104 protein-coding genes and 1 tRNA gene (1 of these 105 cut by a window edge) are annotated in these 113,786 nt (G+C 62.5%); 56 read left to right on the forward strand and 49 right to left on the reverse strand.

What is annotated here, in order from left to right:
- The 6 genes from trpD to J5J83_RS19950 form a co-directional block, all read left to right on the forward strand.
- Positions 1 to 275, forward strand: partial view of an anthranilate phosphoribosyltransferase gene (trpD, locus tag J5J83_RS19925; RefSeq protein ID WP_212351671.1) — the 3' end only. It extends 760 nt beyond the left edge of the window; the window shows 275 of its 1,035 coding nt (coding positions 761-1,035); its start codon lies beyond the left edge, outside the window; the stop codon is at positions 273 to 275.
- Positions 275 to 1,063 carry an indole-3-glycerol phosphate synthase TrpC gene (gene trpC, locus J5J83_RS19930; protein WP_212351672.1) on the forward strand — a complete coding sequence of 263 codons (789 nt, stop codon included), beginning with the start codon at positions 275 to 277 and terminating at the stop codon, positions 1,061 to 1,063. The genes trpD and trpC overlap by 1 nt, the downstream gene beginning before the upstream one ends.
- 81 nt (positions 1,064 to 1,144) lie before the next feature.
- On the forward strand, positions 1,145 to 5,059 hold the full coding sequence (locus tag J5J83_RS19935; protein WP_349251927.1) for a translocation/assembly module TamB domain-containing protein: 3,915 nt from the start codon (positions 1,145 to 1,147) through the stop codon (positions 5,057 to 5,059).
- Positions 5,060 to 5,201: 142 nt separating this feature from the next.
- The gene (msrA, locus tag J5J83_RS19940; RefSeq protein ID WP_212351674.1) at positions 5,202 to 5,765 is read left to right on the forward strand and encodes a peptide-methionine (S)-S-oxide reductase MsrA; all 564 of its coding nucleotides are present in this window, start codon (positions 5,202 to 5,204) and stop codon (positions 5,763 to 5,765) included.
- 39 nt (positions 5,766 to 5,804) lie between these two features.
- On the forward strand, positions 5,805 to 6,149 hold the full coding sequence (locus tag J5J83_RS19945) for an FKBP-type peptidyl-prolyl cis-trans isomerase (RefSeq protein WP_212351675.1): 345 nt from the start codon (positions 5,805 to 5,807) through the stop codon (positions 6,147 to 6,149).
- 84 nt (positions 6,150 to 6,233) lie between these two features.
- Positions 6,234 to 6,692: an Lrp/AsnC family transcriptional regulator gene (locus tag J5J83_RS19950; protein ID WP_212351676.1), complete on the forward strand. Its 459-nt coding sequence runs from the start codon at positions 6,234 to 6,236 to the stop codon at positions 6,690 to 6,692.
- 61 nt (positions 6,693 to 6,753) lie between these two features.
- Here J5J83_RS19950 and J5J83_RS19955 read toward each other — a convergent pair whose 3' ends face one another.
- Positions 6,754 to 8,097, reverse strand: a complete 1,344-nt coding sequence (locus tag J5J83_RS19955; RefSeq protein ID WP_212351677.1) for a sodium-dependent transporter — start codon at positions 8,095 to 8,097, stop codon at positions 6,754 to 6,756.
- A gap of 430 nt (positions 8,098 to 8,527) precedes the next feature.
- Between J5J83_RS19955 and J5J83_RS19960 the strand changes: the two genes are divergently transcribed.
- Together J5J83_RS19960 and J5J83_RS19965 are read left to right on the forward strand one after the other, a co-directional pair.
- Positions 8,528 to 12,115, forward strand: a complete 3,588-nt coding sequence (locus tag J5J83_RS19960) for an indolepyruvate ferredoxin oxidoreductase family protein (RefSeq protein WP_282959138.1) — start codon at positions 8,528 to 8,530, stop codon at positions 12,113 to 12,115.
- A 152-nt stretch (positions 12,116 to 12,267) separates the two neighbouring features.
- On the forward strand, positions 12,268 to 13,317 hold the full coding sequence (locus J5J83_RS19965) for a Glu/Leu/Phe/Val dehydrogenase dimerization domain-containing protein (protein WP_212351679.1): 1,050 nt from the start codon (positions 12,268 to 12,270) through the stop codon (positions 13,315 to 13,317).
- Between the two features lie 75 nt (positions 13,318 to 13,392).
- On the opposite strand, the gene aspS is transcribed toward J5J83_RS19965, so the two are convergent.
- From aspS to ccsA, 8 genes are all read right to left on the reverse strand, one after another.
- On the reverse strand, positions 13,393 to 15,192 hold the full coding sequence (gene aspS / locus J5J83_RS19970) for an aspartate--tRNA ligase (protein WP_212351680.1): 1,800 nt from the start codon (positions 15,190 to 15,192) through the stop codon (positions 13,393 to 13,395).
- Positions 15,193 to 15,251: 59 nt separating this feature from the next.
- A complete protein-coding gene (locus J5J83_RS19975; protein WP_212351681.1) occupies positions 15,252 to 15,878 on the reverse strand; it encodes a DUF502 domain-containing protein in 627 nt (208 codons plus the stop codon).
- A 24-nt stretch (positions 15,879 to 15,902) separates the two neighbouring features.
- Positions 15,903 to 16,184, reverse strand: a complete 282-nt coding sequence (locus tag J5J83_RS19980; RefSeq protein WP_212351682.1) for a zinc ribbon domain-containing protein — start codon at positions 16,182 to 16,184, stop codon at positions 15,903 to 15,905.
- Positions 16,185 to 16,415: 231 nt separating this feature from the next.
- Positions 16,416 to 17,267, reverse strand: a complete 852-nt coding sequence (locus tag J5J83_RS19985) for an A24 family peptidase (protein ID WP_212351683.1) — start codon at positions 17,265 to 17,267, stop codon at positions 16,416 to 16,418.
- A gap of 50 nt (positions 17,268 to 17,317) precedes the next feature.
- Positions 17,318 to 18,556 (reverse strand): type II secretion system F family protein, encoded by a 1,239-nt coding sequence (locus tag J5J83_RS19990; RefSeq protein WP_212351684.1) that lies wholly within the window; start codon positions 18,554 to 18,556, stop codon positions 17,318 to 17,320.
- Between the two features lie 24 nt (positions 18,557 to 18,580).
- On the reverse strand, positions 18,581 to 20,293 hold the full coding sequence (gene pilB, locus J5J83_RS19995) for a type IV-A pilus assembly ATPase PilB (protein WP_212351685.1): 1,713 nt from the start codon (positions 20,291 to 20,293) through the stop codon (positions 18,581 to 18,583).
- Between the two features lie 128 nt (positions 20,294 to 20,421).
- Positions 20,422 to 21,687 carry an HlyC/CorC family transporter gene (locus J5J83_RS20000; RefSeq protein WP_212351686.1) on the reverse strand — a complete coding sequence of 422 codons (1,266 nt, stop codon included), beginning with the start codon at positions 21,685 to 21,687 and terminating at the stop codon, positions 20,422 to 20,424.
- Between the two features lie 90 nt (positions 21,688 to 21,777).
- Complete coding sequence (gene ccsA, locus J5J83_RS20005; RefSeq protein WP_212351687.1) at positions 21,778 to 22,608, reverse strand: cytochrome c biogenesis protein CcsA; 831 nt, start codon at positions 22,606 to 22,608, stop codon at positions 21,778 to 21,780.
- Between the two features lie 49 nt (positions 22,609 to 22,657).
- Between ccsA and ffh the strand changes: the two genes are divergently transcribed.
- The 5 genes from ffh to gloA are packed head-to-tail and all read left to right on the forward strand — an operon-like array spanning position 22,658 to position 26,725.
- Positions 22,658 to 24,025 (forward strand): signal recognition particle protein, encoded by a 1,368-nt coding sequence (gene ffh, locus J5J83_RS20010; protein WP_212351688.1) that lies wholly within the window; start codon positions 22,658 to 22,660, stop codon positions 24,023 to 24,025.
- Between the two features lie 11 nt (positions 24,026 to 24,036).
- Entirely contained in the window at positions 24,037 to 24,813 is a 777-nt protein-coding gene (locus tag J5J83_RS20015) for an EI24 domain-containing protein (protein ID WP_212351689.1), read from the forward strand.
- Complete coding sequence (locus J5J83_RS20020; RefSeq protein WP_212351690.1) at positions 24,810 to 25,559, forward strand: molybdopterin-binding protein; 750 nt, start codon at positions 24,810 to 24,812, stop codon at positions 25,557 to 25,559. Before J5J83_RS20015 ends, J5J83_RS20020 begins: the two co-directional genes overlap by 4 nt.
- A complete protein-coding gene (locus J5J83_RS20025) occupies positions 25,541 to 26,332 on the forward strand; it encodes a SprT family zinc-dependent metalloprotease (protein WP_212351691.1) in 792 nt (263 codons plus the stop codon). Before J5J83_RS20020 ends, J5J83_RS20025 begins: the two co-directional genes overlap by 19 nt.
- Before the next feature lie 3 nt (positions 26,333 to 26,335).
- Positions 26,336 to 26,725, forward strand: coding sequence for a lactoylglutathione lyase (gloA, locus tag J5J83_RS20030; RefSeq protein WP_212351692.1), 390 nt, complete (start codon positions 26,336 to 26,338; stop codon positions 26,723 to 26,725).
- A 16-nt stretch (positions 26,726 to 26,741) separates the two neighbouring features.
- Here gloA and J5J83_RS20035 read toward each other — a convergent pair whose 3' ends face one another.
- The 8 genes from J5J83_RS20035 to rsxA form a co-directional block, all read right to left on the reverse strand.
- Positions 26,742 to 27,779: an HD domain-containing phosphohydrolase gene (locus J5J83_RS20035; protein WP_212351693.1), complete on the reverse strand. Its 1,038-nt coding sequence runs from the start codon at positions 27,777 to 27,779 to the stop codon at positions 26,742 to 26,744.
- An 85-nt stretch (positions 27,780 to 27,864) separates the two neighbouring features.
- Entirely contained in the window at positions 27,865 to 28,140 is a 276-nt protein-coding gene (locus J5J83_RS20040; protein ID WP_212351694.1) for an RnfH family protein, read from the reverse strand.
- A gap of 13 nt (positions 28,141 to 28,153) precedes the next feature.
- Entirely contained in the window at positions 28,154 to 28,885 is a 732-nt protein-coding gene (locus tag J5J83_RS20045; RefSeq protein WP_212351695.1) for an electron transport complex subunit E, read from the reverse strand.
- The gene (gene rsxG / locus J5J83_RS20050; RefSeq protein WP_212351696.1) at positions 28,882 to 29,544 is read right to left on the reverse strand and encodes an electron transport complex subunit RsxG; all 663 of its coding nucleotides are present in this window, start codon (positions 29,542 to 29,544) and stop codon (positions 28,882 to 28,884) included. The genes J5J83_RS20045 and rsxG overlap by 4 nt, the downstream gene beginning before the upstream one ends.
- A 13-nt stretch (positions 29,545 to 29,557) precedes the next feature.
- The gene (locus tag J5J83_RS20055) at positions 29,558 to 30,601 is read right to left on the reverse strand and encodes an RnfABCDGE type electron transport complex subunit D (protein ID WP_212351697.1); all 1,044 of its coding nucleotides are present in this window, start codon (positions 30,599 to 30,601) and stop codon (positions 29,558 to 29,560) included.
- Positions 30,598 to 32,139: an electron transport complex subunit RsxC gene (gene rsxC, locus J5J83_RS20060; RefSeq protein ID WP_249115799.1), complete on the reverse strand. Its 1,542-nt coding sequence runs from the start codon at positions 32,137 to 32,139 to the stop codon at positions 30,598 to 30,600. Before rsxC ends, J5J83_RS20055 begins: the two co-directional genes overlap by 4 nt.
- A gap of 11 nt (positions 32,140 to 32,150) precedes the next feature.
- Complete coding sequence (locus J5J83_RS20065) at positions 32,151 to 32,678, reverse strand: RnfABCDGE type electron transport complex subunit B (protein ID WP_212351698.1); 528 nt, start codon at positions 32,676 to 32,678, stop codon at positions 32,151 to 32,153.
- Between the two features lie 22 nt (positions 32,679 to 32,700).
- Complete coding sequence (gene rsxA, locus J5J83_RS20070; RefSeq protein WP_212351699.1) at positions 32,701 to 33,282, reverse strand: electron transport complex subunit RsxA; 582 nt, start codon at positions 33,280 to 33,282, stop codon at positions 32,701 to 32,703.
- 327 nt (positions 33,283 to 33,609) lie between these two features.
- Here rsxA and nifL point away from each other — a divergent pair, with 327 nt between their 5' ends.
- The 3 genes from nifL to J5J83_RS20085 all read left to right on the forward strand — a co-directional run bounded on the left by nifL (position 33,610) and on the right by J5J83_RS20085 (position 37,021).
- Entirely contained in the window at positions 33,610 to 35,169 is a 1,560-nt protein-coding gene (nifL, locus tag J5J83_RS20075; protein ID WP_212351700.1) for a nitrogen fixation negative regulator NifL, read from the forward strand.
- A complete protein-coding gene (nifA, locus tag J5J83_RS20080) occupies positions 35,166 to 36,716 on the forward strand; it encodes a nif-specific transcriptional activator NifA (protein ID WP_212351701.1) in 1,551 nt (516 codons plus the stop codon). The genes nifL and nifA overlap by 4 nt, the downstream gene beginning before the upstream one ends.
- Positions 36,717 to 36,883: 167 nt before the next feature.
- Positions 36,884 to 37,021: a hypothetical protein gene (locus J5J83_RS20085; protein WP_212351702.1), complete on the forward strand. Its 138-nt coding sequence runs from the start codon at positions 36,884 to 36,886 to the stop codon at positions 37,019 to 37,021.
- A 75-nt stretch (positions 37,022 to 37,096) separates the two neighbouring features.
- Here J5J83_RS20085 and J5J83_RS20090 read toward each other — a convergent pair whose 3' ends face one another.
- Entirely contained in the window at positions 37,097 to 38,173 is a 1,077-nt protein-coding gene (locus J5J83_RS20090) for a cytochrome-c peroxidase (protein WP_212351703.1), read from the reverse strand.
- Between the two features lie 445 nt (positions 38,174 to 38,618).
- Here J5J83_RS20090 and J5J83_RS20095 point away from each other — a divergent pair, with 445 nt between their 5' ends.
- From J5J83_RS20095 to draG, 9 genes are all read left to right on the forward strand, one after another.
- The gene (locus J5J83_RS20095) at positions 38,619 to 40,367 is read left to right on the forward strand and encodes a 5'-nucleotidase C-terminal domain-containing protein (protein ID WP_212351704.1); all 1,749 of its coding nucleotides are present in this window, start codon (positions 38,619 to 38,621) and stop codon (positions 40,365 to 40,367) included.
- Positions 40,368 to 40,720: 353 nt separating this feature from the next.
- Positions 40,721 to 42,145 (forward strand): nitrogenase cofactor biosynthesis protein NifB, encoded by a 1,425-nt coding sequence (gene nifB, locus J5J83_RS20100; RefSeq protein ID WP_249115800.1) that lies wholly within the window; start codon positions 40,721 to 40,723, stop codon positions 42,143 to 42,145.
- A gap of 14 nt (positions 42,146 to 42,159) precedes the next feature.
- The gene (locus J5J83_RS20105) at positions 42,160 to 42,450 is read left to right on the forward strand and encodes a 4Fe-4S dicluster domain-containing protein (RefSeq protein WP_212351706.1); all 291 of its coding nucleotides are present in this window, start codon (positions 42,160 to 42,162) and stop codon (positions 42,448 to 42,450) included.
- Positions 42,438 to 42,920 (forward strand): hypothetical protein, encoded by a 483-nt coding sequence (locus J5J83_RS20110; RefSeq protein ID WP_212351707.1) that lies wholly within the window; start codon positions 42,438 to 42,440, stop codon positions 42,918 to 42,920. The genes J5J83_RS20105 and J5J83_RS20110 overlap by 13 nt, the downstream gene beginning before the upstream one ends.
- On the forward strand, positions 42,917 to 44,206 hold the full coding sequence (locus tag J5J83_RS20115) for an FprA family A-type flavoprotein (protein ID WP_212351708.1): 1,290 nt from the start codon (positions 42,917 to 42,919) through the stop codon (positions 44,204 to 44,206). Before J5J83_RS20110 ends, J5J83_RS20115 begins: the two co-directional genes overlap by 4 nt.
- Before the next feature lie 10 nt (positions 44,207 to 44,216).
- The gene (locus tag J5J83_RS20120; protein ID WP_212351709.1) at positions 44,217 to 44,504 is read left to right on the forward strand and encodes a 2Fe-2S iron-sulfur cluster binding domain-containing protein; all 288 of its coding nucleotides are present in this window, start codon (positions 44,217 to 44,219) and stop codon (positions 44,502 to 44,504) included.
- 54 nt (positions 44,505 to 44,558) lie between these two features.
- Complete coding sequence (locus J5J83_RS20125) at positions 44,559 to 44,921, forward strand: 2Fe-2S iron-sulfur cluster-binding protein (protein ID WP_108949295.1); 363 nt, start codon at positions 44,559 to 44,561, stop codon at positions 44,919 to 44,921.
- Between the two features lie 66 nt (positions 44,922 to 44,987).
- Positions 44,988 to 45,563 carry a nitrogen fixation protein NifQ gene (locus J5J83_RS20130; protein WP_212351710.1) on the forward strand — a complete coding sequence of 192 codons (576 nt, stop codon included), beginning with the start codon at positions 44,988 to 44,990 and terminating at the stop codon, positions 45,561 to 45,563.
- 26 nt (positions 45,564 to 45,589) lie between these two features.
- Entirely contained in the window at positions 45,590 to 46,516 is a 927-nt protein-coding gene (gene draG / locus J5J83_RS20135) for an ADP-ribosyl-[dinitrogen reductase] hydrolase (RefSeq protein WP_349251928.1), read from the forward strand.
- 108 nt (positions 46,517 to 46,624) lie between these two features.
- Here the strand turns inward: draG and J5J83_RS20140 are convergent, their stop codons facing one another.
- From J5J83_RS20140 to J5J83_RS20150, 3 genes are all read right to left on the reverse strand, one after another.
- A complete protein-coding gene (locus J5J83_RS20140; protein WP_249115801.1) occupies positions 46,625 to 47,020 on the reverse strand; it encodes a hemerythrin family protein in 396 nt (131 codons plus the stop codon).
- Positions 47,021 to 47,022: 2 nt separating this feature from the next.
- Positions 47,023 to 47,868: an SIR2 family protein gene (locus J5J83_RS20145; RefSeq protein WP_212351711.1), complete on the reverse strand. Its 846-nt coding sequence runs from the start codon at positions 47,866 to 47,868 to the stop codon at positions 47,023 to 47,025.
- A gap of 246 nt (positions 47,869 to 48,114) precedes the next feature.
- On the reverse strand, positions 48,115 to 48,921 hold the full coding sequence (locus J5J83_RS20150) for an NAD(+)--dinitrogen-reductase ADP-D-ribosyltransferase (RefSeq protein ID WP_212351712.1): 807 nt from the start codon (positions 48,919 to 48,921) through the stop codon (positions 48,115 to 48,117).
- A 230-nt stretch (positions 48,922 to 49,151) separates the two neighbouring features.
- On the opposite strand from J5J83_RS20150, the gene nifH reads away from it, so the two are divergent.
- The 7 genes from nifH (at position 49,152) to J5J83_RS20185 (ending at position 55,048) form a co-directional block, all read left to right on the forward strand.
- Complete coding sequence (gene nifH / locus J5J83_RS20155) at positions 49,152 to 50,045, forward strand: nitrogenase iron protein (RefSeq protein WP_212351713.1); 894 nt, start codon at positions 49,152 to 49,154, stop codon at positions 50,043 to 50,045.
- 125 nt (positions 50,046 to 50,170) lie between these two features.
- Positions 50,171 to 51,646: a nitrogenase molybdenum-iron protein alpha chain gene (gene nifD, locus J5J83_RS20160; protein WP_212351714.1), complete on the forward strand. Its 1,476-nt coding sequence runs from the start codon at positions 50,171 to 50,173 to the stop codon at positions 51,644 to 51,646.
- 191 nt (positions 51,647 to 51,837) lie between these two features.
- On the forward strand, positions 51,838 to 53,406 hold the full coding sequence (nifK, locus tag J5J83_RS20165; RefSeq protein ID WP_212351715.1) for a nitrogenase molybdenum-iron protein subunit beta: 1,569 nt from the start codon (positions 51,838 to 51,840) through the stop codon (positions 53,404 to 53,406).
- 130 nt (positions 53,407 to 53,536) lie between these two features.
- Positions 53,537 to 53,761, forward strand: a complete 225-nt coding sequence (gene nifT, locus J5J83_RS20170; protein ID WP_108949288.1) for a putative nitrogen fixation protein NifT — start codon at positions 53,537 to 53,539, stop codon at positions 53,759 to 53,761.
- A gap of 29 nt (positions 53,762 to 53,790) precedes the next feature.
- On the forward strand, positions 53,791 to 53,994 hold the full coding sequence (locus J5J83_RS20175; RefSeq protein ID WP_108949287.1) for a 4Fe-4S dicluster domain-containing protein: 204 nt from the start codon (positions 53,791 to 53,793) through the stop codon (positions 53,992 to 53,994).
- 65 nt (positions 53,995 to 54,059) lie between these two features.
- On the forward strand, positions 54,060 to 54,785 hold the full coding sequence (locus J5J83_RS20180; RefSeq protein ID WP_212351716.1) for a dinitrogenase iron-molybdenum cofactor biosynthesis protein: 726 nt from the start codon (positions 54,060 to 54,062) through the stop codon (positions 54,783 to 54,785).
- On the forward strand, positions 54,782 to 55,048 hold the full coding sequence (locus J5J83_RS20185) for a DUF6129 family protein (RefSeq protein WP_212351717.1): 267 nt from the start codon (positions 54,782 to 54,784) through the stop codon (positions 55,046 to 55,048). Before J5J83_RS20180 ends, J5J83_RS20185 begins: the two co-directional genes overlap by 4 nt.
- Before the next feature lie 121 nt (positions 55,049 to 55,169).
- Here the strand turns inward: J5J83_RS20185 and J5J83_RS20190 are convergent, their stop codons facing one another.
- Positions 55,170 to 55,619 carry a MaoC family dehydratase gene (locus J5J83_RS20190; RefSeq protein ID WP_212351718.1) on the reverse strand — a complete coding sequence of 150 codons (450 nt, stop codon included), beginning with the start codon at positions 55,617 to 55,619 and terminating at the stop codon, positions 55,170 to 55,172.
- Between the two features lie 363 nt (positions 55,620 to 55,982).
- Here J5J83_RS20190 and J5J83_RS20195 point away from each other — a divergent pair, with 363 nt between their 5' ends.
- From J5J83_RS20195 to J5J83_RS20225, 7 genes are all read left to right on the forward strand, one after another.
- Positions 55,983 to 57,365: a TIGR03013 family XrtA/PEP-CTERM system glycosyltransferase gene (locus J5J83_RS20195; RefSeq protein WP_212351719.1), complete on the forward strand. Its 1,383-nt coding sequence runs from the start codon at positions 55,983 to 55,985 to the stop codon at positions 57,363 to 57,365.
- A 74-nt stretch (positions 57,366 to 57,439) separates the two neighbouring features.
- Complete coding sequence (gene prsK / locus J5J83_RS20200; protein WP_212351720.1) at positions 57,440 to 59,524, forward strand: XrtA/PEP-CTERM system histidine kinase PrsK; 2,085 nt, start codon at positions 57,440 to 57,442, stop codon at positions 59,522 to 59,524.
- A complete protein-coding gene (gene prsR, locus J5J83_RS20205) occupies positions 59,517 to 60,875 on the forward strand; it encodes a PEP-CTERM-box response regulator transcription factor (RefSeq protein WP_212351721.1) in 1,359 nt (452 codons plus the stop codon). The genes prsK and prsR overlap by 8 nt, the downstream gene beginning before the upstream one ends.
- 2 nt (positions 60,876 to 60,877) lie before the next feature.
- Positions 60,878 to 63,682: an XrtA/PEP-CTERM system TPR-repeat protein PrsT gene (gene prsT / locus J5J83_RS20210; protein ID WP_249115802.1), complete on the forward strand. Its 2,805-nt coding sequence runs from the start codon at positions 60,878 to 60,880 to the stop codon at positions 63,680 to 63,682.
- 95 nt (positions 63,683 to 63,777) lie between these two features.
- Positions 63,778 to 65,058: a nucleotide sugar dehydrogenase gene (locus J5J83_RS20215; protein ID WP_212351722.1), complete on the forward strand. Its 1,281-nt coding sequence runs from the start codon at positions 63,778 to 63,780 to the stop codon at positions 65,056 to 65,058.
- Between the two features lie 16 nt (positions 65,059 to 65,074).
- Positions 65,075 to 66,019 carry a transglycosylase SLT domain-containing protein gene (locus J5J83_RS20220; protein WP_249115803.1) on the forward strand — a complete coding sequence of 315 codons (945 nt, stop codon included), beginning with the start codon at positions 65,075 to 65,077 and terminating at the stop codon, positions 66,017 to 66,019.
- Between the two features lie 44 nt (positions 66,020 to 66,063).
- On the forward strand, positions 66,064 to 66,813 hold the full coding sequence (locus J5J83_RS20225; protein WP_349251929.1) for a serine protease: 750 nt from the start codon (positions 66,064 to 66,066) through the stop codon (positions 66,811 to 66,813).
- 21 nt (positions 66,814 to 66,834) lie between these two features.
- Here the strand turns inward: J5J83_RS20225 and J5J83_RS20230 are convergent.
- Positions 66,835 to 66,909: transfer RNA gene (locus tag J5J83_RS20230), tRNA-Arg, on the reverse strand.
- A gap of 148 nt (positions 66,910 to 67,057) precedes the next feature.
- On the reverse strand, positions 67,058 to 69,085 hold the full coding sequence (locus J5J83_RS20235; protein WP_249115804.1) for a site-specific recombinase: 2,028 nt from the start codon (positions 69,083 to 69,085) through the stop codon (positions 67,058 to 67,060).
- Between the two features lie 134 nt (positions 69,086 to 69,219).
- Here J5J83_RS20235 and J5J83_RS20240 point away from each other — a divergent pair, with 134 nt between their 5' ends.
- Positions 69,220 to 71,130, forward strand: coding sequence for an ATP-binding cassette domain-containing protein (locus J5J83_RS20240; protein WP_212351724.1), 1,911 nt, complete (start codon positions 69,220 to 69,222; stop codon positions 71,128 to 71,130).
- A gap of 46 nt (positions 71,131 to 71,176) precedes the next feature.
- On the opposite strand, the gene J5J83_RS20245 is transcribed toward J5J83_RS20240, so the two are convergent.
- The 3 genes from J5J83_RS20245 to J5J83_RS20255 form a co-directional block, all read right to left on the reverse strand.
- Positions 71,177 to 72,076, reverse strand: coding sequence for a hypothetical protein (locus tag J5J83_RS20245; RefSeq protein ID WP_212351725.1), 900 nt, complete (start codon positions 72,074 to 72,076; stop codon positions 71,177 to 71,179).
- 37 nt (positions 72,077 to 72,113) lie between these two features.
- Entirely contained in the window at positions 72,114 to 72,689 is a 576-nt protein-coding gene (locus J5J83_RS20250) for a LemA family protein (RefSeq protein WP_212351726.1), read from the reverse strand.
- A 124-nt stretch (positions 72,690 to 72,813) separates the two neighbouring features.
- On the reverse strand, positions 72,814 to 73,671 hold the full coding sequence (locus J5J83_RS20255; RefSeq protein ID WP_212351727.1) for an HDOD domain-containing protein: 858 nt from the start codon (positions 73,669 to 73,671) through the stop codon (positions 72,814 to 72,816).
- Positions 73,672 to 73,851: 180 nt separating this feature from the next.
- Here J5J83_RS20255 and J5J83_RS20260 point away from each other — a divergent pair, with 180 nt between their 5' ends.
- The 3 genes from J5J83_RS20260 (at position 73,852) to J5J83_RS20270 (ending at position 78,058) form a co-directional block, all read left to right on the forward strand.
- Positions 73,852 to 74,847 (forward strand): oxidoreductase, encoded by a 996-nt coding sequence (locus tag J5J83_RS20260; protein WP_212351728.1) that lies wholly within the window; start codon positions 73,852 to 73,854, stop codon positions 74,845 to 74,847.
- 34 nt (positions 74,848 to 74,881) lie between these two features.
- Positions 74,882 to 76,075 (forward strand): diguanylate cyclase, encoded by a 1,194-nt coding sequence (locus tag J5J83_RS20265; protein ID WP_212351729.1) that lies wholly within the window; start codon positions 74,882 to 74,884, stop codon positions 76,073 to 76,075.
- Between the two features lie 90 nt (positions 76,076 to 76,165).
- Entirely contained in the window at positions 76,166 to 78,058 is a 1,893-nt protein-coding gene (locus J5J83_RS20270; RefSeq protein WP_212351739.1) for a propionate--CoA ligase, read from the forward strand.
- Positions 78,059 to 78,157: 99 nt separating this feature from the next.
- Here the strand turns inward: J5J83_RS20270 and J5J83_RS20275 are convergent, their stop codons facing one another.
- Genes J5J83_RS20275 through J5J83_RS20285 form a run of 3 tightly spaced genes read right to left on the reverse strand, consistent with a single transcriptional unit; the run spans position 78,158 to position 81,410 of the window.
- Positions 78,158 to 78,931, reverse strand: a complete 774-nt coding sequence (locus J5J83_RS20275; protein ID WP_212351741.1) for a PEP-CTERM/exosortase system-associated acyltransferase — start codon at positions 78,929 to 78,931, stop codon at positions 78,158 to 78,160.
- Positions 78,932 to 78,951: 20 nt separating this feature from the next.
- Positions 78,952 to 80,163, reverse strand: coding sequence for an ABC transporter permease (locus J5J83_RS20280; RefSeq protein ID WP_212351743.1), 1,212 nt, complete (start codon positions 80,161 to 80,163; stop codon positions 78,952 to 78,954).
- A 5-nt stretch (positions 80,164 to 80,168) separates the two neighbouring features.
- The gene (locus J5J83_RS20285; RefSeq protein WP_212351745.1) at positions 80,169 to 81,410 is read right to left on the reverse strand and encodes an FtsX-like permease family protein; all 1,242 of its coding nucleotides are present in this window, start codon (positions 81,408 to 81,410) and stop codon (positions 80,169 to 80,171) included.
- 69 nt (positions 81,411 to 81,479) lie between these two features.
- Here J5J83_RS20285 and J5J83_RS20290 point away from each other — a divergent pair, with 69 nt between their 5' ends.
- From J5J83_RS20290 to pepA, 3 genes are all read left to right on the forward strand, one after another.
- Entirely contained in the window at positions 81,480 to 82,358 is an 879-nt protein-coding gene (locus J5J83_RS20290; protein WP_212351747.1) for a ThiF family adenylyltransferase, read from the forward strand.
- Positions 82,355 to 83,431: a hypothetical protein gene (locus J5J83_RS20295; protein WP_212351749.1), complete on the forward strand. Its 1,077-nt coding sequence runs from the start codon at positions 82,355 to 82,357 to the stop codon at positions 83,429 to 83,431. Before J5J83_RS20290 ends, J5J83_RS20295 begins: the two co-directional genes overlap by 4 nt.
- Positions 83,432 to 83,693: 262 nt before the next feature.
- Positions 83,694 to 84,551, forward strand: coding sequence for a flocculation-associated PEP-CTERM protein PepA (gene pepA / locus J5J83_RS20300; RefSeq protein ID WP_212351751.1), 858 nt, complete (start codon positions 83,694 to 83,696; stop codon positions 84,549 to 84,551).
- 170 nt (positions 84,552 to 84,721) lie between these two features.
- Here the strand turns inward: pepA and J5J83_RS20305 are convergent, their stop codons facing one another.
- The 7 genes from J5J83_RS20305 to J5J83_RS20335 all read right to left on the reverse strand — a co-directional run bounded on the left by J5J83_RS20305 (position 84,722) and on the right by J5J83_RS20335 (position 92,572).
- Complete coding sequence (locus J5J83_RS20305) at positions 84,722 to 85,852, reverse strand: SDR family oxidoreductase (protein WP_212351753.1); 1,131 nt, start codon at positions 85,850 to 85,852, stop codon at positions 84,722 to 84,724.
- Positions 85,853 to 85,861: 9 nt separating this feature from the next.
- Positions 85,862 to 87,628: an AMP-binding protein gene (locus J5J83_RS20310; protein WP_212351755.1), complete on the reverse strand. Its 1,767-nt coding sequence runs from the start codon at positions 87,626 to 87,628 to the stop codon at positions 85,862 to 85,864.
- A 34-nt stretch (positions 87,629 to 87,662) separates the two neighbouring features.
- Positions 87,663 to 88,811 (reverse strand): glutamate 5-kinase, encoded by a 1,149-nt coding sequence (gene proB, locus J5J83_RS20315; RefSeq protein WP_212351757.1) that lies wholly within the window; start codon positions 88,809 to 88,811, stop codon positions 87,663 to 87,665.
- Between the two features lie 24 nt (positions 88,812 to 88,835).
- Positions 88,836 to 90,038: an Obg family GTPase CgtA gene (cgtA, locus tag J5J83_RS20320; RefSeq protein ID WP_212351759.1), complete on the reverse strand. Its 1,203-nt coding sequence runs from the start codon at positions 90,036 to 90,038 to the stop codon at positions 88,836 to 88,838.
- Between the two features lie 153 nt (positions 90,039 to 90,191).
- Positions 90,192 to 90,461, reverse strand: coding sequence for a 50S ribosomal protein L27 (rpmA, locus tag J5J83_RS20325; RefSeq protein WP_212351762.1), 270 nt, complete (start codon positions 90,459 to 90,461; stop codon positions 90,192 to 90,194).
- 18 nt (positions 90,462 to 90,479) lie between these two features.
- Complete coding sequence (gene rplU, locus J5J83_RS20330) at positions 90,480 to 90,791, reverse strand: 50S ribosomal protein L21 (protein ID WP_108949261.1); 312 nt, start codon at positions 90,789 to 90,791, stop codon at positions 90,480 to 90,482.
- 71 nt (positions 90,792 to 90,862) lie between these two features.
- Entirely contained in the window at positions 90,863 to 92,572 is a 1,710-nt protein-coding gene (locus J5J83_RS20335; RefSeq protein ID WP_212351764.1) for a SulP family inorganic anion transporter, read from the reverse strand.
- Between the two features lie 184 nt (positions 92,573 to 92,756).
- Here J5J83_RS20335 and J5J83_RS20340 point away from each other — a divergent pair, with 184 nt between their 5' ends.
- From J5J83_RS20340 to J5J83_RS20380, 9 genes are all read left to right on the forward strand, one after another.
- Entirely contained in the window at positions 92,757 to 93,542 is a 786-nt protein-coding gene (locus tag J5J83_RS20340) for a FadR/GntR family transcriptional regulator (protein WP_212351766.1), read from the forward strand.
- Positions 93,539 to 95,047, forward strand: a complete 1,509-nt coding sequence (locus J5J83_RS20345) for an FAD-linked oxidase C-terminal domain-containing protein (RefSeq protein ID WP_212351769.1) — start codon at positions 93,539 to 93,541, stop codon at positions 95,045 to 95,047. Before J5J83_RS20340 ends, J5J83_RS20345 begins: the two co-directional genes overlap by 4 nt.
- Before the next feature lie 334 nt (positions 95,048 to 95,381).
- A complete protein-coding gene (glcE, locus tag J5J83_RS20350; RefSeq protein WP_212351771.1) occupies positions 95,382 to 96,452 on the forward strand; it encodes a glycolate oxidase subunit GlcE in 1,071 nt (356 codons plus the stop codon).
- Between the two features lie 2 nt (positions 96,453 to 96,454).
- Positions 96,455 to 97,726, forward strand: coding sequence for a glycolate oxidase subunit GlcF (gene glcF / locus J5J83_RS20355; RefSeq protein ID WP_212351773.1), 1,272 nt, complete (start codon positions 96,455 to 96,457; stop codon positions 97,724 to 97,726).
- Between the two features lie 124 nt (positions 97,727 to 97,850).
- Positions 97,851 to 98,627 carry a protein phosphatase 2C domain-containing protein gene (locus J5J83_RS20360; protein WP_212351775.1) on the forward strand — a complete coding sequence of 259 codons (777 nt, stop codon included), beginning with the start codon at positions 97,851 to 97,853 and terminating at the stop codon, positions 98,625 to 98,627.
- 261 nt (positions 98,628 to 98,888) lie between these two features.
- A complete protein-coding gene (locus J5J83_RS20365; protein ID WP_212351777.1) occupies positions 98,889 to 100,013 on the forward strand; it encodes an NAD(P) transhydrogenase subunit alpha in 1,125 nt (374 codons plus the stop codon).
- A gap of 15 nt (positions 100,014 to 100,028) precedes the next feature.
- Positions 100,029 to 100,334: an NAD(P) transhydrogenase subunit alpha gene (locus J5J83_RS20370; RefSeq protein ID WP_212351779.1), complete on the forward strand. Its 306-nt coding sequence runs from the start codon at positions 100,029 to 100,031 to the stop codon at positions 100,332 to 100,334.
- Entirely contained in the window at positions 100,331 to 101,713 is a 1,383-nt protein-coding gene (locus J5J83_RS20375; RefSeq protein ID WP_212351781.1) for an NAD(P)(+) transhydrogenase (Re/Si-specific) subunit beta, read from the forward strand. The genes J5J83_RS20370 and J5J83_RS20375 overlap by 4 nt, the downstream gene beginning before the upstream one ends.
- Positions 101,714 to 101,776: 63 nt before the next feature.
- Positions 101,777 to 102,094 carry a hypothetical protein gene (locus J5J83_RS20380; protein WP_212351783.1) on the forward strand — a complete coding sequence of 106 codons (318 nt, stop codon included), beginning with the start codon at positions 101,777 to 101,779 and terminating at the stop codon, positions 102,092 to 102,094.
- A 7-nt stretch (positions 102,095 to 102,101) separates the two neighbouring features.
- Here J5J83_RS20380 and J5J83_RS20385 read toward each other — a convergent pair whose 3' ends face one another.
- From J5J83_RS20385 to J5J83_RS20425, 9 genes are all read right to left on the reverse strand, one after another.
- A complete protein-coding gene (locus J5J83_RS20385) occupies positions 102,102 to 102,485 on the reverse strand; it encodes a DMT family protein (RefSeq protein WP_249115805.1) in 384 nt (127 codons plus the stop codon).
- A complete protein-coding gene (folK, locus tag J5J83_RS20390; protein ID WP_212351785.1) occupies positions 102,470 to 102,985 on the reverse strand; it encodes a 2-amino-4-hydroxy-6-hydroxymethyldihydropteridine diphosphokinase in 516 nt (171 codons plus the stop codon). The genes J5J83_RS20385 and folK overlap by 16 nt, the downstream gene beginning before the upstream one ends.
- On the reverse strand, positions 102,982 to 104,343 hold the full coding sequence (gene pcnB / locus J5J83_RS20395; protein ID WP_212351787.1) for a polynucleotide adenylyltransferase PcnB: 1,362 nt from the start codon (positions 104,341 to 104,343) through the stop codon (positions 102,982 to 102,984). Before pcnB ends, folK begins: the two co-directional genes overlap by 4 nt.
- Positions 104,344 to 104,419: 76 nt before the next feature.
- Positions 104,420 to 105,130, reverse strand: a complete 711-nt coding sequence (locus J5J83_RS20400) for an HAD family phosphatase (RefSeq protein WP_212351790.1) — start codon at positions 105,128 to 105,130, stop codon at positions 104,420 to 104,422.
- Positions 105,123 to 105,887 carry a DeoR/GlpR family DNA-binding transcription regulator gene (locus J5J83_RS20405; protein WP_212351792.1) on the reverse strand — a complete coding sequence of 255 codons (765 nt, stop codon included), beginning with the start codon at positions 105,885 to 105,887 and terminating at the stop codon, positions 105,123 to 105,125. The genes J5J83_RS20400 and J5J83_RS20405 overlap by 8 nt, the downstream gene beginning before the upstream one ends.
- A 16-nt stretch (positions 105,888 to 105,903) precedes the next feature.
- Positions 105,904 to 106,995 carry a sn-glycerol-3-phosphate ABC transporter ATP-binding protein UgpC gene (gene ugpC / locus J5J83_RS20410; protein ID WP_212351795.1) on the reverse strand — a complete coding sequence of 364 codons (1,092 nt, stop codon included), beginning with the start codon at positions 106,993 to 106,995 and terminating at the stop codon, positions 105,904 to 105,906.
- Between the two features lie 27 nt (positions 106,996 to 107,022).
- Positions 107,023 to 107,844 carry a carbohydrate ABC transporter permease gene (locus J5J83_RS20415; RefSeq protein ID WP_212351797.1) on the reverse strand — a complete coding sequence of 274 codons (822 nt, stop codon included), beginning with the start codon at positions 107,842 to 107,844 and terminating at the stop codon, positions 107,023 to 107,025.
- Positions 107,845 to 107,857: 13 nt separating this feature from the next.
- Complete coding sequence (locus tag J5J83_RS20420; RefSeq protein ID WP_212351799.1) at positions 107,858 to 108,754, reverse strand: sugar ABC transporter permease; 897 nt, start codon at positions 108,752 to 108,754, stop codon at positions 107,858 to 107,860.
- A gap of 69 nt (positions 108,755 to 108,823) precedes the next feature.
- A complete protein-coding gene (locus J5J83_RS20425; RefSeq protein WP_212351802.1) occupies positions 108,824 to 110,125 on the reverse strand; it encodes an ABC transporter substrate-binding protein in 1,302 nt (433 codons plus the stop codon).
- A 288-nt stretch (positions 110,126 to 110,413) separates the two neighbouring features.
- Between J5J83_RS20425 and J5J83_RS20430 the strand changes: the two genes are divergently transcribed.
- Complete coding sequence (locus J5J83_RS20430; protein ID WP_212351804.1) at positions 110,414 to 111,208, forward strand: phosphodiesterase; 795 nt, start codon at positions 110,414 to 110,416, stop codon at positions 111,206 to 111,208.
- 4 nt (positions 111,209 to 111,212) lie between these two features.
- Here the strand turns inward: J5J83_RS20430 and J5J83_RS20435 are convergent, their stop codons facing one another.
- From J5J83_RS20435 to J5J83_RS20445, 3 genes are read right to left on the reverse strand one after another with little or no spacing between them, the layout of a single operon-like run.
- The gene (locus J5J83_RS20435) at positions 111,213 to 111,875 is read right to left on the reverse strand and encodes an HAD family hydrolase (protein WP_212351805.1); all 663 of its coding nucleotides are present in this window, start codon (positions 111,873 to 111,875) and stop codon (positions 111,213 to 111,215) included.
- Between the two features lie 44 nt (positions 111,876 to 111,919).
- On the reverse strand, positions 111,920 to 112,606 hold the full coding sequence (gene hda / locus J5J83_RS20440) for a DnaA regulatory inactivator Hda (protein ID WP_212351806.1): 687 nt from the start codon (positions 112,604 to 112,606) through the stop codon (positions 111,920 to 111,922).
- Complete coding sequence (locus J5J83_RS20445; protein WP_212351807.1) at positions 112,603 to 113,682, reverse strand: AI-2E family transporter; 1,080 nt, start codon at positions 113,680 to 113,682, stop codon at positions 112,603 to 112,605. The genes hda and J5J83_RS20445 overlap by 4 nt, the downstream gene beginning before the upstream one ends.
- Positions 113,683 to 113,786 lie beyond the last annotated feature (104 nt).

Raw genomic sequence — 113,786 nt, forward strand, 5'->3', positions numbered from 1 at the left:
CGGAGGATTTCGGCCTGACGATGGTGGGTAGCCGCAATCTGCGTGTGGAAGACGCCGATGAGTCCCGTCGTACCCTGATTGGCGCGCTCGAGAACGAAGCGGGCCCGGCGTGCGAGATTGTGGTGTTCAATGCAGGCGTGGCCTTGTATACGGCCAACCTTGCCGCTTCGATCGGCGATGGTATCGTGCTGGCGCGTGAAATCATCGCCAGTGGTGCCGCGCGCGCCAAGCTGGACGCATTCGTGCAATACACGCGTCGGTTCGGAGCAGCCTGATGAGCGACATCCTGAACAAGATCTGTGCGGTCAAGGTCGATGAGGTCGCCGCTGCGGTCGAGCACAAGCCCTTGCACGCGATTCGCGCCGAGGCCGAAGCGCAAGCGGCAAGCCGCAACTTTGTCGCGGCCATTCGCGGCAAGATCGGCGCGGGCGCCGCGGCCGTGATTGCCGAGATCAAGAAGGCGAGCCCGTCCAAGGGCGTGATCCGCGAGGATTTTCGTCCGGCCGACATCGCGCGTGCCTACGAGCGTGCCGGTGCGGCCTGTCTTTCGGTGCTGACTGACAAGCCCTTCTTTCAGGGCGCGCCGGAATATCTCCAGGCGGCGCGGGCAGCGTGTGCTCTGCCTGTGTTACGCAAGGATTTTCTGGTCGATGACTACCAGGTCTTCGAAGCGCGGGCCATGGGCGCGGATGCCATCCTGCTGATTGCTGCCTGCCTCGACCTCGCACAGATGCGCGAGATGGAGTCCATCGCGGCTGAGCTGGGCATGGCGGTGCTGGTCGAGGTGCACGATGGTACGGAGCTCGACCAGGCCCTGCAGTTGCAGACTCCGCTGATCGGAATCAACAACCGGAATCTGCGGACTTTCGAGGTTTCCCTGCAGACCACACTGGACTTGCTGCCGCACATTCCCGCCGATCGCATCGTGGTGACCGAATCGGGCATCCTGAGGCCTGAGGACGTGACGCTGATGCGGGGCAGGGGCGTGAATGCCTTCCTCGTCGGCGAGGCCTTCATGCGGGTTCCCGATCCCGGCGAGGGGTTGCGCGCCCTGTTCACCTGATCCATGAACGAGCCGGAAAGCGCAGCAGATCTTCCGCAAGTCCGTCGTCGATGGCGGCGCGTGTTTGTTGTGGCGGCTACCGTGCTATTCGGGTTTGTTTCGATCTTGGTCTGGGGGATCGCAACCGAGTCCGGACTGAAAGCCCTGGCTCGTCTGGCAAGATCTGCAGCCCCCGGGAATCTGACGCTGGGCGAGGTTCGCGGGCGCTTGATTGGCCCGCTTGAAGTCGATCTGCTGGCGCTTCACACGCCTGATCTTGCGCTCAGGCTCGAGACGCTGGCGCTCGAGTGGACGCCGTGGGACCTGCTTTCGGGCCGGGTGGCCGTCTCGTCTCTCACGCTCGCCAGACTTGACGTGCATGCCCGCGCAAGTGACGCGCCATCACCCCCCGCGCGTCTGCCGGATCAACTGCGTCTACCCGTTGCGCTGCACCTGCCCCGGATCGAAATCGAAACGCTGACGATACATCGCGCCGAAGCGAGCGAGTCATTGTCTGCGGAGACGACCGGTGCCTTCACCGTCAGGAACATTGCACTGGGTTTCGATAGCGACAGTCAACGTCATCGCCTGCAGCGACTCGACGCCAGCCTGACGTTCGGCAGACTCAACGCGAGTGGCAGCATCGACGCAGTGGCGCCGTTCGCCCTTGAGTCAAGGGCGACGCTCAGTGGCGACATCCAGGCCGACCAGTTGCCCGAGGGCATGAGGATAGCATCAGCCGATCGGGACTATCGTATCGAGATGGACGCCACGGGCGTGCTTGCCGAGCCCGTGCTGAATCTGCGGGCCAGTGGTGCCGGCTTGCGTGGTGAGGGACATGTCGAGGCGACGCCGTTTGCCGACGTGCCGTTGAAGGCGCTCGAGCTCGCTCTCGGCGAGTTCGAGCCTTCCATGTTTTTCCCCGCTGCGCCGAAGGCGCGGCTCCGACTGGATGCAAGCCTGCGCGCCAGTGCGACCGATGGCTTGACGCTGAGTGGTCCTTTTTCCCTTCGCAACGAACGGCCGGCCACGGTGGATGCGGGCGGACTGCCGGTGGAAAGTCTGGGCGGCACGCTCACCTGGTCCGAAAAGGCCGTCGGTGTCGAAGGGCTGGACGTGAGACTGCCCGGCGGCGGAACGATTGGCGGAAAGGTGACGTGGTCACCACCCGCGCCACGCGCTGCAACTGCGGACGCGTCGGACATCACGCAGCGTGTGGATGGCCTTGGGCGTCTGGCCCTGCTGCTCGAACTGGCAGGGATCGATACCGCCCGTCTGGATACACGCCTGCCGAGGCAGCAACTTCAGGGACATGCGGAAGCAAAGGCGAGTGAATCGCGCCAGACGGTGTCGGTAAAGCTCAATGCGGGTGCGGCGAGTCTGGTGGCCAGCGCTGAAGTCGACGCTCCGACGGCGTCCGGAGCCGAGCGTCCTTTCAGGCTCAAGGCAGCGTTGCGCAAGCTCGATCCGCGCAAGTTTCATCCCTCAGCGCCGGCTGCCCGTCTCAATCTCGACGTGGACGCACAGGGTGCGCTGGCCGAAACCGCGGACCTGTCGGTCCGCTTCAAGCTTGTCGATAGTGCCCTGGAAGGAAGCGCACTGTCCGGAAACGGACGTTTCAAGGTGCTTGGGCAAACCGTTTCAGATGCGCTGCTGGCGCTCGATCTGGCGGGCAACCGTGCGCGCGTGGAGGGTGACTGGGGGAGGCCCGGGGATCGTCTGCGCTTTTCGCTGGATGCACCGGCGCTGGCGGCCATCGGTCACGGCCTTGGCGGACGGGGAGGTGCCGAAGGCGAACTGGGTGGCGGAATCGCAGCGCCCGCAGGATCGATCCGTTTTTTTGGTGAGCAGTTGCTCTTACCTGGGGGTGTCCGAATCGCCGGGCTCAACGGCGAAGGACAGCTGGCAGCCGGTGTCGACGGCCCTTTCAGTCTCTCCGCAGGTGTATCTGGCGTGGGCGCGGTGGGCGCCGATCCCGATTGGATCGCGGTGGCTCATCTATCTGCACAAGGCAGGCGCGACCAGCATCGTATCGAACTCAGCCTGACCGGCGCCGAGGCCGACGCGCTGGAGGCTGTGCTCGACGGTGGACTGAAGTCGTCTGCCAATGCGGCGCCGCGATGGGAGGGACGCTTGCTCAGTCTCACGTCCACGGGGCGCTTCGTGTCGCACCTGCAGGCACCTGCAGGGCTGACACTTGGCGCCGACCGGGTCGAGTTGGATGAGGCGGTGCTGGTCGCTGGCGAGAAGGGGAGGATCCGCCTCGAAGCGACGCGCTGGTCGGCCACTGGAAGCGTTCTCAAGGGTGCACTGACCGGCCTTTCATTCGGTCTCGAGTCACGCCCCGAAGGGCGCCCGCGACGCGGGGGCGGGTCTTTGATGCTGGGGGCGGAATGGGATCTGCGGTTGGCCGAGACGGTAGAGGGTGAAGCACGACTGTTTCGCGAGTCGGGTGATCTGGTGGTCAGCGGCGAGATTGGCACGCGGCTCGGCCTTGAGCGTTTCGAAGCGCGTCTGGTCGCGCGCAACAACCGCCTGGCCTTGTCGGTGGGCGCGCTCGGTACCGAACTGGGCGAACTGTCCGGCTCGCTGACCGCACTGGCGGAGCGCAGTGCGCAGGGCGGCTGGCAACTTGCGCCGCAGGCGCCGTTGCTGGGGTCGGCACGCTTGCAGATGCAGTCGATTGCCTGGCTGGGGCGACTGATGCGGGAGAATGTGGAGACGGCCGGCAGCCTCGATGCATCCTTTTCCGTTGCCGGTACGCCAGCCCAGCCTGAAGCCAGTGGCAGCATCAATGGTCGCGACCTGCAGTTCGCGTTGATCGATCAGGGGTTGATTCTGCGTGGCGGTGAGCTGGTGGCCGATTTCAATCGCGATCGCCTGCGTCTATCGGCCTTGCGTTTCGTTTCGCCCAACCGGGTGAGACCCCGTGATGACCGTGTGCCGTTCGCCGCGCTGACTGCGACGCCGGGGCAGTTCGTCGCCTCGGGCGAAGTCGCGCTCGACTCGGGAAAAGGCTCCTTCGTGTTTTCGGCTGATCGCCTGCCCTTGTTGCAACGTGAGGATCGATGGTTGATCCTGTCCGGCAAGGGGCGGGCCGCATCGACGTGGACCTCGCTCGACATCGACGCCGATTTTCGAGCGGATGCGGGCTTCGTTGCGATTGGCGACTCTCCTCCGCCCAGCCTCTCGGACGACGTTGTCGTGTTGGGGCGCAAGACCGCCGAACCGGGTCGCTTCGCCCTCAAGGCCCGACTGGGCGTCAACCTGGGCGATGCGCTATACCTGTCGGCAATGGGTGTGGATACCCGCTTGGCGGGAACGCTCGAGTTACGCATGGCACCCGGCGTACCCTTGTATGCAGTGGGCACCATTTCCACCGTAGGCGGCAGCTATCAGGGCTATGGACAGCGCCTGAGCATCGAGCGCGGCCTGATCAACTTCCAGGGCGCGATCGACAATCCGGGGCTCAACATCGTTGCCCTGCGCAAGGGACTCGAGGTCGAGGCCGGGGTGGCCATCAGTGGCAGCGCGCGGCGCCCGCAAGTGAAACTGGTCTCCGAGCCGGCGGTGCCGGATCCGGAAAAGCTGTCATGGATCGTACTCGGGCGGGCGCCCGACGCGGGCGGAGGCGCCGACCTCGCACTGCTGCTGCCCGCAGCCCAGGCACTGCTCGGTGGAGACAGCGGCGGAGGCATGACGGCGGAGCTCTCGCGCAGCCTTGGACTGGACACATTCTCGATAGGGCAGGGCGAACTCAACAGCACGTCGCGCGCGGCGACGAGCCGGGTGCTGGGCAGCGGCTCGCGGATCAGCAGTGGGCCCACGGTGGCGGGGCAGGTGCTGAGTGTGGGCAAGCGGCTGTCGGCGGATCTGGTGCTGTCGTTCGAGCAGAGTCTCGGCGGCGCGGAGTCGCTGGTAAAGCTGACCTACCAACTGGGGCGACGCGTGTCCGTCGTTGCGCGCGGAGGCACCGACAACGCGCTCGACATCTACTACACTTTCTCCTTCCGCTGAATCTGGCAAAGAGATGACGTATGCCACGAATGAAATCGTCACTCTGTGGTCACAATACCGGAAGCCCCGGATTTTCCGGCCTCGACTGCCAGCAGGGGGCACGGGATGCGCGACGGCCAGTTGAATTTCATGAGGAAGAACGATGACGAAGACGATGGAGCCTGCGACACTTGGAACCGCCATTCTCGGTGGTGGCTGCTTCTGGTGTCTCGAGGCGGTATTCCGCGAGGTGGAAGGCGTGGTGTCGGTGACGTCCGGTTATGCCGGCGGTCATGTCGATGCGCCGACCTATCGCCAGGTGTGCGAGGGCACGACCGGACACGCAGAAGTGGTCAAACTAGAATTCGACCCTGCGCGTGTCAGCTATCGGGACCTGCTCGAGATCTTTTTCGTCATCCACGACCCGACCACGCTCAACCGCCAGGGCAACGATATCGGTACCCAGTACCGCTCGGTGATCTTCGTCAGCGACGATGAGCAGTTGCATACCGCGCTTGCCCTCATCGAGGAACTCGGCGAGGCGCGGATCTATCCGCACGCGATCGTGACGCGAGTCGAGCGTGCAGTGCCCTTCTGGCCGGCGGAAGTCGAACATCACGAGTATTACGCCAATCATAGCGACCAGCCCTATTGCCAGTATGTCGTGGCCCCCAAGGTGTCGAAGTTTCGCGAGAAGTTTGCCAACCGTCGGCGTCGGGGCGGTTAGAATCGCTGCCTTTACACCACCCCCTTGCGTGGAGGCGACATGACCCGGACGACGACGGCCAGCGGCCTGATCATCGAAGACATCGAAATCGGCAGTGGTGAGGCCGCAGCCAAGGGGCAGATGGTCACGGTGCATTACACCGGATGGCTGGCCGATGGTAGCAAGTTCGACTCAAGCAGGGATCGCAACGACCCGTTCAACTTTCCGCTCGGTGCAGGCCATGTCATTCGTGGTTGGGATGAAGGCGTGCAGGGCATGCAGGTGGGCGGCAAGCGCAAGCTGACGATTCCCCCCGCGCTTGGATACGGGATGCGTGGCGCGGGTGGCGTGATTCCGCCCAATGCGACGCTGGTGTTCGAGGTTGAACTTCTCAAGCTCCTTTGAGGTGCGCGTGAGCTTTGGTGTGCATGCTCAGGCTTCGATCGGTCGCGGGTCGTGTCCGTGCTTCAAGGCGCAAGAGAGGGTGGCATGAAACTCGATCAGACCCAGTTGCGCATCCTCTCGCTATTGCAGAAAGACTCTACGCTCAGTACCCAGGCGCTGGCCGACAAGGTCGGCATGTCGCCGTCGCCATGCTGGCGGCGGGTGAAGGAGATGGAAGAGGCGGGATTGATCCGCGCCTACGTCGCGCTTGTCGATCGACAGAAACTGGGACTGGGAACCTGTGTCTGGGTCCGCGTCAAACTGAAGCAGCACAGTGCCGACGTGCTCGACCGGTTCGAGCAGGTGGTGAAGGGCTGCGATGAAGTTGTCGAATGCTATGAACTGCTCGGCGAGACGGATTGCCTGCTCAAGCTCTATCTGCCGAGTCTGGAGGCCCTGTCGGCCTTCATGCACAACTTTCTGTTGAAAATCCCCGAGATCGACGTCACCCATTCCAGCGTGGCGCTGCGCGAGATCAAGAACGAGACGGCCCTGCCGCTTTGAGCGGGCAGGGCCGTCGAATGCCGGGGGGCTGCGCCCGTGAGCGCGCGCCTTGCCAGCGGTGTCAGAGGTTGCTGTAGAACACCACCAGCACGCCCGCCGGTGCCACGAAACGTGCCACGATGTTCCACAGGCTGAACGCGCCTGCGGACAAGCCGAGCTCCTTGCGCACGCTGTCGCGGTCAATGAACCAGGCTGCAAAGACGATTGCGCCGAGGCCGGTCAGCGGCAGCAGGAATTTGCTGGTCAGTTGGTCGAGCAAGTCAAAGATGTTGAGCCCGAAGATCAGCACATCGCCCCAGATGTTGAAAGACAGTAGCGCCGCGATGCCGAGCGCCCAGGTCGCCAGGCCTGCAAGCACGGTGGCGCCGATGCGGCTCAGCGATGTGCGCTCTTCCACGAGTTCTACGACCGGCTCGAGCAGCGAGATCGAGGAGGTCAGGGCGGCGAAGGTCAGCAGGAGGAAGAACATCGTGCCCAGCACCAGCCCCCCCGAGATATTGCCGAAGGCCAGCGGCAGGGTGACGAAGATCAGTCCGGGGCCAGCCGCGGGGTCGAGACCATTGGCGAACACGATGGGGAAGATGGCCAGACCAGCGCCGATCGCGATCACGGTGTCCATCAGCACGACGGTGCGCGCGGTGCGCAGCAGATTGACGTCCTGACCAAGGTAGGAACCATAGGCCATCATGATGCCCATGCCGAGCGACAGGGTGAAAAAGGCGTGGCCAAGGGCGGCGAGCACGACCTTGCCGTCGAGCTTGCTCCAGTCCGGGTTGAACAGATACTGCACTGCCGCGCCGAAGCCACCCGTCGTGGTGCCGTAGGCCACGAGCACGAGCAGCAGGATCCCGAGCGCCGGCATCATCAGTTTGGAGGCGCGCTCCAGTCCGCCGGAAACCCCCATTGCCACCACCCCCGCAGTGAGCAACATGAAGACGGTGTGCCACACGAGAAGGCTGCCTGGATTGGCGAGGAATGAGGTGAATGCGCTACCGACGGCATCCTTGTCCATGCCGCCGAAGCTGCCGCCGGCAACGTCGACCATGTAGGACAGTGCCCAGCCCCCGATCACGCTGTAGAAAGACAGGATCAGAAAGGCGCCGAGCACGCCGGTCGCCCCCACGATCGCCCATTTGCGGCTGTGGCCGTTGGCGGCGGCGACCTCGGCCATGGTATTGATCGGATTCTTTTGCCCGCGCCGTCCGATCATCCACTCCGAGACCAGAATGGGGAGGCCGATCATGGCAATGCAGGCGAGATAGACCATTACGAACGCTGCGCCGCCGCTCTGGCCGATCATGTAGGGGAACTTCCAGATGTTGCCGAGGCCGACGGCAGAGCCGGTGGCTGCGAGCACGAAGCCCATCCGGGACGACCACTGTGAGTGGGAGTGGTTTTTTGCCATGTCATCGCTCCTGCGCACAGGTATTGAAGAAGGGGCGTGACAATAGCAGCAAGCTTGGGCGAACGGTGCCCGGAATGGCGTGAATCACGGAAAGTCTCCTCTCGTTTTGGTGACACGGTGCTCATGGCACCGTGCTCAGGGCATGGCTGAAGCAATCCGTCATCCGGATGCATCACCGCCCTGTGTTGAGGCCGCGCAAACCGGTGGGGTTGGCACGGGGTGTCAGGATAGTAACGACTGATGAAAGAAAAAATTTTTCTTATAAGGTGGTCGCAGACGGGAAATCAGGACAATTTTTCCTCTCCGGCTTCCTTAGCATGGGGTTGCGTCAATAAATACGGCGCATTGACGAACAACGCCACCAACAAGGAGACAGGGCTGACAGGTCGACCGCGGTGCCACGAGCACATGCGCGCCGGTCTCGTGCCCGATGCACACGATGCTCATGACAACACTGCCCGCGGTTTCGCTTGACGACAAATATACCCTGAAGGAAGGCCGTGCCTGGATGACGGGCATTCAGGCGCTGGTCAGATTGCCGATGATGCAGCGCATGCGCGACGAGGCTGCCGGGCTCAATACCGCCGGCTTCGTCTCCGGCTACCGCGGCTCTCCACTTGGTAATGTCGATCAGGAGTTCTGGAAGGCGAAGAAGTATCTCGAGCCGATGCACATCCGCTTTCAGGCCGGGCTCAACGAGGATCTGGCCGCGACCGCGGTGTGGGGGACGCAGCAGGTTACGCTCGACCCCAATGCGCGTTACGACGGCGTGTTTTCCATCTGGTACGGTAAGGGACCCGGTGTGGACCGTACCGGTGATGTGTTCCGTCATGCCAACGCGGCTGGCAGCTCGAAGCATGGTGGCGTGCTGGTGATTGCGGGGGACGACCACGCCGCCAAATCGTCCACGCTGCCGCATCAGACCGAGCATGTGTTCAAGGCGCTGATGATGCCGGTGCTGGCGCCGGCCGGGATTCAGGAATATCTCGAGTACGGCCTGCACGGTTTCGCCTTGTCGCGCTACTCGGGGTGCTGGGTTGCATTCAAGGCGCTTACGGATACGGTGGAAACCTCGGCATCGGTCGATGTGGATCCGTTCAAGGTGCAGACGGTGATCCCGTCCGATTTTCCGCTGCCGGAAGACGGCCTCAATCTGCGCTGGCCCGATCCACCGCTGGTGCAGGAGAAGCGCCTGCTCCATCACAAGCTGTATGCCGCACTGGCCTACTGTCGCGCAAACGGGCTCAACCGCACTGTGATCGACAGCCCCAATGCCCGACTTGGCATCATCACCAGCGGCAAGAGCTACCTTGACGTGCGCCAGGCGCTGGATGATCTCGGCATCGACGACACCGTAGCTGCCGAGATCGGCCTGCGGGTGTACAAGGTCGGCATGGTGTGGCCGCTCGAAGCCGAGGGCGTGCGCGAGTTCGCCGATGGGCTGGAAGAGATCCTGGTGGTGGAGGAGAAGCGCCAGTTCCTCGAGTATCAGCTCAAGGAGGAGCTTTACAACTGGAACGAACATGTCAGGCCACGGGTGATCGGCAAGTTCGACGAGAAGGGCGAATGGGCGCTGCCGCACAGCGAGTGGCTGCTGCCGGCTGCGGGCGAGCTGACGCCGGCGATGGTGGCGCGGGTCATCGCCGCACGCATTGCGCGTTTTCATACATCGGACCGGATCAAGGCCCGCCTAGCCTTTTTCGATGCCAAGGAGGCGGCGCTTGCGCGCCCGCGCCAGTCGATTGCGCGCGTGCCGCACTACTGCTCGGGTTGTCCGCACAACACTTCGACCAAGGTGCCGCAGGGCTCGCGCGCCCTGGCGGGGATCGGCTGCCACTACATGGCGACCTGGCTGTCGCCGGAGTCCACCCAGACCTTCTGCCAGATGGGGGGCGAGGGCGTGCCATGGGTGGGGCAGGCGCCTTTTACCAGCACGCCGCACGTGTTTGCCAATCTCGGCGACGGCACCTACATGCACTCGGGCATTCTGGCGATCCGCGCGGCCGTGGCTGCAAGGGTGAACATCACCTACAAGATCCTCTACAACGACGCGGTGGCGATGACCGGTGGCCAGCCCCATGACGGAACACTGTCGGTACCGATCATTGCCCGCCAACTCCAGGCGGAAGGTGTGAGCAATATCGTTGTCGTTAATGACGGTACCGGTCGCGCCTACGGCCCGTCCGACCTGCCGCACGGCATTCCCATCCGCCACCGCGACGAGCTCGATGCGGTGCAGCGCGAGTTGCGCACGGTGCCGGGCGTGAGCGCCTTGATCTACGATCAGACCTGCGCTGCCGAGAAGCGTCGGCGCAGGAAGCGCGGCACTTTTCCCGACCCGGCAAAGCGGGTCGTGATCAACGATCTGGTATGCGAAGGTTGCGGCGATTGCAGCGACAAGTCGAACTGCATGTCGGTGGGCACGGTGGAGACCGAGTTCGGCCGCAAGCGCGCGATCGACCAGTCGTCCTGCAACAAGGACTTCTCCTGCGTCAAGGGTTTCTGTCCGAGCTTCGTCACCATCGAAGGCGGAAAGCTGCGCAAGGGCAAGGCCAGCGCAGCGCAAGGTACGGATGACTTGCCGCGCCCACAGCTGCCCTCGACGGCCGCACCCTGGGGCATTCTGGTCACGGGTGTCGGCGGTACGGGCGTGGTGACGATCGCGGCGCTGCTGGGCATGGCCGCTCACCTCGAAGGCAAGGGCATCTCGGTGCTTGATATGGCCGGCCTGGCGCAAAAGGGCGGCGCGGTATGGTCGCATGTGCGCATCGCCGATCGACAGGAGCAGCTCTTTGCCGCTCGCGTGGCGGCGGGCGAAGCCAATGCGGTGATCGGCTGCGATCTTGTCGTGGCCGCGAGTGACGAGTCGCTGGCGAAAATGCGCAACGGTCACACCCGGGTCGTGATCAATCGCGATCAGTCCATGACCAGCGAGTTCGTGCGTGGTTTTGCAGCACAGGCCCGCAGTGGCGACGTGGGAATGGTTCCCGATCCTCAGTTCCCGGCGGGATCAATGGAGCAGCAGATCGTCGAGGCGGTCGGTGTCGAGGCGGCCGAGTTCATCGATGCCTCCCGGTTGGCGACCAGCCTCCTTGGTGATGCGATCGCCACCAATCTGTTCATGCTCGGCTATGCCTGGCAAAAGGGCCTGGTGCCGCTTAGCGACGACGCCATTCTGCGTGCGATCGAGATCAACGGCGCCGCGGTGACGGCTAACAAGGCCGCATTCCAGTGGGGACGTCGGGCCGCGGTGGACCTCAACGCAGGGAGTGAAGCGGCAAGACCGCAGCATGGCAAGCCGGCGCATCATGCGCTGTCGGCCACGGTCGACGAGGTGATCGCCCGCCGTCAGATCCAGCTGACGGACTACCAGAATGCCGCCTATGCTGCCCGCTACACCAGGCTCGTCGATCGCGTGCGTGCGGCCGAATCGCAGCTGATGCCGGGGATTTCGCTGCTGACCGAGGCCGTCGCACGCGGCTACTACAAGCTGCTGGCCTACAAGGACGAGTACGAAGTCGCGCGTCTGTATACCGACAGCGACTTCCTCAAGCGCGTCGAGGAGCAGTTCGAAGGTGACTACTCGCTGGTCTTCCATCTTGCGCCGCCGATGCTGGCCGACAAGGATCCGCTGAGCGGCGAATTGCAGAAGAAGTCCTATGGCCCGTGGATGCTCAAGGCGATGCGGATGCTGGTGAAGTTCCGTCATCTTCGCGGCAGTGCGCTCGATCCCTTTGCGCGCAGTCATGATCGCAAGCTCGACCGCCAACTGATTGCAGACTACGAACAGTTGATCGACGAAGTGCTGCGCGGGCTGGAGCTCGCCAACCATGAAACTGCGGTCGAGCTCGCTGCATTGCCCGAGCAGATCCGCGGCTTCGGCCACGTTCGCGAACGCTATCTGGCTCAGGCGAAGAAGCGCGAAGCCATGCTGCTGGCGGGGTTTCGGTCGCGTCAACCGCTCACCGCAACCGTCGGCGGCAAGGCTCGCAAGACGATTGCGGTGATTGCTGGCTGAATGCGTTTACCACCTGAGGCTGCCTGGCGTGTTCATCCGTGTTCCAGGCAGCGCCCAATCGATTTTCCACCACTGTGCAGAACGATTCCGCCCACACCACAAGTGAGGGCGTGGGTCGTGATGCAAGCATCCCTACAAGGAAGGAGACTCCCATGGCTGTATTTTCATTGAGTGATTTTGCCGATCACGAGCAGGTCGTGTTCTGCAGCGACGACAAGAGCGGGCTGAAGGCGATCATCGCGGTCCACAACTCGAATCTCGGGCCCGCACTCGGTGGCTGCCGGATGTGGCCGTATGCCAGCGAAGAAGAGGCGGTCCGTGACGTGCTGCGCCTGTCGCGCGGCATGACCTACAAGTCCGCAATGGCCAACCTGAAGCTCGGTGGCGGCAAGTCGGTGATCATCGGCAACCCGCGCACCGAGAAGACGCCGGCCCTGCTTGCAGCGTTCGCGCGCGCCCTGGAAAACCTGAACGGTCGCTACATTGCCGCCGAAGATTCGGGTACCAGCGTGGACGACATGAAGTACATGGCGCAATTCACCGCGCATGTGTCAGGCATCGTCGACAAGCCGACTGACGGCGGTACCCGCAGCGGCGATCCGTCGCCGGCCACGGCCTACGGCACCTTCGTCGGCATCAAGGCGGCGGTCAAGGCGAAGCTCGGTCGTGACTCGCTCGATGGTTTGCGAGTGGCCGTGCAAGGTGTGGGCCATGTCGGCCTGGATCTGGCACAGCAACTGAAGGAAGCAGGGGCGAAGCTGTGGATTACCGACATCCATCGCGAGTCGTTGGCCGAAGCCGCAAAGGTCCTCGGCGCCACCGTGGTGGCGCCGGAAGAGATCTTCGGGCTCGACGTCGACGTCTTTGCACCCTGCGCACTGGGCGCCATCCTGAACGATCAGACCGTTCCGCAGCTCAAGGCCTCGATCGTGGCGGGGGCGTCGAACAATCAGCTTGCCGAGGCGCGCCATGGGGTCGAATTGATGAAGCGCGGCATCCTCTATGCGCCCGACTACGTCATCAACGCGGGCGGCATCATCGACGTCTACCATGAACGCATCGGTTTCGACCGTGCTGCATTGGTCGGCCACGTCGAAGGCATCTACGACAACCTGATGGAAGTTTTCGAACGCGCGCAGAAGGAGGCGCGGCCGACCGGTGAGGTGGCCGATGCCATCGCCGAGGAACGTTTCATGCGCTGAAAAGGGCTGTGTTGTCGTACTGAAATGAAAAATGCCGCGACTGGGTCGCGGCATTTTTCGTGGAGCGTCAGTGAATCAGCTCTTGCCGACTTCGACTTGAGTCTCGACTTTCTGTCGCAGACGGATGTGAAGTTCGCGCAGTTGCTTTTCGTCCACGTCGCCCGGCGCGTCCGTCAGCAGGCACTGCGCACGCTGGGTCTTGGGGAAGGCGATGACGTCGCGAATCGATTCCGCGCCGGCCATCATGGTCACTACACGGTCGAGTCCGAAGGCCAGGCCTCCGTGCGGCGGCGCGCCGTACTTGAGGGCGTCGAGCAGGAAGCCGAATTTCAGTTGCTGCTCTTCGGGACCGATGTTGAGCGCATCGAAGACCTTGGCCTGGACGTCGGCGCGGTGGATACGCACCGAGCCACCGCCGATCTCCCAGCCGTTGAGCGCAAGGTCGTAGGCCTTGGCGAGGCATTCGCCCGGGTTGGTGGTGAGCAGGTCGAGGTGCTCGTCCTTCGGGCTGGTGAAGGGATGGTGGCAGGCGGTCCAACGCTTGCTCTCATCGTCGTACTCGAACATTGGGAAGTCGACCACCCACAGCGGGCACCACGCCTCGCCAGTGACGAAACCCTTCTCGTGGCCGAGCTTGGTGCGCAGGGCGCCGAGGGCATCGTTGACCACCTTGGTCTTGTCCGCGCCGAAGAAGATCAGGTCGCCGGACTGTGCGCCAGTACGTTCGAGAATGGTGCGCAGCGCGGTTTCATGCAGGTTCTTGACGATGGGCGATTGCAGGCCGGTCTCGTTGGGCTGCGCAGCGTCGTTGACCTTGATGTAGGCAAGGCCGCGCGCACCGTAGATGCCGACGAATTTGGTGTATTCGTCGATCTCGCCGCGGCTCAGGCTGGCGCCACCGGGGACGCGCATCGCAGCGACCCTGCCGCCGGATGTGGCGGGGCCGGAGAACACCTTGAAAGCGACGTCCTGTACCGCATCGGTGACGTCGGTGAGCTCGAGGGTGACGCGCAGGTCGGGCTTGTCCGAACCGAAGCGGCGCATGGCTTCGGCGTAGGTCATGCGCGGGAAGGGCGAAGGCAGTTCGACGGCAAGGGTTTCCTTGAACACGAAGCGGATCATCTCTTCCATCAGGGCGGTGATCTCGACCTCGTTCAGGAACGAGGTCTCGATATCGACCTGGGTGAATTCGGGCTGGCGGTCGGCACGCAGGTCTTCGTCGCGGAAGCACTTGGTGATCTGGTAGTAGCGGTCGAAGCCGGCCACCATCAGCAACTGCTTGAACAGTTGCGGCGACTGCGGCAGGGCGAAGAACTGGCCCGGGTGGACACGGGACGGCACCAGGTAGTCGCGCGCGCCTTCCGGCGTGCTCTTGGTCAGCATCGGGGTTTCGATGTCGATGAAGCCGGCGCTGTCGAGGAAGCGGCGGAAGGACATGGCAGCCTTGTAGCGCAGCATCATGTTCTTCTGCATCTGCGGACGGCGCAGGTCAATGACGCGACTGGTCAGACGCACCGTTTCGGACAGGTTTTCGTCATCGAGCTGGAACGGGGGCGTGACGGAGGTGTTCAGCACTTCGATGTCGTGGCAAAGCACCTCGATCTCGCCCGATGTGAGGTTGCTGTTCTCGGTGCCGGCCGGGCGGCGACGCACCTTGCCGCTCATCTTCAGTACGAACTCGTTGCGCACGGATTCGGCGATATTGAAGGTCTCGGCGCGATCCGGATCGCACACCACCTGCACCAGACCTTCGCGGTCACGGAGGTCGATGAAGATGACTCCGCCGTGGTCGCGGCGACGATGCACCCAGCCGCACAGGGTCACGATCTGGTCAAGGTTGGCGGCGGTCACCTGACCGCAATAGGAAGTACGCATGTCTTTGATTTCCGGCAATTCTGACGCAGCCCGGCAGGGCTGCGGGATTCAGTGATGGTTCATTCGTTGAGCAATGCCGACCTTTCAGGCAGCTTGCGTGTCGGGGGGGCGACGACCCCCATCGAGATGATGTATTTCAGTGCCTCGTCCACACTCATCTCGAGTTCGATGACATCCGCTCTGGGCATCATCAGGAAGAAGCCGGAGGTAGGGTTCGGTGTGGTCGGAACATACACACTGACGAAATCGCCCTCGAGGTGCCTGGCAGCATCGCCGCCCGGCTTGCCGGTGAGAAAGGCGATGGTCCATGAACCCTGCCGCGGGTACTGCACCAGAAGAGCCTTGCGAAATGCCTGGCCGCTACTGGAGAAAAGGGTATCCGAAACCTGCTTGACGCTGTAGTAGATCGACTTCACCACCGGGATGCGTGCAAGGATGCCCTCCCAAAGCTGCACGACCTTCTGTCCCAGCACGTTGGCGGCAACCAGACCCGTCACGAAAACGATGAGCAGGCTCGCCAGCACGCCGATGCCGGGAATATTGAAGCCGATGACGTCACGGGGCTGGGATCCGCTCGGCAGCCAGAGCAGGATCTGATCCAGCGTATTCACGATCCACGCCAGCACCATGAAGGTGATGGTCAGCGGGATCCAGATCAACAGGCCGGTGATGAAGTATTTTTTCACACGAAAGTCCGCAGTGGCGGGGCCTCAGGAAGGGTGGCAGGCGCAACTGCCGCCGCACGCGGGCGCGCTGCCGGCATCGGACGATGCGTTGGTGCCGGTGGCCGCAGCAGAGGTGGTCTTGCCGCCTCCCTTGAAGTCGGTCGCATACCAACCGTTGCCCTTGAGCTGGAATCCGGCCGCAGAAAGCTGCTTGACGTAGCTGGTCTTCCCGCAGGAGGGGCAGGTATCGAGCACGGGATCGCTCATTTTCTGCAGATGTTCCTTCTGGAATCCACAGCTTTCACAACGATATTCGTAAATAGGCATGACAAGCTCCGGAAAGGCAAGTGCGCAAGTCTAACGCAACGCAGCATAAGGAAAAAGCAAAGCGCCACGCTTTGTGGACATCGGCTCAAATGGGGGCATGTCGTCGCCAGTTCAAGGGGGCTGGCGCAAGGGGGAAGAGCACGAAATGGTCCAATGTCCGGCGCGCGGGTTGCACCGCATGCACCAGACACGAATGCATCTGTGCATGCGTAACTGTCGTGAGGTGTTCGTTCAGATCGTGCCCAGATAGTGACGCGTGATCGATTCGCCCCAGAACAGCGCAATGACGCCCGCGGCCGCGAGATAGGGGCCGAACGGAATGGGAACGTTGCGACCGTGACGGGCAAACGCGATCAGGCTGATGCCGACGATGGCGCCGACCACGGAGGAGAGCAGAATGGTCAGCGGCAGTGTCTGCCAGCCGAGCCAGGCTCCGATGGCGGCAAGCAGCTTGAAGTCGCCGTATCCCATGCCTTCCTTTCCCGTCGTCAGCTTGAATAGCCAGAAAATGGACCACAAGACAAGATAGCCTGCCATGGCGCCAATCACTGCGCTCTGCAGGTCGGTATAGGTGCCCGCAATATTGAAAGCCAGCCCGAGCCACAGCAGGAGAAGGGTGATATCGTCGGGCAGCAACTGGGTGTCGAAGTCGATGAAGGTGAGCGCAATCATGGCCCACAGGAACAGCAGTGCGCCGGCGGTGGCGACACTGTAACCGAAATGCCAGGCCGCGTAACCCGAGAGCACTGCGCTCAGCGTCTCCACTATCGGGTAGCGACGGCCGATCGGTGCCGAGCAGTGGCTGCAGCGACCGCGAAGGATCACGTAGCTCACGACCGGTATGTTCTCCAGCGCTGAAATCAGGTGCCCGCAATGGGGGCAGCGTGAGCGCGGTGCGGCCAGGTTGAAGCGCTCCGCCTCGGGCACGGGCTCGCCGCGCAACTCGGCCGCCTGCGCCAGCCATTCCTGCTCCATCATTCTGGGCAGGCGGTGGATGACCACATTGAGGAAACTGCCGACAAACAGGCCGATCAGCGTGACGAGGGGTACGAGGGCGAGCGGGTCGCGCAGCAGGTCTGACATGGATGTGCTTGCAAGGAGGCGGTCCGGCGCCAGCCGGACCGCGGATTGGATCAGACGACGGAGCCGAGTTTGAAGATCGGCAGGTACATGGCGATGACCAGACCGCCGATGACAACGCCGAGAAAGACCATGATGATCGGCTCGAGCAGCGTAGACAAGCCGGCAACGGCGTCGTCGACCTCCTGCTCGAAGAAGTCGGCAACCTTGGACAGCATGCTGTCGAGCTGGCCCGATTCCTCGCCGATCGACACCATCTGCACCACCATGGTCGGAAACACATTGGCGTTCTGCATCGCCACGGTCAGGCTGGTACCGGTGCTGACCTCGTTCTGAATCGCCCTGGTGGCGGTCAGATATACGTAGTTGCCCGCAGCGCCGCCGACCGAATCCAGCGCCTCGACCAGCGGCACGCCGGCGGCGAACATCGTCGATAGCGTGCGCGCCCAGCGTGCGACGGTGGCCTTGAGCACGATGTCGCCCACGACCGGAAGCTTGAGGACGGCCCTGTCAACCGCGATCTGCATGGCCGAAGATCGTCGGTAAAGGTATGAGATGCCTATAATTGTCCCAATAGCGATGGCGAACATCAGATACCAGAACTCGACGACGAAGTCCGACATCGCGATGACGATCAATGTCGGGCCCGGCAGTTCGGCCCCAAAGCTCGTGAATACCTTCTTGAACTCGGGCACGACGAACAGCATGATCACGGTCACCACTAGGACGGCAACCACGACCACTGCGATCGGATAGAAGAGCGCGGACTTGATCTTGCTCTTGATCGCGAGGATCTTTTCCTTGTAGGTCGCGATCCGGTCGAGCAGATTGTCGAGAATACCGGCCTGCTCGCCTGCGGCGACGAGGTTGCAGAACAGCTTGTCAAAATGTACCGGGTGTTTGCCGAAGGCTTGCGACAGGCTCGAACCGGTTTCGACGTCGGTGCGAACTTCGTTGAGCATGCGTGCCAGGCTCGGATTGCCCGAACCCTTGATGCCGATGTCGAATGCCTGCAGCAGCGGCACCCCGGATTTCATCATCGTGGCAAGCTGCCGGGTGAAGAGGGCCACGTCCTTGTCGGTGATCTTGTGACCACGTGACATCTTCTGCTTCTTGACCTTGGTGGTCAGTACGCCCTGGCGACGCAGGGTGGCCTGAACGAATGCCTCCCCGGTTGCGCGCATTTCACCGCGGATGATCTTGCCGGTCTTGTCCTTTCCTTCCCAGTTGTAGAGATCTTCCTTCGGCCCGACCGGGACGCGGCGTTTGGCTGTTCGGGATGCAGTCGCCATGTGTGGGTTTCCCTGTGATCCTTGTTATTCGTTGGTGCTTGCCAGCACTTCTTCCAGCGAGGTCACGCCCTGCCGCACCTTCAGCAGCCCGGATCTGCGCAGATCGCTGACGCCCTCGCGCTCGGCCTGCGCCGCAATATCCATCGAGTTGCCATTGGTCATGATGATATGCGCAATCTCCTCGCTCACCGGCATGACCTGGTAAATGCCGACACGTCCCTTGTAGCCGCTGCCCTTGCAGCGTTCGCAACCGACAGGGGCATAGGGCTGCCAGCTGCCGTCGAGTTCGTCTTCGTGAAAGCCTGCCTGCAGCAAGGCCTCGACCGGGATGTCGACCGGCTTCTTGCAGGTGCACAGGCGCCGCGCCAGACGTTGCGCGGTGATCATGATCACCGAGGACGCGATATTGAAGGGCGCCACCCCCATGTTCTTGAGACGCTCCAGCGTGGACGGCGCATCGTTGGTGTGCAGTGTCGACAGTACCAGGTGGCCGGTCTGTGCGGCCTTGACCGAGATCTCGGCCGTTTCGAGGTCGCGAATTTCGCCCACCATGATCACATCCGGATCCTGGCGCAAGAAGGCGCGCAGTGCGGCGGCGAAGGTCAGTCCCGCCTTCTCATTGACGTTAACCTGATTGATACCTGGCAGGTTGATTTCAGCGGGATCCTCCGCCGTCGAGATATTGACGCCTGCCTTGTTGAGCAGGTTGAGGCAGGTGTAGAGCGAAACGGTCTTGCCCGAGCCGGTCGGACCGGTGACGAGGATCATGCCGTAGGGGCGCTCGATCGCGTCGAGCAAGGCTCTCTTCTGCTCCGGTTCGTATCCTAGCGCATCGACCCCGAGCATGGCGGAACTCGGGTCGAGGATACGCATCACGATCTTCTCGCCATGCAGTGTGGGCAAGGACGAAACGCGGAAGTCGATGGCCTTGTTCTTCGACAGCACGAGCTTCATCCGGCCATCCTGCGGCACGCGCTTTTCCGAGATGTCCAGGCGCGAGATGACCTTTATGCGCGCTGCAATCTTTTCCTTCAGCACCAGCGGGGGCTGCGCAATCTCGCGCAACACGCCGTCGGTACGCACGCGGATGCGATAGTACTTCTCGTAGGGTTCAAAATGGACATCGGATGCGCCTTCGTTGATGGCGTCGATGAGGATCTTCTGAATGAACTTGACGACCGGTGCGTCGTCGACCTCGGAGCTGTCTTCTGCCGTTTGATCTGCGGGACCGTCCTGTTGCAGGAGGTCCATGTCGAACTCTTCGCCGGTCAGCTCCTGCAGCGTCTGCTGCGCCGTTTCACTCAGCGACTCGGCGAGCTTTCCGAGCTTGTCGACCTCGACGATGATCAGATCGAGTTGCAGGCCGGTCTGGAAGCGAATCTCGTCCAGCACCCGCATGTTGGACGGGTCTGCGACTGCAAGCGTGATTCGGTTCTGCCGTTTTCCCAGTGCGACGACCTGATGCTTGATCATCAGCTTTCGATCAATGGCGTCGCGCGGCAGGCTGCCGCGGTCGATCGCGCTGATGTCGAGCAGCGGATAGCCGAAGGTTTCGGCTGCAAAGCGGGCGATGTCCCGCGGGGTCATGAGCCCGCGTTGTGTCAGCTCGAGCAGGAAGGCATTGGTCGAGCCGTTGGCCTTGGGGGAACAGCCCAGCGCGTCGGCTTCGGTCAGCCGACCGTTCTGTATCAATGCTCGCGCAAGACCACTCAACGCGGTTTGTGGGTTTGCTGCCATCTCCCGCTCTCGAGGCGCCGACCCGTCAGGTGTCGACGTTCGTAATTATGTGACATTCGATGTTGCACGCCCGGCCATCGCTTGTAAAGCCCCGCGGGGCGCATCTTTCGACTGTCCGGCCGCGCCGGCTAGGCCGTGCGGAACAGGCGAGCCGTGCGCACGCGTCGGTCCTGAGTCTGAATGACCTCGATGGGCGTACCTGCAATGCGGACCGACAGACCGGTTTCCGGTATGTCCTGCAAGTATTCCAGCAGCAGCCCATTGAGCGTCTTGGGGCCATCGGTGGGAAGCTCGAGGCCCAGTTGGCGATTGATTTCCCGCAGGTTGGTGCTGCCGTCTACGGTCACGCTGCCGTCATCGCCCCAATGCAATCGTCGGCCCGACTCCGGAGTGCTGGTGGTGAACTTGCCGATCAGCTCTTCGATGATGTCCTCAAGCGTCACCAGACCGAGCATCTCGCCATATTCGTCCACGACCAGCGCAAGGCGCTGCTGATTCTCCTGGAAAAACTGGATCTGCGAGTAAAGGGGGGTGTCGGCGGGAACAAAGTAAGGCTTGCTCATCAACTCCCGGATCAGTTCGACGTTCAGCTCCGCGTCGAGCACCTCGCCCAGCAGGCGACGCAGATGGAGTACGCCGATCACCTGCTCGCTGTCGCCGTCATGGACGGGCAGACGCGTGTGGTAACTGGTGGCAATGCGCTCACGCAATTCCTCGATCGGCGCCGAAAGGTCGATGCCGTCAATGGCGCCGCGGGGGGTCATGACATCCTCGACGGTGATGCTCTCGAGATCGAACAGGTTCATCAGGATGTTGCGGTGCGTCTTGGGAATGTACTGGCCCGACTCCAGCACCATTGCCCGCAACTCCTCGACCGAAAGCGCGGCCGCGCCGTTGTCGGCACGGGGCTGCAGTCGCAGCAGATGGAGCAGACCGCTCGAGAACAGATTGATGAACCAGATCACCGAGTAGAACACGCGCAACAATGCGCTCAGCGGATAACTCACGATCAGGGCGAGACGATCCGCGTGGTGTGCGCCGATGACCTTCGGGGTGATCTCGGAGAATACCAGGATCATGAACGTGACCACGAGGGTGGCCAAGCCCAGCGCCCAGCGATCGTCGCCGAAAAGCTCCATGGTGATGACGCTCACCAGTGTCGCCGCCGCGGTATTCACCAGGTTGTTGAACAGCAGGATGACGCCCAGCAAGCGATCGGTCTGATTCAGGAGGTTGATCGCAAGCGTTGCGCCGCGATGTTCCTGTGCGGCCAGTGAGCGCAGGCGGTATCGATTTGCCGCCATCATGACGGTCTCCGACATTGAAAACATGCCCGAAACCAGGAGAAGGAAGGCCAACGCGCCGAATTGCGCAGTAATACCGATATCTAACACGTAGTGGACGATCGAATGCGGGGCTTGAGTATCGAAGCCATGGTGAGCCGATGTCAACCGGCATGCATGCCGGTCGCAAGCGCCGTCCGTTCAGCCGACCCGTTGCAGCAGGACTTCGACGACGAATCGGCTCCCGACATAGGCCAGCATCAGGGCCACGAACCCCGCAAGGGTCCAGCGCAGCGCGAGCTTGCCGCGCCAGCCCCAGGCGTGGCGTCCGAACAGCAGAGTGCCGAAGAGAAGCCAGGACACGAACGCGAAGACCGTCTTGTGATCGAGGCGAAAAGCCTTCCCAAACAGGCTCTCGGAAAAAACGACGCCGGTGACGAGCGTCAGCGTCAGCAGCACGAAGGCAATGCCGATGAGGCGGAAGAGCAGGGCTTCCATCGTCAGCAGCGGCGGCAGGCCCGACAGCAGTCGTGAAAAACGGGCATTGTGGAGTTGCCGCTCGGCGATGGCCATCAGCATCGCGTGCAGTGCCGCGAGCGTAAACAGGCTGTAGGCCAGCATGGCGATGATGAAATGCGCGCGAAACGCCGGCGAAGTCGCATTGGTCAACACATGTTCGCCCGGAAAGACGATCGGCAGCAGGCTGGCGACGACACCCGCCGGAAGTACGGCGGCATGGAGCCCGTCGAGGCGGGTATAGAGCGTTTCCACCCAGTAGAAGCAGATGGCGAGCCACACCATCAGCGACAATGCGACGCCGAAGCCGAAGCGCATCTCGTTTCCCGGGAACAGGGCCGAATGCAGTGCGGCGCCGTGAATGAGGATCGCAAACAGCAGCAGCAGACGTTCGCGTCCGGACATGCACTGTCGACGGGGGGCGCTCGGGGCGACGAGCACGCAGGTACGCCAGAACCAGGCACCGAGGCCGGCATAAAGCGTCGCAGGGAGGAGATGAAGTAGAATTGGGTGCATACAGACCCGCAGTTTACTCCAAGTCACTCCCGCCGAAGGTCTCCACAACATGCTAGACAACCTTACTCAACGCCTGTCCAAGGTCGTCAAGACCCTGCGTGGTCAGGCGCGACTGACAGAAGACAACATCCAGGAGGCCATGCGTGAGGTACGCATGGCCTTGCTGGAGGCCGACGTCGCGCTGCCAGTGGTCAAGGATTTCATCAATCGCGTCAAGGAAAAGGCCGTCGGGCAGGAGGTGATCTCCTCGCTGACGCCGGGTCAGGCTCTGGTGGGCGTCGTCCACGATGAACTCAAGGCCTTGATGGGGGGCGCGCACCAGGGCTTGAACCTTGCCACCCAGCCTCCGGCCGTGGTGCTGATGGCAGGCCTCCAGGGGGCGGGCAAGACCACGACGACCGGCAAGCTGGCAAAGCTGCTGAAGGAAACCCAGGGCAAGAAGGTCCTGGTGGTGTCGGCCGACGTCTATCGTCCGGCCGCGATCGAGCAGCTCAAGACCGTGGCGGCGCAGGCCGGGGTCGATTTCTTTCCGTCGACGGCCGAGCAGAAGCCGGTCGACATCGCGCTGGCGGCACTCGACTACGCGCGAAAGCACCACAACGATGTGCTGCTGGTCGATACGGCGGGGCGCCTCGCCATCGACGAAGCCATGATGGCCGAGATCAAGGCCTTGCATACGGCGGTCAAGCCGATCGAAACCCTGTTCGTGGTCGATGCCATGCTCGGACAGGATGCGGTGAATACCGCGCGCGCGTTCAACGACGCCTTGCCGCTGACAGGCGTGGTGTTGACCAAACTCGATGGTGATTCGCGTGGCGGCGCTGCACTGTCTGTTCGCCACGTCACCGGCAAGCCGTTGAAATACGCCGGCGTGGGTGAAAAGCTGACAGGCCTGGAACCCTTCCACCCGGATCGAATGGCCAGCCGCATTCTCGGCATGGGCGATATCCTCGGTCTGGTGGAGGAGGCTCGACGCGGTGTCGACGAGGATCAGGCGCGCGCCTTTGCGCAGAAGCTCAAGGCAGGCAAGGGGTTCGATCTCAGCGATTTCAAGGAACAGATCGGGCAGATGCGCAAGATGGGCGGGTTGTCGTCGATGCTGGACAAGCTGCCGGCACAATTCGCTCAGGCCGCCGGAAAGCTTCAGGGCGGGACGGAGGAAAAGGCGATTGGCCGCATCGAAGGCATCATCAACTCCATGACCCCGCTCGAGCGCGCCAAGCCCGAACTGCTCAAGGCCAGCCGTAAGCGGCGCATTGCGGCGGGGGCCGGGGTGACGGTGCAGGAGGTCAACCGGCTGCTCAATCAGTTCGAACAGACGCAGAAGGTGATGAAGCAGTTCTCCAAGGGCGGCATGGCGAAGATGATGCGCAGCATGAAAGGCATGTTGCCCGGCATGCCTGGAATGCCTCGCTGAGTGCTGCAGGAATGAAGGAGATCATCCTCGCGCTCGGTCGCTCGCTGCGCAGCCTGACGCGCACCGGCATTTTCTGGCACCTGATCTGGCCCGGCATCTTCGCCACCGTGCTGTGGACGGTGGTGGCGGTGATGTCCTGGACCTTCATCGTAGAGGGCGTCGTGGCCTGGATCGATGGCTTGAGCTGGGTGGGGGGCTGGCTGGATTCGTCCGAGGTCGCGGCGGGGGTGCTGGTCGTGCTGGTCAAGATCGCAGTCGCGCTCGCCTTCGTGCCCCTGATTTACGTTACGGCGGCCATTCTGGTGGCCGTTGTGGCCTTGCCGATGATGCTGGAACGTGTTGCCAGGCGCGACTACGCCGATCTCGAGATGCGGCGGGGCGGCTCGAACATGGGAAGCGTGTGGAATGCGCTGGTTGCCACGGGACTCTTCCTCGGTGCACTGCTGCTGTCGCTGCCGTTCTGGTTGTTGCCGGGCGTGGGTTTGGTTGTGCCCGTATTGCTGACCGGCTGGCTCAACCAGCGTGCCTTTGGCTACGATGCCCTCATGATGCATGCCGATCGAGAAGAATTGGGCCGGCTGCGTGTCGACCAGCGCATGCCGATGCTGGTGCTTGGCGGCGGGACGGCGCTGCTCGCCTATGTGCCGCTGGTCAATCTGCTTGCCCCGGCGTTTTCCGGGCTGTCCTTCGTGCATTTCATGCTTGAATCGCTGCGCCGGGATCGCACCCGCAACGGCGTCACGATTCTTGACCCCCAACCCTCCAGCCTGCCCAGGATCAGCGAATGAGCTTTGGTGCCCTCATCATCGGTGACGAGATTCTCTCCGGTCGTCGCAGCGACAAACACCTTGCCCGCCTCATCGAGCTGCTCCGTGCCCGGGGTCTGAAGCTGGGCTGGGCGCGCTACGCGGGCGACGAGCCGGGGCAACTGGTGGGCACGCTAAAGCAGACGTTTGCCAGCGGTGACATCGTGTTCAGCTTCGGCGGCATTGGCGCCACGCCCGACGATCATACCCGTCAGAGCGCGGCCACTGCGCTTGGCTGCGAGTTGGCGCTGCATCCGGATGCGGAGGCCGAGATCCGGGCGCGTTTCGGTGCCGAGCTCACGCCTGCTCGGCTGCAAATGGGGGTCTTTCCGGTGGGCAGCGAGATCATTCCGAATCCGTACAATCGCATTCCCGGCTTCTCGATCCGGAACCATCACTTCGTGCCCGGTTTTCCGGTCATGGCCTGGCCAATGGTGGAGTGGGTGCTCGATAACCGTTATCGGGAACTCCACCACGCCGAGGATTATGTGGAGCAGTCCGTCACCGTGTGGGATGCCTATGAAGGGCAATTGATCGAGCTCATGCGTGAGCTGACCGCTGCATTTCCCGACACGACGCTGTTCAGCCTGCCCACCATCGCGGCCGAGGGGCAGCGCCGCTGCATCGAACTCGGGATGAAGGGCACATCGGCTCGGGTGATCGAGGCGATGACGATGCTCAAGGCCGGCGTCACCCAATGTGGATTTGCATGGGAAGACAGGTCCTGAGCGCAGCGCCGCGCGGCCGGGGCGGGCGCGCGCTCGAGCGGTCGCACGTGATCGAGATCAACGGCAGTGAGGTGGCGCTTGTATTGCGACATTCGGCGCGCCGGACTTTCGCGCTTCAGGTCGATCATCGCGGCGCCCGGGTGGCGGTCCCGCACGGCACACCCCTGGCCGCGGTAGAGCATTTTGTTCGCGGACATGGTGACTGGTTGTTGCGCAAGTTGGATAACAGGCAGCGGACAATGGCGGCCATGCGCTTCGTGCCTGAGGATGGTGCCCGCTTTCCGCTGTTGGGCACGACCGCACGCGTACGCACCGGTCTTGCCGGTCGGAGTGCACGCTGGTGTGTCGATGTGGACGGCGTCGAAGAGCTTCACCTTCCCGGGGCGGGGGGCTCGGCCGCCCTGCTGCGGGCCCTGCGCAATCGCGCGATTGCATGGTTTCGCGGGCGGGTGGAGGAATATTGCCTTCGCCTCGGGCAATCCGCTCCCCGGGTGGGGCTGTCGTCCGCGCGCACGCGCTGGGGCAGTTGCAGCCGGCATGGGGGCATCCGTTTGCACTGGCGACTGATCCACCTCGAGCCCGCCTTGATCGACTATGTCGTCGCGCACGAGGTTGCGCATTTGCTGGAAATGAATCATTCCCCCCGCTTCTGGTCGGTGGTGGAGAGCCTTTACCCGAATTGGCACGAAGCGCGTCGTCGACTGCGGGCGCAGGGTGCCGAGTTGCCGCTGATCACCATGAACGAGCAGCCCCCGATATCTGACGAGGAGTGAGAGATGAGAATGCTGCATACGATGTTGCGCGTGGGCGATCTGGATCGCTCCATTGCCTTCTATACCGAGGTGCTGGGCATGCGCCTGCTGCGTCGCAATGACTATCCGGAAGGAAAGTTCACCCTCGCCTTCGTCGGCTACCAGGACGAATCCGAAGGTGCCGTCCTCGAATTGACGCACAACTGGGGCGTAAGCGGATACGACCTGGGCAATGCGTATGGGCATATTGCCCTTGAAGTGCCGGATGCAGCCAAAGCCTGTGCCGACATCCGGGCACGGGGCGGAAAGGTGGTGCGCGACGCGGGGCCGATGAAGCACGGTAGTACCGTCATCGCCTTCGTCGAGGACCCCGACGGCTACAAGGTCGAACTGATCGAGCACAAACTGGCATAGGCGGGCTGGCGACCGGCTACCAGTTGTCCTGAAAGCGTTTGCGAATCTCGAGTACCTCCTTCCAGCTGCGGAGAAAGGCGTCGGCGCAATCCGGATCGAAATGGCTGCCGCGACCTTCGCGCAGAAACGCAATTGCCTTGTCCAGTGTCCAGGCTCGTTTGTACGGGCGCTCGGAGGTGAGCGCGTCGAAGACGTCGGCAACGGCAACGATACGGCCATCGAGCGGAATCTCCGTACCCTGGAGTTTGCGCGGATAGCCACTGCCGTCGAACTTCTCGTGGTGGGAGAGCGCGATGATCGCGCCTCTTTGCACGACGGCGGACGACGAGTCCTTGAGAATGTCGTAACCGATGGCCGGATGCCGCTTCATGATGATCAACTCGTCGGGGGTGAGCCTGCCGGCCTTGAGCAAGATGTAGTCGGGGATGCCGAGCTTGCCGACGTCATGCATGGGCGCCGCCTGCAGGATCTCGTCAACGCAGTGCGCGTCGAGGCCCATGCGTTTGGCAATCAGCGCCGAGTAATGTGCCATGCGCTGAATGTGGGCGCCTGTTTCCGGGTCGCGAAATTCGGCCGCGCGGGCGAGTCGAGTGATCGTCTCGCGCTCGCGGGCATGGATTTCTGCGGTGGCGATGCGCACCGCTTCGGCCAGTCGCGCAGCGCGATCGCGCGTGGCCAGGTGCGCTTCGCGCAATTTGAGCATGTTGCGCACGCGGGGCTGGAATTCGTGCGGATCGATCGGTTTGGTGAGGAAGTCGTTCGCGCCAAGCTCAAGGGCGTCGTAGCGCGTACTGCGCTCGCTGTTCGCCGTGACCATCAGGATCGGCAGGTCGTCGTGGTCGTGCACTGCGCGAATCCGGCGGATGAACTCCAGTCCGTCGATGCCGGGCATCATGTAATCGACGACGATGAGGTCAGGCTCGTGCGTCTCGCACCAGTCGAGCGCGACCACCGGGTCGGCGAAGCATCGGGCTTCGCAGCCCCCGACCCGCCCCACCAACTTGTCCATCAGGGTCAGATTCAGGGGGGTGTCGTCGATGATGGCAACAAGCATGGCCGCCCCCTGAGTTGAGTAACCCTCAAAGTATCGCGCAGGGGCCAGCAGAGTGCCAGTATGCCAGTGACAGACGGCGGACGATTCAGTCCTCGTCTTCCATGCCGCCGCGACGGGGTACCTGGGTTGGATCGCACGTGATCGGGCGGTAGATCTCCACCCGGTCGCCGGCCTGAAGTGGTGCGTCCAGTTTTACCAGCTTGCCGAAAATGCCGACCTTCTGTTGCGACAGGTCGATATTCGGATACATGCTCAGAACACCGGAGCGTTCGATCGCGTCCTGCACGGTGGCCTCGTCGGACACGTCGATACGCAGCCAGCAGTGCTGGGCGCCGTCGGAATATGCTATGCCAATTCTCATCGCGGGGCTCTTCTCAGGGCGTAACGCCGTCGGCGGACAAGGCGCCGGGTGCGGGATGCAGCGTGGCGCGCCTGCGCTCCAGATGCTTTTGCAAGGCCATCAGGAACCCGAGCGCCAGAAACCCCCCCGGCGGCAGAATCATCATCAGGAAGCCCTTGTAGTTCGGGATCAGCGTCAACTCTAGAAAGCTGAAGGATTGGCCGAGCAGCAGGCTGGCATTGGCGAAAAGGGTGCCACTGCCGAGGATTTCCCGGGTTGCACCGAGCACGACCAGTGCCCCGGTGAAACCGAGTCCCATGGCCACGCCGTCGGCGATCGACGCGATGATCGGCTGGCGGGAGGCGAAGGCCTCCGCACGACCGAGAATGGCGCAATTGACCACGATCAGGGCGATGAACAGGCCGAGGACCTTGTGCAGGTCGTGGAGCCAGGCATTGAGGCTCATGTCGACGAGCGTGACCAGAGTCGCGATCAAGACAATGAAGGTCGGGATACGTACGCTCGGGCTGACCAGATTGCGGATTGCGGCGACGATCGCATTGGATAGAACAAGCACCGCGGTGGTAGCCAATCCCATCCCCAAGCCGTTGGTCGCCGTGCTCGTGACTGCCATCAGCGGGCACAGTGCAAGCATCTGAGTGAAGATGACATTCTGCCGCCACAGACCGTCCCGAAAAATGTCTCCGAACGCAATGCCCTGGCGATCAACCGGGGCCGCCTGGGTTTCGCTGCAACATTCGCTCATGGTGCCAGCTCCTTCTGTTGTGCAACGGTTGGCTTGTCCTCTCCCAGCATTGCGCTACGATGGTTCGCGAACAGTTCGAGCCCGCCCCGCACCGCCTTTACGACCGCTCGCGGGGTGATGGTGGCGCCCGCGAACTGGTCGAAATCACCGCCATCCTTCTTGACGGCCCAGCGGGCCACGGGAGGACTGCCCAGTGACTTGCCGGCAAAGTCGCCGATCCATGGGTTCTTGGCGATCTCGATCTTGTCACCAAGCCCCGGCGTCTCAGTGTGGCGCGTCACACGCGCGCCGAGCACGCGCCCCTCGCGATCGACGCCCATCATGATCTGGATCGTTCCACCGTAACCCTTTGCCTCAACGGCAAAGACGACTCCCTGCACAGTGTCGGCGCGACGGGCCCGATAGACCTTCAACGGTGAAGCGCCGTCGACGGGCAGATCGATGGCGTCGGCCAGCAGATTGTTGTCGGCGAATCCCTGCGGCAGTACTTGCGACAGCGAGGCCGCAGTATCGCGCGCGGCTGCCTCGGCAATGGCGGGGCCGGTGGCCTGATGGGCAAAGGCAAGCGCGGCACTGGCAGTCAGTGCAATGGCGCCAAGCGAAGCCCCTTGGTACCACAAGGCTTCGATGGGCGGACGGATCGATGGCAACTTGTTCATGGTGGTGGGGCGCTCAGGGGGCAGTCAGCGAATGGCCGTCGCGGCGGCGACCGAAGATGCGCGGGCGCGTGGCGCGGTCGATCAGGGGTACGGCGGAGTTCATCAACAGAACGGCGAAGGCGATGCCTTCGGGGTAGGCGCCCCAGGTGCGAATGATCCACGTGAGGGCGCCGCAGCCGAGACCGAAGATCCACTGCCCGAGTGGCGTGCTCGGCGAGGTGACGTAGTCGGTTGCGATAAAGAAGGCGCCCAGCATGACGCCGCCTGTCAGCAGGTGGGCCAATGGGGGCAAATAGCTGTCCGGAGCGAGGAAATTGGCGAGTATGGCCGGTAGGGCGACACCGAGCATGAAGGCGGTCGGGATGCGTAAAGTGATGATGCGCAGTGCGGCAAGAAAGATACCGCCGCCCACCAGCAGCAGGGCGCTGGTTTCGCCCAGACTGCCGGCGCGCTGGCCGAACCCGAATGCCTGCGGATCCCAGAAGCCTGTCAATGATTGCGACAGTGCGATGCCACGTGAGGCCTCGGCCTTGACGTGCCCCAGAAGCGATGCGCTGGTCATCGCGTCGGTGATGTTGCCGCCGAAGGTCACGCCAAGCGCTGCCAGAGGGGGCAGGTCGGTCGCCTGCGGTGCAACCCATTGCGTCATTTCGACCGGAAACGAAATCAGCAGCATGACCCGCGCCGCCATTGCCGGATTAAACAGATTCTGGCCCAGGCCGCCGAAGGCATGCTTGCCCACGACGACGGCGAAGGCTGCACCTGCCGCCGCGATCCACCACGGCGCCCATGGCGGCAGCGACAGGGCCAGCAGCCATCCGGTCAGCATGGCCGAACCGTCCGCGATCATTGCGCTTGCAGAACGCTCCGCCATGCGGGCGCAGAAGGCTTCGGCAAACAGTGCGGTCAGGATGGTGACACACCACAGCATCACCGCGGGCCAGCCAAAGTGCCAGAAGCCTGCGAGCGTCGCCGGCGTCAGCGCCAGCATCACCAGCAACATGACACGACCGACAGAACGGGCGCCGTGCGCGTGAGGCGAGGATATCGGATTCATGCGGTGGTCTCCTCGGTGTTCGTGGCGGGTGCTGACTTGGCAGCAGCGGCCTGCGCGGCAGCGGCCTTGGCGCGCTCGCGTTCGGCCTTGCGGCGTGCTGCCGCCTCGGCCTTTTCGCGCGCTTCGCGTTCCATCCGCGATTCGCGCGCCTCGACCAACTGCTTGATGGCGTCCTGCTTCATGCGATTGCGGTCTTGCGCAGCGAGTTCGCCCTTGGCGTGGTTGAAATACTGGACAAGCGGAATCTGCGACGGGCAGACGAACGAGCAAGTGCCGCAGCTGATACAGTCCTTGAGCCCGATGTCGACGGAGGCCTTGAGGTCACCATTGCGGATCAGGGCGGCCATGTCCAGTGGCATCAAACCGATCGGACAGGCGCCGACGCAGGACGCGCAACGGATGCAGGGGCCGGGCTCGGGGAGCGCGGCGAGCTCGCTTTCCACCAGAGCGAGCAGCCCGCCGCTACCCTTGATGACCGGGATGTCGAGCGAGCGGATCGCCAGACCCATCATCGGCCCGCCCATCACCCAGCGGGCGACGGTGCCTGTGGTGCCGCCGCAGAATTCGACCAGCGCCGACAGTGGTGTGCCGATACGCACTTCCAGGTTGCGGGGCGTGCGGATGGCGCCGCCCGATACGGTAACGATACGTCGTGTCAGGGGTTCGCCAAACCGGATGGCGCGGTGGATGGCCGCCGCGGTGCCCACGTTCTGAACCATGACGCCGATATCCGCAGGGCGGCCCTCGGCCGGAATCTCGCGGCCTGTCAGCCAGGAGATGAGCTGCTTTTCCGAACCCATCGGATAGCGACTGGGGACGGTGACGACTTCAACGTCGGCGAGATCGGCTGCCGCCTCGCGCAGCGCGGCAATTGCCTCGGGTTTGTTGTCTTCCACCCCGATCATGGCGCGTTCACCGCCGATGGCGCGCAGGATGATGCGCGCGCCATCGACGACCTCGGGCGCGCGCTCGCGCATCAGGCGGTCGTCACAGGACAGATAGGGCTCACATTCACCGCCGTTCAGAATCAGGGTCGGAATACGCGTCTTTTGCCCCAGCGCGAGTTTGACCGCGGAGGGAAAGGTTGCGCCGCCCATGCCGACGATGCCCGCTGACGCGACCCGGCGTGCGATGTCTGCCGGTTCGAGCATGAACGGATCGGCAATCTCCGGCGGTAGTGCCTCGTCGAGGCCGTCGGGCTCAAGGAGGATGGCCGGACCACTGAGCCCGGATGCGTGGGGGACGGGAACCTCGGCAATGCCCAGGATTCGACCCGAGGTGGGCGCATGCAGCGGCGCCGAGATCGCCCCTTGGGCCTCCGCGATCAATTCACCGCGCAAGACCTGCTGACCGGCCTGCACCAGTGGCCGCGCCGGCGCGCCGATGTGCTGGGCGAGCGGAAGAATGAGTTGCGCAGGCAGGGGGAGTGGCGTGATCTCGGTGTCGGCCGCCGGGTGCTTGCGCCCTTCCGGGTGCGCGCCCCAGCGTTGAAACAGGCGGCGCAAGGTGCTACGAGCGGAAAATGCAGGCATGGTCATGGCAGGCGGTCTCAGGCGCTGACCGGTTTGGGCCAGACCCATGTCTGCAGGGTCACCGGCACCGGTGTAAGTTCGATGGCGCCGGTGGGGCATACCCCCTCGCACTTGGCGCAGCCCGTGCAGGCTTCGCGAATGACGGCGTGAATCTGTTTGACGGCGCCCAGCACAGCGTCGGTCGGGCAGGACTTGAAACACTTCGTGCAGCCGATGCAGATCTCCTCGCGCACCTCTGCAATGCGCGGCACCTGCTCCTGTACCGCGCTGGCGTCGAGGGCCAGGCCAAGGCGGGCAGCCAGTGCTTCGGCCAACGCAAGTCCGCCCGGAGGGCAGCAGGTGGCAGCAGCGTTGCCGGCGACGAGCGCTTCGGCCGCGCCGGAACAGCCCGGAAAGCCGCATTGCCCACAATTGGACCCAGGCATCATTGCTTCGATTTCAGCCTCGACACCGTCGCGTTCGACGTGGAAGAAGCGTGCAGCGAGTCCCAGACCCAGGCCGAAGACGATACCCAGCACGGAGATGCTAGCAACGGCGATGAACATGTCGGCTCCTTGATATCGTTGTTCAGTGATTGGTCAGGCCGGAAAAGCCCATGAAGGCCAGTGACAGCAGTCCGGCGGTGATGAATCCGATCGGCGCGCCGGCAAAGGCGGCCGGCACCCGTGCGAGTGCGAGGCGTTCGCGCAGGCCTGCGAAGAGCACCAGTACCATGGTGAAGCCGGCCGCCGAGCCCAGACCGTAAATCACGCTGCGCGCGAAGCCGGCGCCTTCCTGGACATTGAGCAACGCGACGCCGAGCACCGCGCAGTTGGTGGTGATCAGTGGCAGATAGATACCCAGCACCTTGTACAGCGTGGGCGCATTCTTCTTTACCGCCATTTCGACGAACTGCACGGTGGCCGCAATGACGAGGATGAATCCCAGAATGCGCAGATAGCCGAGATCGAACGGCGCCAGGAGCGCATGTTCCAGCACCCAGGTGACCGCGCTCGCCAGCGTGAGCACGAACGTCGTGGCCATCCCCATGCCCAGCGCACTGTCGATCTTGCGCGACACCCCCATGAAAGGGCACAGGCCAAGGAACTTGACCAGGACGACGTTGTTCACCAGCGCCGTACCGAGCAGCAGCATCAACCATTCACTCATTGCCGACGATCTCCGTCAATTTCGATCTTCACGGCCCTTGTTGCATGAGGCGTGCCATTCGGGGTGCGTTTTCAAAAGGCTGATTTAAAAGTGAATTTTGTGCAGTGCAGTGTCCACTGCATGTGTCGATTCCGCCACGCGTCAGTGATTTGTCGTGAAGGCTACACATGAACGGCGCGCGAGATGGACGCGTACCCGCTGTCGCCCGGCGCGGTATCCCTGACGACAGCGGGTGTTCGGGCGAATGCACCGCTTGAGTGCGCAAAATTGTCGGGTTTGGCACATAGCTTGCTAAGGGAGTCGCAACCCTTCTCTGTCGAGACGTCAATGTCAGCGCCCGATTCCATGCAAGCAGTGTTTGCCGATGCAGTGTTCCACGATGCGGTTGAGCAATCGGCGATCGCGATCTCGATTACCGACGGCAATGCTCACATCCTCTATGTAAACCCCGCGTTCTGTGCAATTACAGGCTATGCGCCGGGCGAAGTCGTCGGCAAGCGGCAATCGCTGTTGTCTTACAAGTCGACGCCCAGAAGCGTGTATCAGAAGATGTGGCAAGCGCTCAGGGCGGGACAGTCCTGGACCGGGCGGCTGTTGAACCGGCGTCGGGATGGTTCGCCTTATGTGGCCGAACTCACCGTGACCCCCTTGCGTTCGTCGGTGAGTCGGGAGGACGAGGTGCGCTACCTGGGCATGCACTGGGATGCCACCGAGGAGCATCGTCTGGCGCAGCAACTGGGCAATCACAAACAGCTGATCGAATCCGTCATCTCGGTGGCACCCGTAGCAGTTGCACTCCTGGATGTGGATGGCAAGGTGGTGTTGGACAATCCGGCCTATCGGCGGATCGTTTCCGACATGCGGGTTGCCGAACCGGCGCACGCGGTCATGGACGAGCTGCGCCGCAGCCTGGGGGACGATTTCGGCCGTGCGCTTGCACATCGGCGGGCGTTGCTCAATCACGAACTGTGCTTCGATCTGGGTGTGTCGGATCCGCGCTGGTATTCGTGTTCGGTGACCTGGTTCGAGGAGCGCCACACCAGCCCGGATGCGTTCTATGGTGACGGCTGTTCCGATTACATGCTGCTCGTCATGCACGATATCAGTGCATCGAAGCGCCAACAGGAGGCGCTGCGCATCGCCGCGATGCGTGCAATGCTGTCCGAGGGCGAGTTCAACCAGAGTCTCAGGGAGGCCTTGTCCGGGGCAATCTTTCAGTTGCAGGGGCCGGTCAACCTGATTGCCGCAGCCGCAAGCCTGCAGCGGCGGCGGGCCGGTGGCGCTGCAGGGGGCGACGCATTGAGCAGGGCCCTGGCTGATGCCCAGCGTGCTGGAGAGCAGGCGATCGCAACCTTGCAGTCGGCGATGCCGGCCGAACCGGAGGCGCCGTCGGGCCTGGTCAGCCTGAACGAAGTGCTGCGCGACGTGCTGATGCTGGAAACCGAGTCCTTTCTCTCCGCTGGCGTGACGGTCGACTGGCATCCGGCGCATGTCCTGCCTTCGGTACAGGGCAATCCCACGGCGCTGCGCAACCTGTTCCGCCAGTTGGTGGCCAATGCGGTGGAGGCCATGAATGTACGGGGCTGGAAGGAGCGCAGCCTCAGTGTGTCGACCGAACTCATCGGGCAGGATGTGTGCGTGGTGGTCAGCGACAGTGGTCCCGGCATTCCCGAGGCACTGAGACTGAAGGTTTTCGAGCCCTTCTTCTCGACCAAGCAGACGCGATCGGCAGGGCGGGGCGTCGGCCTGTCGCTGGCGCAGGAGATCGTCAGTCGTCACCGCGGCATGCTCAAGATTGACCCCGAGCACACGAACGGGTGCTGCATCCGCGTCAGCTTCCCGTCGATGCGCCAGAACGCCGAGGGCGCGTCAGGGGGTTCTCGATGAATGCAAACGAGCCAATCAACGAGCTCGCGCAGCGTGCAGCCTGGCTCGAGTCCTCGCTTGAGGCCCTGTATCGCGTCAGTCGGGTGCTGTCACGTTCGCTCGAGCTGCGGGAAACGCTGGCGGAGTTGCTGCGCGTGCTTGATGAGGAGTGTGGATTCAACCGTGCGCTGGTTACCCTGAATGAGCCGGGAGGTGACTCGATGGCGATTTCGGCTTTGCATGGGGTGGACGCTCCGATTAATCCGGACATTCGTTGGCGGGCGGGTGAGGGCGTCATCGGCACCGTGCAGCAACGTTCGCGGCCGCTCGTGCTGCAGCGCCTGGCCGACAGTCCGAATTACCTGCCGCAGCGAGGCGTTTTCGATGCCGAGGCGCCGTTCATCGGCGTGCCGATCCGTGCCGCGCATGAAACCGTCGGCGTGCTTGCGCTGCAGCCACCGGTCGCCTTGTGCGAGCGCCTCGACGACGATGCTCACTTTGCCGAGATGGTGGCGAACCTCATCGGTCAGGTTGTCCGCTTGTCGAGCCAGGTGAAGCAGGAGCGTCGGGACATCTCCGAGGAGCGCGATACCCTGAGGCGCGCGGTACGAAGTCATTTCGGCTTCGACAGCATCATCGGTCACACGGCGGCGATGCGTAAGGTGTTCGACCAGGTGCGGCAGGTGGCGAAGTGGAACACCACGGTGCTTGTCCGTGGCGAGACGGGGACGGGCAAGGAACTCATCGCGCAGGCCATTCATTACAACTCTCCGCGCGCGGCCGGCCCCTTCGTCAAACTCAACTGTGCCGCGCTGCCGGAGAACCTGCTGGAGTCGGAGCTCTTCGGTCACGAGAAAGGGGCTTTCACCGGCGCGCTGACGCAGCGCAAGGGCCGCTTCGAAGCCGCTGATGCGGGGACGCTGTTCCTGGACGAGATTGGCGAAATTTCCGCGTCCTTTCAGGCCAAGCTGCTGCGCGTCTTGCAGGAGGGCGAGCTCGAGCGCGTCGGCGGCGCCCGAACCTTGCGCGTCGATGTTCGCGTGATTGCCGCCACCAATCGCGATCTGGAACTCGAGGTGGAGGCCGGGAAGTTCCGCGAAGACCTGTTCTACCGGCTCAATGTCATGCCCATCATGTTGCCGCCATTGCGCGAACGGGTGGAGGACATTCCCGAAATCGCGACCTTCCTGGTCGACAAGGTGGCCAAGATGCAGGGACGGCCCCTGTCCATCACTGAAAGTGCATTGCGTATCCTGCTTCACCACGCCTGGCCGGGAAACGTGCGTGAACTCGAGAACTGTATCGAGCGCGCCGCGGTCATGAGCGAGGATGGGGTCATCGATCGCGACCTGGTGCTGATTTCGGGCGTGGATGAACGTGTCACACCGATGCGCGGGGGCGGAGCGGTCGATCTCGACGATCCTGATCTGGATGAGCGCGAACGTGTGATCGCGGCGCTGGAGCAGGCCGGGTGGGTGCAGGCCAAGGCGGCGCGGCTGCTGAACATGACACCGCGCCAGATCGCCTACCGTATCCAGACGCTCAACATCAAGGTGCGGCAAATCTGATCCAGTGGGCCTCGATCCGAACGTGGGGCATGAACCCGGTGTGAACACGGTCTTCATCCTTCGTTCAGTGCGTACCTGTCAGTATGCGTCAGACCCTGCAGCAGATACGGGCTGTGGGGCGCAGGCGGGAGTTCCCGCCGTGCATCGCCTACCGTCAGGAGTCGACCATGAAACTCAGTGAAACCGTTTTCTTTCGTGAATTTGTTGCCGTTACCGTGGGGTTGTTGCTGGCAGTCGGCAGTATTGCCTTCATCTCGATCCCGGCGAGTATGGCCGTTGTCGGCAGTGTGACCCATTTGACGTGAGCACCCCGCGAGGTGATTCAGCGTGGCACTGGGTCAGGGAGGTGATCGACGACCACCTCCCGACTGCTCGCGGGCTTACTTCATTGCGCTCGCGGTCTTGAGGTGCGGGTCAACTGGCGGAACGATGGACCTGCCCTCGGTCATGGGAAGGCGTGGCATTGTCTGAACGGGGAAGGTGCCGCTGAGGCCGTTCAGGAAGGCCACCAGATCGTTGACCTGTGATTGCTCCAGATCCTTGTCGAGCTGGGTCTTGGCCATGACGCGCACGGCTTCTTCCAGCGTGGGCACTTTCCCGTTGTGCATGTATGGTGCGGTCAGCGCGATGTTGCGCAGCGTCGGCACGCGCCACATGTGTTTGTCACTGTCCTTGCCGGTCGAAGCGTGCCGGCCCGTGTCTGACAACAGATCGTACTGTTTGTCGAAGGCGCTGCCGGTAATGGTTGGGAATTTCATGAAAACACCTTCGCCCGTCGGCATTGTCGGCCCGCTGAAGTTGGCGCCCGAGTGGCAGGCGGTGCAGCCCAGCTCGCTGAAGGTCTGCATGCCGCGGATCTGTTGGGCCGACAGCGCCTTCTTGTCGCCCTTGACGTAGCGATCATAGGGCGTATCCGGTGTGACGAGCGTGCGCTCGTAGGCGGCGATCGCCTTGGCCAGGTTATCCATCGTCAACGGCGTGGGCGAGGCCGGGAAAGCCGCCTTGAACAATGGCAGGTAGCCCGGGATCTGCTCGAGTCGGCTGATGGCGACCTTCGCATCGCTCATGCCCATTTCGATGGGGTTGGTGATGGGGCCTTTGGCCTGATCCTCGAGCGTTGCAGCGCGGCCGTCCCAGAATTGTACGGACTGGTAGGCAGCATTCCACACGGTTGGCGCGCTACGCCCGCCACGTGCATCGTGCATGCCGATCGAGTTTGGACGGTTGTCATCGCCACCGGCCATGACGTTGTGACAGGAATTGCATGACAAGGTGCCGTGTTCGCTCAGGCGGGGATCGAAAAACAGTGCTTTGCCGAGATCGACTTTCGCTTGAGTTTGAGGATTGTCGGCCGGGACTGGAGGGTGTTCGGGGAGGGCTTGCCATTGTTGGGCGTGCGCGCTCAACGCGAGGGTAAAGAGGCCCGAGAAGGTGAGATATCGTACAAGTGGCTTCATGCTGTGTTCTCCGTTTCAACGATGGGTCGGTAAGGGCAGCGTCTGATTGTTGCAGCCGCGGTGTCACTCCGCAGATGACGGCCTGAGCATGACGAGCTGGTGCCGCCACAGTGAAAATTGCATATGCAAAGTGAACGCAGGGTGAACGCGGTGAGGCAAGGGGAATTGCCCTGGCGGGGACGGGAGCCGGCATTGTCCGGCCGGGCTGCTGAGCGGGGCGCCGTACTGAGTCTTCGGCAGCGTATCGAAGCAGTGCGAATCAAGTCATGAAAGCTTAAAGGTGTCCCGATAGCCTGCGCATTCCGACCTTCGATGACATAGGTGTTCGATGCCTTCTGCTGCCACGCTCAAGAGCACGCTGCCGCGCGTTCTGGCGCTTCTCGTTTCCACAACTTTGCTGACTGCTTGCATCGGCGGCGGTGGCGGGGGGGGCTCCGGCGTTCCAATGGAGCTGACGATTCTGCATGTCAACGACCACCACTCCCATCTTGATGCGGAGAGCACGACGCTCACGCTGAGCAATGCCGCAGGCGCCGCCACACGGGTCGGGCTTCCCTTGGGCGGCTTTGCCCGTGTCTCGGCTGCCATGGCGCAACTGTCAGCGGCTTCGCCGAACGTTCTGAAACTGCATGCCGGTGACGCGATGACGGGTGACCTCTATTTCACCCAGAGTGAGGGCAAGGCCGATGCGGTCATGATGAATACGGTGTGCTTCGATGCATTCGCGATCGGCAATCATGAATTCGACAATCGCGATGCAGGGCTGGTGAAGTTCATCGACTTCCTGCATGCGGATTCTGCTGTGTGCAGTACGCCCGTCCTGTCGGCCAACGTGCACGCCGCCGCTGGTTCGGCGCTGGCAAGCCGTGTCGAGCCCTATACCGTGCTTGAGCGCGGCGGGCAGAAGATCGGGGTGATCGGATTGACCGTGGCGGGCAAGACGCGCAATGCCTCGCGTCCGGATGCGAGTACGGTTTTCGAAGACGAGGTTCAAAGCACTCAGAACGCAATCGATACCCTGCAGAAGAGTGGGGTGAACAAGATTGTTCTGTTGTCGCATCAGGGCTATTCGGTAGATGTCGCCATGGCTTCCCAGCTTTCCGGGGTGGATGTCATCGTTGGCGGTGACTCGCACACCTTGCTCGGCCCCGATAGCCTGCAGGCGGTCGGACTGTCGCCGAGTGGCGCCTACCCGACCGAGGCACTGGACAGCAAAGGGAAGCGTGTCTGCGTCGTTCAGGCCTGGCAATACAGTTATGCGGTGGGGGAGCTGAAGGTCAGTTTCGACCGCGATGGTGTGGTGTCGAACTGTGCCGGGCGGCCTCATATTCTGGTGGGCGACGTCTTCACCGAGGGGGCCGTCGCCGCGAGCGCTGCCGATGCCGCTGCTTATCGCGCGCAACTCGATGCTTCGGAGAGCTTCAGCGTAGTCGCGCCGTCGCCGGTTGCGGTTGCTGCGCTCGAGCCCTACAAGCTTGCAAAGGATGCGCTTGGGCTGCAGATTGCGGGCTCGAGCGTCGATGACCTGTGTTTGCGTCGAGTGCCTGGTACGAAGCGTGATACCTCACGCTCGCGCCTGGGGGATGCGTGCAATCTCGACCCCCATGTTATTGCACATGGGGGCGACATCCAGCAACTCGTGGCCGAGGCCTTTCTGCAGCAGGGACAACGTTTTGGCGGTGCGGATATTGCACTGCAGAACGCCGGTGGGGTGCGAGTGGATATTGCGGCAGGTGATGTGACGGTCGGCAAGGTCTATGAGCTGTTGCCCTTCAAGAACCTGCTGGTCCGTATGACCTTGAGCGGCGACGAGGTGGTGGCTACTCTGGAGGACGCGGTCGACTCGGTGATCAACGGCACGGGAACCGGCGCGTATCCCTATACCGCGGGCCTGCGCTTCAATGTCGATATGAATCAGCCCAAAGGTTCGCGCATCTCCGCCATCGAGTGGCGGGATGCCTCCGGTACCTGGGGGGCTTTTGACACCGCCCGGAACTACAGCCTGATTACGAACAACTTCACCGCGGAAGGCGGCGACAGTTACAACACGCTCAAGGCGGTGGATAGCGCGCGGCGCGAGGACACGTACCTGGACTATGCGGACTCCTTCCTGCAGTACGTGAAGGAGAATTCCCCTCTGCGGCGGCCCGATACCGGTGCGTTCAGCACGCAATCGTATATCGAGATGCCCTGACCGTATCCGAAGCCTCTCGCCCTCGCTGCAGGGGGTGAGGCGTGGTAGTACGGCGCCGGTCTCAGTGCCCGTGGCTTGTCCATGGGCATTTTCTCTTTGTACTGCCGTAAGGTGTCGCGAGTCCCACAGCCGGGCCTGTTGCACATCCGACAAAGTGCTCTGGCGTTGTGAAGAAAATCCAATAAAAACAGTGTGCTGAATATCCTCTAGTGCTGGCACGCGGATTGCAGAAGTATCCGCGTCAGACATCTATTAGGGGATTGATGATGGAACTCCCGGTCATTAGCAATGCCGCGCCTCCGAGTGGAGGGGGCGGGTGCAGTGAAAGTGGTTGTGGCACCGAACCGGATGCGTTGTCGCATCTGCCCGATCACATCCGCAGCAAAGTGCAGGACCACCCCTGTTATTCGGAGGAGGCTCATCACTACTTTGCCCGCATGCACGTTGCCGTCGCACCGGCCTGTAACATCCAGTGCAACTACTGCAACCGCAAGTACGACTGTTCCAACGAATCCCGTCCGGGCGTCGTGTCGGAACTGATGACGCCCGATCAGGCGGTCAAGAAGACACTCGCTGTGGCGGCCGCGATTCCGCAGATGACGGTACTCGGCATCGCCGGACCCGGCGACCCACTTGCCAACCCGGAGCGCACCTTCGAGACTTTCCGTCAGCTTTCGGAACAGGCGCCCGACATCAAGCTCTGTGTTTCGACCAATGGTCTGTCGCTACCGGACTGTGTGGACGAGCTGGCGAAGCACAACATCGACCACGTCACCATCACGATCAACTGTGTCGATCCCGAGATTGGCGCCAAGATCTATCCCTGGATCTTCTGGGAGAACAAGCGCATCCGTGGTGTGGAAGGCGCGAAAATCCTGATCGAGCAGCAGCAAAAGGGGCTTGAGATGCTCACCAGTCGCGGCATTCTGGTGAAGGTGAATTCGGTGATGATTCCGGGGGTCAACGACCAGCACCTCAAGGAAGTGTCGAAGATCGTCAAGGCCAAGGGTGCCTTCCTGCACAACGTGATGCCGCTGATCGCCGAAGCCGAACACGGTACCTACTACGGCATCATGGGCCAGCCCGAGCCAACCCCGCTCGAACTGCAGGCGCTGCAGGACGACTGTTCCGGCGACATGTCGATGATGCGTCATTGCCGCCAGTGCCGTGCCGATGCGGTCGGCCTGCTGGGCGAGGACCGCGGCGACGAGTTCACGCTGGACAAGATCGACGAGATGGAGGTCGATTACGCCACCGCCATGGTCGAGCGTGCCAAGGTGCATGAAGCGATCACCACCGAGCTCGAGATGAAGCGCGCGCTCAAGGCTGCCCCCAAGTTCAATCCGGATGCGCCGCTCGAGGACGAAGCCGTGCCCGCGACCCGCAACATCCGCATCGCGATTGCGACCAAGGGCGGCGGGGTGATCAACGAGCATTTCGGTCATGCGCACGAGTTCCTGGTGTACGAGATCGGTCCGAAGGAGCATCGCTTCCTGGGTCACCGCAAATGCACGCCGTACTGCATGGGCGACGAGTCCTGTGGCGACGGGGAGACCGTGCTCGGCGGCATCATCAGGTCGCTCGAGGGGGTCGAGGTTCTGCTTGCGAGCAAGATCGGCTTCGAGCCCTGGGCCGATCTCGAAAAGGCGGGTATCCAGCCCAATGGCGAGCATGCAATGGAGCCGATCGAGGACGCGATCCGTGCGGTGTATGACGAGATGGCGGCCGCTGGCAAGCTCGCGCTGCCGCGCGCGGACAGTGCGGCACAGGCCGCCTGACAGGAGGAAAGGACATGTCACTTGAAATCGTCGATTCCTGTGTGGGCTGTTTTGCCTGCGAGCCCTTGTGCCCCAACAAGGCCATCTCGGCCGTCATGCAGCCGGGCGAACCACTGTTCTTCATCAACCCCGACAAGTGCACCGAGTGTCTTGGCGATCATGATCTGCCGCAATGCGCGGAGATCTGTCCGATCGAAGGGGCAATCGTTGATGAGTACGGCGAGGCGCTCAACCCGCTTGGCTCCCTGACGGGTATTCCGCTTCACCTGCTCGAGCAGATGAGGGAAGCGGAATGCCGACAGTAAGCTTCTGGTGGAAGCCCGGCTGCGCGACCAACACGCGCCAGATCGGGCTGCTGCGGGAGGCCGGTTGCGAGGTCCTCGTCCATGATCTCCTGACGGAGCCATGGACGGCGGCCTCGCTGTCGGCGTTTTTCGGCTTGAGACCGGTTGCCGAATGGTTCAATCGGGCCGCGCCTGCGGTCAAGGAGGGGCGGGTAGTTCCAGCGGACTTCGATGCCGAAAGTGCACTTGCCCGTCTGCTGACCGACCCTCTCCTGATTCGCCGGCCGCTGATCGAGGTGGCTGGCGAGCGGTGCTGCGGTTTCGATGCCGGGTGGCTCGTGCAGCACGGAATCCGCCTGGCCGACGGATCCGTGCCCGAAGGCTGCAGCCATGGCGCCAGGGGGGCTTCCGCGGAATGCAAGCCGCAGAGTCCTGCAGTGCGCAACCCCGCATATCATTGCGCGCCGCCGTCAGGTGCGAGCTTTCCATGAGTCGCACCGGCGCAGTTCGTCCTGGCGAGCCGGTTGCCATTGCACCAGATGTGTTCTGGGTGGGCGCACTCGACCCCGATCTGCGCCAGTTCGACATCATCCTGCGCACGGCCAATGGCACCAGCTACAACGCATATGCCGTGCGGGGCAGCGAGGGCATCGCCGTCATCGATACGGTCAAGGCCGAATTCGCCGAAGATTTCTTTGCCCGCCTGTGGTCCTGTTGCCGTCCTGACGAGATCCGCGCGATCGTGCTCAACCATCTCGAGCCCGACCATACCGGCGCGCTGCCCGCCTTGCTCAAGGCCGCGCCCCAGGCTGCACTCTACCTCTCCTACCCGGCGCTGAAGATGCTCAAGGGCCTGGTCAAGGAGGGGTTGGACGAGGCCCGCATCATTCCGGTCGACGAGGATACGCGGGTCGAGCTCGGCGGTCGCACCTTGCGCTTCCTGCATACGCCCTATCTGCACTGGCCGGATACCCAATGCACCTGGGTCGAGGAAGACGGGCTGCTGTTTTCTGGCGACGTGTTCGGCTGCCACTTCTGCGATTCGCGTCTGTTCAACGACCGCGTCGGCGATTTCCGCTTTTCCTTTGATTATTACTATCAGCACATCATGCGGCCCTTCCGGGAGCATGTGCTGACTGCACTCGACCTGATCGAGCCGCTGGCGCTGAAACTGGTGGCCCCCGCGCATGGCCCCATCCTGCGCGATGCACCGACCAGCTATGTGCGCCGTTACCGGCAACTGGCCGCCCCACTGCTGGCCAATGAGGCCGGCGGACGCGAGAAGACCCTGCTGGTGTTCTATATCAGCGCCTACGGTAATACCGAGCGCATGGCGCAGGCGGTGCGCAACGGTGCGGAAGGCGTCGACGGTGTTCGTGTATCGATGTACGACCTTGCCGGCGGCGATCCCGGCCCTTTCGTCGACCTGATCGAGGAGGCCGACGGGCTTGTCTTCGGATCGCCGACGATCAATGGCGATGCGGTCAAGCCGGTGTGGGACCTGCTGTCTTCCCTGACTCTGGTCAAGGTCAAGGGCAAGGTCGGCGGCGCTTTCGGCTCCTACGGCTGGAGCGGCGAGGCGGTCGGGCTGGTCGAGGACCGCCTGCGCGGACTCAAGCTGCGGGTGCCGCGTCCCGGGGTCAAGGTCAAGCTCATTCCAACCGACGAGGAGCTCGAGAACTGTGCCGCACTCGGACGCGAACTCGCCGAGCATCTGGTTGGCCGTGTCGCATCCCGTCATATCGACTTTACCGCGCCTAACGCGCTGACCGCATAGGAACCGAACCATGCCCAAGGCTCAAGTCACTTTCGAGGATATCAACGTCACCGTCACCGTGCCTGCCGGAACGCGCCTCATTGAGGTGTCGGAGAAGATCGGTGCGGGCCTGACCTACGGCTGCCGCGAGGGCGAGTGCGGCACCTGCATGATGAAAATCGTCTCCGGCTCCGAGCACCTGGCCACGCCCTCGGTGCTCGAGGACAAGGTGCTCAAGGAGAACTACGCCGGCGTTGCCAACCGGCTTGCCTGTCAGGCCCAGGTGCTGGGCGGGCATGTCGTGGTGCGCCCGGGCTGAACCCGACAACAACCGGCAGAGAGGCCGTTCAATCAACCGTAGTGGAGTTTCACCATGCCTAACATCACCTTTTCGAGCCCGATCCACAAGGACAAGACTGTCTATGCCGTGGCCGGTTCGCATACCCAGACCATCCTTAAGATCGCCAAGGACAATCACATCCCGATCGATTTTTCCTGTGAGGACGGCGAGTGCGCGACCTGCATGGTCAAGATCACGCCGCTCGCGAACCACGGGCAACGTACCGACCCGATGGCCAGCCGCCTGACCGACAAGGAGCTGGTCGTGCTGCGCGAGCACAAGAAGATCAACGCGGAAGACATCGAACGCATGCGCGTCGAGGACGTTTCGGTCACGCCGTGGCGCCTTGCCTGCCAGATGATCCTGCGCGATGAGGATCTGCTGGTCGAGTACTGATTGGCAACGGGCGCACCTGACCGCACCCAGTCAGATGCGCCCAATCGAACCGCAAGGAGCAATGTCATGCTGGCACCCCTGAGTTTTCGACCTTCGCCTGTTCGTGCCGCGCTGCATGCACATCTGATGACACATGCGGCTGGTCATGCAAACGACGAATTCATTGCCCACCTGATTGCCGGATGGACCGTTGGCGAAGGCATGCTGCCGGCCGATTTCGGGCTTGGTCCCGATCGATTCTCGGCCCTTGTGGCACGGCACTTCCCCGGATTGGTGTGGCGTCCGAACAGCGCCCTTGGCGCATCACCCACGCTTCATCCCGAATTCGAGGACCTGCTTCGCTTCATCTCCGAACATGCGGCCGAGACGACCGATGGCGCGTCCGACATGGCCTTGATCGTGGCGACGGCCTGCATGGGCAACGACCACTTGTGGCAGGACCTGGGGCTGCCCTCACGGCGTGAACTGTCGCAGCTGATTGCCCTCAACTTCCCCGAACTGGCTGCGGCCAACAACCGTGACATGAAGTGGAAGAAGTTCCTCTACCGGGAGCTGTGCCAGCGCGAAGGAATCTACGTCTGCGCTTCGCCGTCGTGCGAAGCGTGTGCCGATTACGGCAACTGTTTCGGGCCCGAAGTGTGAGTGCTGCGCCCGCGCAAGGACATGCCGTGGCGCGCGACGATGGCGGCGCGTTGGCGGATCGCGCACGGGGGGCCATGCTGGGCCTCGCGATCGGCGATGCGCTGGGGGCGACGGTCGAGTTCATGACGCCGCGCGAGATCAGTGCCCAGTACGGTGTGCATGAGCGGATCTGCGGTGGCGGCTGGCTGCGGCTCGAGGCCGGTGAAGTGACGGATGACACGACGATGACGCTCGCGCTCGGTGAGGCGTGGTTGCGTGCGCGCGGCGTGCCGGATGCCGAAGCCTGTGCGCAGGCATTCGATGCCTGGATGCGCGCAAAGCCGGTCGATATCGGAAATACCGTGCGCCGCGGTATCGTGCGTTGGCGCCTGAGCGGCAGCACGGAGGCGCCGCTGTCATCGGATGCGGGCAATGGCGCCACCATGCGTTGCCTGCCGGTTGCGCTGGCGTGTCTGGGGGCGGCGCAGCAGGTCACCGCATACGCGGCCCTGGTGCAGGCTCGGGTGACCCACAACAATCCTCTGACTGATGTGGCGACCTTGTGCGTTGTGGATATGGTGCAGAGCGCACTGTTAGGGGCCGGTCAGCACGCCATCGTCGAACGTGCCGAGATGCTCGCAGCGCAATGTCCGGAGTTCGACTTCCACGGGCGTCATTGTGACAATCCCAGCGGTTACATCGTCGACACCATGCGCGCGGTATGTCAGTCGATGGCGCGTCACGACGGCTTTCGCGCGGTACTGACCGATGTCGTCAATCGTGGTGGAGATGCGGATACGACAGGCGCGATCGCCGGCATGGTGATGGGCGCGTTGTGCGGGGAACGGGCCTTGCCCCCGGCGTGGGTGGGCGCGCTGCGGCCCACGGTGCGCGCGGCATGCATTTCGATGGCGACCGGGCTGATCGAACTCGCGCCCCTGTGTTATCCACAGCCGACCAGATCCGTGATCTGAACACGGCGCGTTTCCTCGGGAGCGCGTGGCGCTTCAAGCCCTTGTTGTCCCCGCCAGGTCCGCTTGGGTCGAACCCCCGTGCTGCAGCCCGATACCCCGGGCCGGCAATCAGGCGGATTCGCGTAGCTTGCGCAGATGCGCAGCGAGTGCGGCATCCATTGTCGATAGATGCAAGTCGAACCATTCGGGCATGTTCTCGCGAACGTAGGCGCGCGCCACCATCAGCCTGCCGCCCTGGACGCTGCGATTGAAGGCCCGCAGTTCGGCAAGCACGCGCTGGTGTTCGCCGATGTGCTCGCCGGTTGCGGCAAACCGGCTGCTACGCATCAAGGCATCTTCTGCTGCAAAATGGCTGCGGCAGTGATCGAGCAGCTCGGCGAAGAGGGTCTTGAATGCTGCGTCGTCGGCTTCGCCCAGCGCAGAGACGAGGCCGATGAATGCCTGGTGGGTCGCATCCATCTCGTCAACGCCGAGTGCGTGGCGAGCCTCGTCCCATGCCGCCATGCTCAGGCGGCCTCCGTGACCGGCAGTTCGGCGAGTTCGCGCCAGTCGGCATCGACGACTTCCAGCCCGATGCGGGCGCAGAAGCGCTTTTCCTTGTCGTTGGCGCCGGGGATCAGTGCCCAGCCGGCGGGTTGGCTTGCCCCATAGATGAAATCGGCGAGGATCATGCGGATGGTGTCGCGATTGAGGCGGGCACCCATGACGAGGTAGCGCAAGCCCTGGCGGCGTTCCTTGAGGTAGGGGGGAATGGCGAAGCCGCCCATCAGTTCGGTGATGTAGTCGACGAAGTCGGCATCCGAGGCGATCCAGTTGGGCTCGGGCCACGGCGTACCACAGGGCTTGAACAGGATAGGGGCCTTGGGATCGATACCGCTCTCGTCTCCGACGGCCGCATAGGACGCACCGTCGTGGCGAAACAGCTTGTAGCGCAGGCCCCCAGCGATGCGGGCGATGCCGACGATCAGCGTGTGGGGGCGGGTTGACCAGGCCTGCTGCAGGCCAGTGTCGCGGTTGAGGTCGATGATGTAGGGCAGGTTCAGCGAGTTGAGCCATCCGTGCATCGCTGCCTGTGACCAGCCTGTGTCGGCATAGATGGTGTCGAGTGCGCGGTTGACGGTGCTGCGACCGCGCTTGAGTTCGATATTCATCGCTGCGCGCGGGAACTCGTACATCAGCCGAGGCGCCATCGGCTGGCCGTTGTTGAGTGCAAGAATGAGCTCGTCGCTGGTGGCCGGGATTTTTGCACCGGTCTTGAGATGGCTGACATCGGCAAGCGCATCGGCGCCGATGAAGGGCACCACTTCACCGGCAGCAAGGCCGGCGCGGATCTGGTCGAAGACGGTCGTCATGAGGCTTCCTTGTGGTTGCTGGGCGCGTACTTCGCGACTTCCCCCTTGTCCAGCAAGATCGGTGCCATCGCTGCAACGCGTCGCACTGGCCCGTACTCAGCGGCCCCCGGTATATCGCAGTGCCTGATTTGGTCGCATCTGTCGTGCGGCGGACATGCCAATGTTCGACTTCCGACAAGAGGCCGGCGTCATGTGCCATCCCCGGTCGACATTCAGTCCGGCAGGGGCGTGCCGGGCCCCCTGCGCTCAGCACTCGAACCGAACCGCTGCCACGCCGCCAATCACCAGGTACTCGCTTTCCCCCTGGAGCAGACCGGGCATGAGGCCGCTGAAGGCCAGAATCTTCGCCATCGGGGTGGCGCACGAAAATACATGGTCACCGAACTCGTCTGCGCGGTCCCTGCTCCCGGAAAAGGAACTGAGGTTGTTCAGTTCGACCAGTTGCCGGCCGTCATCAAGGGTGTTCAGTGTCCGCAGCCCACCGGTGTTGGAAACGCCGCGGTAGAGCAGCAGGTGTGTCTGCCCGGCGTGTCGGCGCGCAAGTTCATATTGTGTCCACGCGTACAACAAGTCGACCTGCGCCTCGAGTGCTGCGGTGGCATACAGGCCGGCGGCAACCTCGTGGTCGAAATCCTCACGTGATCTTTCGTCCTCGTCTGCCAGGGTGCCGCGATGGAAGCGGGTGAGCAGGCCGAAGCGGGACTCCACCCAGGCCTTGAGAATGGCGCCCTCACGCCGTTCCGCGTCAAACAGCCAGCCTCGCAGCAGACGCAGGTAGTCCATCTTGCTGCGATCTACGCGCGCACTTTTCGACATGCCCAGTGCGGGCGGGTCGTCGAGCATGAAATGCGCGTTCATATAGGTGCGGAACAGCTGTGCTCTCGCGGCGGGCTGATCGAGGGCGTCGAGCCGATCAAACAGCGGTTGATGCAGTGGCTGGACGCCATCGAGCGTCAGCGCACACGGCGCAAGCTGGAAGGCGAAGCTGCCAAGTGCTTCGGCTGGCAGGCTGCAGCGGTTCAGGGCGCGTCGTCCGCGCGGCGGAATCGTCATTCGCGCGATGCTTGCAGGAATTGCGACGTCAATGTTGTCGGCCCTACAAATTGTAGGGTCATTGTCGGGTGGTGAAGTGTGCTTGTCGGCCGGCAATCCAGTCGAACTCCAAATAAAACAATGCGTTATGTGTTGCGTTCGAAGCTGGCACGCTCATTGCAAAAGAGTGCTCGTGGTTCAACGCAACACAATCGATTCACAAGTTCAGTTCCGACAAGGAGTAACGCATCATGGCAAAACTTCGTCAAGCCGCCATCTACGGTAAGGGTGGCATCGGCAAATCCACCACCACCCAGAACCTCGTCGCCGCTCTTGCAGAAGCAGGCAAGAAGGTGATGATCGTCGGTTGCGATCCGAAGGCCGATTCGACCCGTCTGATCCTGCACTCGAAGGCGCAGAACTCGGTCATGGAGCTCGCCGCCGAAGCAGGCAGCGTGGAAGACCTGGAACTCGAGGATGTCATGTCCGTCGGTTTCGGCGATGTCAAGTGCGTCGAGTCCGGTGGTCCTGAGCCTGGCGTCGGTTGCGCCGGCCGTGGCGTGATCACCGCCATCAACTTCCTCGAAGAGGAAGGCGCATACGACGAAGATCTCGATTTCGTCTTCTACGACGTGCTGGGTGACGTGGTCTGCGGTGGCTTCGCCATGCCGATTCGCGAAAACAAGGCGCAGGAAATCTACATCGTCTGTTCCGGCGAAATGATGGCCATGTACGCTGCCAACAACATCGCCAAGGGCATCGTGAAGTACGCCAACTCGGGTGGTGTACGTCTTGCCGGCCTGATCTGCAACAGCCGCAACACCGACCGTGAAGACGAACTGATCATGGCGCTGGCTGAAAAGCTCGGCACCCAGATGATCCACTTCGTGCCCCGCGACAACGTTGTTCAGCACGCCGAAATCCGCCGCATGACCGTGATCGAATTCGATCCGACCGCCAAGCAGGCTGACGAGTACCGTGCCCTTGCACGCAAGATTGTGGACAACACCAAGTTCGTGATCCCGACCCCGATCACCATGGACGAGCTCGAAGAGCTGCTGATGGAGTTCGGCATCATGGAGCAGGAAGACACCTCGATCGTCGGCAAGACCGCCGCCGAGCTGGCTGCCGCTGCTGCTGCCTGATTGATTCCGGCAGGCTTGCGCCTGCCCAAGAAGCCTGATGGCGCAAGGATCTTGCGTCATCGGGTGTCGAGCAAACCTACCCACGCCGTGCACAGATTGGTGTCGTCGTGAACAGGAGAAGCAAGATGTCTACGCTCACCCGTGAAGAAACCGAGAGCCTTATCCAGGAAGTGCTCGAGGTCTATCCCGAGAAGGCCAAGAAGGATCGCGCCAAGCACCTCGCGATCAACGATCAGTCGATCGAGCAGTCCAAGAAATGCATCACCTCCAACCGCAAGTCGCTGCCCGGCGTGATGACCATCCGTGGCTGTGCCTACGCAGGTTCGCGCGGTGTGGTGTGGGGTCCGGTCAAGGACATGATCCACATCTCCCACGGTCCCGTCGGTTGCGGTCAGTACTCGCGCGCCGGTCGTCGTAACTACTACGTCGGCACCACGGGCGTGAATACCTTTGCCGAGATGAACTTCACCTCCGACTTCCAGGAGAAGGACATCGTTTTCGGCGGCGACAAGAAGCTCGCCAAGATCATGAACGAGATCGAATCCCTGTTCCCGCTGCACAAGGGGATCACGGTTCAGTCCGAGTGCCCGATCGGCCTGATCGGTGACGACATCGAAGCCGTCTCCAAGAAAGCTGCCAAGGAACTCAACAAGGTCGTGGTGCCGGTGCGCTGCGAAGGCTTCCGCGGCGTGTCGCAGTCTCTCGGTCACCACATCGCCAACGACGCGGTGCGCGACTGGGTGCTGTCGAACCGCGACGGTCAGCATTTCGAATCGACCCCGTACGACGTCACCATTATCGGCGACTACAACATCGGCGGCGACGCCTGGGCATCGCGCATCTTCCTCGAGGAGATGGGCCTGCGCGTGATCGCTCAGTGGTCCGGCGACGGCACCATCGCTGAAATGGAGAACACCCCGAAGGCGAAGCTGAACCTGCTGCACTGCTACCGTTCGATGAACTACATCAGCCGTCACATGGAAGAGAAGTACGGGATTCCATGGATGGAGTACAACTTCTTCGGCCCGACCAAGATCGAAGAGTCGCTGCGTCGCATCGCGGCCTTCTTCGACGACTCGATCAAGGAAGGCGCCGAGCGCGTGATCGCCAAGTACAAGCCGATGATGGAAGCCGTCATCGCCAAGTACAAGCCGCGTCTGCAAGGCAAGCGCGTCATGCTCTACATCGGCGGTCTGCGTCCCCGTCACGTCATTGGCGCTTACGAGGACCTGGGCATGGAAGTCGTCGGTACGGGCTACGAGTTCGGCCACAACGATGACTACGATCGTACGATCAAGGAAATGGGCAACGCCACGCTGCTGTACGACGACGTCACCGGCTTCGAGCTGGAAGAGTTCGTCAAGCGCATCAAGCCCGATCTGGTTGGCTCCGGCATCAAGGAGAAGTACATCTATCAAAAGATGGGCATCCCCTTCCGCCAGATGCACAGCTGGGACTACTCCGGCCCGTATCACGGCTTTGACGGCTTCGCCATCTTCGCCCGTGACATGGACATGACGCTGAACAACCCGTGCTGGGGCAAGCAGACCCCGCCGTGGAAGGCCGTCAAGCCCGCCGAAGAAGTGAAGGCCGCTGCGTAATAGCACGCGAGTCAGCCGGGTACGACGTCGCGATCCGCCTGTGATTCCGGCCTCCCGTTTCGGGGGTCAGATGAATCGGGTCGCGATGCTTCGCCCGGCGCGCAAAGTGTTGATGCGCGGAGGCACCTCCGCGCAACCCAAAACCTTGTGCCTGACGTCCGCAGATTGGCGGCGCAGGCAAGGAGCCAGAAATGCAGACCGTTGACGATATCAAGCCCTGCTACCCCCTGTTCCGTGACGACGACTACAAGGCGTCGCTGAAGAACAAGCAGGATCTGTTCGAAGAACGCCACCCGGCGGACAAGGTTGAGGAAGTGTTCCAGTGGACCACCACCAAGGAATACCAGGATCTCAACTTCAAGCGCGAAGCGCTGACCATCAATCCGGCCAAGGCTTGTCAGCCGCTCGGCGCCGTGCTGTGCTCGCTCGGTTTCCACAAGACCCTGCCGTATGTGCATGGTTCGCAAGGCTGCGTGGCGTACTTCCGCACCTACTTCAACCGTCACTTCAAGGAGCCGATCTCCTGCGTCTCCGATTCGATGACGGAAGATGCGGCAGTGTTCGGTGGTCAGAAGAACATGTTCGACGGCCTGGAAAACGCCAAGGCGCTGTACAAGCCCGACATGATCGCCGTGTCGACCACCTGCATGGCCGAGGTGATCGGTGACGACCTTAATGCCTTCATCAACAACACCAAGAAGGCGGGTCACATCGAACAGGACTACCCGGTTCCGTTCGCCCACACGCCGTCGTTTGTCGGTAGCCACACCACCGGCTGGGACAACATGTTCGAGGGCATCGCACGTTACTTCACCCTCAACAGCATGGAAGGCAAGGTTGCCGGCTCCAACGGCAAGCTCAACTTCGTGCCGGGCTTCGAGACCTACCTCGGCAACTACCGCGTCATCAAGCGCATGATGGGCGAGATGGGCGTCGATGCAACCCTGTTGTCCGATCCCACCGAAGTGCTCGATACCCCGTCCGACGGTGAGTTCCGCATGTACTCGGGCGGCACGACGATGGATGAAGTGAAGGACGCGCCGAATGCGCACAACACCATCCTGCTGCAGCCGTGGCAACTCGAGAAGACGAAGAAGTTCGTCGAAAACACGTGGAACCACGACATCCCGAAGCTCAACATCCCGATGGGCATGGAGTGGACCGACGAGTTCCTGATGAAGGTGTCCGAGATCACCGGCAAGGAGATTCCGGAGTCGCTGGCGCTCGAGCGCGGCCGCCTGATGGACATGATGCAGGACAGCCATACCTGGCTCCACGGCAAGAAGTTCGCGCTGTACGGCGATCCCGACTTCGTCATGGGCATGGTCAAGTTCCTGCTCGAACTCGGTGCCGAACCGACCCACATCGTGTGCAACAACGCCAACAAGCGCTGGGGCAAGGCGGTCGAGAAGATGTTGGCCGAGTCGCCGGTGGGCGCGAGCTGCAAGGTTCACGTTGGCGCCGACCTGTGGCACCTGCGCAGCCTGTGCTTCACCGACAAGCCCGATTTCCTGATCGGCAACTCGTACGGCAAGTACATCCAGCGTGATACGGTCCATAAGGGCAAGGAGTTCGAGGTGCCGCTGATCCGTCTCGGCTTCCCGATCTTCGATCGTCACCACCTGCACAGGATGACCACGCTGGGTTACGAGGGCGCGATGTACATCCTCACCACCTTGGTCAATGCTGTCCTCGAGCGGCTCGACGACGAGACCCGCGGCATGGGTACCACCGACTACAACTACGACCTGATTCGCTAAGCAGAAGGTCGTCCGGAACGGCTGCGGGGGGAACCGCCCTCACGCAAGCCGACGCCGGGTGTTGTCGTGGCCAGGGGCAAATACGCCCCTGGCGTCGGACCTTGTGTCCGAGCCTACAAGGAGGTCCGTTGTGGCCAATATCATGATTCGCAAGAACGACGCAGGCGGCCTGGTGTTCTACCTGCCCAAGCGCGACCTCGAGGACAACATCGCCTCGATCGAGTTCGACACTCCGGCGAAGTGGGGTGGAGAACTCAAACTCGCAAGTGGCGGAACGTATTACATCGAGCCCCAGGAAGCACCGGCACGACTGCCGGTTTCCGTGCGTGCAAAGCGAGTGGATGCGCCCGAGTAAGGGCGTTTTCTCATTGAAAGGAGTTCATCATGGCGCTCAAGATCGTTCAGGCTGAATGCACGTCATGTGGCGATTGCAAGCCGGTTTGCCCGACCAAGTCGATTACCGACAAGGGCGGCATCTTCAAGATCAACCCCGATACCTGCACCGAGTGCGAGGGCGAGTTCGACGAGCCGCAGTGCGTCGCCGTGTGCCCCGGTACCGATACCTGTATCGTGCCGCTCGCGGCCTGATCCTGAATCCGGAGCGCGTCGTCGTGGCGCGCTCCGTCCGTATTTCCTGTCCCGAGAGGTCAGTCATGAACGCCACTGCCAGTTCCTCCGCCAGCCCGGTAACCCGCGAGGCCGCCTTGCGTATTGCGCTGGCCGCCCGCGCCCTGCCCGACGTCAAAGTGTCAGCGTTCGTGCGCGCGCTAGGCGACCGACTGGGCACCCCGGTGACCGAGAGCAAGCTTGCCCGTGTTACCGTCGCCGATATCAAGGCCATGCTGCAGGGCGATGAGATCGTGGATCCGGGCGTGGACGCGCATGCGCTGAAGGCGGCCGTGCGCTATCTGTGGGGGGAGGGTATTGATGACGGGGCGCCCGTGCCGGACGCCGCTTTGCCTTCCAGCGAGGGGCTGCTCAGGGTTGCGGTGGCTTCGAACACCGGTGAGAAGCTCGATGGGCATTTCGGTTCCTGCAGCCGTTTTCTGGTCTATCTGGTCTCCGAGTCGGACGTCGTGCTCGCCGAGGTGCGGTCGACGCGGGCGGCGGATGAAGCCGAGGACCGCAACGTCGCGCGCGCAGAACTTATTGGCGACTGTCACCTGGCGTACATGCAGTCCATTGGCGGTCCGGCCGCGGCGAAAGTGGTGCGTGCGGGTATCCACCCGGTGAAATATCCGGTGGGCGGGGATGCGCGCGAAGTGCTGGCGCAATTGCAGGGAACGCTCAGCTGCCCGCCGCCTTGGCTGGCCAAATTGCTCGGACGCGAGTCCGTCAGTCTCAGACGCTATGCCGCTAGCGAGGAGGCCGACGCATGATTACCACCGAGATATTGAACAAGACGGTCGAAATCGTGGGACGGGTCGGACACGGCGACGGCTGCGTGAGTGTCTTGCGCAAGGAATGGCCGGGGCTGCGCTTCGTCGCGTGTTCCGAAGACGACGTTCCTGCCCGCCTCAAGCCTGCACTTGAGGCTGATGGCTTCAACCTGTACTACGTTGGCGGTGGGGAGCATTGCCTGGCGTTGTCGCAAGATGCGGAGTCGGCGATCGGCCTTGTGGTGGCGACTGTCGAAGCCTGATGCCCGGCAGGCGCTGCCGGATGCGCATGGAGATTGATTTCTCGACCGCTTGAGTCAGCGGGGTGAATGCCCCGCCGACTATCGAAGTTTCGGTCTCACGCCGGGTTTTCGGCAGTCCCGATCAGCCGCGAGGCGGGAGGAAGATCTCCGCTTCGCCACTCAGTACCTCGGTCGCGCCCACCGAGCATACGGTAGCAAACACGGCTCGCCGTTTCTCCGGCTTGAGCGATGTCAATGTGACGCGTGCGACTACGGTGTCTCCTACCTTTACCGGCGCCTTGAACTTGAGGGTCTGGGACAGGTAGATGCAGCCTGGCCCGGGCAGGCGTGTGCCGAAAACCGTCGAAATGAAGGCGGCCGACAACATGCCATGGGCGATCCTGCCGCCAAACATGGTGCTGGCCGCGAATTCGGCGTCCATATGGACGGGGTTGGTGTCGCCCGACACTCCGGCAAACATCAGGATGTCGGCTTCACTGACAGTGCGCGATACGGCCGCAGTCATGCCCTCCATGAGTTCTTCGAAGTTGTAGCCATACATTTCCTGAAAATTGCGTGTTTCAGCCGACATTGCGTTCTCCAAGTTGTGGCACGTGTGGTGTTCAAGGCGCGTCTGGCGCGCAAAGCATATCGTAAGTACCTGCTGATGGTCGCATGGATCTCACTGCAATGGCGTCATTCGTGCAGTGCAGCAGAAATGCAAAGCGGCTGTGTTAATATCGCGCATTCGATTGCAAATAGAATCAAAAATTTCCTTAAATACAGCCAGTTAGTGGGAAATTCAGGTGGCAATGGTACGTCTGAACGCTTTCGTGACTAGTTTAACGGGTGGGTATGGGCTGATGCGTTATCTTTGTGCCGAGGACGCTTCGCGGGTGATTTCGGGTGCGTCCAGCGCGCAGTGGCGCTCAATGATTGGTTTCAAGGAATAATCATGGTGAAGGTCTTCAGCCACTATTTCCCCTCACATACGTTGCAACAGATCCTGCTCGACGCATTGCTGCTCTTTGCTGCGGTGGTCATCGCGATTACTTTCCAGTCCCATGCCGAGACTGTCGAGTGGATCGTCGTGTTGCCTTCGGCATTGGTTTTCGCATTGCTGATGGTGGGCTTGAATTCGGCAATGGGCTTGTATCGACCCGCAGCCGAATACTCCCATCGCGCTGCTATTGCACGGGTCTTGTTGTCGGTCGTCGTCAGTGTGCCGGTCGCCTTTGCCGTCTTTCGCTGGCTGCCGTGGTCGGGCTTCAATTCCGGGGCCATGCAGGCCTCGGTACTGCTCATCCTTGGCGTCGTGCTGTCGATGCGGGCAACGGTAAACCGCCGTCAGTCGTCTTCCTTGTTTGCGCCGAGGGTGCTGATTCTTGGGACCGGCCCCGATGCAGTGTCGGTGCAGCGTGCCCTTACCGCGCCCGGTCAGGGCGGAATCGAAATCGTCGGGTTTTTCTCCGGTGGAGGGGACGACCCCATTGAGGTTGATGCGCGGCAAGTGGTGTCTGGGACCGGTTTGGTCGATCTGGTGCGCCGCCTGCGTGTGAATGAGGTCATCGTGGCGGTGCGTGAGCGTCGAGGAGGGGTCTTGCCGCTGCGCGAACTGCTCGATTGCAAGCTCGCGGGTGTGCGCGTGCTGGATCTGTCCTCGTTTTTCGAGCGTGTACAGGGGCAGGTCAGGGTTGATTCGCTGCGCGCGAGCTGGCTGATTTACGGGGACGGCTTCAGGCAGAGTCTCGGGCGCGCCATCGTGAAGCGCTGTTTCGATCTGGTCGCCGCCACCATTCTGCTGATTCTGTCCGCACCGGTCATGTTGATCACCGCACTGTTGATTCTGCTCGAAGATGGCGGGCCGGTTTTCTATCGGCAGGAACGTGTCGGCCTGGGCGGCAAGATCTTCAAGGTGACGAAGTTCCGCAGCATGCGTACCGATGCCGAGAAGGATGGCAAGCCACGCTGGGCTAGCTCCAACGATGATCGGGCCACCCGTGTGGGAAGCTGCATCCGCAAGATGCGGATTGATGAGTTGCCGCAGTTGTTCAATGTGCTGGTGGGCAACATGAGCCTGGTGGGGCCGCGGCCTGAGCGCCCCTACTTCGTGGATCAGTTGGCGCGCGAGATTCCCTTCTATGGAGTGCGCCACTGCGTCAAGCCGGGTGTGACGGGCTGGGCACAGGTACGGTATCAATACGGATCGTCGGTGGATGATGCAATCCAGAAGCTGCAGTACGATCTGTTCTACGTGAAGAACCATACCCTCGTGCTCGATATACTCGTGCTCTTCGAGACGGTGCGGGTCGTGCTGACGGGAGAAGGCGCGCACTGACGGACTCGCCGGGCTTTGGCACAAGGGCTCTGTCGCGGGTTTTTTGCTGCCGAAGGCTGAGATAGGGGTCTGTGTTGGCTGATTTCGCGGTTTGGGGCTACGGACTGGCGGCCCTTGTCTACTTCATTTTCGGCATCTATCTCTATGCCGCTTGGCGAGGTGCCCTGAAGGGTGGCTTGCTGCTGCTCACAATCTCGGTGTCCTTCCTCTGGGCGCTGAGCTCGGCCGTATTTGCCAGCACGCAGGTCGCCTGGCTCAATCAGCTTGCCTTGGCGCTCGATGTGTTCCGTTCGGCAAGCTGGTTTGCGTTCCTGGTCTTGCTCTTGCGTCCGCTCCTGGCGCCAGCGGCACGCTGGCCGCTAGGCATTGCCGCGTTCATTGTCGGGTCTCAACTGATCGGCGTGCTGGTCTCCGGCTTCGAACTCGTCGGTGCGGAACTGGGAATGCGCTTTCACATCGCCTTGTCACTGGCGTCCGCCGTGTATGGACTGGTGCTGGTCGAGCAACTCTACCGCGGCATGCCTACGGAGTCGCGTTGGGGGCTCAAGCCGCTGTGTGTAGGACTGAGCGCAAGCTACATGTTTGAGCTTTACCTGTTTGCCGAGGGTTTCCTGTTCGGCAGGCTGGACATGGATGTCTGGGCCGTCCGTGGTCTTGCGCACGCGCTCGTCGTGCCGCTGGTGGCGCTTTCGGGTGCGCGGAATTCCTCCTGGTCATTGCGGATGTCGATGTCCAGAGAGGCGGTCTTCCATTCGACGTCGCTGGCCGTTGCAGGCTTGTATCTGCTGGCAGTCGCAGGCGCAGGTTACTACGTCCGCTATTTCGGCGGGGGATGGGGACGCGCGCTGCAGGCGGCTTTGTCCTTTGCGGCATTGCTGTTGCTGGCGCTGTTCTTCTTTTCCGGCGCTCAGCGGGCGCGAATGAGGGTGTTGATCAACAAGCACCTTTTTCCGTATCGCTATGATTACCGGAATGAATGGTTGCGGTTTACGCAGGCCCTGTCGTCTGCCGATGGCAAGCTGGATCTGGGGGAGTCGGTCATCAAGGCATTGTCCGATCTGGTCGAAAGCCCGGGTGGAACACTCTGGTTGCGGGGGCTGGACGGGACGGTGCGAACGCACTCGAGGCTCAATCAGCCCCGAATCGACGCATCCGAGCCCTCGGGGTCCCCTTTTCTCGCCTTTCTCGAAGCGCGCGAGTGGGTGGTCAATCTGGAAGAGTATCGGACAAGTCCGGCTGTATATAAGGGGCTCGAATTGCCGGAGTGGCTGGCGCTGTTTCCCGATGCCTGGCTGCTGATCCCATTGAAGAGCGCGGGCAGTCTCGTCGGTTTCGTCGTCCTTACGGCGCCGCGGGCGAGTTTCGAGGTCGACTGGGAGGTTCTCGACCTGCTCAAGACCGCACAGCGCCAAGCCGCCAGTTACCTGGAAAGAATGCTGTCCGCCGAGGCGCTGTTGGAGGCACGCAAGTTCGAATCCTTCAACCGTATGTCGGCGTTTGTGGTGCATGATCTGAAAAATCTGGTCGCGCAGCTGTCGCTGATGCTGAAGAATGCCGAGCGTCATCGCCATAATCCGGCGTTTCAGGAGGACATGCTGGAAACTGTTGCGCACGTGGAGGCACGCATGCGCGCATTGATGGCACAGTTACAGGAGAAGCGCTCGATCGACCCGACCCGGAGCGTGGATGTGGCGGCGGTACTCGAATCGATTTGCCGTCGTCGCAAGGATCAACTTCCGCGTGTCGATCTGCTCCTGCCTGCCGACGGTACATGCATCGTGCGGGCGCATCCCGAACGGCTCGAGCGGGTGATCGGGCATATCGTGCAAAATGCGCTCGAGGCGACGCCAGAGAATGGTAAGGTAATAGCCCGTCTGGGTGGGAATGATGCCGATCGGGTTGTCGTCGTGGTGCAGGATACGGGGTGCGGTATGTCCGACGACTTTCTTCGCGAGCGCCTCGCGCGCCCGTTCGAGACGACCAAATCAAGCGGTATGGGGATCGGCGTGTTCGAGACCAGACAGTACATCAGGGAATTGGGAGGCGACGTTCGCTTTGAAAGCGAAGCGGGCGTCGGAACATGTGTGACCATCGAGTTGCCGCGCGTGGCCAGAGGCCATTCGGGCCAGGAGCAGGGAGTGGTCAGTCAGCATGACTGAGAAGCAGCGTACCCTACTGATTGTTGAAGACGACCCCGCGCTGCAAAAGCAGATGCGCTGGGCGTTCGACGGCTTTGAAACCGTTCTTGCAAGCGACCGGGAGAGCGCGATCGCTCAATTGCGGCGCCATGAACCGGCCGTGGTCACGATGGATCTCGGTCTTCCACCGAGCCCCGATGATGTCTCCGAGGGATTCTTGTTGCTGGCCGAAATGCTTGCGCTGGCGCCGGATACGAAAGTGATCGTGCTGACCGGGCAACACGACCGCGAGAATGCCGTGCGTGCAGTTGGCATGGGCGCCTATGACTTCTTCGGCAAGCCATTCGAGCCCGAGTTGCTCTCCCTGACCATTGACCGGGCGTTTCGGCTGCATGATCTCCAGGCCGAGAATGCCCGCTTGCGTGAAAGTCAGGCCGGCCCGCTTGCCGGTTTGCTGACTCGCGATCCGTCGATGCTGAAGGTCTGCCGGATGATCGAGCGGGTGGCCACCGCCACGGTCACTGTCGCGCTTCTGGGAGAGAGCGGGACCGGAAAGGAGGTGCTGGCGCGAGGCTTGCACTCCATGTCGCCGCGCGCAAAGGAGCGTTTCGTTGCGATCAATTGCGCGGCGATTCCGGAAAACCTGCTCGAAAGTGAGCTGTTCGGTTACGAGAAGGGTGCATTCACCGGCGCCGCCAAGCAAACCCTTGGAAAGATCGAGACGGCACACAAGGGAACGCTGTTCCTGGATGAAATCGGTGATCTGCCCATGCCTCTGCAGGCAAAGTTGCTGCGATTCCTGCAGGAGCGGGTCATTGAACGCATTGGCGGGCGACAGGAGATCCCGGTCGATGTGCGCGTGGTCTGTGCGACCCACCGCGATCTCAAGGCGCAGATTCAGGCGGGCCAGTTTCGCGAAGACTTGTACTATCGTCTGGCGGAGATCGTGGTTGACATACCCGCCTTGCGCGACAGGGAGGGGGATGCCGTGCTGCTGGCGCATGCGTTTGCCCAGCGCTTTGCAAGCGAGAATGGCCGCGGAAGCCTTCATCTGGCGGAGGACGCGATTCCTGCAATCGAGTCGCACCCTTGGCCAGGGAACGTGCGTGAACTGGAAAATTGCCTGAAACGCGCCGTGATCATGGCCGACGGAAACCGCATTACCGCCGAAGACCTTGGCCTTGCGAGTGCGGACGAGGATCTTGAAAAGCTCAATCTCAGGCACGTCCGTGACGAGGCCGAGCGCAAGGCCGTCGTCAGGGTCCTTGCTCGAACCAACGGCAATATTGCCAAAGCCGCAGAGGTGCTCGGCGTGAGCCGGCCGTCACTCTACGACCTCATGAATCGTTTCGGATTGAAGAAGGAGAGTTGAACTTGTCTACGAAGCGAATCAAGCTGAAATCATCCCGGTGGGGCAGGTCGGCTCGCCACGTCTTCGTGGCGGTGATTTCCGCTGCAACGCTCGCCGGATGCAGCGATAGCCCGGAAGAAATGGTCGCATCGGCGAAGGCCTATCTGGCAAAGAACGACGTGAATGCGGCATCGATCCAGCTCAAGAATGCACTTCAGGAGAACGGTAAGCTGGCCGAAGGGCGCTTCTTGCTGGGCAAGATCAACCTGCAGCAGGGCGATATGCGAGGTGCCGCAAAGGAACTCGAGCGTGCCGCCGAGTTGGGCTACGATGCCGAGGCGGTTGCACCGCTGCTTGCGCGGGCCCTGCTGGGTTCGGCCCAGGCGGATCGTGTTATTAAGGACTTCGCCGCGATGACGATGCGGGACAAGGTCGCTCAGGCTCAATTGCTGACGACCGTCGGCGAGGCGTACCTGGTCAAGGCGATGGCGCCCGAGGCCCGCCAGAGATTCGAAGCAGCGCTCAGTCTGAGCCCGGAAGACAATCTCGCAAGAGTCGGGCTGGGGCGTGCGAAGCTCGTCGCGGGCGATCCCGCTGGCGCCCAGGCCGAGGCGGAGACGGTGATTGCGCGCAAGGCGGATCTTGCGGAGGCACAGGTTCTCCTCTCCGACGCCATGCTGGCCCAGGGGAAACCTGACGCGGCTATCGTGGCGCTGGAAGCGGCGGTGAAGGCCAAGCCGAATTCCGTGACACATCATTTTGCGCTCGCCTCGCTGCTCCTGCGGCAAAACAGCCTTGAAGCAGCCACACGGCAACTGGCGGAAATGAAGCGGATTGCGCCCAATCACCCCTCAACGCTTTATGTGCAGGCCTTTCTCGACTTCCGTAACGGGCGTCTGACGGAGGCGCGCGATGGAATGGCGCTGGTGGTCAAGAATGCACCGGACTTCTTGCCCGGCCGCCTGCTTGCGGGGTCTGTGCTTTTTCGCCTGAACGATCACCTGCAGGCCCGTCAGCACCTGCTCAAGGTGCTGGAGGGCGCGCCGCGGCAGGAGACGGCAAGACGCCTGCTCGCCGCATCCTACCTCGCGACCGGGGAGCCCGTGCGGGCGCTTGAATCCGTCCAGCCGCTTTTCGATCGTGCCGATCAGGATCCTGGCCTGGCTGGGCTTATTGGCCAGATCTACTTGGCAAAGGGGGATTTCGACAAGGCTCAGACCTACTTGGCGAAATCGGCGAAGGGGGCCCCCGAGGATGTCGCCGCCCGCACCCGCCTGGGCATTGCCCGACTGGCAGGGGGGGATGCGGAGCGCGCATTTGCGGATCTCGAAGCCGCCTCGGCGCTGGACGAGAAGGCGGGCGAAGCGGATCTGGCCCTGATTCTGGCCTACATGCAGCGCAACGAGTTCGACAGGGCGCTTGCCGCCTACGCCACGCTTGAGCACAAGCAGCCGGACAATCCTCAGACGTACAACTTGAAGGGCGGCATTCTTCTCGCCAAACGCGATCTGGCAGGTGCGCGTGCCGCGTTCGAGAAGTCACTCCAGGTCAGGCCGGACTTCCTGGCGGCCGTCGTCAATCTGGCGCGGCTGGATCTGGCGGACAACAAGCCCGAGCTCGCCAGGGGCCGGTTTGAGCGCATCCTGCAGGACAATCCAAAGAACGTCGATGCCTTGCTGGCTTTCGCTGATTTGCAGGTGACGACGGGTGACCCGCAGGCCGCAGTTCTCGATACGCTCGAGCGCGCTGCGCAGGCCGGGCCAGGCATGCTCCCGCCACAGCTCGCCCTGATCCAGCAGCACCTGAGGATGCGCGACTCGGCCAAGGCGCTGACTATTGCACAGCAAGCAGCCGCGGCACAGCCAGGCGATCCGCGTGCCCTCGAGGCATTGGCGCGGGCGCAACTGGCGACGGGTGAAGCAAGGCAGACCATCGCGACCTTGCTCAAGCTGGTCAATGTTCAGCCGCAGTCGCCTGCCCCCCTGGTGATGCTTGCGGATGTCCAGCGGCAGGTGAAGGAGGACGCTGCTGCGGAACAGACCCTGTTGAAGGCGCTGGCGCTGAAGCCGGATTCGGCAGATGTGCTTCAGCGCCTGGTCGGTGTGCAGGTCACGCGCGGTGACAAGAGCGCCGCACTTGCGACTGCTAAGCAGGCTCAGCGACAGTTTCCGGCAATGGCTCTCGGGTATGCGCTCGAAGGCGATGTTCTGGGGAGCGGGGGGCAGTGGGCTGACGCCGTGGCGGCATACAAGAAGGCGCTGGATCGCAGCAAGAGCGGCGAGTACGTCAATAAGCTGCATTCCGCGCTGCTGCGGGTCGATCGCAAGCAGGAAGCCGACAAACTGGTGTCGGATTGGCTGCGGGCTGAACCGAAAGATCTGCTCGTGCGTGGCTACCTTGCCGAACGTGCGCTTGCCGAGAAACGTTACGGAGAGGCAGTCCAGCTGTTTCGCAGCATGAATGAAATCGCGCCGAGGAACGCGCTGATACTGAACAATCTGGCCTGGAGTGCAGCGGCGGTAAAGGACGCGCAGGCATTGAACTATGCGGAACAGGCGCTTGCGCTGGCGCCGGACAATCCGGTTGTGCTCGATACGGTGGGCGTAATCCAGATCGACAATGGGCAGCCAGGCAAAGGCATGGCAAACCTCGAGCGGGCGGTGACGCTGGCGCCAGAGCTCCCGCAATTGCAGATGAACCTTGCCAGGAGTTATGCAAAGCTTGATCGCAAGGCGGAGGCCCGCAGGGTGCTGGAAGCATTGATGCCCAAATTGTCTGCCGGTACACCGGCGCATGCCGAGGCCTCGGAACTGTTGAAAACACTTTGAACGTCTAGCGCGGAAGGCGCTAGGGTGCGATGCCGTCGAGCCAGTGATTCGCATCGCACCACCCAGTTATGTCGAATTGATCAAGGAATGTGTCGATGAACACCATTGCAGTTATCGGTCTGGGCTATGTCGGGTTGCCGCTGGCGGTTGAATTCGGCAAGAAATTTCGTACCATCGGTTTCGATCTCTCTGCGGAGAAGGTCGCAGCCTACCGCGAGTTCATCGATCCGACCGGTGAGGTGTCGACTGCGGACCTGCGTGCGGCCACGCAGCTGAGTTGCCATACCGATCCGGCCGTGCTGCGTGAAGCCGACTTCATCATCGTGGCGGTGCCAACTCCGGTCGACGACGCGCATCAGCCTGACTTCACGCCCTTGGAAAAGTCTTCTCAGACCGTAGGACGTCATCTCAAACCCGGCGCCATCGTGGTCTATGAGTCTACTGTCTATCCGGGGGCGACGGAGGAGATCTGCATTCCGATACTGGAACGCGAGTCCGGTCTGAAATGGAAAGAGGGGTTCTTTGTCGGCTATTCGCCGGAGCGAATCAATCCGGGAGACAAGGAGCGCACTGTCACCAAGATCGTGAAGGTGGTCTCCGGCGATACCCCGGAGACACTGGCGACAGTGAGCCGGATCTATGGAGAGGTGATCACTGCAGGAGTCTACCCCGCAAGTTCGATCAAGGTCGCCGAGGCTGCGAAGGTCATCGAGAATACCCAGCGCGACCTCAATATCGCATTGATGAACGAACTCTCGCTGATCTTCCACAAGATCGGCATCGACACGCTCGAGGTGCTCAAGGCTGCGGGCACCAAATGGAACTTCCTGCCTTTCCGACCGGGCCTGGTCGGTGGCCATTGCATCGGCGTGGATCCCTACTATCTGACGCACAAGGCCGACATGCTCGGCTACCACCCGCAGGTGATTCTTGCCGGGCGCAGGATCAACGATGGCATGGGCAAGTATGTTGCCGAGCAGACCGTCAAGGAGATGATCAATGCGGGTTCGAGCATCAAGGGGGCCGATGTCATCGTCCTCGGGCTGACGTTCAAGGAAAACTGTCCGGATCTGCGTAACAGCAAGGTCATCGACGTGATCCGTGAGCTTCAGAGCTATGGCTGCAATGTGCATGTGCACGACGCGGTCGCTGCGGCAGACGAGGCCATGCACGAATATGGTGTCCCCCTGACCGAATGGGATGCCCTTCCACGCGCCGATGCCATCGTTGCAGCAGTCTCGCACGCCGCTTACCTCGACATGCCCATTGACCGCATATTGGCTAAACTGGTCCCCAAGGGCGTGTTTGCCGATGTCAAGTCGGCCTACGACAAGGACGCCCTGAGTGCGACAGGTGCGCAGGTGTGGCGACTATGAACTTTGTGCGGCGGACATGATGCAACAGAGGCCGACCAGTCGTGTCCGGCCGCGCTGGTGCTGGCTATCGCTGGCGGCGGCATTCTGTTGGCACATCGTTCCTGCAAGCGCCGCAACGGCTGCCGAGGTTTCGGACGCTTTCGCCCGGCAGGCACGCTATCTGGCGCAACAGGCGCAGAGCTACGAGCATGGCGAGGGCGTACGGCGAGATCCCGAGCACGCGGCCGTGCTTTATTGCGAGGCAGCGCGATTGGGTGATCCGGAGGCCATCTATGCGCTTGGCTGGATGTACGCGAATGCGCGCGGCGTCGCGCGCAACGATGCGTATGCCGGCACCCTGTTCGCGATGGCCGCCTTTCTCGGCAACGAGCACGCGGCGCGCATGATGCGCTATACGGGGGACTACACCGGTGCGGTTCCCGACTGCCTGCATCCGCCACCGAGCACCGTGCTGGAATATTGGCCCGCGGACGAAATGATTGCTTCCATGTCCGGCGACCGGCAGCGAATTGCGAGGATTCTGGTCGAACATGCGCCGAAATTCGGTATTCAGCCGCGCCTTGCGCTGGCCATCGCACTGGCCGAGTCCAACCTCGACGCGACCGCACTCTCGCCCAAGAATGCCATGGGGGTTATGCAGCTGATACCGGATACCGCCGCGCGCTTCAACGTCAGGAAGCCGCTGGATCCTGAGGACAACATCAAGGGCGGACTTGCTTATCTGCGCTGGTTGCTGTCCTACTTCGAGGGCGATATCGCCCTCGCGGCCGCTGGCTACAATGCTGGTGAGGGGGCCGTAGAGCGATACCGCGGCGTTCCCCCATACCCGGAAACCCGACGCTACGTGGAACGCATTCTTGCCTTCGTGCGCAATCGTCGGCACCCCTTCGACAGCAGCATCGTTTCTCCAAGCCAGGTAACTTCGGCTTCGAACTTGAGTGCTCAAAAGGAGCAGGATTGATGACAGCGACCCATTCGGTGTTTCGCGCATGCCGCCATCTTGGCGTGCTGGTCTGCGCGGCAGCCCTTTGCATCGTGTTTTCGGCGCACGCGGGTCTGGTCGAGACCGTGCCTCAGGTCAGGGCCTCGGTGGTCGCGATCGGAACCTACCAACGTACGCGGAGCCCGGCGTTCCAGTTTTCGGGCACGGGATTCGTGGTCGGAAGCGGCTTTCTGATTGCCACCAACGCACACGTGATTCCCGACGCGGTCTCGGAGGAGCGGCTGGAGTACCTGGCCGTCGTGATGCCGGGGGATGATGGTGAGCGGACCGTGCGTCCGGTCAAACTGGTAGCGAAGGATCGCGACCATGATCTCGCGGTTCTGCGGTTCGAAGGTGGGGCACCGCTTCCATCGCTGACGCTTGGCGACACCACGAAGGCGAGCGAAGGGCAGAACGTCGCCTTCATGGGCTTTCCGATCGGCGGCGTGCTGGGGATGACGCCTGTGACGCACACGGGCATCATTTCAGCGATCACCCCGATCGGCATTCCCCAGGGCAATTCGCGCGACCTGAATCCGGCACTGGTGCGTCGCCTCGCGTCGGACGCCTTTCACGTGTATCAGCTGGATGCAACCGCGTACCCGGGCAACAGCGGAAGTCCTTTGTTCGATCCGGATTCGGGCGCGGTGCTGGGGGTGTTGAACATGGTCTTCGTGAAGTCCACGAAGGAAAGCGTACTCAGTAATCCGTCAGGTATCAGCTACGCGATCCCGGTCAGATACCTCAGGAAGCTGATCGAACATCTGGACTGACGGACGTTGAAGGATGTTGGCTGGTCTCCTCGGCGGGAATCGAACCCACATTTGCCGCTTAGGAGGCGGCTGTTCTATCCATTGAACTACAAGGAGGCCGGCGGGCATTCTATCCGCTTGGCGCCCGGGTTCAAAGTGGCGATTGCGACCGCGGCGGTTTTTCCTGGTCTGTGGGGCGGGTTCCGTTGCGGCGGTGCGGGGTCGTCGACGTGGATGGTCGCGGGTTAGCATCGGTGGATGTCACCTAGCTTTCCTTTTGCTTGCGTGGCGGAATGATCAGGTCTTGTGGGCGTCTCAGGATGCGTCGCAGCAGCAGGCCGCTGAGCGTGCGGCCTTGGGCGAAGCTGATCCGGCGCGAGCGCATGGCGACGTAAAGGGTAAGGGCGAAGCTTACCGTCAGATTGACCAGGCCGATCAGCAGCACACCGGCTGCTGCAAGCTGTACGCTCTGCAGCGGCACAATGAAGTCGTGTGCCACCGCCGCATATCCCACGTAGGCCGACGAAAATGCGATGTGGCGGATGTCCATCGGGAGACCGAAAAGAACACCGAGCGCGGTGGCGCCGCCGAGCAGGAATCCAAAGAAGAAGTTGCCGGCCAGCGCGCCGAGATTGTTTTCGATGTATTGCGTGATGCGGGCCATCCGTGCCTCGCCGAAGACGCGGCGCGGCCAGCGTAGTTGCAGCAGGCGCTGTGGAATGCGATTGTAGGCGGAAAGGTTGTCGTAGTAGCCGGCAATCAATCCCGAAAGGAACAGACACACGCCCGCAACGGCCGCAAAGAACAAGGTGCTGATGTGGGGTGCCGCCTCGTCGATGAGTGTGGAGGCCTTGGCGGTGTCGATGAAGTGGGCGCCGGACAGTTCGAGCACGGCAAGGGATATCAGCATGGCGACCGGTATCGCGACACCGACATTGCCTACAATGGCCGTGAACTGGCTGCGGATGGTACGGATGATGAGGTCGGCAAGGTTATCCAGGCTGCGTGTCTTGCCACGGGTGTCACTGCGTGTTTCGCCGATCGACGCGGCGATCGCGTTCGCCGTCATTGCCGGTTGCTTGGTGGCGACCGTGCCGCCAAGCACATGGATCAATACGAAACCAAGGCCGTAGTTCAGGCAGAAACCGAGCAGTTCGTTGAGCGGCGCGAAGTTCTGGCGATCGAGAATGATCTTCAACGCGGCCATGATCGCGATCACCATGCCGCCGAGGGCCGCCGATCGCAGAAGTTCGAAGTGTTCGCCTCGACTCGCCGCGATGTAGCGCTCGCCGGTCTTGCTCGCACTTGTCGTCATGCGCAGCGACAGCAGCTCGACATTCTTGCCCCAGTAGTCCGACAGCCGGTTCTTGCGGCATTGCGCGCGCACGAGTTCCTTGAACAGGGTCACCACGCGGGGCAGCAAGGGGGCGAGCTGACGCGATGGCTGCAGATCGATCAACAGCCCCAGGAGGTCGGTGATGCGATCGAGATGCTGGCGCAGGCGTTCGAGCTTGAATGTCAGCGTCAGACTCGTGCCCAGACGCATTGCACGACGGCGTATCCGGACCAGTACTTCCGCGCATTGATCGAGCATTACCGTGAGGTGGTCAGGGTTCTCGAGCATGCTATCGGGCGTGGTCCACCATGCCCGATAGTGGGCGAGGTAGCGCACGATCTCCGCATTCTGGGCCAGGAAAGGGGATTCGAGCTCCTCCAGTTTGGGATCCACCCGGACCAGTTCGGGATCCAGGCCGATGGCCGAAACATGGTAGGACAGCATGCGTACCGCCTCGAGTATCTCGGTCACCGCCGTCGGCGTCGTGTTGTCCGCCGCCAACGGGCCGGGCGCAGCATCGGGTGCCAGCAGGGCCTCAATGAAATCGATCCATACGCCGTCGCTGACCGCATTGACCCATACTTCGTCGTCGGGTCGATGAAAGACGACCGACAACAGGTCCTTCATGTAGCTCGTATCGATGACGTCGGGCAACAGCTTGTCCGAAATGCGCCGGGCGGTTTCGGAAAAGAACCCCGTTGAGGGCAGGAGACCAGACGAAACATACATCGACACCTGCTTGCGTTCCATGAACAAACGCAGGAGCGCGTCGCGCAAGGGCAGGCGCAGGTCGGGGCGGCGAGCAAGGATATGCGTCAGCGAACGTATCGATTCGCTTGTCGTCTCGTGGCGACCGGCATGGGGCGGGCGAATGCTATCGACCAGTTCGATCCAGACCTGAGTTTGATCCGGCGCATGCGCAGCGCGTTCGGCGAGTCGTGAGAGCAGGACGTCCAAGCTGTGTCTATCCCGGGGTTTCGTTGCGAAGAACAAGCGGAATGTTGCGCTGCATTATGCGGGTTTGTGCCTGTAAGGTGTGCGGGCCGTTAGAATCCCTCTTCTTTCCAGCTTTCGCCACAATCGAGCACGCCATGCCTCTTCTCTCTGTCGACAATGCCTGCCTGGCTTTCGGTCACGTCGACCTGCTCGCGCACGCAGAGTTTCAACTTGACGCCGGTGAACGCGTCGCGCTCATTGGACGTAACGGTTCCGGGAAGTCCAGCCTGTTGCGTGCGCTGGCCGGCCAATCCTCGCTCGATGACGGCACGGTCTGGCGCCAGTCCGGCCTCACCGTGGCCTACGTGCCGCAGGAGGCGGACTTCGACCTTGAACGCGATGTCTACGCAACCGTAGCCGACGGCGTGGGTGACGCCGCGCAGTTACTGGTCGACTATCATGCCGCGATGCTCGCCGTTTCCGAAGACGGAGGGGCCGATGCGATGTCGAGGCTCGATGCATTGCAGCATGCTGTCGAGGCTGCAGATGGATGGCGCCTTGGCCAGCGGGTGGAGCAAATGCTCGGGCTGCTCAGCTTGCCGGGGGAGGTGAGGGTGTCCAGCCTGTCGGGGGGCGGCATCAAGCGCGTTGCGCTTGCGCGTGCCCTGGTCGCCGAGCCTGACCTGCTGTTGCTTGATGAGCCGACCAACCATCTCGACCTGGACGGTATCCTGTGGCTCGAGGGCCTGATCCGGGACTTTCGCGGTGCGGTGATGCTGATTACCCACGACCGGGTGTTTCTCGACAATGTAGCCACCCGGATCGTCGAACTCGACAGGGGCCGGCTGGCGAGCTACCCGGGTCGATTCCAGGACTATCTGCGGCGCAAGGCCGAGGAACTGGAGGCCGAGGCCAAGGCCAACGCACGCTTCGACAAGATGCTGGCGCAGGAAGAGGTGTGGATCCGCAAGGGTGTCGAAGCCCGTCGTACGCGTAACGAGGGGCGGGTGCGTCGGCTGGAGGCCTTGCGCAATGAGCGTGCGGCCCGACGCGATCGGCTCGGGAACGTCAACCTTGCGGTCGATCGTGGCGAGAAGAGCGGCCAGATGGTGGCCGAACTGACGCATGTGAGCAAGCGTTACGGCGACCGGGTGGTGATTCGCGACTTCTCGACACGGATCATGCGTGGTGACCGCATTGGCTTCATCGGCCCGAACGGTGCGGGCAAGACCACCTTGCTCAAGCTCATTCTCGGTGACATCGAGGCGGATGAGGGCAGTGTCAGGCAGGGAACCCGCGTCACCGTCGCGTATTTTGATCAGTTACGCGCGCAGCTCGATCCCGAGTTGCCCCTGACCGAAGTGATCAGTCCGGGCTCCGACTTCGTGGAGATCGGCGGTGAGCGCAAGCATGTGATCGGTTATCTCGGCGATTTTCTGTTTGCGCCCCAACGCGCGCGCTCACCGGTCAAGTCATTGTCGGGTGGTGAGCGCAACCGCCTGCTGCTGGCGCGGCTCTTTGCCCGCCCGGCAAACGTGATGGTGCTCGACGAGCCGACCAACGATCTCGACATCGAAACGCTCGACCTTCTCGAGGAACTGCTGGCCGGTTACGACGGCACCCTGTTTCTGGTCAGCCATGACCGGGCGTTTCTGGACAACGTCGTTACCCAGGTCATTGCATACGAAGGGGATGGCCACTGGGGCGAGTACGCTGGTGGCTACGCCGAGTGGCAGCGCGTCCAGGCCGAGCGCGAGGCACAGCGTCTGGCCGCCCAGCGTGCGCAGGCGAGCACGCCGAAGGTGGCTGTCGCGGACAGGTCTGCGGTCAAGCGTGGCGACAAGTTGTCGTTCAATGAAAAACGCGAGCTGGAGGCCTTGCCGGACCGGATTTCAGCGCTCGAGGCAGAGCAGGCTGTCGTCCAGGGGCGGCTTGCCGATCCGGCGCTGTACCAGCAGGCACCTCAGGAGGTGGCCCTGCTTAGCGCACGCCTGGATGCCATCGAAGCCGAGATCGAGGCTGCGATGCTGCGCTGGGAGGCGCTCGAGAGCCGGGTGTCCGTCTGAGTGTCGTGGTGAGCGCGGTCGTGGCCCGGAGGTTGGCGGGGTGCGCTCAGACTACGCCCGTCTGATGTAGCCAGGCGCTCGCACCGGCGGTGCCGAGGAAGACTGCCAGGTGAAAGAGTGCCCACAGGTGATAGCGGCGGGCGATGACTTGCGGGTCGAGGTCCGAAATCAGGTACAGGCGATCGCGGGGCTTGCGCACGACATGGGCTTCTGGCGCGGATAGCACCTCGTCGCGCTGGCGCAGCACCTCACGTCTTGCCTGGGCGCGCGCCAGCTCCCATTCCTGCATGTCGATATTGCCATTGCCGTCGAGATCGAAGCGGCGGAGTAGTTCGGCGGGGTCGGACTTCCATTGCGCGAGCAGTTCGCGCACCTGGGTGGCAACGTCGAAATCCGGCGAGATACTGCCGAGCGTGAAAAAGTCGCCCAGCACGTAGATCGGATCGTGCTTCAGCAAGGACCATTGGATCTGGCGCAGGTCGCCGCGCTCATGGACGTCCCTGCGCCGCACCAGCATTTCGGCGCCCTCGGGATCGACCGCACATACGCCGGAATCGTCCTGCAGCAGGAAGGATGCGTCGCTTTCGATGGTATCGGTGTGCTGCCACTTTCCGTCATTGTCCTTGCGATAGGACGACAGCCGGTACCACAGCAGGGGCAGGCCGGTCAGCGGAGATAGAACCGGCGTACCGTCCAGCGGCTGGCCGCGGCCCCTGAGCTCCACGTAGCCTTGGGCGGCGGACGCGATGCGTGAGGTCGGGGTGTCGACAATCAGGCGCGCATGTCTGAGTGAACGCCACCAGCCACCCAAGCCGCTCGCGAGCAGCAGGGCAAGCGCGAGGATGGTCGTCCAGCGGCTCTCTGCGCCGAGTGCAAACGCAACCAGGCTGAGCTGGGCAAGCGGGAGCGCGGCATTGAAGCCGTCGCGGCGCAGTCTGACCAGCATGCTGCCTCAGCGCGAAATGTCTTCTTGTCTCAAGCGTTCAGGCACTGAACAGTGCCTTCATGTCGAGATCCGCTTTTTCCGCGCTGGAAAACTCGAGCAAAGGCTGGGCGATGAACTGGAACAGGCGAGCAATCAAGAGGTCTGGAAACTGCTCGATACGCACGTTATGCACATTGACTGATTCGTTGTACAGCTCACGCCGGTCGGCGATGGCGTTTTCCAGCGCGGTGATGCGCGTCTGCAATTGCATGAAATGCTCATTGGCCTTGAGTTCAGGATAGGCTTCGGCAACGGCAAAAATCTGACCGAGTCCCATGCGCAGCATGCCTTCGGCCGCGCCGAGTGCGGCAATGTCGTGCTTTTCGCGCGCGCTCGATACCCGTGCCCGGGCTTCGGTGACGCGGGCGAGCGTTTCCTGCTCGAACTGCTTGTACTGGCGACAGACTTCGACCAGTTTGGGCAGTTCATCATGGCGTTGCTTGAGCAGAACGTCGATGTTGGCCCATGCCTTTGCCACATTGTGCTTGAGTTGCACCAGTCCGTTATAGACAACGACGCCATAGAGGAGCGCGATGACGATGAAGCCGAAGAAAACTGCGGTAGTAACACTCATGCACGGACCTCCACTGACTTGCAGGCGATTGCTTCGATATCCGTCTATCGTACAACAGAGGGGGCGGCTGGACGCAAACGGCGCGTTCGACCTTGCATGAGTGACCGGCCGGGCGTATCGGGGCTCAGTCGGTCGCGGGCAGGAAACGGGCCAGGGCTTCGTCCGGCGCTCCCAGTCTGCGCAGCAGGGCTTCCGGCGACATGTGCAACAAATCGCTGATGGCTTCGATGTCGTCGGGCAGCGCGGCATCTTCCCAGCCGTGTGCCACATGGCGAGTGAAGTCTGCGGCGAGCTTGATGGTGCGCACGCGCGGGTGGTCGCTGCGGCTTTCATCGAACAGGTGAACCAGCAGATCGGGCAGCTTCCAGGCCTGGATCAGCGCATACTGGATTTCACTCGCGGTGACGCCGAAGACCTGCCGTTGCGCGTCCGCGCTGCGCAAGGTGCGGTCCTGCTGCTGCAGGGCAAATACCTGCTGTGTGAGGTCGGGCGCGAATATCCAGCAGATGATGTCGGTCGCTTGTCGCAGCAGGGCGGCAACGGTGATTTCATCGACATCGAGGTCATGGCGAATGACGGCCCATTCGCGCGCATATTTCGCCGCCCTGCGCGCACGACCGATGACTTTGAGCACGCCGACGAGCGCTTTCGGATGTGCCGCAAGCGTTTCCTCTACGGTCGTCAGTTCTTTAAACGTCTCGAAAAACGGCGACAGGCCCATCATGATGATCGCGCGATCAATGGTCGTGATGTCGTGGTTCTGTGACACGGGGCGATGGGTTTCGAGATAGGACAGCAATTTCATCGTCATCAGCGGGTCGCTTAGTACGATGCTGGCGACGTGCTTGCTGCTGACCCTGTCGATCTCCTCGCGCATCGTCTCGAACTCCCGCATCGTGTGCCTTAGCACCGGGAGTTTCTGGCGCGAAAAGTAGTCGACATAGTCGGCGACTGTTGCGAGTGGGTGTGTTAGCAAGGCCATGTCCTGATCCGCTCCGCATGCGTGAAAGTCATTATCGGCTTCGGCGGGGCCTAATTGAAGCCATTCACCATGTTGCCCGCGGAACGGCCTGTCCGCTGCTTTTCGTTATAATCTCCCAGATTCCGGGGCGAAAGTGCATTTTTCCGCGCCCGACCCTTGCCTACTGAGGAGACCTCCTGAATGCGCGCGTTCAAGGCCTATTTGATCGATCAGGATGAAAGCCGGAAAACCGGCGGAATGTTGACATCGGTGACGCAGGATAGACTCGACGAAGGCGAGGTATTGATTCGCGTGCATTATTCCAGCATCAACTACAAGGATGCGCTGGCGGCGACCGGCGTGGGCAAGATCATTCGCCGCTTTCCCTGTATCGGCGGGATCGACCTGTCGGGTGAAGTGGTAGAAAGCGCCGATCCGCGTTTCGCGGCTGGCGACAAGGTGATCGCCACCAGCTTTGATATCGGTGTTGCACATCACGGTGGCTATGCTGAATATGCGAGGGTGCCAGCGGGATGGGTGGTGCCGCTCCCCACGGGGCTGGACCTGCTCGAGGCCATGGCGCTCGGAACCGCCGGATTCACTGCTGCACTGGGCGTGGTGCGGATGGAAGACAATGGATTGGCGCCCGCCAATGGACCGGTGGTCGTGACCGGCGCAACGGGCGGCGTCGGTGGGCTGGCTGTCGACATGCTGTCGAGGCTCGGCTATCACGTCGTGGCGCTGACCGGCAAGGCCAGCGAAACAGACTATCTCATCGGGCTTGGGGCAAAAGAGGTCCTGCTGCGTGGCGATATCGATTTCACCAAGGTCCGGCCGCTCGAGGGCGCCCGGTGGGCAGGGGCGGTCGACAACGTGGGTGGGCAGATTCTGCACTGGGTGCTGGCGACGATGAAGCAGGCGGGTACGGTGGCCAGTATCGGCAACGCCGCGAGCTTCAACATCAATACCACCGTGTTCCCGTTCATCCTGCGCGGCGTCAGCCTGCTCGGTATCGATTCCGGCTACATGGGCTTCCCCACGCGACAACGGGTGTGGGACAGGCTTGCCTCCGATCTCAAGCCGCGGCATCTGGCAGCGGTGACACGCGTCATCGATTTCGATGCTTTGCCGGGCGCCTTCTCCGCGTTCATCGAGGGTAATGTGAAGGGGCGGACCGTCGTTCGCATCGGCGCCTGACCTTGCACTTCACCTCATCATACTCGAGCCGATCATGAGCACCGACGAAACCATTCCGATGACCAAGGTGCTGGTGGTGGATGATTCACGCATGGTGCGGGCCACGATCATCAAGCACATCCGAAACCGTTTCGATGTGCGAGACGAGGCCGATGGCGAGGCCGGCTGGGAAGCCCTGCTGGTCGATCCCGCGATCCAGCTCGTGCTGACCGACATCGGCATGCCGCGCCTTGACGGTTTCGGACTGCTGGCACGTATTCGCGGGTCGCGCGTACAGCGTATTCAGGACCTTCCGGTCGTCATCATCTCCGGTGACGAGGATGACGAGGCTCGGGAGCGCGCACTCAAGCTCGGCGCGAGTGATTTCGTGGCCAAGGGGGCGGGCAGCGCAGAGTTGCTGGCGCGGCTGGAGTCACTCATCCGGCTGGCGAATACGCGACGGGAGCTGAACGAGAGCCGTGCCGCGCTGGCGGTGCAGAGCCCGGTGGATCCAGTCTCGGGACTCGCGACGCCATCCTACCTGAACCACCATGCCGAACAGGAAATGGCGCTTGCGCGGCGCAATCAGGGTGCCATTTCGGTGATGGTGATCGACATCGATCACTATGAACAGTTGACCGAGTGGCATGGCACCCATGTGGCCGAGCTGATTACGCGCAAGCTGTCGAAAATCCTCTCGACCAAGGTGCGGCGAGAGGACACGGTCTCGCAGTTGTCGTCGTCCCGATTTGCCGTCCTGTCACCGAGCACCGATCTGATTGGATGCTGCGCCTTTGCGTTGCGACTGCAGCACGCAATGGAAAAGCTGGTGATGACCTACCGCGACGAGCGGATCCGGATCAGTGTGACCATCGGCGTTGCAAGTGCTTCGGTAGATGGCATGCAGACGGTCGGAAATCTGATCGAAACGGCCGCCAAACGTGTTCAGGAAGGCGTCAACGCCGGTGGCAATCGGGTTATCGGTGACAAGGGCGAAGTCGACCAGGCGATGGTCGACAGTCAATTGAAGCAGGTCATGAGTATCGATCATGCCCTGCTGCAGATCCGGATCGGAGCGGCCGATGAGGTGGCCGAGCGATTGCCGGAGGTCGTTGCCACACTGCTGCCCCTTTTGGAGTTGGTAGAATCGCGGCTGCATTGCGGGCTACCACTCGAGCATCTCAAACAATATGGAAAGGGGCCAGCGGTCGGCAGTGATGGCGCGGAGGGTGGTCAATCCTCTGCGTGATGTGTGTTCGTGCCTCGGCTGCAGCTGTCGCCAGTTGCGGCTTGGCATGTCATTTGCAATTAAAGGGAAGATTCAAGGGAGAGGATGCTGATGACGACGTACAAGGAATTTCACCGCAGATCGATTGAGGATCGTGACGGATTCTGGGGTGAGCAGGCGCAGCTTGTGCACTGGAACAAGCCGGTCGAGCAGGTCTGCGACTTCTCCAGGCCACCATTCGTGAAGTGGTTCAAGGGAGGTGAGACCAACCTGTGTTACAACGCGGTTGATCGCCACGCGGCCAAGCGCCCGAACGATCGGGCGCTGGTCTACATTTCTACCGAGACCAATGAAGAGAAGGTCTACTCCTTCGCTGAACTTCAGCGTGAAGTCGAGCGCATGGCGGCGATCTATCTCGAGTTGGGGGTCAAGCGCGGCGACCGCGTGCTGATCTACATGCCGATGATTGCCGAAGCGGCATTCGCGATGCTTGCCTGCGTCCGCATCGGTGCCATCCACTCGGTGGTGTTCGGCGGTTTTGCCGCGGGCTCGCTGGCCACGCGCATCGACGATGCCAAGCCGGTGCTGATGGTCAGCTCCGATGCCGGCATGCGCAATGGCAAGCCGGTGCCGTACAAGCATCTGGTCGACGAGGCCTGCAAACTGGCCGAGTTTCCGCCGGCCAAGGTGCTGATCATCGATCGTGGACTGGACAAGGGCTTTCCCAAGGTCGCCGGGCGCGACGTCGATTACGCCGAACTGCGCGCCAGGCATATGGATGCGCAGGTGCCGGTGACCTGGCTGGAATCGTCCGAGCCGAGCTACATCCTGTACACCTCGGGGACCACCGGCAAACCCAAGGGCGTGCAGCGCGACACGGGCGGCTACACGGTGGCGCTGGCCGCGTCGATGAAGCATATCTTCACCGGGGGTGAGGGCGAGACCATGTTCTCGACCTCCGACATCGGTTGGGTGGTCGGCCACAGCTACATCGTCTATGGTCCGCTGATCGGCGGCATGGCAACCATCATGTACGAGGGCACGCCGCTGCGCCCGGATGCCGGCATCTGGTGGCAGATCGTCGAGAAGTACAAGGTCAGCGTAATGTTCTCCGCACCGACCGCCGTGCGCGTGCTGAAGAAGCAGGATCCGGCCTTCCTCAAGAAGTACGATCTGTCCTCGCTCAAGCACCTATTCCTGGCCGGTGAGCCGTTGGACGAGACTTCGCACCAGTGGATCATGGAAGAATTGGGCATCCCGGTCATCGACAACTATTGGCAGACCGAGACCGGCTGGCCGATGCTGGCGGTGTGTCGTGGCGTCGAGGACAGCCCGATCAAGCTGGGGTCTCCGGCGTTCCCGGTGTACGGCTACGATCTGCGCATCTATCGCGAGGATGGTACCGAGTGCGGTGCCAACGAAAAGGGTATCGTCGGCATCGTGCCGCCATTGCCGCCGGGCTGCCTGTCCACAGTCTGGGGGCAGGACGAGCGCTTCGTGTCGACCTATTTCACGCTGTTCACCGATCCGGTGGTGTACTCGTCATCGGACTGGGGCATCAAGGATGAGAACGGCTACCACACCATTCTCGGACGCATGGACGATGTCATCAACGTCGCCGGCCACCGCCTTGGAACGCGCGAGATCGAGGAAGCCGTGCAAACGCACCCGGCAATTGCCGAAGTGGCCGTGGTCGGGGTGCACGACGAGCTCAAGGGGCAGATGCCGATGGCGTTTGCAGTGGTGAAGGACGCGAGCACGGTCGATACTGCAGAGAAGCGTGCGGCGCTGGAGAAGGAGGTCATGAAGAAGGTGGACGAAAGTCTCGGGGCAATCGCGCGTCCGGGCCGTGTCCACTTCATCAATGGGTTGCCCAAGACCCGCTCGGGCAAGATGCTGAGGCGCTCGATCCAGGCGTTGGCCGAGGGGCGCGATGCGGGCGACCTGACCACGATCGACGATCCGAGCACACTCGACCAGATCAAGCAGGCACTGGGGCGCTGATACCGCGTCCGGAAGTCTGAGCAGGATTGCAAAGGCCCGCCGAGCGCGGGCCTTTGCATTGTTGACGATCCGCCCGCGTGTGGCAGGCGTAGCGAACGCTCACTTACCGGAGAGTTTGCCTCCGCCGGCCTCTTTCTCGAAGCCACGCTCGATCTCTTCCTGGATAACGCGCCAAATCGGCTTCACGATGAAACGCATCCCCTTGATGATGCTCGGTACATGCATCATCGACGGCACGCGGATGCCGCGGTGCTCCACCGGTCCGCCGATTTGCCGGATATCGACGCCGAGTTTGCCGAAGTGGGAGGCAAGGCGCGGTTCGGTCAGCACGAACAGGGTGTCGATGCCGCTGCGCGCAGCCAACGCAACGGCGCCCAAGTAGAGGCCGATCGGGATGTATGGAAAGCGAGGCCGGTCACCGGTGCCGAAGTCCTCTTCGCTGATGGCAACAGGCGCCCGCTCGTCACCCTTGCGTCGGCGATAGGCGGCACGAACGGCGAGTCTGGAAACCTCTGCGATGCTCTCCCGCGGAAGTTTGAGTGGATCGACGATCGAACGGTCGAGTGTATGGCCGCATGTTTGCTCGAATGGCAGGGGGGCGAGGGGATCGTCCGGATTGGCAAGGACCAGGCGCGTACAACCCACCAGATGGTTGGGTTCGTTCGCGGTGCGAATCAGGCAGTGCAGGCTGTGCGGGTCGTAGACATCGGTCTCGAGGCGGTCGGGACGCTCGGGTTCGAACTTGAGCTCTTCGCAGTAAACCTCGTGACGGATGCGGAAGACGTCATTGCGCAAGGCCGTATTCGTTGCTGGCGCAATCTCGAAATATTTGCGAAAGCCGTGACCGAGGTTGAAGCGTTCGAAGATCTGCATGGTCCATTGGCCCGAAGAAATTAATTGTTCTGCCTGAGCGCATCGACAACCGGCGTCGAGGACACCCTGCTTGCCGGGAAAATTGCGGCCAGGGCAGTTGCAGCCTGCCCGATCAGAAAGGCAAAGACAATAGTTGGTCCATCGATCCGGATGAATGCGGTGTAGCCCACGTTCGCATTCGGTGGTGGCGGCATCGGTATCCCGACCGCAGAAATTGCCAGCGCGAGTGCGACACCGATCAAAACGCCAGCGCTTGCGCCGATCAAGCCCAGAGAGGCGTTCTCGATCAGCACCAGACCGAATACCTGTCTGCGCGTATTGCCCAGCGCCTGAAGTGTGCCGAATTCACCCAGACGTTCAAAGGCGCTCATGTTGACGGTATTCGCAACGGACAGCAGGACCATGAACAGGATGATCAATTGAAGGACGCCGAACTGCCGGTCGTAGAGTTGCAGCGTCTTGTCGTAGAAGTCGGATAGCTGGCGCCAGTTACGCGAGTCGAGGCCGGTTGGCAGGATACCGCTGATGGCGGCCTGGGCCGTCTCGGTATCCTCCGTGCGCTTCAGCGTCACGACCAGCAGATTTGCGCCGGGGGTCGACATCAATTCGCGCGCGGCGCCGAGAGGAATGCGCACGGCCCTGGCGTCAAAATCCTTGGAAAAGCTCTGGAACACCCCGACGATCTCGAAATCAAGCGTATTCAGCGCTCCGTCGGCCGTGTTCATGACCAGAATGACCGAGTCGCCGGGTTTGAGTCCCAGCGAATGCGCCACGCCTTGCCCGACGGTCATGCCGAAGGTATCGCTGTCGGTGATCTGACGTCCTTCGGTGATATTGAGATAGGTGCCGAGGCGCGCTTCCTTGTCTGGCTCCACTCCTTCGCCGATGATCGCCAGGTCGCGCTTGCCATTGTTGAGCAAACCGGCAAAGTTCAAGCGCGAGGCGACTTCGGCAACGCCCGGTTGTTGGGCGATCCGCTGTGCGACCGATTCCGGATTGTCGATCAGATAGCGGTCCGGTTGACGGGTGCCTTTTTCGAGGAAGTCTTTGCGGAATACCTGGATGTGGCCCGTTTGCGAGTGGATGATGGCCTCACCCAGCTGGACAAAGATATCCTGAACGAAGCCGCCTGAAAGAATCAGGCCGGAAACGCCGAAGATGATTGCTGCGAGCGTCATCGCGGTCCGGATTTTCTGCCGGAAGATATTGCGCAGGGCGAGTTTGATCAGCATCGTGCTCACCGCTGGTGACGCAGCGCGTCAACGATAATCATGCGTGAGGCCTTCCACGCGGGGAACAGGCTGGCAACCAGCGTGGTGACGAAGGCAAGCAGAAAGGCATCGAGCATGAGGGCTGGAGAAATGTTGATGCCAGCGATGTAGCCACGCATCATCCCGGGAGGTGGCGGCATGGGAATGCCAAGCGCGGAGATGACTGCGCCGAGCAGATAGCCGAGTGCAACGCCGATGATGCCCCCGACTATCCCGAGAAGCCCGCCTTCCACGATGAACAGTCCAAGAATACCGCGCCTGCGAACGCCAATCGCCATTGAGGTTCCGATTTCGCCGGTCCGCTCGATCACCGACATCGACAGGGTGTTGGAAATGCTCAGGATGACAATGAGCGCAATCAGCAGGCGTACGACACCGATCTGTTTCGAGAAGAGTTCGACAGTCTTGTTATAGAAATCGGCGAGCGCAGACCACGGAATCACCTCGAATTCGTCTGCGGACAATTTCCGGCGCAATTCGGACACGACTGCGTCGGTGGATTCGGTCCTGTCGAGCAGCACGACCCAGCTTGTTGCGCCCTCAACCTTCATCAGCTTGCGGGCGATGTCGATTGGCGCCCGAAGCACCGAGTCGTCGTATGCCTTGGTGATCGTTGCAAAGATCCCGGCGACGGTCAGTTCGACTGCGTTGACACCGCCCGACGCCGTCGTGGCCAGCAGCACGACCCTGTCCCCGGGTACGGCCCCGAGACTTGCGGCCAATCCTTCGCCGAGCATGACAGAGTCGGGGGCCGCGCCGACCAGATCGCGGCCGGCAATGACCGTAATTGCACGTGCGATCGACGCTTCCTTGCCGGGATCGATGCCTTCACCAAGAAACGATACGGTTGCGTCCCCCTTGCTGAGCAGGCCGCTGAACGTGAGCCGTGGGCTCACCGTGCGGATGCTTGTCCCGACCGCCTCCTGAACGGCCGAGGTGTCACCGGGCAGCAAGTATGCGTAGGGGTCACCGAGACCCTTTTCGAAAAAGCCTGGCCGGGTGATCTGGATGTGCCCCAACTGCGAGTGAATCGTTGATTCCCGCATGTCCTGGAAGATCCAGTGAATGAAGCCGCCCGCCAGCAAGAAGGCAATTACGCCCCCACAGATCGTTGCCAGCGCCAGCAGTGCCCTGCGACGCTGACGCAGCAGATTGCGTGCGGCGAGCGTGACGGTGTAAGCAGCGGCGCGGAGGATGGCTTGCCTCATCGGGTTTCGTGTATTTGACGGTGTTCTCTATGATAGCGTCTGAGTGACCGTTAATCGAAGGAGTCGGGAATGAAAGCAGGGTTTGATTATGATTCTGCGTTCTCGCGCAACATTGGATGGGTCACTTCGGAAGAACAGTGCTCACTGCGGGGCAAGCGGGTCGCGATTGCAGGACTGGGTGGTGTGGGAGGGGTTCATATGCTCACACTGGCGCGCCTGGGCATCGGGGCTTTCAATGTTTCCGATTTCGATTCGTTCGATTGGGTGAATTTCAATCGCCAGGCAGGCGCCGTCGTATCCACGCTTGGCAGGCCGAAGGTGGACGTGCTGGCCGAAATGGCGTTTGAGGTCAATCCGGAACTGGATGTCCGGAAATTTCCGGAAGGCATTTCCGCTGTCAATGTCGACGACTTCCTAAAAAATGTCGATGTCTATGTTGACGGGCTTGACTTCTTCGCGTTCGAGGCCAGGCGGGTTGTGTTCGCGGCCTGTCATCGCCTGGGGATCCCCGCCGTGACTGCTGCGCCGCTGGGGATGGGCACGGCAGTGCTGGTCTTTCTCCCCGGGCAGATGTCTTTTGAAGAGTATTTCTGCCTCGAGGGGTGCGATGAAGAGGAAATGGCGATCCGGTTCCTGCTCGGGCTATCGCCGGCCATGCTTCAGCGCAGCTATGTCGCCGACCCCTCACGGGTGAATCTTGCCGAACATCGCGGCCCTTCGACCATTGCCGCATGTCAATTGTGTGCGGGCGTGACCGCTACCGAGGTGCTGAAAATTTTACTGGGGCGCGGTGCCGTGCGCGCTGCGCCGCGTGGATATCATTTCGATGCCTACCGATCTCGTTTCGTGCATACATGGCGACCCGGCGGAAACCGGAACCCGCTGCAGCGTATCGGGTTATGGATCGCGCGGCGCCAGCTCGGGAAGATGAAGCGAGGTGAGGGATGATCGACGATGCCTGCTTCATGCGACTGGCGCATGCCGCGATGTGGGCTCCGACCGCGGAGAACCGTCATTTCGTGAGATTGCGACTGGATCGCGACGGTGTTGACAGCAGGATCCTGGTCATGCCGACATCCGCGCTGTTGTCGGAAGACGCCGGGCGCATGCCTTTGCACAGTCTGGGCGTCGGGGCGCTGGTCGAGAATGTCGTGCTCCGGGCACGTGCGGAAGGTTGGCGATCACGGGTCGGGTGGTGTGACGCTGTGACGCCTGGCGAACCGTTGGCTCGCATCGAGCTGGTGGCGGCAAGTGAAGAGGTGCCGTCGCAGGTGTCGGTTCTGCATCCTTGCATCGAACGGCGCGTGACCAACCGTGCCGTAGTCATGGCGGGTCCGGCGCTTGATCCGGCGCAGCGCACGCGTTTCGACGCGCTTTCGCATGATCTGGATGGTGTAAGCCTGGGGTGGATACCTGGCGGTGGTGCGGCGCGCCGGTCATTCCTACGCATGGCCTATGCGGCCGAGAGCGCTCGATTCGCTAATCGGGGTTTGCACCATGAGATGTTCTCCGGCATTCGTTGGAATCTCGGCTGGTCGATGTCTTCAGAAGAGGGGCTGCCGCCGGGAGCCCTTGGCATCGAGTGGATCGCCAGGCCGGGATTCAGCTTGTTGCGCCATTGGCCGTTGGCGAAGGCGCTGTCACTTGTCGGAGGGCATCGATTGGTCGGACTTCGCGCTGCGTTGATCCCGTTGCTTTTGAGCGCAGACGTGATGGTGATTTCAAGCGAGCGCAATGGAATCCCGGCCTGGTTGGACGCGGGGCGGGCGATGCAGAGGGCGTGGCTGTTGGCGACGTCGATGCAGCGTGCGGTGCAGCCGGTGGCCGCCGTCGCGCTGTATGCGAATCCGGCGTTTCCGAATGTCGGCCCGCGTTTGCGCGACCAATTGCAGTCCGGGTGGCGGGGGCTTATCGGGGATGCCTTGCCGATGATGTGCTTGCGTATGGGGATCGCGCCCGCCCCCTCGGTACGTGCGGGGAGAGGGCTCCCGCGGGACCTCGTCGTACAAGAGTTGACTTGAGCCGTCGCTGATGTGGTCGGCCCGCTCGTGCCATCGCCGGATGGGCGCTGACGAGTGGCCAGTCCTGTTGCGCGATTTGATTCAGATCCGGGAGTGTCGATTTTCTTTACAGTTGCACCGGATCGCCATGGGTTGTTTTGTGTATAGCCTTGATTTTGAATGATAAAAAATATCTGGCCCGGCTATTGCTTATATGCTGGCAAGTCGCAACCAACCGCAATGCAACTTCAACCGCGCGACCAATTGATAAGGGGTAACACTCATGAAAACTCTCAAGGCACGCACTCTTGCCGTTGCACTGGCCTCCGCACTTTCGATGGGCGTGGCCTCGCAGGCAGCGGCCGCTCCGGCTTTCACCATCGACCTGTCCGCGGTCATCGGCGGCGCTCCCCAACTCTTCTCGGGTGATTTCTTCTCGGGTACGTCGACCGAGCTGCTCACCTCTGTTGGCAATACGCACACCGGTTCGGGCTGGATGCAGCTGTCCGGTCTGTCGTCCGGTGCGGTGACTCAGGTTCCGTTCGGCACGAATGCCTTCAGCCCGTTTAACATGTATGTCACGTTCGACTTGGAGGACGTGCTGACCTCCGGTGCGATGAATGCGCCCGGTAGCACCTACAGCCTGACCAAGCTCGACTTCGTGCTGTGGGCCGATGCTGACAAGGCCACGACCTTCACCAACGCCAATGCCGCGACCAATACCGCTGCAACGGTGGCCAATAATGGCAATGATGTCGTTCTTGGCTTCGGTTCGCTGATCGCAGGTACGGCTGGCCTGAGCGGACTTGGTGGTGCTTTCCTGAACTCCATCAACGTCTTCGGCGTGTGTACCGGTGCCGGTACTGCAGCAATCGGTGGCACGGCAGTGGCCAGCCCGCTGTGTGCCAGCGACATGGGCAAGAAGTTCTTCGTGCAGCCGGACCCGTTCTACGATCTGGCCTTCACCGAGTTCAACAACACCGCGCAGGGCTACACCGTCAATGGCAACCTGTTGTCGATCAACTCGGCTTCGGGTGGTGTGGATTTCAACAAGGTGCCTGAGCCCGGCCTGCTGTCGCTGATGGGTATCGGCCTGCTGGCTGGCTTCATGGCCAAGCGCAAGGCTTCGAAAGCTGCTTGATTGCACTGACAGGCACTCGTGATTCGAGTGCCTGGTGTTTGAAAAGGCCGGGGTAATTCCCGGCCTTTTCGTTTTTCGTGGCGCCGATGTAGAGCGTCTGCGATGGCCGGTACTTTTGATGGGGGGCGTGTCATGGCGAAAGGAGCCTGCGCAGCGCGCGGGTGTGTCCCTCAGTCCGAAGCATGCGGGTAGCGCATTGTCAGATAGTGCCGAATCGCGGCAGTGACGTGTTCTACGACCGTTTGATTCGTATCTCTGCGTACGTTCGGTTCGTGCTGCGTCGCCGCGAAGCCCTGGCTTCCTGCGAGGTAATCCAGGTAGATCGGTAGCGTCATCACCGCTTTTCGATGGCGCGGCGAGATGAAAGGGGCGGCGACCCGAGGCAGCATGGAGAAGATCTTCCGCGGCAGGGTGATTGCGCGCGGAATGGTCAGGCCGTGGCGACGGTAGGTGGTTCGAACAAGCGCTTTCAACTCATTCAGTCGCGGCGAGTGTTCGGGGCCTGTGCATAGGTGCATGACCGTACCGGTGGTGGACGGGTCCCGGCTTGCAGCGATGATGGTATTCGCTACCCGATCGACCGGTATCACGTCCAGCCGGGTGTCGCCGAAATCCGGATAGAGCCCGAGCGTCCTGCGGCCGGATAGAAACTCGCAGATGAAGTAGAAGATCTGGAAATGGATGATGCGTCCGTCGATTGAATTGCCGATGACCATGCTTGGGCGATGAACGGTGATGGGCAGCAACTCGGTTTCGATTGCCTTGCGCACCATGATTTCGGCTTCTGCCTTCGATTGTTCGTAAGTGTTGTGAAACTCACGTGGTTCGTCAATCCAGGTTTCGGGCAGGATGCCGGGCCGTTTTCCGCCCACGCCGACTGTGCTGATGAATTCGACCTTGCGCAGCGCACCGGCCCTGTTGAGTGCGCGGGCAAGTGAAAGAATGGCGGCGGTCGAGTCGAGAGCGGACCTGCGTGCTTCATCAAGTGGCTTGTTCATGTGCACGCTGGCCGCACAGTGAATGACATGCTGTGTCGTGGCGCTCAGTTGTGCATAAGCGGCCTCGGAGAGCCCGAACTGTGGAGCGCTTGCATCGCCGCGCATGGCTTCGATGCGCAGGCGTGCCGGCGAATCCGGTCGCAGACGCCAGAATTGGTGGAGTTCGGCCATCCTTTGCGCGAGATGGTCGTCCGAGTCGGCACGCAGCAACAGACGCAGACGGACCGCTGGATCGGTCAATAACGCGGGGACGATGGCGCTGCCCACGGCGCCGGAGGCGCCGGTAATAAAGTAGACGCTCATGGTGCTCGTTCAAGGGTCGACAACGATGGTGGGCCGATTTGATTGCCTGCTGTGACAGGCGATCCGGTAAGCGGACTCGATCTGGGCGGCGAAGCGGGCTTCGATGGCCGGTCGCCGCAGCTTCAGGTTTGCGGTCAACTCGCCGCTGGCGACGCTGAACGGGTGCGTGGTGACCAATAACACCCCTGGCCGCTGAAAATCCGGAAAGCGTGCGCTGTTCGCGACGGCGTCCTGTCGAATCTGACTCATCGCGTCAGCGGTGCCGAGTCGACCGGCAATCGGGTGCTGCGGAGAAATTACGAGCAGTGCCAAGGGGAAGGGGCGGCCCTGCCCGACGACAATCGCGTGTTCGACATAGGAGAGCTTTTTCAGTTCGGCCTCGATTGGAGACGGCGCCACGCGACGGCCGGTGGATGTCTTGAAGACCTCGCTCTTCCGGCCTTCAAGCCAGACAAATCCGTCCTCGTCAATGCGTGCGTAGTCGCCTGTATGCAGGTGGCCGCATTCGTCGTGGCCGCTATCTGTCGGCGAAGCTTTTGCATACTGCAGGGATACGCCGGGTCCCCGGACCAGAAGCTCATGGTCCTCCGCGATCACGAGTTCATTTCCTGGCAGCGGCCGCCCGACGCTGCCGAAGCGGTACGCGTCGGGGGTGTTGATCGCAATGGGAATGACGTTCTCGCTTACGCCATATGCCTCCAGTACCAGCCAGCCGAGCCCGTGGAATCGCTCCATCAACCAGAGCGGGAGCGGGGCCGAGCCGCTTGCCATGAACTGCAGGTCGGGCCCCATCAGCGCGCGCAGTGGCGAGAGTATGCGCCTGGCAACGGGCGCCAGCAGTCTGTCGGGAAGGCTAGCACCGTGGCCGGCGCGTTGCGCCGAGGCGATGCGTTGTCCGACATTCCAGGCCGCATTGGCGACTGCCCTGACGGGAAGGGGCTTGCGATCGAGTTCGGCCATGATGCCGGCATGTAGCTTTTCGAAGAACCGTGGCACACCGACGAACAAGGTTGGCCTGATTTCGGGCAGCAGGCGCATGAGCTGCTCCGGTCTATCAACGAAGAACGTGGATGCGCCGCAACTCAGGGCAAACACGTTGAGAATGCGCTGGAAGAGGTTGGAGAGCGGGAGCCAGCAAACGAATCGTGCTTCATGCCGAATGCTCGTGAAGTGGGTTGCAAGGGCGTCGCAGGCGAGCAGGATCTGGCGGTGGGAATACGCAATGCCCTTGGGTTTGCCCGTGCTGCCGGAGGTGAATACGATCGTCGCGGTATCGTCGGGACTGGGAAGCGGAGGCGCGGGGCGCGGGGGCGATCCGCTGCGGAGCAATGACGAAAGGGTCAGAACGCCCGGTTTTGGTTCGCCTTCGGCAACAATCCGGATCTCGGGTGGCTGACAGTGTGCGGACAGTGCGTCGAGTGTCCCAATGTCGGCCGCGATCACCGCTCGAGGGGTGGTGGTCGCCAGAACATGGTGCAGGTTTCCGGGGGCGTCGTGGACGTCGAGTCCGACCGCAATGGCTCCGCACGCCAGGGCGGCCAGATGGCAATAGTCCCAGTTGGGCGACGTTGGTAGCATAATGGCAACCCGGTCGCCTGTCTTCAGCCCCAGCTCGCCGAATGCCGCCGCGAGCGTAGCCACGGTCTTCGCGACATCCTTCCAGCGAGTTTCCTGCCACGATCCGCTTGTGTCCCGAAACAGGTAGCCGACTGCCTCAGGGGTGTCCTGAGCGCGAGCGGACAGTCTTTCCGGCAAGGTCTGAGGGGCAATGGTCATCGCATAAGTATATGGGCATGACCGCCTCAACGGATCAGGTGCGCGGTGGGACCTTCACGGGCGACGTAGTGCGGCCGACCATGTTATTGCGATGAATCAATTCGGGCTCGTCGATATAGCCGAGCAAATGTTCGATCTCGGAAGTCGGTTTGCGCGCAATTCGCCTGCATTCCGCCGCACTGTAATTCACCAGTCCGCGCGCAACCTCCTCGCCGGTCACACTGCGGCAGGCCACGGCTGCACCGCGCTTGAAGTCACCTCTGACCTCGATCAGTCCTACTGGCAGCAAACTGCGTCCGCTGCGTAGCGCAGTGACGGCGCCGTCGTCGATCACCAGGTCGCCGGCCAGCTGCAGGTGGTCGGCCAGCCATTGCTTGCGCGCCTGCAGCGGTGTGCTGCTGGCGTAGAGCAGGGTGCCGACCGGCTCGCCGGCGGCAATTCTCAACAGTGGGTCGGTCTCTCTGCCACTGGCAATGCAGGTGTGGGCGCCGCTGCGTGCGGCGCGCTGGGCTGCGCGGATCTTGGTGATCATTCCCCCCTTGCTGATGCCGGTGCCGGCACCTCCGGCCATGGCCTCGTACGCCAAATCCTCCGCCTGTCCTTCGGCAATCAGGGTCGCGGCGGGATCCTTGCGCGGGTCGGCGGTGAACAGGCCGCTTTGGTCGGTCAGGATGATCAGGGCCTCCGATTCGATGAGGTTGGCCACCAGTGCGCCGAGCGTGTCGTTGTCACCGAACTTGATCTCTTCCGTCACGACGGTGTCGTTCTCGTTGATGATCGGAATGACGCCGAGTTCGAGCAGCGTGACGAGTGTCGAGCGCGCATTCAGGTAGCGGGTGCGATCGGCAAGGTCGGCGTGGGTCAGCAGAATCTGTGCCGTGTGCAGGCCATGACGGGAGAAGGCCTTCTCGTAGGCTTCGACCAGCCCCATCTGACCCACCGCGGCGGCGGCCTGCAGTTTGTGCATTTCATGTGGACGTCTGGTCCAGCCCAGGCGCTGCATGCCCGCGGCAATCGCGCCGGACGAGACGAGGGCGACTTCACGCCCCTGGCGGCGCAATGCCGCGATCTGACGCGCCCAGTCATCGAGTGCGGCGTGGTCTAGGCCGCTGCCGTTATTGGTCACGAGGGCGCTGCCGACCTTGACGACAAGTCGACGCGCAGTCCGGATCTTTTCTCTCATGTGTTCGACTGCCTGGATGCAGTGTTAGCGGGTGTTGTCGTCCTGCTGGTGTGAAGCGTCGGCGTCATCCGCCGCGCCGTCTTCCTCGCCCTCGAGCTCGTCTTCTAGGTCGTCTTCGAGTGCGGCTGCTTCCGCTGCTGCACGGGCCGCGTCGATGGCGGCGAGGCGGCTTCGCTCCGCTTCGAGACGCGCCTGACGTTCGGCTTCGATACGGGCGCGCTCACCGTCGAGAAAGTCCTGGATGGCAAAGATCAGTGTCTTGCAGCCGTCGCCCTTGAGTGCCGAGATTTCGAAATGGCGTTCGACCGGACCGTACGCTTCAAGGAATGCTTGCACGCGCTCGGCGCGCTCTTCCTCCGGAATCAGGTCGAGCTTGTTCAGTGCGAGCCAGCGCGGCTTGTCGTAGAGTGCCTCGTCGTACTTTCGCAGTTCTTCGACGATAGCCTTTGCATCGCGCGCCGGATCTGCCTCGGGATCGAAGGGGGCAAGGTCGACCAGGTGCAGCAGCACGTGGGTGCGCTGCAGGTGGCGCAGGAACTGGTGGCCGAGGCCTGCGCCTTCCGCTGCGCCTTCAATCAGACCGGGGATGTCGGCGATGACGAAGCTGCGGCTCTCGGCAGTACGGACTACGCCCAGATTGGGTGCGAGCGTGGTGAACGGATAGTCGGCGACCTTGGGCTTGGCGGCAGATACGGCACGAATGAAGGTCGACTTCCCCGCATTGGGCAGACCGAGCAGGCCGACGTCGGCGAGCACCTTGAGTTCGAGGTGCAGCATGTGGCGCTCGCCTTCCTGGCCCATGGTACGCTTGCGCGGGGCGCGGTTGGTACTCGTCTTGAAGTGGATGTTGCCCAGTCCGCCGCGGCCGCCGCTGGCGAGCAGAATCTTCTTGCCGTCCTCGTCGAGGTCGGCAATCAGCTCGCCCGTTTCCTGCTCGGTGATGACCGTGCCGACCGGGAAGCGCAGCGTGATGTCTTCTCCGCCCTTGCCGTAGCAGTCGCGGCTGCCACCGTTCTCGCCACGCTCGGCGCGGAAGTGACGCGTATAGCGATAGTCGATCAGTGTGTTGAGGTTGCGGTCGGCCACTGCAAAGACACTGCCGCCACGACCGCCGTCGCCACCATTGGGGCCGCCGCGCGGGATGTACTTCTCGCGACGGAAGGTGGCAACACCGTTGCCGCCGTCTCCGGCTACGACTTCGATTCGGGCTTCGTCAAAAAACTTCATGATGCTTCCGGCTGGCAGGGACGCGGCAGGGGCGGCGGGATGCCGCAAGCCGGGTCGCAGGGATACGGTTTATGAATCGGGCAAGACAGTGAGGCATTACAAACAAAAAAGCCCTACCGCAAGGATAGGGCTTTTCCGGTCGCGAGGCGAAAATCAGGCCTCGGCTGCCTCGGGCAGAATCGTCACGGTACGGCGACGGGAGGGGCCCTTCACCATGAACTTGACGGTGCCGTTGGTCAGCGCGAACAGGGTGTGATCCTTGCCGATGCCGACGTTGTCGCCCGGATGGTACTCGGTGCCGCGCTGGCGCACGATGATGTTGCCTGCCAGCACGAACTGACCGCCGTAGCGCTTGACGCCCAGGCGTTTTGATTCTGAGTCGCGGCCGTTACGGGAACTACCGCCAGCTTTTTTATGTGCCATGTCGACTTACCTCCTGGCTCAGGCCGAAATCGCGTCGATGCGGATTTCGGTGTAGTTCTGACGATGCCCCTGGTGCTTCTGGAAGTGCTTGCGGCGGCGCATCTTGAAAATCTTGATCTTGTCGTGACGACCGTGGGACACCACGGAAGCCGTGACGGAAGCTCCGGAAACCACCGGCGTGCCGATCTTGACGGCTTCGCCTTCGCCGACCATGAGAATCTGGTCGATGGTGATTTGGGAACCCACGTCGGCCGGTATCTGTTCTACCTTGATCTTTTCGCCGGCGACGACGCGATACTGCTTGCCACCGGTTTTTATCACCGCGTACATGGAGTTACTCCGATTGATGGTTCATTGCAAAGAGTCGGGCACTCTAGTGCGTCTAAGCGGAAAAGTCAATATTAATCAGTGTGTAATCCGGCCGGCGGTGAGAACAGCAGCCGCTCCAGCGCCTGTTGTTCCGTGCGATAGCTCGCGTTGGCGGCAATTCGTGACCACAGGCCGTCGCGCTGCATGGCGTCGATGACCTGTTTCTTGAGGCCACAGAACGCCAGTCGCTGGCCTTGCAGTGCAAAACGCTCGACCAGGCCGCTCAGCACATGCAGGCCGGTGGCGTCGACGGCGTTGATGCCGGCGCCGGAGATCAGCACCGTGCGGATGTTGGCCTGGGTGCGGGCGGCCTGCAGTGTTGCGTCCTCGAAGGTGGCGGCGGTGACGAAGGTGAGCGGGCTGTCGAAGCGCAGGATGACCAGGTGCGGGTCGGGGTGCGACAGGCCGAAGCGCTCGAGGTCGCGATAGGTGCCGTCCGGGTGCAGGCCCAGCAGTGCGACACGCGGCGTCATGCTGCGATACACCATCAGGGCGAGTGACAGCAGCAGGCCGGTCAGGATGCCGTTCTGAATATTCGGTGCGAAAGCCAGTGTCGCGCCGAAAGTGATGGCGGCGGCAAAGCCGTCGTCGCGGTTGGCCTGCCAGGCACGTTTCAGTGCGTTGAAATCGAGCAGGTTGAATACCGCCTGCAGGATGACTGCGGCCAAGACCGGTTTGGGCAGATGCCATAACAGCGGGGTAAAGAAAAGCAGCGTCGCGATCACCACGGCGACCGTCACCAGCGCCGACATGCCGGTGCGCGCGCCGTTGTTGAAATTGAGTGCGGAGCGCGAGAACGAGGAGCTTGTGGGCAGGCTGCCGGTGAAGGCCGATGCGAGCTTGGCAAGACCCTGGCCGACAAGTTCCTGGTTCTGGTCCCAGGGTTCGCGCAACTTGCCGGAGATGACCTTCGCGCTCGAGGCGGCTTCCATGAAGCTGACGAGTGCAATGACGAATGCCGTGGGCAGCAGCGCGATGACGGTATCCGTGCGAACGACCGGGATCGACAGCGCCGGCAGGCCCGCAGGAATGCTGCCGACCACCGCGCCCCCGAGTGCGGCGAAGTCCAGCCATGCAGAGAGCGCGGTGCCAATACCCACGACGATCAGCACGCCTGGCAGACGTGGCGTCAGGCGACGCAGCAGCGCGAGTGCAGTCAGCGTGCCGATGCCGAATGCTGCGGACGATGGGTGGAGGTGATCCAGGTTGGCGAGCGCGTGGACGAAATCGGCAAGAAATTGAGTGCCGTTGTGCAGCTTGATGCCGACCAGGGGCGGCAGTTGCGACATGCAGATCACCAGTGCTGCGGCATTGATGAACCCCATCAGGACAGGGTGCGAAAGCAGATTGAGCAGCCAGCCCAGGCGAAGCAGGCCGAGCGCGAGCTGGATGAGGCCGGACATCAGCGCCAGTGCAATGGCCAGCGCGAGAAATTCGGGGCTGTCCGGGCGTGCCAGGGGCAGCAGGCTCGCGCCCGTGAGCAAGGATGTCAGCGCGACCGGCCCGGTCGAAAGCTGGCCGCAGGAGCCGAAAAGTGCCCCCACGATTGCCGGCAGCAGTGCCGCATACAGACCGATGTGGGGGGGGAGCGAACCGAGTTGGGCGTAGGCAAGGGATTGCGGCACCATCACCAGCGCCACGGTGAGTCCTGCGATCAGGTCGCCGCGAATGCCGTGTTTTGCCCACTGGCGCGGCCAGCTCATGAATGGCAGCAGCTTCGCTGCAGTGACGCGATGTGTCATGAGGGCCGGATGTGGACGATGGGTCGAACGTGAATATTAGCAAACGCCGGCGATTGTTTTGAGCTGGCGTCCGGGCTGCCGACCGGGGGATGGTGCTGCGGCTGGCGGAGACTGCCTTGACGCCCCGCCGCACGAGGGGGAAAACCCCAATCGCGGAATCTGCAGCCTGCGTTATCATTCGGACATGTCAGACAAGCTGATAACCCCCTTCGCTACGCCGCTGGACCGCGCGCCGCGCCTGAGTGACCGCGTTGCGCGCGAGATTGAGGGCTGGATTGCCGATCGTGATCTGGCGCCCGGCACGCAACTGCCCACGGAGAAAATCCTGTGCGAACGCTTTGGCGTCAGCCGTGCCGTGGTGCGCGAGGCCATTTCCCGTCTCAAGGCCGAGGGGTGCGTGGAGACGCGCCAGGGCCTTGGCGCATTTGTTGCGGCGGCTCCCGGGGCGAGCAGCTTCCGCCTGCTCGGCGGCAGTGGCGTGGCCGCTAGCGACGTGGCTGATATCTTCGAACTGCGGGCCATGGTCGAGCGTGGTGCAGCTGAGTTGGCTGCGCTGCGGCGTAGTGCCGCTGACCTGGCGCGGATTGCCGCTGCGCTCGAAGAGATGGAGCAGGCAGTGCGTCAAGGCGGTAGTGGGGCCGCGGCCGACGACGCCTTTCATGTTGCCATCGCGGCCGCTTCGGGCAACCGTCAGCTCGAACGCTTCCTGACCTATGTGGGACTGCAGTTTTCTGCGTCGCGTCAGCCCACCTGGGATGTCGACGGTCACAGAACCGGGCGCGCGGCCGAGTCGCAGGCGGAACACAGGAAGATCTTTTCCGCCATCGAACGGGGTGATGCGAAGGCTGCCGGCGAGGCGGCGCGCGCGCATCTTGATGCGGCGGCTGCCCGACTGGGCGTTGTCGCGCACCAGAATGGCATCCATGACACATTGCAACAGCAGCACGGAACGCAAGGAGAAGCAGCATGAAAGTGGATGAGGAGACCACGCTCGGCGAGCGCGATGCGGACTTCTCCGCGGTCGACAAGGCCCGCGTGGTCGAGGCGCTGGCGCGGGTGCTGCCGGCAGGTGCCCTGATGTACGAAGCCGAGGATCTGCACCCCTATGAGTGTGACGGCCTTGCCGCTTACCGCGCCCTGCCGCTGGTGGTGGCGCTGCCGACCACCGAAGCGCAGGTGGTGGCGGTGCTGAAGGCCTGCTCGGCGTTGGGGGTGCCGGTCGTGGCGCGCGGCGCCGGCACCGGGTTGTCGGGCGGCGCGCTCCCGCACACGCAGGGGGTGCTGCTTTCGCTGGCCCGCTTCAATCGCATCCTCGATCTCGACCCTCACGCCCGCACGGCGGTCGTGCAGCCCGGCGTACGCAATCTCGCAATCTCGGAAGCCGCCGCCGCGCACGGCCTCTATTACGCACCCGATCCGTCGTCGCAGATCGCCTGCTCGATCGGGGGCAACGTGGCGGAGAACGCCGGTGGCGTGCATTGCCTGAAATACGGTCTTACCGTGCACAACCTGATGCGCGTGCGTGCGGTCACCATCGACGGCGACGTGGTGGAGTTCGGCAACCATGCGCTCGATGCGCCCGGCTACGACCTGCTCGCGCTGATGACCGGGTCCGAGGGTATGCTGGCGGTGGTCACCGAGGTCACGGTCAGGCTCACCCCCAAGCCCCAGCTAGCGCAATGCGTGCTCGCTGCATTCGATGATGTCATCCGGGCCGGCGATGCGGTGGCGGCGATCATTGCTGCCGGCATCATCCCTGCAGGGCTGGAAATGATGGACCAGGCGGCCACCGCCGCGGTCGAGCAGTTCGTGCATGCGGGCTACCCGCTGGATGCGAAAGCCATCCTGCTGTGCGAATCCGACGGTACGCCGGAAGAGGTGGCCGAAGAAATTGCTCGTGTTCGGGCCGTGCTGGAGCAAAGCGGCGCTACCGAGATTCGCGTGTCGCGCGACGAGGCAGAGCGCATGCGCTTCTGGGCGGGGCGCAAGGCGGCCTTCCCGGCCGCAGGGCGCATCTCGCCCGACTACTACTGCATGGACGGCACGATTCCGCGCAAGCGTCTGGGGGAGATGCTGACCGCGATCCAGGATATGGAGACGCGCTACGCACTGCGCTGCATCAACGTCTTCCACGCGGGCGACGGCAACCTGCATCCGCTGATTCTGTTCGATGCCAACCAGGAAGGAGAGCTGCACCGCGCGGAAGCGTTCGGTGCCGAGATCCTCGAGTTGTCTGTCACCCTCGGCGGCACCATTACCGGCGAGCACGGGGTGGGCATCGAGAAGATCAACCAGATGTGCTCGCAGTTCACGCGCCCCGAGTTGCATCAGTTCTTCCGCGTCAAGGCGGCATTCGATGCGGCGGGGCTGCTCAATCCGGGCAAGGCAATTCCGACCCTGAACCGCTGTGCGGAATACGGTCGCATGCATGTCAAGGATGGGCATCTGCCATATCCGGACCTGCCGCGATTCTGACGGTCGTGGGCGATGGACCGGGAATGGGCGCAGTTTCTTTTTGTCGCGGTGCCGGTGTTGTCCCTGCTTGGGGCGTGGCTGGCCTTGCGCGGCCGTCGCGGACCGCACGTCGACGACACCACTATTAACCCGGCAATGAAACAGATGAAGTCATTGTCGGCACCTCGTTCCTCCCCCTTCAAGGGGGAGGTTAGGAGGGGGATGGGTCAATGCTGCGTCGGGGGAACCCATCCCCACCCCAGCCCTCCCCTTGAAGGGGAGGGAGCGACCGTGCTGAACTCCAGCATTCGTCATCTAATTGATTGCCGGGCTACTAACGACAGGGTGGATGAACATGAGTGAATTGGTTTCGGCCTGGGTCGAGAAGATTCGGCACGCGGCTGGCAGTGCCACGCCGCTGCGTATCGAAGGTGGCGGCAGCAAGCGATTCTTGGGACGTACCGTCGATGCCGACGTGCTTGATGTCGCGGGCAATACCGGTATCGTCAGCTACGAGCCGACCGAGCTGGTGGTGACCGTGCGTGGCGGTACGCCGCTCGCCGAGCTGGAGGGGGTGCTGGCCGGGCAGAATCAGTTTCTTGCCTTCGAGCCGCCGCACTTCGGCCCTCGGGCGACGGTTGCGGGTTGCATTGCCGCCGGTCTTTCGGGGCCAAGGCGAGCGACCGTGGGCGCGGTGCGTGATTTCGTACTGGGGGTCAAGATCATCGATGGTCGTGGCGAGATCATGTCGTTCGGCGGCCAGGTCATGAAGAATGTCGCCGGCTACGACGTGTCGCGCCTGGTTGCAGGCAGTCTTGGTACGCTGGGCATCATTCTCGAGGTGTCGCTCAAGGTTCTGCCGCGACCCTTCGCGGAGCGGACGATCCGGTTCTCGTGCAGCGAGTCCGAAGCCATACGCCGCTTGAACGAGTGGGGCGGCCAGCCCCTGCCGCTGTCGGCTTCGGCGTGGGCCGATGACACCTTGACACTGCGTCTGTCGGGCGCTTGGGCTGCCGTCGACGCAGCTTGCGTGCGCCTTGGCGGAGAGGCGGTGGACGCCGACGTAGCCGCTGCGTTCTGGGTGGGTCTGCGCGAGCAGCAGTCCGGCTTTTTCAATGCGGATGACAGTCTGCCACTGTGCCGGCTCGCAGTGCCAAGTGTTGCGCCGCCGCTCGCGCTTGGCGGTGAGCAGCTCATCGAGTGGGGCGGGGCGCAACGCTGGCTGCGCACCGATGCGCCGCTCGAGCGCATCCGTACACGTGCTGCGGAACTCGGCGGGCATGCCACGCTGTTCCGCGGCGGTGACCGTTCAGGCGACGTGTTTACACCGCTCGACACGGCGGTGCTCGCCATTCACCGGCGGATGAAAGCAGCCTTCGATCCCGCCGGAATCTTCAATCCCGGTCGGCTCTACCAAGGAATCTGAGCATGCAGACACAGCTTGCCGAGTTCATTCGCAATACGTCCGATGGCCGAGAGGCCGAGGAAATCCTGCGTGCCTGTGTGCACTGTGGTTTCTGTACGGCCACCTGTCCGACCTACCAGTTGCTGGGCGACGAACTGGACGGGCCGCGGGGCCGGATCTATCTGATCAAACAGGTTCTCGAAGGTCAGCAGCCGACGGCGAAGACGCGCCTCCACCTCGACCGCTGCCTGACCTGCCGCGCGTGTGAATCGACCTGCCCATCCGGTGTTAGGTATGGCCGCCTGGTCGACATCGGCCGTCATGTGGTCGAGGCCAAGGTGCCGCGCCGGGGAGCAGACCGCGCGGTGCGATGGGCGCTGCGAACCTTTGTGCCGCGCGCGGGACTGTTCGGGGCGGCGATGAAGGCGGGGCGCGCAGTAAGGGGGGTGTTGCCGCAGGTGCTCAAGGACAAGGTTCCGCTCGCCCGCGCGGCCGGCCCGTGGCCGGGTGTGCGTCATTCGCGGCGCATGCTGACACTGGCGGGATGCGTGCAGCCTTCGATGGCGCCTTCGATCAATGCCGCTGCGGCGCGGGTGCTCGACGCCCTCGGTATCTCCCTGCTTGAAGCGCCTGGCGCCGGATGCTGCGGAGCGGTGCGTCACCATCTCAACGATCATGACGGAGGCAAGGCCGACATGAAGCGCAATATCGACGCGTGGTGGCCAATGATCGAAGCTGGCGAAATCGAGGCGATCGTGATGACCGCATCGGGCTGCGGTGCGCAGGTCAAGGACTACGCCTACCTCCTCAGAGAGGATCCGGCGTACGCCGAGAGGGCGCAGCGGGTGAGTGCGATGACGCAAGACATCGGCGAGACCATCGTTGCCGAAGCCCAGGCCCTGGAGCGCTTGCTGGCATCGAGGAAACTGAAATCCGAGCCGCTGGCATGGCATGCCCCCTGCTCGCTCCAGCACGGATTGAAATTGCGTGGCGGGGTCGAACGCATCCTCACCGCCGCGGGTTTCGAGCTCACCCCGGTGCGCGATTCGCATCTGTGCTGCGGGTCGGCCGGAACCTACTCCCTGCTGCAGCCCGAGTTGTCGCACACGCTGCGCGACAACAAGCTGGCCGCGCTGGGCGAGGGCGGCGCGGGCATGATCGCGTCGGCAAACATCGGCTGCATCACCCATCTGCAGGCAGGGACGCGGACACCGGTGCGGCACTGGATCGAGTGGCTCGACATGCGCCTGAGTGACACGTCCGCGATCGCGGATATCGAGGCGGCGGGCAAGTAGGTCGTCATTCGGGCGTGATATTTGTCACGCTCATTTCCCGAAGCGTCGATGCGGGAAGGAAATGACGCCTCAGCGATGGGCGCGCGTTGATATCATTGCGCCCTTCACTGAGTTTTCCCTCGTCATGCCCATTTCCGTTCAAACCTGTGTCGCACGCCATATCGGTGATCGCAAGGAGCAGCAGGACAGGGTCGCCCTGTTCGCTCATCCGACCGTCTCCGGCGTGATGCTGGCCGTGCTCGCCGACGGTATGGGGGGACATAGCGGGGGCGCCATGGCGGCAGAGCAGGTGCTGCTCAAGGCAAAACAGAACTTCGAAGCATTTTCGCCGATGCATGAAACCCCGGAACACCTGCTCGAAGGCATCATCACTGAAGCGCATACGGTCATCCGCCTGACGCGCTTTACCAGCGAGCAGGACCCGCACAGCACGGTCGTGGTGTTCCTGCTGGTGCAGGGCAAGTCCTACTGGGCGCATTGCGGCGATTCCCGCCTGTACCATTTCCGCCAGGGGAAAATGCTGTCACGCAGTTGCGACCATTCCTTGGTCGGCGAGCTGCAGCGCAAGGGCAGGCTGGACGAGGCCGCGGCGCTCAATCACCCGCAGCGCAACGTCTTGCTGTCATGCCTCGGCAGCGATCGTCCTCCGCAGATTAGTCACGGTGCGAGCGATGTCCTGGTGGGGGGAGACAGTTTCCTGATCTGTTCCGACGGATTGTGGGGCTACTTCTCCAATGAGGAGTTGGCGAGCGCGCTGGACGCGCACCCTCCGCGCGAGGCGGCGCAATGGCTGATCGATCGGGCGCGTGAGCGTGCGGAAGGCTACGGCGACAACATCTCGCTGGCGCTGATCAAGTTCGTCGAAGTCGTGGCGCCGGTCGCACACGCGCGCGTCAATTAAGTCCACCGCTGGCGGCGGGCAAGGGCGTTCCGTCATCCGCCGCCTTCGCTTGCCGTCATCCGTCAGGCATGCCGGCGTCCATTCCATCGTCGTCACGCGTTCCATTGTCCGGCCTCTCCGGTGTTGCAGCCGACACGATACGCGGTAAGATCAAGGACGCGTCGGTCGCGCACCGTATTGGTGTGGGGCAGGGAGAAACAAATACAACAGCTGTGCCGACGCGATTTTCAGCCTTTTCAATCCCTAAGGGAGGAGTCGCCCATGCCTCTGTTGATCGGAGTGCCAGCGGAGACCATTGAAGGAGAGCGCCGCATCGCGGTGGTCCCCGACATGGTCAAGAAGTATCAGGGCATTGGTGCCCAAGTGGTGGTGCAATCTGGTGCCGGTGTGCCGGCGCATTATCCGGATGGTGCATTCGCCGAGGTGAAATTTGCCGACGGCGCCGCCGCCGTGTTTGGCGAGGCCGACGTGGTGCTGTGCGTGCAGCCGCCGACGCCGGCGTCGATTGCGGCGATGAGGCCGGGCAGCGTGCTGCTCGGCATGCTGCAGCCGTGGGCAGATGCCGAGCGGGTGAAGCTGCTGCAGGAAAAGCAGATCACCGCGTTCGCGCTCGAATTGCTGCCGCGGATCTCGCGTTCGCAGAGCATGGACGCGCTGTCGAGCCAGGCCGCGGTGGCAGGCTACGAGTGTGCGCTGATTGCCGCGGACCACTCGCCCAAGTTCTTTCCCATGCTGACCTATGCCGCGGGTACCATCCGCCCGGCCAAGGTGCTGGTGATCGGTGCCGGCGTGGCCGGCCTGCAGGCGATTGCCACTGCGCGCCGCATCGGCGCCATGGTCGAAGCCTACGACGTGCGCCCCGAGACCCGGGAGCAGATCGAGTCGCTCGGCGCCAAGTTCGTCGACACCGGCGTGGCCGCGGCGGGCACGGGCGGCTATGCGCGAGAACTGACCGACGAAGAGAAGGCACGCCAGACCGAGCGTCTGGCCAAGGCCGTGGGCCAGTGCGATGCGCTGATCACCACCGCGGCCATTCCGGGCAAGCGGGCACCGCAGATCATCAGTGCGGAGATGATCTCGCGCATGAAGGCCGGCGCCGTGGTCGTGGACATGGCCGCCGAGAGCGGTGGCAACGTTGAAGGAACCGTGGCCGGGGAGAAGGTGTGGATCAACGACGTGCTCGTGATCGGCCCGACCCACATCGCCAGCCGCATGCCGGTGCATGCGTCGGAGATGTACGCCAAGAACCTGTTCAACTTCATTTCGCCCTTCATCAAGGACGGCGCGCTCGCGCTCGACTGGGAGGACGAAGTCATGGCCGGATGCTGTCTCACTCACGCGGGCGAAGTGCGCCATGCGGGCGTGAAGCAGATCCTCGGTCTGTAAGGGAGGAAAAGCATCATGGAAGGCTTTGCCGCACTCTATATTTTCATGCTGGCCGCGTTTGCCGGCTATGAAGTCATTTCGCGCGTGCCGGTGATTCTGCACACGCCGCTGATGTCGGGCTCGAACTTCGTCCATGGCGTGGTGCTGATCGGGGCCATGGTCGCACTCGGTCATGCCGACCCGGAAGATCCGATGCAGCTGGTGATCGGTTTCTTTGCCGTGTTCCTTGGCGCAGCCAATGCCGCCGGCGGCTATATCGTCACCGAGCGCATGCTGGCCATGTTCAAGTCCGGCGGACGCAAGGAAGGGGACGCGAAATGAGTTCGAACTGGTTTGTCAGCATGGCTTATTTCGTTGCCGCGGTGGTGTTCATCCTCGGCCTGAAGGCGATGAGTTCGCCGGTGACCGCGAGGCGCGGCATCGTGTGGGCCGGCTTCGCGATGGTGGGCGCGACGGTGGTCACCTTCTTCATGCCCGGGCTGCACAACGTCGGCCTGATCGTGACGGCGATCGTGCTCGGCGGTGGCGTGGCGTGGTGGAGCGGCAAGACGGTGAAGATGACCGACATGCCGCAGATGGTCGCCATCTACAACGGCATGGGCGGCGGCGCGGCGGCGGCGATCGCGGCGGTCGAGCTGGTGCGCGGTGCCCCGCATGACGGCATCACCGCGACATTGATGGCGCTGGGCGCGATCATCGGTGCGGTGGCGTTCTCGGGATCGTGCGTAGCGTTTGCCAAGTTGCAGGGCATCATGAAGAAGGCGATCCGGCTCAAGGCGCAGAACAATGTGAACTTCTTTCTTGCGCTCGCCACCTTCGGCGTGGGCCTGACGGTGAGCTATTCGAGCCAGGCCAGCGGCTTCGAGGTGTTTCTGTTCTTCGCGCTGGCGCTGGCGCTGGGCACGGTGCTGGTGATGCCGATCGGTGGTGCCGACATGCCGGTGGTGATCTCGCTGCTCAATGCCTTCACCGGCCTTGCGGTGGGCTTCGAAGGCTTCGTGCTGGGCAATCCGGCGCTGATCGTGGCCGGTATCGTGGTTGGCGCGTCGGGTACCTTGCTCACGCAGCTGATGGCCAAGGCGATGAACCGCCCGATCAAGAACATCATCTTCACCCCGCTGACCGGCGCGGCGGCAGAGGGCGAGGGCGGCGCCATCGAGGGCTCGATGAAGGAGTTCTCCGCGCTCGATGCCGCCTCGGTGATGCGCTATGCAAGCAAGGTCATCATCGTGCCGGGTTACGGCATGGCGGTGGCCGGTGCGCAGCACAAGGTGTGGGAAATGGCCCAGCTGCTCGAAGAGGGCGGCGTCGAGGTGGTCTTCGCCATCCATCCGGTGGCGGGGCGAATGCCTGGCCACATGAACGTGCTGCTGGCCGAAGCGGGCGTGCCTTACGACAAGATCTTCGACCTCGAGGAGATCAACGCCGATTTCCCGCAGGCCGATGTGGCGCTGGTAATCGGTGCCAACGACGTCGTGAACCCGGTGGCGCGCACCGACAAGACCAGCCCGATCTACGGCATGCCCATCCTCAATGTGGACATGGCGCAGAACGTCATCGTGGTCAAGCGTGGCAAGGGCGCAGGATACTCCGGTATCGAAAATGCGCTGTTCTACAAGGACAACTGCCGCATGCTGTATGGCAGTGCGCAGCAGGCCATCGGTGAGGTGATCACGCATGTGAAGGCGCTCGAAGCCTGATCGCTCAAGTCTGACCGCAGTCGGGCCGTAAACGGGTAAGCGTCCATACCTGTTTGCGGCCCGATGCGCTTTTTGCCCTTTCTGCTCGTCTTCTGTCTGGTCTGTCCAGACGCCACCCACGCCCAGGGCGCGCCCGCTGGCGCCGCAACGCCTGCGCCCGGGAACGGCAAGGGTGACGACAACTGGCGCAATACCGATGGCTACGTGTTTCCGCCGCTGGCGAAGACGGTTGCCGACATGCAGAACCTGGCCTATGCGATGCAGTTGCGGGATTACTGTGCCGACCGCAAGGTGCCTGACGCCTTCGTGCGCGAGCGCCTGGCACGATTCAGCGCGATCACCGGGCGCGAAGAGAGCTGCCGGTCACTGCTCGATTATTGAGGCGGGCTCAGTTCCGGAACACGAAATACACGGCGCCCATCATGCAGAGTGCAGCCCACAGGTAATCCAGCTTCAGCGGTTGCTTCATGTAGATCAGCACAAAGGGTACGAAGACCACGAGGGTAATAACCTCCTGCATGATCTTCAGCTGCGCCAGGTTCATGGCCCCCGCGCCGATCCGGTTTGCCGGTACCTGCAGGAGGTATTCGAACAGGGCAATTCCCCAGCTCACCAGCGCGGCGACGTACCAGGCACGATGCTGCATGTTCTTGAGATGACCATACCAGGCGAAGGTCATGAACATGTTCGATGCGGTCAGCAATGCGGCGGTCTGCATCCAAACCGGGGCACCGCTCAGGCTGGCAGTCCAGGTGTTCAGCCAGGCGGGCATGATGGTTCCTGAATCCTGGAGATGGCCTGATTGGCGACGGTCGCGAGCAAGGGCGCGATCGGTCCGATACCGGGAATCGACAGATCGGGCGCAATCTCGCTCAGCGGATACAGTACGAATGCGCGCTCATGCATGCGCGGATGAGGCAGGATCAGGCCCGGCTCGTCGATGACCGAAGTCCCGTGCAGCAGCAGGTCGAGGTCCATCGTGCGCGGTGCCTGATGGTAGTCGCGGGTGCGTCCGCCGATGGTTTCGATGTCGAGCAGGGCGTCGAGCAGGGGGCGTGGCGTAAGCGCGGTATCGAGTGCAATGACGGCATTGATGTAGTCGGGTTGCTCGCCATCCACGCCGACGGGGGCCGTGCGGTAGCAGGAAGAGCGGGCAACGACGCGCGTGTGCGACAGCTCGCCCAAGGCCTTCAGCGCCTGCTGGAGCGCACGTTGCGGCTCACCCAGATTGGCGCCGAACGCGACATAGGCACGCGCCAGCCCCAGCGTCATTCCGTACCGCTTTCCACGTTCAAGCCGGCGTCTTCGCCGCCAGTCGCGGGCTTGCGACGCCGGCGCCGGCGCTTCTTCGCGGGGGCATCGCCCCCTTGCGGGGCTGCTCGCAGCAGGTTTTCCCGCTGTTCGTGACCGGCATGAGCGAAGTCGTTCCACCAGTCGGGAATGTCCATCGAGATCTCGCCGGACTGCGCACGCAGGCGCAGGAAATCCCAGCCGGCGCGATAGCGCGGCTGTTCGATCAGACGATAGGGAGACTTGCCGGTGCGCTTGTCGAAACGCGGTTGCAGTGCCCAGATGTCCTTGATGTCGCCAACAATGCGACGTGTGATCGCCAGCTTGCGCGCCTGGGTGTCGAGTACTTCGTCCATCGCCTCGAACAGGGCTGGCTGGCTCGGTGCGCCGGCTTTTGTGCGTGTCTCCCATGCCTTGAGAACCTCGTGCCAGAGCAGCGTGGCGAAGAGGAAGCCGGGGGAAACGGATTTGTCCTGACGCACGCGTTCATCCGTGTTCTCCAGCGACAACCACACGAAACGCTCGCCCATCGGCTGTTCGAGAATGACGTCGAGCAGCGGCAGCAGGCCATGATGCAGCCCTTCTTCACGCAATTGGGTCAGGCACTTGACTGCATAGCCCGAGAACAGCAGCTTGAGCATTTCATCGAAAAGCCGTGCCGCAGGGACGTTCTCGAGCAGGATCGCCATCTCGCGGATCGGTGCGCGTGCGGCGGGGTCGATCGACAGGCCGAGTTTGGCGCCGAGGCGCACCGCACGTAGCATCCGTACTGGATCTTCACGATAGCGTGTGCGCGGGTCGCCGATGATGCGAAGGGTTTTTTGCCGGATGTCGGCGACGCCATGGTGGTAGTCGACGATGGTCTCGGTGCCGGGATCGTAATACAGCGCATTGACGGTGAAATCGCGCCGGGTGGCGTCCTCCTCCTGCGAACCGTACACGTTGTCGTGCAGCACCCGGCCATGCTCATCGGTTTCCGCATCCTGGCTGGCGCGGAAGGTCGATACCTCGATCGTTTCCGGTCCGCTCATCACATGCACGATCTTGAAGCGGCGGCCGATGATGCGCGAGCGGCGGAACAGGGCACGGACCTGTTCGGGGGTCGCGCTGGTGGCGACGTCGTAGTCCTTGGGCGGATGGCCGATTAGCAGGTCGCGTACGGCCCCGCCAACGACAAAGGCCTTGTGACCATTCTCCTGCAGTACCGCGCATGTCTTGCGCGCGGCGGGGGAGAGCTGTTCGCAACGGATGCCGTGCTGCTCCACGGGAATCAGTGCGGGGTCGGAGCGAACCGGGGTGGCGACGCGGGTAAAGACCTTGCGCAGCAGTTTTCGAATCATCGAGGCTTCAGTTATTCAGGCGAGTCAAGCGTGCAATCATACCCGATGACGCACCTGCTTCGCCGCAATGCCGCGCTCATCGCAGCGAGATGATCGGCCAGCCACAGCCTGCTGCATGCGCGCGCAGTGTGGCGTCCGGGTCAACGGCCACGGCGCGGGTGACACGCTGCATCAGCGGCAGGTCGTTATGGGAGTCACTGTAGAACCAGGTGTTGTCGAAGCTGCCGCCATGCAGGCCGAGAGACTCGAGCCACGCATCGACGCGCTCGATCTTGCCGTCGCGAAAAGCGGGGATCCCCCTGTTTCGGCCGCTGAAGCTGCCTCGGTCGTCCTGTTCAAGTACGGTGGCGACAAGGTGGTGAATGCCCAGCTCACGCGCGATCGGACCGCTGATGAAACTGTTTGTGGCGGTGACGAGTGCGACCATGGCGCCATTGTCCAGGTGCTGCCGTACTGTTGCAGCGGCTTGGGGCTTGATCATGGGGCGCACCGTTTCTGCCAGAAATCGGTGGTTCAATGCATCCAGATGCGCTCTTGAATGATGACGCAGTGCCAGGACGGGCGCGAGATGGAAGTCCAGAAATCTCGATGTATCGAGTTCACCTCGAGCGTATGCGCGCGCGAAGGCCCTGTCGCGTGCAGCCTGGGTGTGAGCGTCCAGAAAACCGTTCGCGGCGAGGAAGCCAGTCCATGCAAGCTCCGAATCGCCTTCCAGCAAGGTGCCGTCGAGATCGAAGAGTACAAGGTCAAGGCCCTGAGCAACGGGCCATGGGATGGGTTCAGTCATGATCCACGCCAGCCACGATGACGCGAGTCCGCGGCGCAAATGCCTGCGCCAGAGTCTCAGGCGGCTGCGCATCGGTGACGAGGATGTCGATGGCGTCGAGGCCACAGGTGCGGACGAGGCCCGAACCCTCGAATTTGCCTGCATCTGCAAGCAGGACGACCTGCGCCGCGTGCGGGATCAGTGCGCGCTTGAACTCTGCTTCGTAGAGGTCGAAGTCCATGCAGCCGGCGGTCGTCACTGCGGCCACCGACAGCACGAGCAGTGCAGGTGAGAACTGGGCTGCGTAGCTGATTGCGGAGGCGCCCACCATGGTCATGTCGCTGGTGCGCAATTCGCCGCCGGGAATGATGATGCGGTTGCCGTTGCCCCTTTCCGCAAGCAGCCTGGCCACCTGAATCGAGGGCGTGACAATGGTGAGACCTTTGCGTCGAGCAAGCTGCCGCGCGAGAAAGCAGGCGGTGCTGCTGTTGTCGAGGAACATGGTGCAGTCCTCGGGGATCAGCTCGGCACAGGCACAGGCAATGGCGTGCTTGGCGGGCGCCCGGGTGCGCAGCCGCTGCTTGAACGGCGCCTCCGTGTTCTCTGCGCTCAGACGGGCTCCGCCGTGAAATCGCTCAATGAGGCCTTCATCGGCAAGACGCCTGAGATCGCGGCGAATGGTCTCGTCAGAAACATTGAGCGAGCGTGCCAGCTCCAGAATGCTCAGAGTAGACGTGCCGTGGAGGATTTCGACTATTTTTTCTTGTCTGATGTTCATTGACTGGTGCGTTCGCTCAGGGGTGTGCATATCCGGAAACGGGGTCGAAAAGCCGTGCGCGACGGGTGTCGATGCCGAGCGCGACCTGCTGTCCGGGGTGAGGCAGTTGTTCGGCGCTAACCCGCGCAACGAGGCGATGGTGTCCCAGATTGACCTCTGCCAATGCGTCAGCACCCAGCAACTCGACCCGGCCGACCGTAGCCCGTGCCATGAGCTGTCCGTCAGGCAGGGTATTCTCCGGCGCAAGGAACAGTTCTTCGGGGCGGATGCCGAGCAGGATTTCAATACCCGCTGGTGGTGGCGTGAAGCCATCGAGCGTGATCGTGAAGGACGCACCGTCTATGACGACGCCTTCCGCCGCCCGACTGTGACGGCAGCGCAGAAGATTCATCTCCGGCGCGCCAATGAAGGACGCCACGAAGGTATTGGCAGGTCGGCGATACACCGTCATCGGCGTATCGAACTGCTGCAGTCGGCCCGCAGCCATGACGGCGATCCGGGTGCCGAGCGTCATGGCCTCCACCTGGTCGTGGGTGACATAGACCACCGTGAGACCCAGCTCCGCGTGCAGCCGCTTGAGTTCGGCGCGCATGTGATTGCGCAGCTTCGCGTCGAGGTTCGACAGGGGTTCGTCGAACAGGAAAACCTTGGGTTTGCGGACCAGGGCCCGCCCGATGGCCACGCGCTGGCGCTGCCCCCCCGAGAGTTCGTTGGGCTTGCGCAGCAGCAGATCCTCAATGTGCAGGATGGACGCAGCCTCGCGCACCCGGACGTCTATTTCGCGCTTGTCCAGGCGCGTGGTTTTCATCAGGCCGAAGGCCATGTTCATGTAGGCGGTCATGTGTGGGTAGAGCGCATAGGACTGAAACACCATCGCGATGTCCCGCTCCTGCGGCGGAGCTTGTGTCACGTCCTTGCCGTCGATGAACAGGCGGCCCGACGAGATGTTCTCGAGACCCGCGATCATTCTCAGTGTGGTCGATTTTCCGCAGCCCGACGGGCCGACGAGAACGGTAAACTCGCGGTCGGCGATGTCCAGATCGAGCGCTTCGACGGCGGTCTGTGCCCCGTAGGTCTTCCCGATCTGCTGCAATGAGAGGCTTGCCATCAGTGTGGTCCTTTCTGCGTATTCGATTTACTTGATGCCCGCATGCATGAAACTGTCGACGAAGCGGCGCTGGAAGATGACGAAGAACAGCAGCAGCGGCGAGACAACGACGATCGTGGCGGCCATCAGTCTTGTCCAGTCAGCGCCACTGTCGGCCTTGGCCAGCAGCCCGAGTCCGATCGGCAGCGTGCGTACTTCCTCGCTGTTGGTGACCAGTAGCGGCCACATGTAGTCGTTCCAGTGCGTCACCACCGAGATGATGGCGAATGCCACCAGGGTCGGTTTCACCAGCGGAAGGTATACATGCCACAGCGTCGACAGGTGCCCGCAGCCGTCCAGGCGGGCGGCATCGGCCAGTTCCGAGGGAACCTGCCGGAAGGCCTGGTGCAACATGAAGGTGCCGTAGCCGCTGGCGACGAAGGGGACGATCAGCGCCCACAGGCTGTTCATCAGGCCGAGTTCGCGGATGGTCACGAAGTTGGTCAGGAAAATCGCGTAGATCGGAAACATGATCTGCACCAGAAACAGCCCGAACAACAGGTTCTTGCCCGGGAAGCGCAGACGGGCGAAGGCATAGGCGGCCAGCGTGATGGTGACGAGCTGGGCGGCGATGATGCTGCCCGTAACCAGCACCGAGTTGATCAGGTAGCGGCCGAAAGGTGCTACCGACAGGGCCGCGGGGTAGTTGGACCATTGTGCGATATCTGGCAGCCAGCCTGCGGCGCTGTCGAAGACCTCGGACTTGGTCTTGAGCGAAGTGACGCCGATCCACAGCACGGGGCTGAGCCAGAGCAGTGCGACGGGCAGCAGAACAAAGTGTTGCCAGTACTTGCATAGCATGTGACGCATGACGTGTCCTTCTCTAGTTGCCAAGGTAGTGCACCCGACGCCCGAGCGTGGCAGCAAGAATGGCGATGAGGGCAATGATGAACAGGAGCAAGGCATTGGCCACGGCCGATGCGTAGCCGATGTCCTGGAACTGGAAGGCGTTCTGGTAGATGTAGAAGGTCAGCACATTGGTGGCGTCTGCCGGCCCGCCCTGCGTCATCACGTAGACGTAATCGAAGATCTGATACGAGTGCAGTACGCCGATAATGATCACGAAGTAGAGCGTCGGCGAGATGAGCGGGATCGTGATGTGCAGCAATTGGCGTGTGGCGGACACGCCGTCCAGCCTTGCAGCTTCGTAGAGGTCGCGCGGAACCAGTTGCAGAGCCGCCAGCAGAATCAGCATGAAATACCCGGCGTATTTCCAGATGCTCATCAGGATGATGGCCGGCATCGCCCAACTGCGGTCATAGAGCCATTCGAGACGGGGCAGTCCGAGCGCAGCCATGAGCCCGTTGATTGGGCCGTAACCCGGTGCATACAGAAATACCCAGACCATGCCGGCGGCGACCGACGGGATCATGACCGGGTAGAAAAAGGCCGAGCGGTAGAAGGCCATGCCACGCAGCCTGGTGTCGAGGCCGACGGCAAGCAGAAGTGCGCAGATGATGGAAAGCGGGATCGTGAGCAGCGTGTAAAGGGCGGTGTTGCCGAAGGATTTCCAGAACAGGCTGTCTGCGAGCAGACGGGCGTAGTTCTCGAGGCCGAGGAAGAAGATTTCCGGCGAGCCGAGCATCACGTCGTGAAAGCTGAACCAGACCGAGCGCAGGATCGGCCAGTAGGTGAACAGCGCCAGGAACACGAGCGACGGCAGCAGCATCATTGCCGCAGCGGGGATGTCGCGCAGGTCTTCGTGGTCGAATCGTGGCATGTTACAGATCGTCCTTGCGGAATGGTCGGGGCACCGACACCTGAGGTATCGGCGCCCCGGGGCGCCGACTTAGCCGCGACGGCGCAACATGCGCTGAATCTCGCGATTCGAGCTGGCAGTCGCCTCACGCAAAGCCGCGTCGGGGCGGATTTCGCCGATCAGGGTACGGTCGATCGCGCTCTTCAGGTACTCGCGCACCTTGTGATAGCCCGGCACCTGCAGGAAGGCGCCGGCGAAAGCCGCCTGGTCGAGAGCAATCCTTGCCTCCGGTACCTCGGCAACGAAACGCTTCATCTCGGCACTTTCCCACGACGACTTGCGTGCGGCGAGGTAGCCGGTCTCCTTGCACCACATGGACTGATTGGCGGTATTGGTCATCCAGCGCGCAAAGGTCCAACATGCGCGCTTGTGTGCGTCGGGCTGATTCTTCGCAATCAGGATCGGCCCGCCACCCATGCTCGCACCGAAGGTCTTGTTCTTAGGCATCGGCGCGACGCCAACCTCGAACGGTGAAGACTTGCGCAGGTTGGTCATCGAGCCGGTGGAGTGGTAGAGCATGGCGGTGCGCCCGGCCATGAAGTCGTTGGCCGAGCCCTGCCAGGTGGATGCGGTCGGCATGACGCCGGCCTGCGCCATGCGCAGCCAGAATTCGAGCGCATCCACCGATTCGGCGGCGTCGAACATCACCTTGTCCTTGGTCCAGGGCACCAGTCCGTTCTGGCGCACGTAGCTCTCGAACATCCAGTCGTGCCAGCCGCCGCCGATGGTGAGGCCCCACTGGGTGACGTCCTGCCCCTGGCGCAGCGTCAGCGCCTTGGCCGTGGCGAACAATTCGTCCCAGGTGTTGGGCGCAGACTTGATGCCGGCTTTGGCCAGCGCGGCCTTGTTGAAATAGAGGACAGGCGTGCTGCACTGGAAGGGCAGGCCGTAGAGCTTGTCGTCCGAAATGCAGGTTCCAAGGAAGCCGGGCAGAAAGTCCTGATAGACGTCATCGGCCTTTGCCAATGCGGTAACGTCCTCGAGCGCATCCATGCTGAGAAAGGTCTGCAGCGCGGAGTTGATCGGCAGCCACGTGCCCGGAGGGTCGCCAACACCGAGTGAAGTCATGACCTTCTGTTCGGTATTGTCGTAGCTGCCTGCGTAGATGGCCTCGACAAGGATGTCCGGGTGAGCGGCGTTGAAGGCGCCGATCATGCCGGAGACGATGCGGTTGATGTCGCCGGACACGCCGACTGGATACATGAAGCTGAGCTTGACCTGTTCCTTTCCGGATGCCATCAGGGGCATGCCGCCAAGCATGCCGGCGACAGACAGGGCAGCAGTATTGCCAAGGAAAGTGCGCCTCGAGATACCGTTGTTGCTGGAATTCATGATCGTTGATCCTTCTTCGCGATGGGAGGGTAGATCGCACGACATTTGCGGCGGGAGCGTCTCGCGAGCATGGGAGACCGCCGAAAACCGGGCCCACGTACTTTCAGTCCGCCGGGTTACGCGAGCGTGACGATTTGTTGATAGTTGTTGATTGATGTGGATTTGATGTTGAAATTTGTCGGGTGGCCGTATTCTTCATGGTGATGTCACCGTGAAGTGTTCCGATATCGTTTCGTCGAGCGCCGACTGGCCTGCCCGGCGATGACAAGCGATCGAAAGGAGGCGCGCATGCTGGTTGCACAGATTTCGGACCTGCACATCAGCCGGGATTCCGGTTTTCTGGCGGGAAGGGTCGACCCCCTGCTCTGCCTTGAACGGGCGGTTGCACATCTGAACCGACTCGTGCCGCGTCCCGATGTGTTGCTGATCAGCGGTGACTTGACCGAGCATGGTGGGGCGGACGAGTACGCCCGTATCCTCGAATTACTTTCTGCGCTGCAGATGCCGGCGTATGCCGTTCCCGGTAACCATGATTCGGCGGCGATGATGCGCGACTGCCTGCCGCTACAAGTGCCCGCGCGTGAGCCGGGGCATGCGTCCTTCGTGATCGAAGGGGCGGGGCTGCGGATCGTCGGGCTGGATACGTCCGTGGAAGGCAAGGCCTATGGCGCGCTGTGTGCGGATCGGCTCGAATGGCTCGAGCATGCCTTGGCCGGGCGCAGCGGGGGGCCGGCGCTGGTCTTCATGCATCATCCGCCGTTCGACACCGGCATCGAGGCAATGGACCGTTGCGGGCTGCTGCATGGACGGGAACGTTTTGGAGAAATCATCCAAAGCCACGGTGCGGTGGCGGGCGTCGTGTGCGGACATGTGCACCGCCCGATTCAAACAACTTTGGGCGGAGTGCCCGTGCATGTCGCAAGTTCGGTGGCACATCAGATAGCGCTCGATCTGAACCGCGATGCACGGCTGGCCTACTGTCTGGAGCCTGGGCGTGTGTCTCTCCATCGGTGCCTGCCCGGCGTTCCGATGGTCAGTCACTCGAGCTATATCAGGGATTTCCCCGGGCCGTTTGAATTCTGAGCGTTCAGCGCAGCGAGATGACCGGCCATCCCTGGCTTTCCGCGTGCGCACGCAGGGTGTCGTCGGGGTCGACGGCAACCGGTTGCCGCACCCGCTGCATCAGTGGCAGGTCGTTGTGCGAGTCGCTGTAGAACCATGAGCTGTCAAAGCTGCCGTAATGCAGACCGAGGGATTCGAGCCAGGCATCGACGCGCTCGATCTTGCCCGCCTTGAAGGACGGCGTGCCGCGTGGCTTGCCGGTGAACTGGCCATTCTCCTGCGCGGGGATGGTGGCGATCAGGTGCGGGATACCGAATTCGCGCACGATCGGTCCGGTGACGAAACTGTTCGTGGCGGTCACGACCGCGACCAGTGCGCCACGCGCCAGGTGTTCATCGACCAGAGCACGCGATTTCGTCGAAATCATCGGCATGATGCTCGTCGTCATGAACTCGCGGTGCCAGGCGTCGAGCTCTGCGCGCGGATGGCGGGCCAGCGGCGCCAGCTGAAAATCGAGAAACTCGAAGATGTCCAGCGTGCCGTCCTTGTACTGTTCGTAGAACGCGACGTTCCTCGCCGCCTGCACTTCACGGTCCAGCACGCCCTTGCCGATCAGGAATTGCGCCCAGGCAAAGTCCGAATCGCCTGCAAGCAGAGTATTGTCGAGGTCGAAGAGTACGAGATCCATGTGAGGTTCCGGGTGTGCGTCGTATTGCGGCTCTAGAGCCGGTTTCAGATGGCAAGCCCCTGCTGCATCAGTTCCCGCAGCAGGGGGAGTGTGATCGGGCGCTTTTGTTCGAGTGACGCGGCGTCGAGTGCGTTGAAGGCGGCGAGCAGGCTGGGCAGGTCGCGGCGACCGTGGCGCAGCAGGAAGTCGACCACCTCGTCCGCTAGCCGCAAGCCTCGGCGTTCTGCCAGCATGGCGAGGATGGCGGCGCGTGAATCGTCGTCCAGTGGCTGAACTTCGAAGATCAGGCTTTGCCCGATGCGGGTGCGCAGGTCTTCGCGCAGGGCGAGCCCAAGCGGCGCCTGCGGGCCCGACAGCAGCAGCGACTGGGCATTGAGGCGGGCGCGGTTGAATGCGTTGAACAGGGCGATCTGGGCTTCGGGGCGCAAGCGGTCGATGTCGTCCACCGCGACCAGGGCACCTTCGGTTTCGGGCAGCGTATCGCGGATGTCGCCGGCGTTGACAAAGTGAGCGGCGCGGCCGTGCTCGGTCGCGAGCTGAACGCTGGCCTGCAGCAGATGCGAGCGCCCCTTGCCGCTACTGCCCCAAAGGTAGAGATGCGGCGCCGGTAGGGCGTCGCGCGCGCAGGCGAGCAGCGACAGACTGGCGATGAGCTCCTGGTTGGCGCCGACGACGAAATTGTCCAGCGTCGGGGGCGTGTCGGTGCGGATGTCGAGAAGCAGTTGCTTCATGTGTCGTCACGCTCGCCGAGATAGAGCCGGCTGGAAAACCAGGCTGCGCTGAGTTCGCGCAGGCCGACGAGCAGGGCGGCGCTGACCGGAAGGGCCACCAGGATGCCGACGAAGCCGAACAGCTGGCCGAACGCCATCAGGGCGAAGATCACCGCCAGTGGATGCAGGCCGATGCGCTCGCCGACCAGGTACGGTGTGAGCAGGAAGCTCTCCAGCAATTGCCCCAGTCCATAGACCACGGCGACGCCGATCAGCGGCGACCAGCCCCCACCCTGAAGCAGCGCTGCCACAATCGCCAGGATCAGGCCACCGCCGAAGCCGACATAGGGAATGAAGACCAGCAGCCCGGTGATGACGCCGACCGGGAGTGCAAACTTGAGGCCGGCGAGCCACAGACCGAGGCTGTAATACACCGCGAGCAGCAACATCACCGAGAGCTGGCCGCGCAGGAATTCCGACAGTACCGAATCGACATCGCCGATGACGTGCATGGTGCGGGCGATCCACGGTCGCGGCACGACATGCTGCAGGCCATTGACGATCCGCGGCCACTCCTGCAGCAGGTAGAACATCACCACCGGCACCAGAAAGAGATTGGCAAGCACGCCGACCACGGCCATGCCGCCGGTCTTGAGGTGTCCAAGGACGATGGGCACGAGGTCCTGCGCGCTCTCCCAGTGCTGGGTCATCCATTCCCGCAGTTGTGCCGAGTCGAGCTGCAAGTCGACACCGAGACGCGCCTGCAGCAAGGGGCTGATCCTGAGATTGAACAGCTCGATGAGGTCGGGCAGGCGCCGCAGCAGCGTCACCGCCTCGCGGTACAGCATGGGCATCAGGATCAGGGTCAGGGTAACGAGGATCAGGCCGAGCCCGACGATGACCAGCAGGACCGCTGCGGCGCGCGGCATCCTGCGGCCCACCAGCCAATTGACCGCCGGATCGCAGATATACGCGAACACCGCGGCGACGACGAAGGGCGCCAGAATCGGGGAAAGCACCCAGAACAGCCCGATCAGGGCAAGCGCGCCGCCAGCCCAGGCGGCAGTTTGCAGACGGTCGGCGCGGGGCGTGTTCATTTCAAGTAAAATTGTCGGCCAGTTGCGGGCCGGGTTGGCCTGCGAAACACGTAAATGTAGCCACTTGGCGTGCTTGCCTCAAGTTCGGGGTGTCGCCACAGCGG

Source organism: Azoarcus sp. L1K30, from assembly GCF_018122735.1.
Taxonomy (GTDB): Bacteria; Pseudomonadota; Gammaproteobacteria; order Burkholderiales; family Rhodocyclaceae; genus Parazoarcus.

Bases quoted from the DNA above. Each gene is read 5' to 3' on its own strand.
- J5J83_RS20365 (WP_212351777.1), top strand. From the start codon at position 98,889: ATGCCTCTGTTGATCGGAGTGCCAGCGGAGACCATTGAAGGAGAGCGC.
- ccsA (WP_212351687.1), bottom strand. From the start codon at position 22,608: ATGCACCCAATTCTACTTCATCTCCTCCCTGCGACGCTTTATGCCGGC.
- pilB (WP_212351685.1), bottom strand. From the start codon at position 20,293: ATGGCAGCAAACCCACAAACCGCGTTGAGTGGTCTTGCGCGAGCATTG.
- ugpC (WP_212351795.1), bottom strand. From the start codon at position 106,995: ATGGCAAGCCTCTCATTGCAGCAGATCGGGAAGACCTACGGGGCACAG.
- J5J83_RS20145 (WP_212351711.1), bottom strand. From the start codon at position 47,868: ATGACGACCGTCTTCGACCAGATCCGCGCCGGCCTTGCTGCCGGTGAA.
- J5J83_RS20065 (WP_212351698.1), bottom strand. From the start codon at position 32,678: ATGTTCATCGCCGTTGCTAGCATCTCCGTGCTGGGTATCGTCTTCGGC.
- J5J83_RS20360 (WP_212351775.1), top strand. From the start codon at position 97,851: ATGCCCATTTCCGTTCAAACCTGTGTCGCACGCCATATCGGTGATCGC.
- J5J83_RS20045 (WP_212351695.1), bottom strand. From the start codon at position 28,885: ATGAGCGAATGTTGCAGCGAAACCCAGGCGGCCCCGGTTGATCGCCAG.
- J5J83_RS20110 (WP_212351707.1), top strand. From the start codon at position 42,438: ATGCCGACAGTAAGCTTCTGGTGGAAGCCCGGCTGCGCGACCAACACG.
- J5J83_RS20425 (WP_212351802.1), bottom strand. From the start codon at position 110,125: ATGAATTCCAGCAACAACGGTATCTCGAGGCGCACTTTCCTTGGCAAT.
- J5J83_RS20115 (WP_212351708.1), top strand. From the start codon at position 42,917: ATGAGTCGCACCGGCGCAGTTCGTCCTGGCGAGCCGGTTGCCATTGCA.
- J5J83_RS20085 (WP_212351702.1), top strand. From the start codon at position 36,884: ATGAAACTCAGTGAAACCGTTTTCTTTCGTGAATTTGTTGCCGTTACC.
- J5J83_RS20415 (WP_212351797.1), bottom strand. From the start codon at position 107,844: ATGCGTCACATGCTATGCAAGTACTGGCAACACTTTGTTCTGCTGCCC.
- J5J83_RS20435 (WP_212351805.1), bottom strand. From the start codon at position 111,875: ATGGATCTCGTACTCTTCGACCTCGACAATACTCTGCTTGCAGGCGAT.
- J5J83_RS20375 (WP_212351781.1), top strand. From the start codon at position 100,331: ATGAGTTCGAACTGGTTTGTCAGCATGGCTTATTTCGTTGCCGCGGTG.
- J5J83_RS19945 (WP_212351675.1), top strand. From the start codon at position 5,805: ATGACCCGGACGACGACGGCCAGCGGCCTGATCATCGAAGACATCGAA.
- J5J83_RS20270 (WP_212351739.1), top strand. From the start codon at position 76,166: ATGACGACGTACAAGGAATTTCACCGCAGATCGATTGAGGATCGTGAC.
- J5J83_RS20215 (WP_212351722.1), top strand. From the start codon at position 63,778: ATGAACACCATTGCAGTTATCGGTCTGGGCTATGTCGGGTTGCCGCTG.
- J5J83_RS20150 (WP_212351712.1), bottom strand. From the start codon at position 48,921: ATGACGATTCCGCCGCGCGGACGACGCGCCCTGAACCGCTGCAGCCTG.
- rsxC (WP_249115799.1), bottom strand. From the start codon at position 32,139: ATGACCATGCCTGCATTTTCCGCTCGTAGCACCTTGCGCCGCCTGTTT.
- J5J83_RS20035 (WP_212351693.1), bottom strand. From the start codon at position 27,779: ATGCTTGTTGCCATCATCGACGACACCCCCCTGAATCTGACCCTGATG.
- J5J83_RS20190 (WP_212351718.1), bottom strand. From the start codon at position 55,619: ATGTCGGCTGAAACACGCAATTTTCAGGAAATGTATGGCTACAACTTC.
- aspS (WP_212351680.1), bottom strand. From the start codon at position 15,192: ATGCGTACTTCCTATTGCGGTCAGGTGACCGCCGCCAACCTTGACCAG.
- J5J83_RS20265 (WP_212351729.1), top strand. From the start codon at position 74,882: ATGAGCACCGACGAAACCATTCCGATGACCAAGGTGCTGGTGGTGGAT.
- J5J83_RS20310 (WP_212351755.1), bottom strand. From the start codon at position 87,628: ATGACCATTGCCCCTCAGACCTTGCCGGAAAGACTGTCCGCTCGCGCT.
- J5J83_RS20240 (WP_212351724.1), top strand. From the start codon at position 69,220: ATGCCTCTTCTCTCTGTCGACAATGCCTGCCTGGCTTTCGGTCACGTC.
- J5J83_RS20095 (WP_212351704.1), top strand. From the start codon at position 38,619: ATGGAGCTGACGATTCTGCATGTCAACGACCACCACTCCCATCTTGAT.
- J5J83_RS20195 (WP_212351719.1), top strand. From the start codon at position 55,983: ATGGTGAAGGTCTTCAGCCACTATTTCCCCTCACATACGTTGCAACAG.
- J5J83_RS20105 (WP_212351706.1), top strand. From the start codon at position 42,160: ATGTCACTTGAAATCGTCGATTCCTGTGTGGGCTGTTTTGCCTGCGAG.
- J5J83_RS20305 (WP_212351753.1), bottom strand. From the start codon at position 85,852: ATGAGCGTCTACTTTATTACCGGCGCCTCCGGCGCCGTGGGCAGCGCC.
- J5J83_RS20140 (WP_249115801.1), bottom strand. From the start codon at position 47,020: ATGGCGGCATGGGACGAGGCTCGCCACGCACTCGGCGTTGACGAGATG.
- J5J83_RS20250 (WP_212351726.1), bottom strand. From the start codon at position 72,689: ATGAGTGTTACTACCGCAGTTTTCTTCGGCTTCATCGTCATCGCGCTC.
- J5J83_RS19985 (WP_212351683.1), bottom strand. From the start codon at position 17,267: ATGTCAGACCTGCTGCGCGACCCGCTCGCCCTCGTACCCCTCGTCACG.
- J5J83_RS20260 (WP_212351728.1), top strand. From the start codon at position 73,852: ATGCGCGCGTTCAAGGCCTATTTGATCGATCAGGATGAAAGCCGGAAA.
- pcnB (WP_212351787.1), bottom strand. From the start codon at position 104,343: ATGATTCGAAAACTGCTGCGCAAGGTCTTTACCCGCGTCGCCACCCCG.
- J5J83_RS20275 (WP_212351741.1), bottom strand. From the start codon at position 78,931: ATGCAGATCTTCGAACGCTTCAACCTCGGTCACGGCTTTCGCAAATAT.
- J5J83_RS20400 (WP_212351790.1), bottom strand. From the start codon at position 105,130: ATGACTGAACCCATCCCATGGCCCGTTGCTCAGGGCCTTGACCTTGTA.
- hda (WP_212351806.1), bottom strand. From the start codon at position 112,606: ATGAAGCAACTGCTTCTCGACATCCGCACCGACACGCCCCCGACGCTG.
- J5J83_RS20120 (WP_212351709.1), top strand. From the start codon at position 44,217: ATGCCCAAGGCTCAAGTCACTTTCGAGGATATCAACGTCACCGTCACC.
- J5J83_RS20015 (WP_212351689.1), top strand. From the start codon at position 24,037: ATGAAGGAGATCATCCTCGCGCTCGGTCGCTCGCTGCGCAGCCTGACG.
- nifK (WP_212351715.1), top strand. From the start codon at position 51,838: ATGCAGACCGTTGACGATATCAAGCCCTGCTACCCCCTGTTCCGTGAC.
- prsR (WP_212351721.1), top strand. From the start codon at position 59,517: ATGACTGAGAAGCAGCGTACCCTACTGATTGTTGAAGACGACCCCGCG.
- J5J83_RS20175 (WP_108949287.1), top strand. From the start codon at position 53,791: ATGGCGCTCAAGATCGTTCAGGCTGAATGCACGTCATGTGGCGATTGC.
- glcF (WP_212351773.1), top strand. From the start codon at position 96,455: ATGCAGACACAGCTTGCCGAGTTCATTCGCAATACGTCCGATGGCCGA.
- J5J83_RS19980 (WP_212351682.1), bottom strand. From the start codon at position 16,184: ATGCCTATTTACGAATATCGTTGTGAAAGCTGTGGATTCCAGAAGGAA.
- J5J83_RS20280 (WP_212351743.1), bottom strand. From the start codon at position 80,163: ATGCTGATCAAACTCGCCCTGCGCAATATCTTCCGGCAGAAAATCCGG.
- J5J83_RS20370 (WP_212351779.1), top strand. From the start codon at position 100,029: ATGGAAGGCTTTGCCGCACTCTATATTTTCATGCTGGCCGCGTTTGCC.
- J5J83_RS20090 (WP_212351703.1), bottom strand. From the start codon at position 38,173: ATGAAGCCACTTGTACGATATCTCACCTTCTCGGGCCTCTTTACCCTC.
- J5J83_RS20285 (WP_212351745.1), bottom strand. From the start codon at position 81,410: ATGAGGCAAGCCATCCTCCGCGCCGCTGCTTACACCGTCACGCTCGCC.
- rsxA (WP_212351699.1), bottom strand. From the start codon at position 33,282: ATGAGTGAATGGTTGATGCTGCTGCTCGGTACGGCGCTGGTGAACAAC.
- J5J83_RS20385 (WP_249115805.1), bottom strand. From the start codon at position 102,485: ATGCCCGCCTGGCTGAACACCTGGACTGCCAGCCTGAGCGGTGCCCCG.
- proB (WP_212351757.1), bottom strand. From the start codon at position 88,811: ATGAGAGAAAAGATCCGGACTGCGCGTCGACTTGTCGTCAAGGTCGGC.
- glcE (WP_212351771.1), top strand. From the start codon at position 95,382: ATGAGTGAATTGGTTTCGGCCTGGGTCGAGAAGATTCGGCACGCGGCT.
- J5J83_RS20335 (WP_212351764.1), bottom strand. From the start codon at position 92,572: ATGACACATCGCGTCACTGCAGCGAAGCTGCTGCCATTCATGAGCTGG.
- J5J83_RS20445 (WP_212351807.1), bottom strand. From the start codon at position 113,682: ATGAACACGCCCCGCGCCGACCGTCTGCAAACTGCCGCCTGGGCTGGC.
- nifL (WP_212351700.1), top strand. From the start codon at position 33,610: ATGTCAGCGCCCGATTCCATGCAAGCAGTGTTTGCCGATGCAGTGTTC.
- rplU (WP_108949261.1), bottom strand. From the start codon at position 90,791: ATGTACGCGGTGATAAAAACCGGTGGCAAGCAGTATCGCGTCGTCGCC.
- J5J83_RS20245 (WP_212351725.1), bottom strand. From the start codon at position 72,076: ATGCTGGTCAGACTGCGCCGCGACGGCTTCAATGCCGCGCTCCCGCTT.
- cgtA (WP_212351759.1), bottom strand. From the start codon at position 90,038: ATGAAGTTTTTTGACGAAGCCCGAATCGAAGTCGTAGCCGGAGACGGC.
- J5J83_RS20405 (WP_212351792.1), bottom strand. From the start codon at position 105,887: ATGAACATCAGACAAGAAAAAATAGTCGAAATCCTCCACGGCACGTCT.
- J5J83_RS20055 (WP_212351697.1), bottom strand. From the start codon at position 30,601: ATGAATCCGATATCCTCGCCTCACGCGCACGGCGCCCGTTCTGTCGGT.
- J5J83_RS20290 (WP_212351747.1), top strand. From the start codon at position 81,480: ATGAAAGCAGGGTTTGATTATGATTCTGCGTTCTCGCGCAACATTGGA.
- folK (WP_212351785.1), bottom strand. From the start codon at position 102,985: ATGACGCTGGGGCTGGCGCGTGCCTATGTCGCGTTCGGCGCCAATCTG.
- nifA (WP_212351701.1), top strand. From the start codon at position 35,166: ATGAATGCAAACGAGCCAATCAACGAGCTCGCGCAGCGTGCAGCCTGG.
- J5J83_RS20025 (WP_212351691.1), top strand. From the start codon at position 25,541: ATGGGAAGACAGGTCCTGAGCGCAGCGCCGCGCGGCCGGGGCGGGCGC.
- J5J83_RS20430 (WP_212351804.1), top strand. From the start codon at position 110,414: ATGCTGGTTGCACAGATTTCGGACCTGCACATCAGCCGGGATTCCGGT.
- J5J83_RS20420 (WP_212351799.1), bottom strand. From the start codon at position 108,754: ATGCCACGATTCGACCACGAAGACCTGCGCGACATCCCCGCTGCGGCA.
- J5J83_RS20180 (WP_212351716.1), top strand. From the start codon at position 54,060: ATGAACGCCACTGCCAGTTCCTCCGCCAGCCCGGTAACCCGCGAGGCC.
- J5J83_RS20040 (WP_212351694.1), bottom strand. From the start codon at position 28,140: ATGAGAATTGGCATAGCATATTCCGACGGCGCCCAGCACTGCTGGCTG.
- J5J83_RS19960 (WP_282959138.1), top strand. From the start codon at position 8,528: ATGCACACGATGCTCATGACAACACTGCCCGCGGTTTCGCTTGACGAC.
- pepA (WP_212351751.1), top strand. From the start codon at position 83,694: ATGAAAACTCTCAAGGCACGCACTCTTGCCGTTGCACTGGCCTCCGCA.
- rsxG (WP_212351696.1), bottom strand. From the start codon at position 29,544: ATGAACAAGTTGCCATCGATCCGTCCGCCCATCGAAGCCTTGTGGTAC.
- nifH (WP_212351713.1), top strand. From the start codon at position 49,152: ATGGCAAAACTTCGTCAAGCCGCCATCTACGGTAAGGGTGGCATCGGC.
- J5J83_RS20130 (WP_212351710.1), top strand. From the start codon at position 44,988: ATGCTGGCACCCCTGAGTTTTCGACCTTCGCCTGTTCGTGCCGCGCTG.
- J5J83_RS19950 (WP_212351676.1), top strand. From the start codon at position 6,234: ATGAAACTCGATCAGACCCAGTTGCGCATCCTCTCGCTATTGCAGAAA.
- J5J83_RS20295 (WP_212351749.1), top strand. From the start codon at position 82,355: ATGATCGACGATGCCTGCTTCATGCGACTGGCGCATGCCGCGATGTGG.
- J5J83_RS20125 (WP_108949295.1), top strand. From the start codon at position 44,559: ATGCCTAACATCACCTTTTCGAGCCCGATCCACAAGGACAAGACTGTC.
- J5J83_RS20255 (WP_212351727.1), bottom strand. From the start codon at position 73,671: ATGGCCTTGCTAACACACCCACTCGCAACAGTCGCCGACTATGTCGAC.
- J5J83_RS20185 (WP_212351717.1), top strand. From the start codon at position 54,782: ATGATTACCACCGAGATATTGAACAAGACGGTCGAAATCGTGGGACGG.
- gloA (WP_212351692.1), top strand. From the start codon at position 26,336: ATGAGAATGCTGCATACGATGTTGCGCGTGGGCGATCTGGATCGCTCC.
- J5J83_RS20380 (WP_212351783.1), top strand. From the start codon at position 101,777: ATGCGCTTTTTGCCCTTTCTGCTCGTCTTCTGTCTGGTCTGTCCAGAC.
- J5J83_RS19955 (WP_212351677.1), bottom strand. From the start codon at position 8,097: ATGGCAAAAAACCACTCCCACTCACAGTGGTCGTCCCGGATGGGCTTC.
- J5J83_RS20020 (WP_212351690.1), top strand. From the start codon at position 24,810: ATGAGCTTTGGTGCCCTCATCATCGGTGACGAGATTCTCTCCGGTCGT.
- msrA (WP_212351674.1), top strand. From the start codon at position 5,202: ATGACGAAGACGATGGAGCCTGCGACACTTGGAACCGCCATTCTCGGT.
- J5J83_RS20340 (WP_212351766.1), top strand. From the start codon at position 92,757: ATGTCAGACAAGCTGATAACCCCCTTCGCTACGCCGCTGGACCGCGCG.
- J5J83_RS19965 (WP_212351679.1), top strand. From the start codon at position 12,268: ATGGCTGTATTTTCATTGAGTGATTTTGCCGATCACGAGCAGGTCGTG.
- nifD (WP_212351714.1), top strand. From the start codon at position 50,171: ATGTCTACGCTCACCCGTGAAGAAACCGAGAGCCTTATCCAGGAAGTG.
- J5J83_RS19990 (WP_212351684.1), bottom strand. From the start codon at position 18,556: ATGGCGACTGCATCCCGAACAGCCAAACGCCGCGTCCCGGTCGGGCCG.
- trpC (WP_212351672.1), top strand. From the start codon at position 275: ATGAGCGACATCCTGAACAAGATCTGTGCGGTCAAGGTCGATGAGGTC.
- J5J83_RS20345 (WP_212351769.1), top strand. From the start codon at position 93,539: ATGAAAGTGGATGAGGAGACCACGCTCGGCGAGCGCGATGCGGACTTC.
- J5J83_RS20220 (WP_249115803.1), top strand. From the start codon at position 65,075: ATGATGCAACAGAGGCCGACCAGTCGTGTCCGGCCGCGCTGGTGCTGG.
- rpmA (WP_212351762.1), bottom strand. From the start codon at position 90,461: ATGGCACATAAAAAAGCTGGCGGTAGTTCCCGTAACGGCCGCGACTCA.
- ffh (WP_212351688.1), top strand. From the start codon at position 22,658: ATGCTAGACAACCTTACTCAACGCCTGTCCAAGGTCGTCAAGACCCTG.